Origin of the sequence: Natronococcus sp. JC468 (genome assembly GCF_012163165.1) — an archaeon.
Taxonomy (GTDB): Archaea; Halobacteriota; Halobacteria; order Halobacteriales; family Natrialbaceae; genus Natronococcus; species Natronococcus jeotgali.
Genome location: NZ_JAAVUO010000002.1, coordinates 111,419 through 214,610, shown reverse-complemented (window position 1 = coordinate 214,610; position 103,192 = coordinate 111,419). Strand labels below are relative to the sequence as shown.

Below are 103,192 nucleotides of genomic sequence, written 5' to 3'. Positions count from 1 at the left end.
CACCCCGTCGCCCCCCGCCCCGGGCGCCCCCGGGCGCGCGGCGCCCATCCCCGACCCTCCCGGCCCCCCCCCCCGCCCAAGGCCGGGGGGCCCCCCCCCGCCGCCGCCGACTCTCGAGGCGAGTTCGCCGACGACCTCGCCGGCGTTGACGCCGACGTCGTCGGGCACCGAAACGACGAACTGGGCGCTGTTCTGCCCGCTACCCAGCACCGCGATCTTGCCCTCGTCGCTGATCGCGGTCGCGGTCGCGCGCAACTCGTCCATATCGGCGTCGATGCGGTCGATGACCGCCGTCGTCTCGCCGACCTCGATCTCCGCGGCGTCGCCGCCGCCGCCCGCTCGAGCGGCGGCGAGCTGTTCGGTCAGGTCCTCGATCTCCTTGCCGCGGGCCTTCCACTCCTCGAAGAAGCGCTCGGCGGTTTCGGGGACGTCCTCGGGTGAGACGTCCAGAATCTCGGCGGCCCCGTAGAGGGCGTCCTCGGTCTCCTGGGTTGCCTCGATGGCGGCCTCGCCGGCGGCGAACGTGATTCGCTCGACGCCGTCCTGGACGCGCTCGGTGTTGAGCACTTTGATCGTTCCGATCTCGCCGGTGCGGGCGACGTGGGTCCCCCCGCAGGCCTGGACGTCCTCGTCGACGTGGATCAGTCGGATCTGCTCGCCCGGCGGAATGCCGCCCTGGTAGAGGTCGAACCCGTGCTCGGCCTCGGCGTCGTGGCGGTCGGGCCACTCCTGTGTGACCGGGGCGTTGTCCATCACGATCCCGTTCGCCGTCCGCTCGATTCGCTTGACGTCCTCGCGATCGATCCGGGCATAGTGGCGCAGGTCGATCCGCGAGGAGTCGACGCCCTTCTGGGCGCCGGCCTGGCGGACGTGGTCGCCGAGCACCTGGCGGGCCGCGTGGATGACGATGTGGGTCGCCGTGTGGTGGCGCATCAGCTGTCGGCGCCGATCGACGTCGAGGTAGCCCTTCACGAACTCGCCCTTGCCCGGGTGGGCGTCGGTCCGGTGGAGGATGACGCCGTCTTCGATCTGGACGTCCTCGACCTCGACGGTGGCGTCGTCGGTCGAGAGCGTCCCCGTGTCGGCGGGCTGGCCCCCGCCCTCGGGGTAGAACATCGTCTGGTCGAGGACGACGTCGTAGCCGTCCTCGCGCTCGAAGACGTCCAGCACGACCGCCTCGAACTCGGTGCGTTGCTGGTCGTCGTAGTACAGCTTCTCCGTCTCCGGGAGATCCCCGAACCGGGAGTCGGTGTCGTCGCCGTCCTCCTCTACGGCCCCAGCGGTGTCGTGGCGCTCGGCGACGAGGCTGTAGAAGTCGTCGGGAACGTCGACGTCGGCGCCGGCCTCCGCGGCGATCTCCTCGACCATATCGGGCTGGATGCCGTGGGAGTCGTAGAGCTCGATCAGCTCCTCGGTCGGGACCGGGGCCTCCTTCTTGGCGTACTCCGCGGCGAGGCTCTCGACCCGACGGCCGCCCCGCTCCAAGGTCTCGCGGTACTTCTCGACCTCGGTGCGGACGATGTCCCGGATCGTGTCGCGGTTCTCGTACTCCAGGCGCTCTGCCTGCATGTCGACGAGCTCGTCCAACGGCGCGTCGACGCCGACGTTGTCACAGAGCCGTTTCGTTCGTCGCAGCACCATCCGCGCGAGATAGCCCGTCCCGACGTTCGAGGGGACGATCCCGTCCCCGAGCATGTACGCGAGGGTACGACAGTGATCGGCGATCGCATAGATGTCCTCGAGCGGTTCCATCAGCTCGGTGAGCTCGGCGGCGTCGACCTCGAGCTGGTCAGCGATCTCCCCGCGGGCGGTCTCCATGTCCTCGGCCTCGTCGATGTCCATGTGGCCCGCCAGCTTGGCGGCGCGGTGGACCAGCTCCGACTCCGCGTCGGTGTGATCGAGGTCGGCATTGTCCTTCAGGAACTCGATCATGTCGGGGTAGATTGCCTCGTAGACGGTCGGTGTCCCCTGGGACACCCAGGTCCAGCGCTCGAGGCCGTAGCCCGTGTCGACGATGTAGGTGTCCATCGGGCTGTAGCGGTTGCCGTCTTTCATCTCGTACTCGCCCTCCGGATCCTGTTCCATCGACATGAAGACCAGCGTCGCGAGCTCGACGCCCCGGTAGATGACCTCGATCGCGGGTCCGGCGTTGCCGCCGCCGACCCACGGGTCCTCGATGTAGATTACCTCCTCGAGGTCGACGCCCATCGAGTCGAAGAAGCCGTCGCAGAGCTCGACGGTACGGTCCTTCCAGTAGACCTCGCCCTGGTAGGCGTACTGGTCGGGATCCTCGAGATCCTCGCGGGCGTTGAAGGCGTGGTGGGCCATCATCTCGAAGGCCATCGTGTGCCGGCCCGTCTTGCCGACGTTGTCGATGTCCTGCATCCGAATACACGGTTGCGAGACCGTCAGGGGGTTCGCCGGCGGCGGCGTCTCCCCGCTCGTGACCAGCGGCTGGAAGTCGTAGATCGATGCCTGCGTGAGCAAGACGTCGTCGCGCCAGCGGTTCGCCGCGACGGGGTAGGGCTCGATCCGCTCGTGGTCGTGGTCCTCGAAGAAGGAGAGGAACGTCTCTCGCATCTCCTCGAGGCTGTACTCCGCGTCGAAGCCGGGATTCCCGATGAAGTCGTACTCCGCGCAGGGGGGCTCGCCGCACGTGTCCCTGTCGTGGTCGCGCGTCCAGAAGTGCGCGCCACAGGAGGGACACTCCTTGCGCTCGAAGCCTTCCTCCTCGAAGTACTCGAGGCGGTACTCCTCCTCCAGTTCACTCATTACACGTGTGTTGGCCCCGCAGCGGGTAAAATAGTTCCGCAACCGTTGTTCGGGATAGATCGCCCAACGACGGCGGTCTCGGGCTCGAGGGCGTCGATCGGCTCCCCGAAATCGGCCGTCACCGGTACGCGAACGCGACCGCCAGCAGGACGACGACCGTACTCGCCAGCGCGACGCCGGCGACAACCGCGTCGTCGACCTCGAGCCAGACGAGGGGCGCGAACCCGAGCGACAGGACGCCACAGCCGATCGCGACGAATCCGAGACGACGGCCCGTCTCCCGGTCGACGTCGGGCGTCGTCAGCAGCTCTCGGCGGTCGCGAACCGCGACGAGCCAGCCGAGGACGAAACACAACAGTGCGCTCGCGAGGAGCGTCGCGGTTCCGACTACCCTCGGCGGGATCTCGAGGACGATCGCTGCCGCCAGCGCGAACAGCCCGATCCCGACGATCCCGAGGACGGCGGCGTTCGCTCGAGCGCCCGCATCGTCGTCCGGCTCGAGGCCGTACAGCCGCCGCGTCCAGCTTCCGGCCCGAAGCGAGGCGAGCGCGAGCCCGAGACAGCCGGCGCCGACGGCGAGGACGAGGGCGATGCCACCGGTCGAGGGAGCCACGGCTGGCGAGCGGTACGTTCCGAACTGCGAAAATTCCGTCGAACGGATCGATCTCAGTGGCGTGTGGACGGACCGTTCGGCGACGTGTCTGCAGTGCCGATCAGCCGCCACGGGGTGGGACTGAAAGGGGCTGGCGTTCTCGAGCGTTCCGACGACGCAAGCACGCGACTGCAAGGAGCGCGCAGCGAGTCAGAACGCTCGAGAACGGCAGGGGCTTTCGCGGTGATGGTTCCAGAAGCACGTCCTGCTCGCACGAACAAAGGAGATCGCCACGCCCTCCCCAGCCGATTCACTCACTCCCTACGGTCGTTCGTTCATCCCTCGCGCAGTATCGTCGACCTCCCTCACTGACGTTCGGTCCGTCGACAGCGCACGCCACCGCAGCGAGGGACGGTTGATACCCGGTGAGAGGTAGTTCCCCTTCTCCCGTACGGAACGCGAGGTTCACGGCCACGCGGATACCGAAATCGTCGTCCCGACTACCGATACCGAACGTCGCGTTCAGTCCTCGTTCTCGAGGGCCAGCGACGCCAGCATCGCCTCGAGCTGGAGCCGTTCGTTCGCGCCCTCCGTGATCCGGTAGTCGACCTCGCCGAGGCGCTCGAGCAGTCGCACCGTCGCTTTCTCGGGGATGTCGAACTGCCACGCGGAACGGTGAAGCTGGTCGATCACGTCCCCGCCCGCCAGCCCGCGCTCGGTCAGCAGGTCCTCGAGGGCCGCGCGGGCGGCCGTGAAGTCGCCGTCGATGGCCCGGTCGACCATCGCCTCGACCTCCTCGGGCCGCGCGGTCGAGGTGATCGCGAAGACGGTCTCCTCGTCGACGACCTCGCCCATCACGGCCGCGGCCTGGAGCCCGTTGATCGCCTTGCGCATGTCGCCGTCGGCCGCGTAGATCAGCGCCTCGACGCCGTCGTCGGTAACCTGAATGCCCTCGTTTTCGGCGATCTCGCGGATCTGCGCTTCGACGGCGTCCTCGGTGAGTTCGGTAAACCGGAAGACCGCACAGCGAGACTGGATGGGGTCGATGATCTGGCTCGAGTAGTTACACGAGAGGATAAACCGGGTGTTGCTCGAGAACTGCTCCATCGTCCGGCGCAGCGCCGACTGCGCGTCGGAGGTGAGGGCGTCGGCCTCGTCGAGGAAGATGATTCGGTGATCGTACCCGCCGAACGACGAGCGCGCGAAGTCCTTGATCCGATCGCGGACGACATCGATTCCCCGTTGATCGGAGGCGTTCAGCTCGAGGAAGTTCTCGCGCCAGTCGCCGCCGTAGACCTCGCGGGCGATGGCCTGGGCTGCGGTCGTTTTTCCCGTTCCTGCTGGACCTGCAAACATGAGGTGGGGCAGGTCGTCCTGCTCGACGTACCGCTGGAGGCGCGGCACGATGTTCTCGTGGCCCTTGATCTCGTCGAGCCGCTCCGGGCGATACTTCTCGATCCAGACCTCGGTCTTGCCGGGAGTCGGCTCCGCCGCCTCGGCGTCGGCCTCGCTCATGGTCCTCGCAAGGGGTGGCCGGCAGATAAATCGCCCGAAGGCCGACCTCGAGTGCGTTTCGTCTCTCCCCGCGGTACGAGGGGGGTCGCTGCCCCGACTGCGAGAACGGATCATGTTTTTCAGCCCACACGATGAGTGGTGACCTATGGCGCCAGAAACGTCCGTACGCAAGCGACTCGCGGTCGTCGCGCTCGTCGTCGTCCTCCTCGGCGCGGTGCCGACGGGGGTCGCCGCGCAGTCCGAGTCGACCGTCGGGGGCACCGTCGTCGTGGGGGAGGGAGAGACGATCGACGACCTCGAGACCGTCGCCGGAACCGTCGTCGTCGAGGGGACCGTGACGGGCGACGTCTCGGCCGCGGCCGGCGACGTCCGGATCGCCGACACCGGCGAGGTCGGGGGGAACCTCGAGGCCGCCGCCGGAAGCGTGACGATCGACGGCAGCGTCGGCGGCGACGTCGACGCCGGCGCGGGCAACGTCGAGGTCGGCGAGGGCGCGACCGTCGGCGGGGAGTTCACCGCCGGCGCGGGCAACGTCGTCGTGAACGGCGCGCTCGAGGGCGACGCGGCCATCGGCGCCGAGACGATCGCGCTGGGCGACGCCGCGACGATCGCGGGCGACCTGCGGTACAACGGCGACCTGCAGGGTAACTCCGACGCGGTCGCGGGCTCGGTCACCGAGGACTCGACGCTGGGGGTCGAGGTCGGGCCGACGCTACAGCCGCTGACGACGTGGCTGGTCGCGCTCTACACCCTCGCGTTGAACCTGCTGCTCGGCGCCGCGTTGCTCGCGCTGTTCCCGCGGTTCTCGGACGGCGTCGCCGATCGGGTGTCGACCGACCCCCTGCGAACGGGACTGGTCGGGTTCGGCGTGCTGATCGGCGTCCCGGCGCTGCTCGTCGCCGCCGCGATCACGATCGTCGGCATCCCGTTCTCGATCGTCGGCGGGTTCGCGTTCGCATTCGTCGTCTGGATCGGGATCGTCTACGGGCGGTTCGCCGTCGCCGCCTGGCTGCTGGGCTACGCCGGCCTCGAGAACCGCTGGCTGGCGCTGGTCGTCGGGCTGATCGCCGGCGCCGTCCTCGCGCGGGTGCCGTTCGTAGGCGACCTGCTGAATTTCCTGATCCTGCTGCTCGGACTGGGCGCGCTGGTCCGGGGACTGTACGCCCGCCGACGAACGGCCGAAACCGGGACGCGCGGACGGCGGGACCGACTCGGGCCAGACGAGCCGACGGGCGACTGAGCCCGCTCGGCCGAGGACGGGGTCGTTCGACAGTCGACGCGCTCAAGTCCGGGCTCGAGCAAGGACGACCATGCGGGTCACCGTCGACGTCAAGGGCGAGGACAGCCGCGAACTCGAACTCGCGGACGTGGCGACCGAGGCTCCCGAGCCGACCTACGCCGACCTGCTCCGGGAGGTCGGGTTGAGCCTCCACGAGGTGAGCGTGCTGGTCGACGGCCGCCCAGTGCCCGAGGACCAGCCCGTCGAGAGCGAGCGCGTGACCGTTCTCAGACTGATCAAGGGCGGTTGATCGCGCGTAATTCGAGCGCGGCGAGGACCCCCATCTCCCGCGGCCGAGAGGTGGGCCAACCGGGGCGTGGCGACCGACGGACTGTTGACTCGCGGCGACGAACGGTCGACCGATGCACGTTCGGACGGCCCGTTCCGAAGACGCCCTCGCAGTCAGGCGCATCCTCGACGCCGCGATGCTCGAGCCCGGCGACGTCGAGACCCGGATCGGAGACGGCGACGTCCTCGTCGCCGGCGATCGACGGGGCGGGCCCGACGGAACCGACGAGCGACTTCTCGGCGCGCTCGTCCTCGAGCCCCGCGAGCGGGGCGCCCACGTCGCGGCCGTCGGCGTCCGTCATCGCCACCGCGGCCGGGGGATCGGTCGGCGACTGGTCGAGCGTGCCCTCGAGCGCGAACGGCGGCTGACTGCGCGCTTCGACGAGAGGGTGGACCCGTTCTACGAGCGGCTCGGCTTCGAGATCGAACCGATCGGCGAGGGACGACGCCGGGGTGTCGTCGTGGCGAGTCGACACGAGTGAGAGCCGGCCCCGGGCCCCGTCCCGTGCCGGCGGAAGTTTAACACGGAGTGCGTGGTACGATCCGTCGCATGGCGCTCCAACGGCTGCTCAGCGGAGATCCGTCGAAGAGTTCGAAGCTGTACATCGCGATCGGCCTGCTCTCGCTCGCGAAGGCGATCGTCGTCTACAAGGACCGAAACCGATTCCGGCGGGAGCTGATCGACGCCGCGCTGTTCCTCGGCGTCGGCATCACGCTCCGGAAGTACAGCCAGCTCAAGGCCGAAAAGCGCGAGGAGATCGAGTCGCAGGTGCCCGACTGGCTGGCCGGCGCCGCCCAGTCCGAGGCTGCCAGACGGGGCGTCCGTTCGGTCGCGAAACGAAAGCTCGGCGGGGAGTCCGAGCCGGAGCCGACGCTGCGCGACCGCGCTCGAGACGCCGTCTCGCGGTAATCCCGGCTTCGGATAGCGACCGTTTTCCCGTCCTGCAGACGCAGTTCGCTCGGATTACGAGGAGTTGGTCGGCTCGAGCGTCGCCGTGAAGTGACGGATTTCGGCCATCTCGGGTTCCTCGACGATCTGGAGTTCCGAGACCTCGTCGCGTCGCTCGAGGACCGCAGCGGCGGTCTCGGCGACGTGCTCGAGGTGCTCGCGGTGGTAGGTTCGGCGGGGTAGCGCCAGCCGAACCAGCTCCGGGCGGTCGGCGTCGGGGAACGCGAAGCTCCCTAGCTCGACTCCCCGGACCCCGCCCTCGCGGTAGAGCTCGCAGACCAGCGCCTGCCCGGGGAACGCCTCGGGCTCGAGGTGAGGGAGGAAGGCGCCGGCGTCGAGGTAGACCGCGTGCCCGCCCGCGGGCGTGTAGATCGGGACGCCGACCGACTCGAGGGCGTCGGCGAGCTCCCGGACCTGCTCGACGCGGTCGGCGACGTAGGCCTCCTCGACGGCCTCCCGGAGGCCGACGGCCATCGCCGCGATGTCCCGGCCCGCCATTCCGCCGTAGGTGGGAAACCCCTCGTAGAGGATCGCCCGCTGTTTGCACTGCTCGTACAGCGCCTCGTTGTCGGTGGCGACGAACCCGCCCGCGTTGGCGAGGCCGTCTTTCTTCCCGCTCATCACGACGGCGTCGGCCAGCCCGAGCTGTTCGCGGGCGACGTCGGCGACTGACGCGTCGGCGAACTCGTCTTCGCGCTCGGTGACGAAGTGGGCGTTCTCGGCGAACCGGCAGGCGTCGATCACGAACGTCGCACCGATCTGGTTGGCAAAGTCCCACACTCGCCGCGTGTTCTCGACGGAAACGGGCTGGCCCGCCGCGGAGTTGTTCGTGATCGTCTGGACGACGACCGGGACCCGCTCGGGGCCGTACTCCTCGACGACTGCGCGGGCGCGCTCGAGCGACGTGTTCCCCTTGAACGGGCCGTCCGCGTCGGGGTCGCGGGCGTCGTCGACCGGACAGTCGACGGGGTCGGCACCCTGGTTGGCGATGTGGGCTCGCGTGGTGTCGAAGTGGGTGTTGTTCGGAACGACGTCGCCCTCCTCGACGAGGGTGCCGTAGAGGACGTTCTCCGCCCCGCGACCCTGGTGGGCCGGGACGACCCGCGAAAAGCCCATCACGTCGGCGACGGCCTCTTCGAGTTCGCCGAAGCTGCGCGAGCCCGCGTAGGCCTCGTCGCCCCGGAGCAGCGCCGCCCACTGCTCGTCGCTCATCGCGCCCGTCCCGCTGTCGGTGAGCAGATCGACGAAGACGTCCGCCGAGTCGAGGTTGAAGACGTTGTACCCGGCCTCCTCGAGGGCCCGTTCGCGCTTCGCTCTCGAGGGGAGGTGGATCTGCTCGACGACCTTCGACTTGTATCCGACCATACCGAGACGACGCGATCCGGGCAGTTCAAATCGAGTGACGGAACGTGGGGACGGACGGCGTCGCTCGCTCGTCGACGGACCCATTCGGGGTGCGTCGTCCGAATACTGCCATCGGCGGTCGGATTCGCGGACGACCCCGTCCGTTCGTAACATTGGCAACCACAACGCCCGCGAGACGCACCGTTATTAAGTATGGATAATAATGATCGAGTATGGCAGGTTACGACCAGACGCTCCGACCGTTTCTCTGGCGCGCGGAACGGCTACACCCCGACCAGGAGGTCGTCTCCCGGACCGGCGACGGAATCGTTCGCAACACCTACGCGGAGTACGGCGACCGCACCCGACAACTCGCGAACGCCCTCGAGGACGCCGGGATCGGCGAGGGCGACCGCGTCGGCACCTTCTGCTGGAACCACCACCGCCACGCGGAGGCCTACTTCGCGGTGCCGAACAGCGGGAGCCAGCTACATACGATCAACCCGCTGCTCCCGGCCGAACACATCCAGTACATCGTCGAGAACGCCGAAGATCGGCTGGTGTTCGTCGACCCGTCGCTGCTCGATCCCCTCGAGGCGGCCTACGACGCCGACGCCTTCGAGAGCGTCGAGCAGTTCGTCGTGATGGGCGACGCGGTGCCGGAGACCGACCTCGGGCCCGTCACCGACTACGAGTCCTTTATCGGCGCCCAGTCAGCCGAATACGAGTGGCCCGAACTCGACGAGGACAGCCCCGCCGGGATGTGTTACACCTCGGGGACGACGGGCAAACCGAAGGGCGTCGAGTACACCCAGCAGATGCTCTGGAGCCACACGATGATGACGCTGACCCCGCAGGGACTCGGCATCGCCGAGGACGACGTCGTCATGCCCGTCGTTCCGATGTTCCACGTCAACGCGTGGGGGCTGCCGTTCTCGACGACCGCCGCGGGCGCGAAACACGTCTACCCCGGCCCCTCGCCCGACCCCGCGGACCTGGTCGAACTCATCGAGGAGGAGGGCGTCACGATCACCGCAGGCGTGCCGACGGTCTGGCTCGGCGTCTTGGAGTACGTCCAGGAACACGGCGCCGACCTCTCCTCGCTCGAGCGGATCGTCATCGGGGGGAGCGCAGCGCCCAAGAGCCTGATCCGCGAGTTCGACGAGATGGGCGTCGAGGTCGTCCACGCCTGGGGGATGACCGAGATGTCGCCGCTTGGTACCGTCGCTCACCTCAAGGAGGGACTCGAGGATCTCCCCGCGGAGGAGCAGTACGAAAAACAGGCCACGCAGGGGCTGATCGTCCCCGGCCTCGAGTTCACGGTCGTCGACGACGACGGCGAGGAAGTCGAGTGGAACGGCGAGGAGTTCGGCGAACTCTACGTCCGCGGGCCGTGGGTCACCGACTCCTACTTCGAGCGCCCCGACGCCGACGAGGAGGATTTCGAGGGGTCGTGGCTCAAGACGGGCGACATCGTCACCGTCGACGAGGACGGCTACGTCAAGATCGTCGACCGCGCGAAGGACGTGATCAAAAGCGGCGGCGAGTGGATCTCCTCGGTCGAACTCGAGAACGCGATCATGGCCCACGACGCCGTCAGCGAGGCAACCGTCATCGGCGCGCCCCACGAGAAGTGGCAGGAACGCCCCGTCGCGTTCGTCGTCCCGACCGAAAACGCCGGGATGAGCGAGGACGAACTCCACGACGAGGTCCGGTCGCTCGTCGCGGAAGACTACCCCGACTGGTGGACCCCCGACGCGGTCGTCCGCATCGACGAGGTGCCCAAGACGGCGACCGGCAAGTTCGACAAGAAGGTGCTGCGCGAGGAGTACGAGACCGCGGCGCTGCTCGAGGACGAGTAGCGCTCCCCGGATCGACCGCGGGGACGGCTTCGAATCGACGCTCCGCTAGCTCGACGCGGCGAGCGGTCGGCTCTCGGACTCGCGAACGCGGAACCGGTCGGTCGTCGCGGCGATACGCGGCCGGGACCGCCCCGCCGTCAAAGCAGCAGCGACAGCGCGGCCAGGACCAGGAACGCGAGCACGAGCCACTTCGCGATGGTCATGGAGACGCCCGCGACGCCGCCGGCGCCGAGCGCCGCGGCGATCAGTGCGATGACGAAGAACAGGAGTGCCAGTTCTAGCATACCTCGTGTTTCGAGGGGATAGCAAAAGTGCGTTGAGCCTGAATCTGCCAAACGGTAACGATTCGGGCGCGAAAAACGGCGGCATCGGGCGCGAACGGTCGCCCGCTCCGGGTGCTAGAAGAGCCCCTGAGTCAGCTCGAGGGTCTCTTCGCGGTCGTCCCAGTCGACGAAGATGGCGACGCTGGTCGCGCTGGTGATGATGTCGTGGACGTTGATGCGGGCCTCCGCCAGCGGGTTGACGATCTCGCCGATAATACCCGGCTGGTTGGGCAGTTCGCCGCCGGTGACCCGGACGACCGCCAGCGACTCGTCGACGGTGACGCTCGAGAGTTCGTCGCGAGCGATGACCTCCCGGTGGAGGATGGTCTCGGAGCGCTCGGCGTCGTCCTCGTCGACGTAGAAGGTGATGCTGTCGAGCCCGCTGGCGACGGCGTCGATGTTGATGTCGGCCTCGCTGAGGGGTTGGGAGAGGTGGTTGAACACGCCCGGCTGGTTGCGGATCGCACGGCCCGCGACGGTCAGGCAGGCCAGCGGTCGCTCCCGGAGGTCGACCAGGTTCTCGAACTCGCCCTCGATGCTCGTGCCGCCCGAGAGGAGGTCGCCGTGCTGGTAGTGAACGACCCGAACCGACAGGGTTCCGTCCTTGTAGGAAAGCGCCGAGGGTGCGACGACCTCCGCACCCCGGAACGAGAGGTTACGGAGCTCGTCGACGGAGATCTCGCCGACGTTGCGGGCGCCCTCGACGACGTTGGGGTCGCCGGTCATGACGCCCTCGACGTCGGTGACGATGACGACCTCGTCGGCGTCCATGTACTTGCCCATCATCACGGCGGTCGTGTCGCTGCCGCCGCGACCGAGCGTCGTCACCGAACCGTCCGGTCCCTCCGCGAGAAAGCCCGTGATTACCGGGACCGTTTCGTCGAGCTCCGCGGCGACCTCGCGGGCGCGCTTCTGACTCTCCTCGACGTCGACCTCGCCGTACTCGTCGGTGACGACGGGCCAGTTCTCGCTGCCGGGCTCGAGGAACGTCGCGTCGACGTCGCGGGCCGACAGCGCGGCCTTGAGCATTCGGACCGAGGTCCGCTCGCCCATACTGACGATCTGGGCGCGGTCGGCCTCGTCGGTCTCGAAGGTGATCTCGTCGAGCAGTTCGTCGGTCGTCGACCCCATCGCGCTGGCGACGACGGCGATCTCGTGGCCGTCATCGACGGCCGCGGCGATCGAGTCGGCGGCGCGGTTGATTCGGTCGCCGCTGCCGAGACTCGTGCCTCCGAACTTCGCTACGACGCGCATACTGACACCTCGCGGTCCGACGGTAACCTGGTGGATGGACTCATGCGAGGTGGTTGCAAGGGCGGGCAGATAACTGTGTCTCATCGGTTCCACTTTTACCCTCACCGATCCCACCCCCGTCTTCGCCCCCGGTCGACGCGGAGACGGTGCGCGTTCGGACTCGGGGTGATTCCAACTGGATTTATGTTTGTGGGTGTCATTACCACACCCCAATGAACGTACGGGACGCACTCGAGGCCGACGCCGACGCGCTGGCGGCGATCGCCGACTCCCCGACCGACGTGATGCGGAACCTGGTCCACGACCGCACCGTCCGGGTCGCCGAGGACGGTACGCACGACCCGAACGCCGACGTCTCGGAGTCCCAGTACGCCGGCTCGGATCCGGAGGACCTGCTCGGCTTCGTCAGTTTCGACGCGCGCGAGGATACCGTCCACGTCACCCAGCTCGACGGCACCCCCGACGCCTGCAAGCGGCTGCTCGCCGAACCGGTTCGGTTCGCCGAGCGCGAGGGGATGGCCGTCGAGGTGTTGATCGCGTCCGACGCCGGGTTGATCGAGGACGCGGCCCGGGAGCTGGGGTTCGACCGCCGCGGTTCGGGGCCGCGGTTCGACGGCGCCTCGACGGTTCGGTTTCGCCTCGAGGGCTAATTCCCGTCCTGCCGTTTCCGCCTTCAGTCTCGGCCGACGACCGCTTCGGCCTCGAGATCCAGGTACTCGAGGGCGGTCCGGAAGAAGATATCGCGCAGCGTTTCCCGCGGCAGGTCGCGCTCGAGCAGTTCGACTCGCTCCTCGCGGTACCGGTACGGAATATTCGGCGCGTCGGAGCCGTACATGATCGACTCGGAGAGCGCCGCGAGGGTCTCGTCGGCGATCGAGGACGGATCGAATCCGATCGTCTCCGGGGCCGCCCTCGCCATCGCGACCGTCGTGTCGAGATAGACGCCGTCGTACTCCCGCGCGAACGCGAAGAACCGATCGACCTCGTACGTTCCCATGTGGGCACAACAGACCCGGAGCTCGGGGTAGGAGTCGAGCAGCTCGGCGAAGGCGTCCGCGCCCACGTAGGGGCTGTCCTCGAACATCGGCGCCGTTCCGCCGTGGTAGGTGATCGGCCGATCGCGCTCGGCGGCGGCCTCGAGGGCGTCCTCGAGGCGCGGATCCGCGGGCCGACACTCCTGGACCGGGCAGTGGATCTTCAGCCCGCGCGCGCCGGCGTCGAAGGCGTCCCGGACGACGGTCGCGACGTCGTCGTCGGGATGGACCGTCGCAAACGGAAGCAGGCGATCCGAGGACGCGGCTCGCTCGAGCACCCACCCGTTCAGCTCGCGGGCGATTCCGGGCTCGTGGGCGTAGGGCAAGGCGACGAAGGCGGCGACGCCGGCCGCTCGGAGGACGTCCTCGATTTCCACGGGCGCGGTGGGCAGCGGGAACTCCCAGCCGGCCTCTCGGCGGAGCGATCGACGGATCGCCGCCAGCAGTCGCTCGGGGAGGACGTGGGTGTGGACGTCGATGGCGGGGCGGAACGGGACGGACCGATCGTCGGACGACGGGTCGGCGTCCTCGGTCGGTGGTTCAGCTCCGTCGAGCGGCGCGTCGGCGCGTTCGGGCGGTGAATCGTCGTCTTCGGGGGACATGTAGAGCGGGAATCGGCGTCAGCTGAACTTCTGGACGGTCACGTCGAGCGTGTCGAGGTCGACGATCGGCGCGAATCCGGCGTCGGGGTCGATGTTGACGCTGCGCTGGAAGTCGGTCTGGGCCTGCCAGCAGCCAGAGTTGATCGCGAGGACGTTGTGGTACTTGCCGAAGCCGAGCTTGTGGACGTGACCGGTGTGGAAGATGTCGGGCACGTCCTCCATGATCAGGTAGTCCTTCTCCTCGGGCGCGAGCCGGGTGTGACCACCGAACTGCGGGGCGACGTGGCGCTTCTTGAGCAGCTGGTACATCGCCCGGTGTGGCTCGTCGTAGTTCGCTTTCTCCTCGGGCAGTTCCGCGATGACCTCGTCGAGGCTGACGCCGTGGTACATCAGTATCGAGACGCCCTCGAGGGTCACGGTCGAGGGGTTGCTGACGATCCGGGGGTCGTGTGCGGACATGATCTCCCGGAGCTCCTCGTCGAACCCGGGCTGGGGTTCCGCGAGCCGCACCGCGTCGTGGTTGCCCGGGATCATGACGACCTCGAGGTCGCCGGGGACCCGCTTTAGCCGTTCGTTGAACGCCTCGTACTGCTCGTAGATGTCGACGATGTCGAGCTCCTCGTCCTGGTTCGGGTAGACCCCGACGCCCTCGACCATGTCGCCGGCGATCAGCAGGTACTCGACGTGTTGGGCTTCGGGGGTGTGCAGCCAGTCGGCGAAGCGGTTCCATGCCTCGCCCATGAACTCCTGACTGCCGACGTGGACGTCGCTGATCAGCGCCGCCTGAACGTGACGGTCGGCCGTCGAGGGCTCGTGCGTGCGGGGAACGTCCGGAAAGTACATCGAGTCGACGAACGCGATCCCCGAGTCGTCCGCGAGGGTCCCCTCCATCGCCAACACCTCGTCGTACAGCAGTTCGTCCACGAGATCGGCGTACTCGCGATCCTTCATCACGAGCCACGGGAAGGTTCCGGTCGCGTCCTCTAGTTCGATCAGCCAGTGGCCGCTGGCGGTCGAGCGCACGTCGTTGACCAGGCCGACCATCGCGGCCTCGCTCCCGCCCGGCATCGACTGGACGGCCGTCGCGGGTCGGTGGTTGACCCGCCCGCGGAGCTTCGATCCGAGCCGCTCGAGCCGATCGCGAAACACCGAGACGAAGTCGCCGTACTCGCCGGTTCCCGTGCTCTCGCCGGTCATGTCGCCGACGATCTCGATCGAGCGCTGGAGGGGGTCTGCGGACCTGTCGCTTCCGGCGTTCCCGCGTCCCTCGCCGACCCCCTTCGTTTCGACTGGAGAACCGCCATCGTTCGGTGACGACGGCGCGCTGTCGCCTCCAGTCGAAACGGGGGCGTGTTCGGCCGTTGAGCCCGTCTGCTCGGCGGTTCGGCCGCCGTCGGAGGCCGGTTCGGTCGCGTCCTCGAGATCGGGGTCGACGTGTTCGGACCGAACGACGAGCGCGTCGTCGGGCAGCGCCTCGAGCACGCGCTCGAGGGTCGCCGCCGGATCCTCGGTCGACGCGATCCGGGTTACGGCCTCGCGCTCGGCGTTGTAGCCGCGGCTCGTGAGTTCGCTGACGATCCGGGCGGCCCCCTCGAGTGGCACACGCCTCGCATTCGCGAGCGGCGTCAAAAGGGTAGCGGATGACCGTCGTGAACGTCGGTCCGACGAACAGAAACTTGATGGCCAGGCCCGGTATAGCACGGAACGATGAGCGGTCCCGACCCCGGAGACGAGACCAGCGACGAGAGAGACGAGCCACACCGCCGCGACCCGCGCGAGGCCCCGTCGGACGGGACCGCCGAACCGAGGTCGGGGGACAACGATCGAACCGGACCCGACGGCGACTCCAGTGGCGACGGGACCGTCGTGCAACACGGCAGCTCGGGCTCCGAGGGCGACGACGTCACGATCGAGGACGACGGCGTTGTTCGCTGGTTTTTCGGGACCGACGACGATTCCGTCGTGCTGGTGCGAGACGTCCTGAGCAGCGTCGCGATCGTCGCGGTCATCGGCCTGTTGCTGTTCGGGGTCAGCGGCGTCTGGCCCCCGCTGGTGGCCGTCGAGAGCGGGAGTATGGAGCCGAACATGGAGGTCGGCGATCTCATCTTCGTCGTCGCGGACGACCGCTTCGTGGGCGACGAGGCCACCGGCGACACCGGAATCGTCACTCAGGAGAACGGCGACGACCACCAGAAGTTCGGCGAGGGCGGCGACGTCGTCGTCTTCGAACCCGACGGACAGGCCCACCAGACGCCGGTGATACACCGCGCACACTTCTGGGTCGAGGAGGGCGAAAACTGGGTCGATACCAAGGCCGAACCCGAGTACCTCGACGGCGCGAGTTGCGACCAGCTCCGGACCTGTCCGGCCACCCACGACGGCTTCGTCACGAAGGGCGACGCGAACCCCTACTACGACCAGTACCAGCGCGGCGGCGCGAACACCGACGTCGTCCGACCCGGCTGGATCACCGGCAAGGCGTCGTTCCGCATCCCGTGGCTCGGCTACGTTCGCCTCGCGTTCGACTCGATCATGGGCGGCGTCCTCGCACCCCAGCCCGGTCTCGAGACCGTCGCGGGCGCGACCGGGACCGGTGCGCCGTTCTCGAGCGCCGAAGCGATCGGTGCGGGCGTCGGATCGGTCGCCGCGACCGGTGCGGGAGCTGCGGCGGTCGTCGGTCGGCGGCGCGGATAGGCGTCTCGCTCGAGTCGACGAAGGACCGCTAGTTCTCGAACCGCGCCTGCACGAACGGCTGGATGTCGTCGATGTTGCTCAGTCGGGAGTCCGAAAGCAGAACGGCCTCGGTCTCGTCGATCGGTACCGAGAGGCTGATCTCCTTCGTCCGGCCGTACCGGCCCTTCGAGACGACGACCGCGTTGACGATCCCGAGCATGTCGAGTTCGCTGATAAGATCCGTCACGCGGCGCTGCGTGAGGACGTCCGCGTCGATCTCCTCGCAGAGGCGCTTGTAGATGTTGAACACCTCGCCTGTGTTGATGCTGTGGACGCCGTTTTTCTCGAGCAGGATGATCGCGAAAAGGACGAGCTTCGACTGCGTGGGGAGGGTGCGCACGACCTCGACGACCCGGTCGAGTTCGATCTTGTCCTGGGCTTGACGGACGTGTTTCTCGACGATCGTCTCCGCCTGGGAGCGTTCGGCGAGTTCCCCCGCGGTTCGTAACAGATCCAGCGCCCGCCGCGCGTCGCCGTGTTCCTGGGCGGCGAAGGCCGCACACAGCGGGATCACGTCGTCGGACAGCGCGTCGGCCTTGAACGCGACGTTCGATCGGTGCTGGAGGATGTCTCGTAGCTGGTTCGCGTCGTACGGCGGGAAGACGATCTCTTCCTCGCCGAGACTGGACTTGACCCGGGGGTCGAGGAAGTCGGTGAACTTGAGGTCGTTCGAGATCCCGATGATCGACACTCGCGAGTTCTCGAGTTCGGAGTTCATCCGGGAGAGGTTGTAGAGGGTATCGTCCCCGCTTTTCTCGACGAGCTTGTCGATCTCGTCTAACATGATGACGACGACCCGCTCGTCGTAGTCGACGGCCTCGAAGAAGACGCTGTAGACCCGGTCGGTCGGCCACCCGGTCATCGGTACCTCCTGGAACGACTCCCTGTCGGCCTCGAGCTCGTCGATCCGGGCCAGCACTTCCTCGCGGTCGGAAAACGGCGTGGACGCGAGCGGGTGAGCCGAGTCGGCGTCGGGTTCCAGTTCGTTGCTCGACCCCCCCGTTTCTACTGGAGAACTCGGTGACTGCGGGTCGGTTCCTGTTCCAGACGAAACGTCGCCTGTCGGGACAGTACCGCCGGTTCCGTCCGTCGACTGCTCGGCGGGGTCGGACGGATCGTCGGCCCCGTCGTGCTCCTCGAGGTCCGCGAGGCGGTCCTCGAGCTCGTCGATTCGCCGATCGATCCGGGCCTCGTTTTTCTCGATGAACTTGTTCGCGAGCTGGGCGAGGACGCGGTACTGCGTGTCGGTCACCTCGCAGTTGATGTACTCGACGTCGCAGGGGACACTGTACTTCTGGGAGGTGCTCTCGAGTTCCTTGCTGACGAACTTCGCGCTCGCGGTCTTTCCCGTTCCCGTCTTCCCGTAGATCAGGATGTTCGAGGGTGTCTCACCCCGGAGCGCGGCGACTAGGATCGTCGCCATCTTGTTGATCTGGTCGGTCCGGTGGGGGAGCTCGTGGGGCGTGTACGACGGACGGAGCACCTCCTTGTTCTCGAAGATCGGCTCCCCGCTGAGCAGGTCGTCGAACAGTCCCTGGCTCGGTTCCTCGTCGCCGATCGCCGTCTCCTCGAGCGTCGTCGAGAATCCGTCGGTCTCGCCCTCGACGTCGTCGGTTCGTGGCGGCTCTGGGTTGTCGTCTGACATCCGTCGTTGGAATACCCCCTGGTTTCGTGTGGAGATCCGAGTCCGAAGGCGGGAAGACAGCGTTTGAGCGGCCATCACGGCCGATTAACCGCGGTGGGGACCCGGTCCGGATCCAGTTGATGCAAACGAAACAGAGGAAGACCGCGATATTAAATTCTTCCCTTTCACCTACGTAGGATGGAATTCTTTTTCGGCGGAACGAATCGCGAGACGGACTCGAGTCGCCACGAACGGTACGGAGCCGTTGCGGGTCGGACCGAAGGAGGGCCGAACCCTCGGTCGGCGACTCACCGTATCAGCGTGGGCTTCGTCCTCGTCGGGCCCCGGTTTCGGCTTCGATCGAGTTCTCGGAGCCGTCGTTTCGGAAGTACCGTCCCGCAGCGATCGGAGAACCGTCCCCCGTCCCCTCCTGGCCGCGAGGACGAGCGATCACGGCTTCGGCAGATACCAAGCCATTCGTGGTGGCGTCATCCGAAGCGATCGGAACGAGACGCTGCCGAGGGAACGCGCCAGGGGGCCGGCGTCCCAACAGAATGGGTCCGTCCGCCACGGAGGCTGGAAAGCGACCTGAGAGTGCGAGGAATTCTCTTGCAATTTGGTGGAGCAACTACGATGTAGAGAGAAGAGAAAGAGACAACGATCCACGCGATACAGCGGAGCAGACTACGATCGAAAAGCGACGGTCGGACAAGGACGTGATCAGCCTGGAGATCGTAGTAGGCAGCGAGACGGCCAGTTTCGGGATTGGAGCGGGTAGAAGGGATCGGAACGGGCAGAACGATTCCACCGGTCGCGATCCGTTCGACAGCGGGATCGATTTCGAGTTGAAACGGAGGGGTGATCCACCACTCACCCTCCCCCACCCCTTCGTTTCGACTGGAGATCGACGAAGGAGGGAGTGGGGAGAGGGGGACTGGTCGGGAGGATTATAGCGGAGTATTTGGACGAGAGATCCTCTTCGTTGTGATATCGGGGTCTCAAGATCCTCGAGGCAGCTAAACGAGTTGGCTGCGGCTAGCTACAAAATGTCAGGTCTCGTCTAGTAATACTATATCTGTACTAGTAATCTCTAGCAAAATATTCCCTTGGGATCTAGTGCGGTTACTGTTTATAGTCTATAGATATAAAACCTTCCCTACTAGAGAACCCCCTCCCCCACCCCCTCCTTTCGACAGTTCCAGTTGAAACGAAGGGGTGGGGGGCGGTTCCCGCTTCTCTCTCCCCTCTCAACTACCGCCCGTATGCTCGTGTCTCGGTCGGACTCCTCTCTTGGGTCTCCTCACCTGTAACCTCTCTACTCACAGTCTCCCTACTCATAGCCTCCCCACTCATAGCCTCCCCACTCGTCCTCACTCGTACCGTTTCACAGATCCTCACACGTATCATAACTAATATACATGAGGTTCGATACCCTTTGTCACGGATGTCTTTCACAGAGCTCGGATACTCTACACGTCTGACGTAGGCTTAAGTGAATTCAGTTTGTAGTACGCGCAGACGCACTTCGCGGTGCTGGAGGGCCCAAAAGGATGGGATTGTTAACAGGACTCAAAGCTAGTATCTCCCGGGTTACGGATCGGTTGTTTACCGACGAAACGCCCAAGCGAATCGGAATCTACGGACCGCCAAACGCCGGAAAGACGACGCTCGCGAACCGTATCGCTCGCGACTGGACCGGCGACGCAGTCGGCACCGAGAGCCACGTTCCACACGAGACGCGCCGCGCACGCAGAAAGGAAGACGTCGAGATCGAACGTAACGGCCAGTCGGTTTCGATCGATATCGTCGATACGCCCGGTGTAACGACGAAAGTCGACTACGAGGAGTTCACCGACGAGATGGAAGAGGAGGACGCGATCCGTCGTTCTCGCGAGGCTACCGAGGGCGTCGCAGAGGCGATGCACTGGCTCCGCGAGGACGTCGACGGCGTCATCTACGTCCTCGACAGCGCCGAGGACCCGATCACGCAGGTCAACACGATGCTGATCGGCATCATCGAATCCCGCGATCTCCCGGTTCTGATCTTCGCCAACAAGATCGACCTCGACGAAGCGAGCGTCAAACGGATCGAGGACGCGTTCCCCCAGCACAAGACGGTCCCCCTCTCCGCGAAGGAGGGCGAGAACATGGACGAGGTCTACGACAACATCGCGGAGTACTTCGGGTGAGCACTCGTGCCTACGGCAACTAACCCGGACGATCCCGACGGTGACGGCGTACAGATCGACCTCATCAGCGGCGAGCGAATGGAGTCGCTGGCCTCCACGGAGAAGATCCGCATGATCCTCGACGGCGTTCACGACGGGAACATCGTCATCCTCGAGGAGGGGCTGACCCCCGACGAGGAGAGCAAGCTCATCGAGATGACGATGGCCGAGATCAGTCCCGACGCCGGCTTCAACGGGATCGAGATCGAGACCTACCCCAAATCCGAGACGAAGGACTCGTCGCTGCTCGGTCGGCTCATGGGTTCGAACGAATCGGCGGCGAAGCTGACGGTGATCGGTCCGGCGAACCAGATCGAGACGCTTCACAAGGACGAAACCCTGATCAGCGCGCTCGTGTCCCGCAACTAATGCCCCACCAGTGCACGAACTGCGGTCACACGTTTCCGGACGGCTCCAAGGAGATGCTTTCGGGCTGTCCGGACTGTGGCGGGAACAAGTTTCAGTTCGCGCCGAACCCGGACTCGACGACCGCCGACTCCGGAGCCGGCGGGGATCGATCGGAGACGAGGGAGGAGGCGGGTTCCGGATCCGAAACGGCGTCCGAGGGCGTCGCATCCCGGGCCGCCGACACCGTCCGCAGCTGGGTCTCTTCCGAATCGGTGACGGAGTCGACCGACAACGCGGCGAACTCGTCGGCCGCGAACGAGCCCGCGGCCAGTGCCGACTCGACGGATCTCGAGGAGGACGATCCGACGACAGCGGCCGACTCGAACACGTCCCCGGCCGGGAACCGAGACGGGGCGAACGCCGACCGCGACGGGGATTCGTTCGCCGAGTGGCCAGACTCGGCCCGTCGACCGGAGGACCGCTCTTTCGCGCCGGAGGAGACGCCGATCGACGACGCCGACGGCCGCTCCGCCACGCGGTCGACGGACGAACCGGCGACTGACCCTCGATCGGACTCGGCGACCGACCCTCGATCGGACTCGGCGACCGACCCTCGATCGGACTCGGCGACCGACACGCGGGAGCGCGAGCACGAGACGGCGACGATGGCGGAGTCGGAGGATTCGGCCCAGGCCAGCGCCCGCAGCGAGGTCGTCCCGGCCGACGACCTTCCGTCCGGCTCGAGCGCGGCCCGACGGGGCGATCCCATCACCGAGGTCGACCCGATCGACGACGGCGAACGCGAGCGGACGCCCGACGACGGTCGCGTCGTCAGCGAGCCCTCCGGCGAACGGCCATCGATCGAGGAGCTCCGAGCCGAGCTCAACGAACAGTTCGAGAGCATCAAGATCCTCCGACCCGGACAGTACGAACTCAACCTCATGGAACTGTACAACCGTGAGGAGTACATCATCTCGCTCCAGGAGGACGGCCGCTACGTTATCGACGTCCCCGAATCCTGGCACGACGACGCGGACGAGTGAGCCCGACCCCCTCGTTTCGACTGTAACCTCGAGTACCGCCTCCCGAAGCGCCCCGTTCCGGCGAAGCGTTGCAGTCGAACCGACGGTGCGCGAACGACCGTCGGGGGGTCGCGCCGCCCCCGTCGGGACGATTGCGTCCTCGAACGACGAGCCGTCGCCCTCGCTTCGAGCCCTCGCGGGGTCGCGATTTCGACCGAGACAGATGGATTTAAGCGACGCGGCCGATAGCCTCCGAACATGAGTACCCCAACCAAGGCCGTTCTCGCCACGATCGCCGCGTCGGCGCTGCTGTCGGTCCTGATCATTTTCCAGACCGTTCTCGTCTAATGTTCGCCGCTCGAGAACTCTCGAGCGCGGTCGCGGCGGTCCGGGAGGAACACGCGCCCGACGCCGTCGTCGTCGACTGCGAGCGCGACTTCGAGACGCTTCCCCCGGCCCAGGCCGAGGAGCTCGGACTGCTCGTGGACTCGCTCGAGCCGGCGACGTACCCGGCCGCGTGGCTCCCCGAGGACGTCCCGGAGCTGCTCGCCCGCTACGCAAGCGGCGACTTCACGGTCGGGATGCCCGGCGACGGAAGCATCGCCTGGACCCGCCAGACCGACCCGCCGACGATCATCGTCAAACCTCGTGTCGAGGGATCGCCCGAACCGTTTCTCGACTTTCTGCTCGCGGAGGCGCTCGTCGAGGTCGGGCTGGGCGTTCCCGAACACTTCATCGGTTTTTTCGAAGACGAGTATCCCGCTCTCGAGCGGGCGACGACACTCGACCCGGCTGGCACGTACCAGGTCGCCGCGGCGCTGTACGACGGCTGGACGGGACTTCGCACGCGCGAGGTGTTCGCCGCGTGGGACGACGCCCATCCGGGGCTGGCCGACGCCTGGCGAGACGCGGGCGCTCGGCTGGAGGAGCGGGTGTCCGGACTGCCGGAAGCCGTCGCCCGTGGCGAGACCGACTTCGCGGACGCGACCGAACTCGCCTGCGCCGCGATCAAACACGGGCTCGAGCTGCCGGCACCGTTCGCCGCGCTCGACACCGACGCCTACCGGGATCACGGGTCGGACTACGCGGTGACGTGGGCCGAAAAGACGTTCGACGCGCTCGAGGACTAGAACACCGCCTCGACGGTGCCGTCCTCGCCGAGATCGATGGTGCCGTCGAACAGCTCGCGGAACCGCTCGACGAACGCCTCGTCGTGGGGTTCCTCCGAGAGGTGGAACAGGCCGACGGCGTCGTGCTCCTCGAGCAGTTCGAGGATGCGCTCGGCGGCCTCGAGGGCTCGCTCCTCGCCGGCGTAGTAGGCGAGTTCGGTCACCGAGTCGAAGCTGATCCGGAGTTTCCCGTCGTGATCCGAGAGGAACCCGTCGATGTGGTCGACGATGCCGTCGACGTCGTCGGGGGCGGCGACGTAGTGGACGGTGTCGCTGGATCGCCGCGAGTAGCCCCGTTCGATGCTCAGGGTATCCAGAATTTCGGCGCGGGTCTCGTCGACGTCGTAGTACTCGAGTTTCTGTCTGGCTTCGCGGGCGGTCGTTCGCGTGGAGACGACCAGAAAGTTGTCGGTGTCGGTCTTGAGAAAGTCGGTGTCGATGCGGTCGGTCTCACCGGTGCTCGGGTGCAACAGAAGGATACCGGTGCCCCCGGGGACCGTCTCGGGGGTCCCCTCGATCGCCAGTTCGTACTCCATATTGCGTGATCAATTGGCGGAACTGACTTAGTTCTGCGGATGTGTCGTCCGGCAGCACGCGACGCCCGCGCTCGAGTCCGCCGAATCCGGCCCGTGTCGTCACCTCGCAGACGGAAACGGGTCCTCGAGACGGCCCGGCCGCTCCGTCGGAGACGATCGATCGGCGGTGGATGGCGCTGTCGCTGGCTCGGTTCGGCTTCGACGAGAAGGATCGAGAGGTTGGAATCGCTACGGTTTCTCGCTCGGCCCGCCTCCGATGCCCACGGATTTCGGCCGTCCGACACCTCTCCACTTCTCTCTTTTTAGGCCAGCCTAAAGAATCTGCCGATAGCGTTCCGGTCGAGAGCCGAACCCGTTTTGATCCTCTGGGGAATGCGTATCGGTATGAGCGTACGCGAAGAGTTCGACGAGTGGGCTACGAGCGGCCGCGACAGGGGAATGGAGGAACGACACTGGCACACCGCAAAGCACGCGCTCGCGCGGATGCCCGTCGAGCCTGGCGATACCGTCCTCGATCTGGGCTGCGGCAGCGGCTACGCCGGCCGCGCGCTGCGGGACACCAAGGAGGCCGGGCGGGTCTACGGGCTCGACGGCTCGCCCGAGATGGCCCGCAACGCCGCGGGCTACACCGACGATCCGCAGGTGGGTTACGTCGTCGGCGACTTCGGCGCCTTGCCGTTCGACGACGACTCGATCGACCACGTCTGGTCGATGGAGGCCTTCTACTACGCCGCCGGTCCCCACGAGACCCTCGAGGAGATCGCGCGGATCCTCCGGCCGGGCGGCACGTTCTACTGCGCCGTCAACTACTACGAGGAGAACGTCCACTCCCACGAGTGGCAGGAGAACATCGCCGTGGAGATGACCCGCTGGGACCGCGACCAGTACCGCGAGGCCTTCCGCGCGGCGGGTCTCTCGGTCGCCGAACAGGACAACGTTCCGGATCGGGAGATCGCCATCCCCAGCGAGGCGGAGTTCCCCCTCGAGGAGTGGGACACCCGCGAGGCGATGGTCGAGCGCTACCGCGAGTACGGCACCCTGCTCACGGTCGGGGTCGCGCCCTGACCCCGGGTTCGAGCCGAAACGGTCGGCCCGAGACGGCCGATCCGAATCCGTCGACCCGAACCCGCCGACCGGTCGTCCGCGTTACTCGAACCGCTCGCCCGCCGGAATCGTCACCTCGAGCCAGTTCTCCTCCGGCGGCAGCGGGCAGTCGAACGTCTCGCTGTAGGCGCAAAATGGCGTGTACGCGAGGTTGAAGTCGACGACCAGTTCGTCGCCGGTCTCGAGGTCCCGATCCGCAGCGAGTTCCATGTACCGTCCGCCCTCGTAGGTCTGCTGGCCCGTCGTCTTGTCCCGGAACGGGACGAAGTAGGGCTCCTCGTTCGGGCTCTCGAGCTGGTAGGCCGCCAGCTCGAACGTGCCGTCCTCGAGGTCGTCGTCCTCTCGATCTAACTCGAGCTCGAGCGTCGCGGCCCGAAGGTACCGCATCTCGCGGCCCGCCGTCGTGTCCATCAGGACGACCTCGGGATCGTCGTGGGCGGTCACGGTCGCGGTCACCCGGTAGGTCGGATCGGGCTCGAAGTACTCCAGTCCCTCGAACCCGTCGCGGTCCTCGGGCGGTACCGGCGACTGGGGGTGCTCGGCGAAGAAGTCGTCCTTCTCGGCGCGTTTGGACTCGAGTTCCGCGCGCCACTCGTCGACGTCGATCGAATCGCTCATACGGTCGGTTGGGAATCGAACGGGGAAGGCGTTGTGCTCCGGCGCCGAACGCTTCACGTATCCGCCGATTGTTACTAACTACCCAGGAAGAGTTATTAGCCCCGGCGGCCGAGGACGGGTATGTGGCCGTGGGAACACGCGATCGTCGGATACGTCGCGTACTCGCTGTTCTGTCACGCCTACTACCGCGACTCGCCCGGCGGGCTCGAGGCGTTCGCGATCGTCTTCGCCTCCGTCCTCCCCGACCTGATCGACAAGCCCCTGGCCTGGGAGTTCGAGATCTTTGAGGTTGGCTACGCGATCGGCCACTCGATTTTCTTCGCCGTTCCCCTGTCGATCGCCGTCGGCGCGCTCGCGCGGTCCCGAGGCAGATTTCGGGCCGGCCTCGCCTTCGCCCTCGGCTACCTCGCGCACCTCCCCGCCGACGTCCTCGACGGCTACCTCCGAGACGGCCACCTCAGCTTCTGGGTCCTCCTGTGGCCCCTCGAGCAGGATCAGGCGCAGCTCTACGCTCGCGAGACGAGCATCGGCGTGGTCGACCAGTTCTTCGTGTACTTCTTCCGGTACCTCTTCCAGCTGCTGTCGGGCGACCTCTCGCCGTACCTCCTCTTCCAGTTCGGGCTGGCCGGGATCGCCGGCTTGCTGTGGCTCTACGACGGCGCGCCGGTGCTCCGGGACTCGCTGCTCGCGGTCAAGCGCCTGCTCGAGCGGTCGATCGCGCTGGCGACCGACTCTCGGAGCCGCTGACGCGATCGGTCGTCGGTCCCTGCCGAAGTTTATATCCGAAGCCGCGGCTACGGTCCGTCAACGCTATGAGCGACCGACGATGAGTACGGCAGGAATGACCGACTGGCGCTCGATCTTCGGCCACCCCCAGCCCTACGACGAGCAGGTCGACGGTATCGAGACCGCCATCGACACCGCTCGAGACGGCGGCTACACCGTCGTCGAGGGCGCCTGCGGCACCGGGAAGACGATGATCGCGCTCACCGCCGGGATCGACCTCGTTCGCGATCCCGACACCGACTACGAGCGCGTGTTCGTCCTCACGAGCGTCAAACAGCAGCTTCGCCAGTTCGAGGCCGACCTCGAGACGATCAACGCGAACCTCCCCGACGACTGGAACCCCGTCTCGGGGCTGACCCTCGTCGGGAAGGCCGACGTCTGCCCGTACAACCGCGCGGGCGCGGGCGGGATCGACGACGGCAATGTCTACGACCGCTGCGAGAGTCTGCGCGATCGCACCCGCGAGCTTACCGGCGAGGGCGGCGAGACGACCGCGGGCACGCTGACCGCCCGCGCCCGCCAGCAACAGACCGGTCTCGCCGACAGCGGCGCGACGGGAGCGACGGGACGATTCCTCGAGACCGCCGGGGAGACCGCGGCCTACCCGCCGGAGATGCCGACCTACGGCGACGGCGGCGCGGTCGGCGCCGAGACCGAGTACTGCCCGTTCTACGCCCAGTACCTCGAGGACCTGCCCGACGAGGACGACGGCGACCCCGCCGAGGCCGTCCCCTTCGATTTCACCGACGCCGGGATGTTGACCCCCGACGACCTCGTCGCGCGCTCGGTCCGTCACGGCACCTGTCCCCACTCCGTGATGGGCGCCGCGCTGGGCCACGTCGAGGTCGTCGTCGGCAACTACTACCACGCGTTCGATCCGACCACGACGACCGCGTTCACGGGCGCTCTGCTCGACGACTCGACGTTCGTCGTCTGTGACGAGGCCCACATGCTCGAGCCCCGCGTGCGCGATCTGGTCAGCGACGGCGTCGCCGACGGGACGTTGCGGGACGCCGAGACGGAGCTCTCTCGAGTGCTCCAGCCGATCAGGTTCGAACGCGAGGGTCGCCAGGCACAGGGCGGTTCGAAGACGGCCGACGCCGACCTCGTTCGCGGTGAACTCGAGGAGATCGACGTCTCCGTCGAGGAACTCTCGCGTACGCTCGAGTTCGTTCGGGACCTCCGGGACGAACTCGACCGCCGCGTCACCGCCCACCTCGACCGGAACCACCGGGGGTGGCAGTCGAGCCCGACCGAGCTCTCGGATGCGGAGATTCCACTGCGCGACCCCCAGGAGCCTGCCGTCGACGATCTCACCGAGTGGGCCGCCGACGCGGGGTACGGCGACGCCGTCTGGGTCCGGGCCGAGAACGTCGGTGCCGTCGTCGAGCGCGTGTTAAACGAGGCGGAAGACGAGGACCGAACCCGCGCGGCACCCGCCGTCGGCCGCGTCCTCGGGGAGTGGTACCGCCGGGACCACACCGACTACTTCCGGGAGATCGAACTCGAGCGCACCTGGGACGAGACTGAGCCGGCCGACTCCTGGCGGCGTGTCTACACCGCCAGGCTCGCTTTGCACAACTGCGTGCCCAGCGACGCGATCGGCGACCGCCTGGCGGCGTTCGGCGGGGGGATCCTGATGAGCGCCACCCTCGAGCCCGTCGAGGCGTTCACCGAAGTGACGGGGCTGGACTACCTCGCCGACGAGCGGGATCGGCCGATCGTCGAACGGCGCTACGGCCTGCACTTCCCCGGGGAGAACCGCGAGAGCTTCGCGGTCGCCGCGCCCAAGTACACCTACGACAACCGGGGCCGTCCCGGCGACTCGAACGCGACGCGGACCCACTACGCCGACGCCGTCGCGACGGTCGCCCGCCTCCCGGGCAACGTCCTCGTCGGGATGCCCAGCTACGCGGAGGCCGAGTGGATCGCGGGCGCCCTCGAGGATCGGATCGAGAAACCCGTCCTGCTCGACGCCGCCAGCGACGACGAGCGGACCCAGTCGCTCAAACGGGAGTTCTTCGCGGGCGAGGGCAAGGTGCTCGTCACGAGCCTGCGGGGAACGCTCACCGAGGGGGTCGACTACAGCGGCGACCGCCTCGCGGCCGCCGTGGTCTGTGGCGTCCCGATCGTCAACACGTCGAGCCCACGGACGACGGCCGTGCGCCGGGCCTACGACGACGCCTTCGGCGACGGGTTCGAGTACGCGCTGACGATCCCGGCGGTCCGGAAGGCCCGCCAGGCGGTCGGCCGGGTCATCCGCTCGGCCGAGGACGTCGGCGTCCGGGTCCTGCTCGACGAGCGCTACGCCCGGGACAGCTGGGACTCGGTGCGGGAGTACCTCCCCGACGACGGCGAGTTCCAGCCCGTCAGCCCCGACATGCTCGAGGTCGGTCTCGATCGGTTCCGCTCGCGACGCTCTTGACCCCTCCCAACGGTTTTCCCCCTGCCCGTCGTCGAGCCCGCATGGTCAGTGGCCGAACGGTCATCAACGCGATCATCGGTGCGATCGTCGGTATCGTCCTCTCGTTCATCCCCTTTTCCACCGTTATCGGCGGCGCCGTCGCTGGCTTCCTCGAGGGGCCGAACGACCGCGACGGAGCGATCGTCGGCGCCCTCGCCGGCGCGATCGCGTTCGTCCCGATCGCCGCGGCCGCCGTGTTGGGGATCGGCTTCGTCGGGTTCGGGTTCGGCGTCGCCGCCGCGCCCGCGGAGGGCTTTGCGTTCGTCGTCCTGCTGATCCTCGTCGGGGTCCTGTTCGCGTTCGTCTACACCGTCGGCCTCTCGCTGCTCGGCGGGTATCTCGGAGCCTACCTCGCGCGGAAGTACCCGACGCGGCACGCGCGAACGCGGGAGACGATCGGGATGGACCGAGACCGCTCGAGCGACGGTCGCGCCCGGAGACGCGATCGCACGTCGACCGACCCCACGTCTCGAGCGCCGTCCCGACGGCCGAACGAGCGCGGTCGCACGGAACCGGCGCGCGCGGACGATCCGGAATCCGAGAGCGCAGACTCCGACCTCGAACCCGACCGTCCGTCATCCGGATGGTCGGACCCGCCGCGGCGACGCGGGGACGATCCCGACGAGCGAGGCTAACAGTCACTCGTATCGGAGCGCGTCGATCGGATCCGTCCGGGCGGCCCGCCAGGCCGGGTACAGCCCCGAGAGGATCCCGACCAGGAGCCCGACGCCGACCGCGAGCGCCACGTACTCGTAGGGGTAGACCAGCGGGAGGTCGATGTACCACGCGCCCAGATAGCCCGCGACCAGCCCGAGGGCGGTCCCCAGGATCGCCCCGACGACGCCCAGGATCACCGCCTCGGCGAGGAACAGCCCGAGTACGTCGCGGTTCTGGGCCCCGACGGCCTTCATGATCCCGATCTCTCGGGTTCGCTCGGTGACGCTGACGAGCATGATGTTCGCGATCCCGATCGAGCCCACCAGCAGAGAGATCGCCGCGATCCCGACGATGAAGTTCTGCAACAGGTCGAGGACGTCCTCGAGTTGCTGGAGCAACTCGGCGCTGGTCTGGAACGTCATCGCGAGTTCGTCGCCGAGGAACTCGCTGGCGTCGGACTCGTCGCTCTCGAGGTAGTCGATCGCGGCTTCACGGGCGGCGTCGACGTCGGCCGAGTCGGCGGAGGGTGCCTCGACGACGACGGCGAGAAAGCGCACGTCGCCGCCGTCGGTCTCCGCGTTCGTTTCGACGGTTCCGTCGCTCCCGTTCGCTTCGCTGGCTCCCTGGCCGTCGGCTTCGGTTTCGTTCGCGCCGCCCGCGGGACCGATCGGTCCCTCGCCGCCGTCGAGTCCGGCGGCGTCGGCCTGCTCGAGGTAGTACGGATCGGTCGGCACGTAGAGCCGCGGGGAGGATTCGAACCCCTCGAACGGGCTCAACCCCTCGTTGCTGTCGGTGATTCCGACCACCTCCGCGGTCGTCGATTGCCCCCCGAGGGTCGCGATCGCGATCTCGTCGCCGACGCTGACGTTCTCCTCGAACTGGCCCGCCGCCGCGGGGTTGAGGACTGCCTCGCGCTCGCCCTGTTCGAACTGCCTGCCCTCGCGGAGGTTCTCCTCGCGGATGTAGGAGGGCCCGGTCGCGATCACCCCGTCGCCCTGGGCGACGCGCTCGTCGCCGTTCGAGATCGCCTGACTCTGGATCGGCGCGTAGCCGTAGGCGGCGTCGACGGCCTCGAACCCCTCGATCGTCTCGAGGTCGTCCCCGCTGACGACCGGTTGAGCGCCCGCCAGCGGCCCGCCCTCGGTGTCGGGGTCGGCCGCCCAGCCGTAGACGTTGCGCTGGTCGTCCGGGCTGATGTCGCCGACGATCCCCGCCTGCAGGCTCGCGCCCAGCGTGACGAACGCGATCACCGCGGCGATCCCGATCACGATGCCGAGCGTCGTCAGCGCCGAGCGGAGCTTGTGGCCCCGGATCGAGCGCCACGACAGCCGCAGGCTCTCGAGGGGGTTCATCGATCCTCCCTAGCGTCGTCGGCCGGATCGCCGGGCTCGCCCGCCGATCCGAGTTCCTCGATCCGCTCGATCTTCCCGTCGAGCAGGTGGACGATTCGCTCGGCGCGCTCGGCGACGTGGCGCTCGTGGGTGACGACGACCAGCGTCGTCCCCGCGTCGTGGAACTCGCCGAAGAGGTCGAGGACCTCCGCCTCGGTCTCGGTGTCCAAGTTCCCGGAGGGTTCGTCGGCCAGTACGATCGCCGGATCGTTCACCAGCGCCCGCGCGAGCGCGACCCGCTGGCGCTGCCCGCCCGAGAGCTCCTTCGGCAGGTGGTCGGTGCGGTCGCCGAGGCCCACGCGCTCGAGCAGCTCCCGGGCCCGCTCGCGGCGCTCGTCCCGGTCGATCCCCCGGAACAGCTGGGGCAGCGCGACGTTCTCGAGGGCGGTCAGCCGGGGCATGAGGTTGAACGTCTGGAAGACGAATCCCACGGTCGTTCCGCGGAGGGCGGTTCGCTCGCGGTCGGTAAGCGCGGCGACGTCCGCACCGTCGACGACGACGGTTCCCTCCGTCGGCGTGTCGAGACAGCCCACCAGGTTCATCAGCGTCGACTTCCCGGAGCCGCTCGGCCCCATGATCGCGGTGTAGGATCCCCGCCGAATCGAGAGGTCGACCCCGTCGAGGGCGTGAACCGGCTCCCCGAGCTGGTAGATCTTCCGGACGTCCTCGAGTCGCACGGCGGTCCCCTCGTCGGTTTCGGCCCCGATGCCCGATCGTGCCATGGGTTCCCATCGACAGCCCGGCCGAAAAAGGTTCGAATTCCGGAGACGGTCCCCGCAATCGCCGTCCCGCAGCCCGATAGCGTGTTAGTATTCTACGAAAAACATATACGATAGCTAATTAAAGTGGCGGTGACTACGACAGTGAGCGCAATCGACATCTCGAACGTGACGAAGCGGTACGGCGACGAACTGGCCCTCGAGGGACTGGATCTCACGGTCCGCGAGGGCGAGGTGTACGGCTTTCTCGGCCCGAACGGGGCGGGGAAGTCGACGACGATCAACCTGATACTCGATTTCATTCGTCCGACTGCAGGCGAGGTATCGGTGTTCGGTCGGGACGCTCAGGACTCGAGCCTCGAGATCCGCGAGCGAACCGGCATCCTGCCCGAGGGGATCGAACTCTACGATCGACTGACGGGACGCCAGCACGTGGAGTTCGCCATCGAGTCGAAGGAGGCCGACGACGACGCCGACGACCTGCTCGAACGGGTGGGAATCGCCGACGCCACCGACAGGAAGGCCGGGGGCTACTCGAAGGGGATGGCCCAGCGGCTCACGCTGGCGACGGCGCTGGTCGGCGAACCCGACCTGCTGATCTTAGACGAGCCCTCCACGGGACTGGACCCCAACGGCGCCCGCGAGATGCGCGAGATCATCCGCGAGGAGAACCGACGCGGTGCGACTGTCTTCTTTTCCTCACACGTTCTCGGTCATGTGGAGGCGATCTGCGATCGGGTCGGGATCCTCCGGGACGGGACGCTGATCGCCGAGGATACCATCGCCGGCCTCGAGGACGCGGTGCCCGACCGGACCCGGCTTCGCGTGCGGCTCGATCGGATCCCCGAAAACTCGGAGACTGCGCTGTCGACCGTCGAGTCGATCGACGGCGTCTCCGAGGTCGAAGCCGAGGGGACGACGCTCGTCGTACGCGTCGCCGACGAGGCGAAGACGACCGTCCTGCGGACGATCGAGGACCACGGCGTCACCGTCGAGGACTTCGAGACCGACGAGTCCTCGCTCGAGGACCTGTTCGTCGCCTACACCGCCGAGGAACGAGAGGTGGCGCTGTGAGCGCGATCGCCGTCGCCAAGAAGGACTTCCGCGACGCCGTGCGCTCGCGGACGCTGCTGGTTCTGACGGTGCTGTTCGGCCTCTTCACCGTCGGCGGGGCGTACATAGCCTCCTGGGCCGCCGAGGTGTTCGAGGGCGGCGCCGAGACGACGCTCGATCTCATCATCGCCCTCCAGACGCCCGCGGGCTATCTCGTCCCGATCATCGCGCTCGTGGTCAGCTACGCCGCGATCGCCGGCGAGCGCGAGAGCGGGAGCCTGAAGTTCCTGCTCGGGTTGCCCCACACCCGCCGCGACGTCGTGGTCGGGAAGATCCTCGGCCGGACCGGCGTCGTCGGCGTCTCGATTCTCGTCGGGTTCGCCGTCGGACTGGTCGGTCTGTTCGCGTTCGTGGGGTCGGTCTCGCCCGTCGACTACCTCGGCTTTACGCTCGTCACGCTGTTGTTCGGGCTGGTCTACGTCTGCATCGGCGTCGGACTCTCCTCGCTGACCCGGTCGACGACGAAGGCCGCGATCGGCGCCTTCGGACTGATCGTCTTCTTCTGGTTCGCCTGGTCGATCCTCGTGCAGCTCCTGTTGTACGCCGTCGAGGGCCAGTTCCTCGTCCAGGAGTTCCCCGACTGGTACGTGACGCTGCTCTCGCTGTCGCCCGACGCCGCCTACGGCTCGGCGCTAGGGGCCGTCCTCGGCGAGTCCGGGCTGACGATGAGCGGGATGTACGGCGGCGACGAGCTCCCGCTGGCCGCCCGTCCCTGGTTCGGGTTCGTCGTCCTCGGAGTCTGGGCGCTTGTCCCGCTCGCGCTCGGCGTCCTGCGGTTCGACTCGGTCGACCTCTGACGTCGAAGTACAACGTTTTTCCCGCCGCCGCCCGCCACATCAGCCATGAAGACGACGGGCGGCTCCGACGCGGCGAAGCGACGCGCGGGCGAGCGCGCGGCCGAGGACGTCGAGGACGGGTTCGTCGTCGGGCTCGGTACGGGGTCGACGACCGCCCACGCGATCGAGGCGATCGGGCGGGCCGTCGACGACGGGCTCGACGTTCGTGGGATCGCAACCTCGTTTCAGTCCCGACGACTGGCCCTCGAGGCGGGAATCCCGCTGACCGAACTCGACGCCGTCGCGGGCGTCGACCTCGCGATCGACGGCGCCGACCGCGTCCTCGAGGGTGGCGACGCCCGCGGGACGCTGATCAAGGGCGGGGGCGCCGCCCACACCCGCGAGAAGCTGGTCGACGAAAGCGCCGACCGGTTCGTCGTCGTCGCCGACCCCTCGAAGCTGACCGACCGACTCGAGGCGTCGGTTCCGGTCGCGGTGCTTCCCGAGGCCCACACGGTCGTCGCCGAACGGGTCGACGAACTGGACGGCGAGGCGACGCTGCGAGAAGCTGCGTGCAAGGACGGCCCCGTCGTCACCGATAACGGGAACCTGGTACTCGACTGTGACTTCGGTCCGATCGAGGACCCGACGACGCTTGCAACGCGGCTCTCGGCGCTGCCCGGCGTCGTCGAGCACGGGCTGTTCGTCGACGTCGCCGACACGACCTACGTCGGGACGGCCGACGGCGTCGAGGTTCGACGCTACTGACGGCGACGGTCAGTTCCGCGCCGGCTCTTCTTCGTTCCCGTCGCTCCCGATCGTCGACAGTGACGCGACGGTCAGGTACAACACGCCCAGCAGCCGGGCCGCCGGGTTCACCCACGGTTTCGGCTCGAGGTCGTCGACGTTCTCGTAGACCAGCCGCTGGCTCAGCTCGACGAGGGGCTGGGGAACGAGCACGAGCGCGATCCCGGCCAGCGCGAGCAGCCGGTTGGCGATCGTCGCGCCCGACTCCCGGCGAGCGAGCACCCAGACGAACAGCGCCCCCTCGAGCCGGGCGCCCCACAGCGCCCGCGGACGGAGCCGGGCCTCCTCGGGGTTCTCCAGCCCGATCCGCTCGCAGGCGTCGATCACCGGTTGGGGCATTGCGATCTCGAAGATTCCGAACGCGATCAGCAGTTTGCGGAGCATCGTCGGTTTCGGAATGGACGGCGACGCTCAAAAAATCGGCCCCGGACTCGCGCGCGGCGAACGGATCGCTTTTCACGGTCCTCGTTGCCCTACTAGGCGATGACCGAGACGGCCGATCGCAAGGACGACCACATCCGTATCATCGAGGAGGAGGACGTCGAAACGAAGGGTACCGGGTTCGAGGACGTCGAGCTGATCCACGAGGCCCTCCCCGAGATCCACCGCGACGAGATCGACACGTCGACGACGCTGTTCGGCGCCGAGGTCGCCGCGCCGATCGTCATCGAGAGCATGACCGGGGGCCACCCCAACACGACGAAAATTAACCGAGCGCTGGCCGAGGCCGCCCAGCGAACGAACGTCGCGATGGGCGTCGGCAGTCAGCGAGCCGGCCTCGAACTCGACGACGAGGCGCTGCTCGAGTCCTACACCGTCGTCCGCGAGGCCGCCCCCGACGCCGTCCTCTACGGTAACGTCGGCGCCGCCCAGCTACTCGGGTACGACCTCGCGGACGTCGAGCGGGCCGTCGAGATGATCGACGCCGACGCGATGGCCGTCCACCTCAACTTCCTCCAGGAGGCGGTCCAGCCCGAGGGCGACGTCGACGCTCGCGGCTGTCTCGCCGAGATCGAACGGGTCGCCGAGGGGCTCTCGGTCCCGGTGGTCGTCAAGGAGACGGGCAACGGCATCTCCCGGGAGACGGCCCGACGGCTCGCCGACGCCGGCGTCGACGCAATCGACGTCGCCGGCAAGGGCGGAACGACGTGGTCGGGGATCGAGTCCTACCGCGCCGCCGCGGTCGGCGCCGACCGACAGGAGCAGATCGGGAAGCTGTTCCGCGCGTGGGGCGTTCCGACCGCGGTCAGCACGCTCGAGGCCGCCGCGGAACACGACACCGTCGTCGCCAGCGGCGGCGTTCGATCGGGACTCGACGTCGCGAAAGCGATCGCGATGGGCGCGAGCGCCGGCGGACTCGCGAAGCCGTTTCTCGCCCCGGCGGGACGGGGCGCCGACGCGGTCGTCGACCTGCTCGAGACGCTCGAACTCGAGCTCCGGACGGCGATGTTCGTCACCGGCGCGGCGTCGATCGAGGCGCTGGGCGAGCGCGAGTACGTCCTCACCGGACAAACGCGGGAGTACCTCGAACAGCGGCGGTAGCAGCCCCGGACCGCCATCGACGACTACGGTCGGGACTATCGTCCCGTTGTAGGATAAAAGAACGTTCGAACTGTCGACCTTACAGGTCGCGCGGCTGGACCGTCTTCCGGTCGTTCTCCTCGGCGCGGCGAGCCGCGTCCTCGAGAAGCTGGTCGACTTCCTCGTCGAGCGCGTCGTAGAAGTCCGAGGCGACGTTCTTGTCATCGAGCGCTTCCTTCACAGCGGCTTTGACGATAAGGTCTGCCATACGGTGTGTTCGTTCCCGTTTCCCCATTATAAGTATTCTGGTTATGACGGGGTATACCGGGGCTGCAGCGGTTCGTTCGCCTGTTTGGCGCGCAAATTCCACCGGAAAATATATGGTTGATGAACTTCGCGGACCGCACTCGCTGTGACCGAACCGTGAACTCCGGCTCGCGCGCGGTCTGGGTCCGCTCGCGCGCGTTTCCGCTCGCGAGCGCTTCGCCGGAACGGGTCGACGGATTCGAGTGGGTCCACGCCCCAGGTCGGGTATGCGCGAACTCCTCGAGGCCGTCGCCGACGGCTCGCTGTCGCCGGCGGAGGCCGAAGCCGAACTCAACGGGTACGTCACCGGCGAGGCGGGACGATTCGACGCGGCTCGCCAGCAACGCCGCGGCATTCCGGAGGGCATCTTCGCGGCGGGCAAGACCGCCCCGCAGGTCGTCGCCCTCGCCGAGACCGCACTCGAGACGACCGGGCGGGCGCTGATCACCCGCGCCGACGACACCCAGATCGAAGCCCTCGAGTCGAACCTGCTCGAGTCCTTCCCCGACGCGACCCTCGAGCGCTGGAGTACCACCGTCCTCGTTCGCGCCGCCGACGCCGAGCGACCGAGCCTCGACGCGACGGTCGGCATCGTCACCGCCGGCACCGTCGACGGGCCGGTCGCCGACGAGGCCGCGGCGGTCTGCCGGGACGCCGGCGTCACGATCGACCGGGTCGACGACGTCGGCGTCGCCGCGCTCGATCGCCTGCTCGACCAGCTCGAGCGACTCCGCGAGGCCGACGTCTTGATCGTCGCCGCGGGCCGGGAGGGCGCCCTGCCGACCGTCGTCGCCGGCCTTGTCGACTCGCCGGTGATCGGGGTCCCGGTCTCGAGCGGGTACGGCCACGCCGGCAACGGCGAGGCGGCGCTGGCGGGGATGCTCCAGTCCTGTACGATCCTGTCGGTCGTCAACGTCGACGCCGGGTTCGTCGCGGGAGCACAGGCGACCCTGATCGCGCGGGCGCTCGATCGGGCCCGGACGTAACCGCGATTCGGGAAAATATTCTTCCGATCACGGAAAGCCAAACAGCGTTTGGGGAAGCACTTTTATTCGTATACTGGCTATCTTTCGGTGCCGGCCGAGGCCGGCACGACAATGCCTACCTGTGACCACTGCGATGCGCACGTCTCCGAACGGTTCGCTCGGGTGTTCGCCGACGAGCGCGGCGAGATTCACGCCTGCATCAGCTGTTCGGCGAACGCCGGAATCGCGGAGGCCGCGAGAGAACGGGCTCGCGGCTCCTGACACGCTCGAGTACCGTCACCGATAGACCACGGCCGGACCCCGCCCCTAGCTGCCGACGCGACGATTTTTGCCCGTCGACTCCGTACCCTCGAGCGATGGCCGAGGCCGACCACGTCGTCTACGTCCTCGAGTGCGCCGACGGCTCGCTGTACACGGGCTACACGACCGACCTCGAGCGCCGCGTCGCCGAACACGACGCGGGCGAGGGGGCGAAGTACACCCGCGGACGGACCCCCGTGGAGCTGTGTTACCGGGAGGGGTACGACTCGAAGTCCGCGGCGATGTCCCGCGAGTACGAGATCAAGCAGCTGACGCGGCGACAGAAGGAGGAGCTGGTCGGACTCGAGTGATGAATCGGTCTGCGGAGTGCTCGTAGCGTGTGGAGAGTGCGAACTGTACACGATAGCGGTGGATCCACCCGGATCTCACGGGTATCCTTTTTGGGACGTGGCTCAAAGCAGCGGGAAGATGAGTGAACAGGCTGAAACGGATACCGAGATCCTCCTCGTGGAGGACAACCCCGGTGATGTTCGCCTCGTCGAGGAGGCGCTTCGGGAAACAGCCAGTACCCTCCACGTCACACGGGATGGGAAGGAAACGCTCAATTTCCTTCGGCGACAAAGCGAGTTTCACGGTGCACCCCATCTCGATACCGTTCTCCTCGATTTGAACTTGCCAAAAATCGATGGCACTCAGGTCCTCGATACCATCCGAAGCGATCCTGCTCTCGATCACGTTCGAGTAATCATCGTCACCAGTGCACAAGAGAGAGACGTCGATTTCGATCGAGAGGAAATCGACGAGGACGATTTTATTACCAAACCTGCCGATCCCGACGAATTTATGACTCTCGTACGGACAGCCGTCTTCGCCTGAAACGTAACCGGGAGCGGCGGGGCGTTTTCGTGAACCAGCTTCGGCGTCAGTTCGTCCCGATGCGGCGATATCGACCGAAGGGGGGGATCACTGATCCGCTGTTTCCGCCGAGGGCAGTGTAAACGTGATCGTCGTTCCGTCACCCCGCTCGGATTCGACCCAGATATCGCCACCGTGGCGTTCGATAATCCGTTTCGAGACGGCGAGCCCGATCCCGCTTCCGGGGTACTCGTCTGGGGTGTGCAGTCGCTCGAACACCTCGAAAACACGCTCCTGGTCCTCGGGGTCGATGCCGATGCCCTCGTCGCGAACCGAGACCTCGCACATCGCCCCGTTCCGGTCGGTAGAGACGGTGATCTGCGGCGGTTCGTCCCCGCTGTATTTGATGGCGTTGTCCACGAGGTTCTGGATCACCTGCCGTAACTGATTAGCATCGCCTCGAACCCGGGGGAGCGTGTCCGTCACGACCTCGGTCCGACTTTCCTCGATCCTCATTTGCATGTCCTCGAGGGCGTCTTCGACAACGACGTTCAGGTCGACCGACTCGAACGGCTCACCCTCCCGTTCGACCCGTGAGTACTCCAACAGTCCTCGGACCATCTCTCGAATTCGGTCGGCACCGTCGACGGCGTACTCGAGGTACTCTTCGGTTTCATCGGACAGCTCGTCGTCAGCCCGGCGCTCAACCAGTTGCAAATACGTAGACACCATTCGCAACGGTTCCTGGAGATCGTGAGATGCAGCATAGGCGAACTGCTCGAGGCGTTCGTTCGAAGCTTTGAGCTGTTTCACCGTCTCTTCTAGTTCGAGTTCGCGGGTTTTGGCCCGTGCATCGTGGATACCCGCGGCGAACCCGGCAACGCTCCCGATCGCCGTGAGGATGAGGGTGTTCTGGAGCGGATCTCTCAACCCAGCAGCAAGGGCCGTGAGACCGAGAAGAGCAAGCATGACTCCAATTCCGCCAAGACACCACGTGACGACACCGGAGTAGACTTCAGACCGGATCTCGGACCGAGCCAACCAGTATCCGCCAGTAGCGAGGATGAGGCCCGGCACGCCGACCAGAATCGTCATAGTCAGATCGATTCCAATCGGCGAGTCTATTGCGAGGGGATACCCAATCGCAGACGCGATATACAACCCCCCAAGGAGTAGCAGAGCTTCTCTGCTCCCGCTGTTTGGGAGCGTGAAATTGTGCCGAGCCACTATCCAAGACCGATATTTCCAGCGCTATCAAGGTAGCGTTTAGTCACCTGAATACAACGCCCTCCCGCTGCTAACGTGGGTTTCCACGCCCTTCCCAGCTGCCTCGCTCGCGGTGTTCGCTCGTCCACTGGCAGAGCACGCTCTGGCAAGCCGTTCGCTCGTTTCATCTGCTCACGGGTCACAGACCCGTTCGCATGGTATGCGAGACCGGAGGTCTCGCACTATTCGCACGGTACGCGGGACTGTCGGTCCCGCGTCACTCACGAAGACCTCGCACGGTTTCGGATCGCAGTTCGCCGTCGGATCACTGCGATCGAACGGACGCCCTCCTCACTCGTCGCTCGCGTCCGTCCGCGGCGAGCTCACGTCGGGCTCGATGAAGGCGTACTCGGCGAGCATCCGCCCGAGCTTTCGGGTGCGCTCCTCGAGTTTCCCGTCGACGAACGCCCGTCCGTCGATCGCCTCCGGGTCGGGCTCGAACGCGCTCGAGGCGCCCCGGATCCCGACCTGGTGGGGGAGCACCCAGCCGTGAACGCCCCGGACCGTGATCCGGAGGTGATCGAGCGTCGAGCCGTAGCTCCCCCCGCCGGCGGTCGCCAGCAGGCCGACGGTGGTGTCCTCGTACTCGTCGAACCCACAGTAGTCGTGAAAATTCTTCAGCGCCCCCGAGTAGGAGCCGTGGTAGACGGGCGTTCCCAGCGCGACCGCGTCGGCCTCGCGAACGAGTTCCATCGCGGCCTCGCCGTCGCCCTGGCCGTCGACGTCGGGGTCGTAGACGGGGAGGTCGTACGCCCGGAGGTCGAGCAGTTGCGTCTCGGCGCCGGCCTCGGCGGCGGCCTCGAGGACGTACCGTAGCGCCGTCCGGGAGTAGCTCTCGTCGCGGAGGCTGCCGGAGACGGCGAGGACGGAGGGAGCTGTCATAGCCGCGCTAGCGACGCGGTCGGCAAAACGGCGTCGGCCTGCCGTCGAAAGCGTCGGTCGGGGACGGGAGCCGACCGCGCAGCGTCGCCTTTTTCGCACCGGACGACGAGGGGCGGGGTATGGAGACGATCTCGTTCGGAACCGACGGCTGGCGGGCGACGCTCGAGGAGTTCACGGCGCCGCGCGTGCGGACGGTCGGACAGGCGGTCGCAACCTACCTCGACGACGAGGGCCTCGAGGGACCGGTCGCGGTCGGGTACGACGCCCGCGAGACCTCCCGCGGGTTCGCCGAGGAGCTGACCCGCGTGCTGTGTGCCAACGGGTTCGACGTTCTCTTGCCCGATCGGGACCGACCGACGCCGCTTTTCGCCCACGCGATCGTCGAGCGCGACCTGGCGGGAGCGATGGTCGTCACGGCCTCGCACAACCCGCCGGAGTACAACGGCGTGAAGTTCATCCCTCAGGACGGCGCGCCCGCGCTCCCCGAGGTGATGGACGCGATCGAGGAACGCCTGGCCGAGCCCGACCCGCTCCCCGAGGCCGAACACGGCAGCGCCGAGGAGATCGACTTCGTCGCGCCCCACGCCGACGCCGCCGTCTCCCTGCTCGAGGAGACGATCGGCGAGATCGACCTCGAGGGAACGACCGTCGCCTACGACGCGATGCACGGCAGCGGCCGCGGGACGACCGACGCCCTCCTCGAGCGGGCCGGCGCCGCGGTCGATCGCCTGCGCTGTGAACGGGACCCCGACTTCGGCGGCGGGGCGCCCGAACCCGCACCGGAGAACCTCGAGGCGCTCGCCGAGCAAGTGACCGACGGCGAGGCCGACCTCGGTCTCGCCAACGACGGCGACGCCGACCGGATCGCGATCGTCACCCCCGACCGGGGCTACCTCGACGAGAACCTCTTTTTCGCCGCGCTGTACGACTACCTGCTCGAGCACGACTCGGGGGCCGCGGTTCGAACCGTATCGACGACGTTCCTGATCGACCGTGTCGCCGACGCCCACGGCGAGGCCGTCCACGAGGTCCCGGTCGGGTTCAAGTGGATCGCTCGGGGGATGGCCGACCACGACGCCTTAGTCGGCGGCGAGGAGTCCGGCGGCTTCACGATCCGGGGTCACGTCCGCGAGAAGGACGGCGTCCTCATGGCGTTGCTCGCCGCCGCGATGCACGACGCCGAACCGATCGACGACCGCGTGGACCGCCTGCTGGCCGACCACGGCACCGTCGTCCAGGACAAGCGAAGCGTCGCCTGCCCCGACCACGAGAAGGCCCGCGTGATCGACGACCTCGGGGACGAGATTCCCGACGACGTCGCCGGAACGCCAGTCACGGACGTCAACACCGCCGACGGGTTCAAGCTCCAGCTCGAGGACGGCTCCTGGCTGCTGGTCCGTCCCAGCGGGACCGAGCCCAAGTTGCGGGTCTACGCCGAGGCGACCGACGAGGACCGGGTCGCCGAACTGCTCGAGGCGGGCGAGGCGCTGGTCGAACCGCTGGTCTGAGGGTTGCGCACTCCGGGCCCACGTTTACCGGCACGGCGATCGCACAGAGAGTTATGAGCCGAAGCGACGAGGCCGCGTACACGGAACTCGAGCCCGACGCGTGGCACCAGAACGACCAGGGGAACTACTCGATCGACTGCCCGGAGTGTGGCTCCGAGGCGACCCTGATGAACGTCGTCAAACACGGCCGCTGTAACGGCTACCTGAGCAAACACGACGAGGACGTCGATCTCGACACCCAGCCGATGGACTGTACGGCCAAGCTCTGGTTCGAACTCGGTTACGTCTCCGACCCCGACGAGGCGATGACCGACGACGCCGTCGGCGCGGACGACGCCGAGGGCGAGACCGATCGGGACGTCGAGTCCCAGGAGGGCGTCCCGGCCTCGGACTCGCCGGAGGGTTCGGACGGGACCGTCGACGAGGAGCAGACGTAGTTCAGTCGACCCGCTCCGCGGGGACCCCGGCGACGGTCGTCCCGGCCTCGACGTCGTCGGTAACGACCGAGCCCGCGCCGACCGACGCGTTCTCGCCGACCGCGATGTCGCCCAGCAGCGTCGCGTTCGCGCCGACGGTGACGCCGTCCTCGAGGGTCGGGTGGCGCTTGACGGGTTCGTTCGCCGTGCCGCCGAGGGTGACTCCGTGGTACATGTGAACGTCGTCGCCGACCTCGGCGGTCTCGCCGATGACGACGCCTATCCCGTGGTCGATCGTGACGCGGCGACCGATCGTCGCCGCGGGGTGGATCTCGACGCCCGTTAGCATGCGAACGACGTAGGCGAGCACGCGAGCGACGAGTTCGAATCCGCCGTTCCAGAGGCGGTGAGCGACGCGGTGGCCCCAGACGGCGTGGACGCCGGGATACGTGAGCCAGACCACGCGACAGCCCGTCGCCGCGGGATCGCGGTCGCACATCGCCCGGACGTCCTCGCGGAGCTTCCCGATCATGCGTTCTCGGGATCGGCGACGTCGCGGTCGTCGGAGTCTGTTCGCTCGGTCTCGGCGAAACGGCGTCGAGTCGCGGTCCCGGCGTTCCGGACGGAACGCGCGACGCGACCGGTCGAGAACATGGTTCCGCTACTCCGACCGACGAGCTAAAAGGGATCGTTTCGTCGGCGGGTCATACACTACTAGTCGCGATATCTTTTCGGCGCCGACGGCTCACTTGCCGCGCTCGAGACGGCTCCCGATCCGTTCGGGCAGCCCCGCCGCGGCGACGGCGTCTTTGACTTCGCCGATGTCGTACTCGACGCGGTGGGTCTCGACGGTCATCGCCTCGAGGTCCAGTACCGCGTAGGCCGCCCGCGGGTCGCCGTCGCGGGGCTGGCCGACGCTGCCGGGGTTGAGGACGATTCCCTCGCCGTAGCGCTCGACGTGCTGGACGTGCGTGTGACCCAGTACGAGGACGTCCTCGTCGCCGAGCAGCCGCGGCGAGAACTCGCCGGGGCGGGTGTAGCGGGTGTACCGATCCGGATCGTCGGGATGACCGTGAACGAGCTTCACTCGGTCTTCGCACTCCAGTCGTTCCTCGGGCAGGTCGGCGAGCCAAGCGAGCTGATCGGCCGAGAGCTGCTCGAGAGCGTGTTCAACCCCCGCTCTGGCCATACTGTTGAACCGGAACGGCGTCTCGTCGGCGACCGCGGCGTCGTGGTTACCCATCACCGTCGGCACCGACCGCTCGCGAAGCTCGTCGACGCAGGCCGCAGGCCAGGGGTTGTAGCCGACGACGTCGCCGGCACAGAGCAGTTCGTCGACTGCGGGCATGTCGGCGAGGACCGCCTCGAGGGCGACCCGATTCCCGTGAACGTCGGAGATGAGCCCAACTCGCATGTCTCGGCGTACGATACGAAGGCTTGTAGGTCATCCCCCGGACCGATCGCCGCGAAACCCATGCGGTGGCGCGCGCTGGGTCGCGGTGAGCGGACAGCGAACCGTGAGCCGATGCCGTGTGAGGTCTTCGACAGCGTGAGTGAAGGCTTGTCAGAGCGTGCTCTGACAGTGGAGGAGTGAGACGACGGAGCGAACGAATCGGCTAGGGAGGGCGTGGAATCCCGTCTGTTCGGCGCGATCAGACCGCTCGGCTACTTCGGATTCGTCCGATCGGTGTGACTACTCGATCGCCGATCCTCGGAGCTATCCGGGGGTTCGATCACACTCGAGCGGTGTAACCAGCTGCTCCTTCGATCAGTCGCCGTTCTCGATCGCCGTCTCGAAGCCCTCGTCGGTCCGGGCGACGCCGGCCGCGCAGACGGCGTGCTCGAACTCGTGGTCGTAGACCTCGTTCGCCGCTTCCTCGGCGCTGTCGGCCTCGAGTTCGAACGCCCTCGGCGAGTCCTCCTCGTAGGTCGCGACCAGCGTCGGCTCCTCGACGGTCTCGACCAGCAGGGCGTCCTTCCGAACGGTACCGATCAGTGCCTCGCCGTCTCCTCCCAGGGTCGCCGCGATCCGGGGCGTGTCGTAGTCGTCCTTCTCGTAATCCAGCGCGAGCAGGCTCTCCGCGAGGGCGTCCCGGGCGGGGTAGCCCAGCTCGAGCTTCTCGGCGATCGGATCGACGTGGGAGCCGTTGCCGAAGGCGGCCGTCTCGCCTGTCGGCGTCTCGACGATTCGCAGGCAGTTGTAGGAGACGTAGGGGTTGTCCGTCTCCGGAGCGTCCGCGGTCGGACCGACGGTGAGGGCCTTGTCTCGAGCGGTGAGCTTGCGGTTCGGGAACGACCGCGAGGAGACGCGGTAGGCGCCGACCTCGGGACCGACGACGACGAATCGTCCGACGTACATACATGAGTGTGGTCACTCGAGGGGAAAATGTGTATCGATCTGTGCACTATCGTCGACTTTGGCTCGGAGCCGAATATTATGTAGGATGATCTACTAATTACCGACATGGCGACGGAGGAGGCCTGTCTCGAGGCGCTGCGACGCGCCGCGGACGAACTCGGCAAGTCACCGACAAAGGCGCAGTACGAGGCGCTCGGACTGACGCCGTCCTCGGCGACGATCATCCGAACCGTCGGCGGGTGGAACGCGGCGAAAGAGCGAGCCGAGCTGGCGACCGAACCGTCTACCGGATCCCGAACGCTACCGAAACCGGACGGCGTTGATCTCCCCACAGATACGGCCTGGGAGGAGCTTTCGGTTGACCAGCGGTGGCACTACCAGAACGTCGAGCGGAACACCGAACGGACGCTGTCGCGTCGTTCGGAACTCCGATCCTGGCTCGACGCTCGAAAACGGAAGCGTGGCTGTTCGTGCTGCGCCGTCGACACGCCGGCGTGTCTCGACTTTCATCACCGAAGCGAGGAAACGAAACGGATGGCGGTCGGATGAATGATCACGTTCGGGTACGGCAAGGACAGACTTCGCGAGGAGATACGGAAGTGTGACGTGCTCTGTGCGAACTGTCACCGCGAACTCCACTACACGCCGCCGAAACGGGAACGCAAACGGTGGGTTCACGACCGAAAACGCGCCGAGGGCTGCGAACGCTGTGGCGAATCGAATCCGGCGGGTCTGGATTTCCACCACACGGCCGATCGGAAGGAAGCGACCGTCGCGAGATTGATCTCGGACGATCGATCGCGGGAACGAATTCGGACCGAAATCGAACGCTGTACCGTTCTCTGCGCGAACTGCCACCGAAAGGAACATAGCGACGACACCGCTGATAGCTACCGATGAACACAGCCCGAACCCGGAAGTAGGGGGACGATCGGTCCGTCGGAGTTCGTAACACTCTAATACGGACCCACCGTTAGGAACAGGTAGGTCGTCAGCGACCGACGACGCGTAGCAGTCCATTGGGGTAGCGGCCAATCCTGAAGCCTTCTGGGGGCTTCGACCCTGGTTCGAATCCAGGATGGACTACTTCCTTTCACTTCGATTCGATCAGTACCACCCTCTGTCTCCAGTCGAAACGAAGGGGTGGACTGGGCGTCCGGCGATCGAACGGAACCCTATTGAGCCGACGCCACTAGATGCCGGCAATGAGACGACGTGAGGTTCTCGCTACTGGAGCGGCGGCGGTCGCGGCGAGCGTCGCGGGCTGTCTCGGCGACGACGACTATCCGACGAAGTCGTTCGAGGGCGTCGACGTGCCGCTCGCCCCGCTCGAGGACGTCCACGAGTGGTACGAGAACGACGGAACCCGGTTCGTCGATACGCGGTCGGCGGCCGAGTACGAGGAGTACCACATCGCGGGAGCCGTCTTCAGTCCCGCGCCGGACGGTCTCGACGAGGACGATCCGGTCGAGGAGTGGGCGACCGACACGCGGATCGTCACCTACTGCGCCTGTCCCCACACGCTGGCGGGGCTGCGCGGGGCGTCGCTGATCGAGGGCGGCTACGAGGAGGTCTACGCGCTCGACGACGGACTTCAGGCCTGGTTCGACGAGGAGTATCCCGCCGAGGGGAACGCGGTGTCGTCCCAGCTTCCCGCCTACGAGGTCCGCGGCGAGGCCGACCCCGCGGACGCCGGTGAGTACGTCTGGGTTCGCGAGCCCGAGACGGGGCAACGCGAACCGGGCGAGATCGAGTCGGACGGTAGTTACGAGCTGACGCTACACTTCTCGGAGCTCTCCGAGGACACGCCCCTCGAACTCGAGGCCCCGACGTACTCCGTGGAGGCGACGCTGGCCGAGCTCACCGAGGGACCGGTGACGCCCCCGTAGTTCGTCGCCGGTCAGCCGTGGTCGTAGGCACCCGCGCGCTCGAGTTCGCCGCGCCGTCCGAGCACCGACGGCGTCCGACAGATCCCGGGCGCGCCCGCCGCCTGCGGGACGGTACAGTTGTTGCAGCTCTCACAGAGGACGCGGACGTCTCGCTTCGTGCTCGCCGCGTCGTCCTCGAGCAGCCGCGCCCCCAGTCGTGGTTCGGCGTAGAACGGTCGGGCCAGCCCGACCATGTCGCAGGCCGGCGCGTCGCCACCCCCGTCTCCCAGCAGTCGGTCCATCTGCCCGCGTTCGCGGATCCCGCCCTCGGCGAGGACGGGGATCGACACCCGCTCGCGAACGCGACGACAGAACGCCTCGTTCCAGGCCGGCTCGGCGTCGTACACGAGCGCCTCCGCGCGGTTCGCCGCGGCCACGAGCCGTTTTCGCAACGGACCGCCGAAGGCGGCGTCGTACCCCTCCTGTAAGGCCTCGTTCGCCCACGCCCGATCGGGGTACTCCCCCCTGGCGATACTCATGTCCCAGGCGACCGACGTCTCCACGGGCACGACCGCGTCGTAACCGATCCTCTCGAGTCGTCGGGCGATTTCGATCCCGTCCTCGAGCGAGAGCTTCCGTCGCACCAGCGGCGCGGGCGGGGCGGGGGTCTCCGCGGGCACCTTCGCCATCACCGGAATCTCGCCCGTCCGTTCGCGAATTTCCTCGTAGACGACCGCGAGAAAGCGCAGGCGGGCCTCCGGCGAGCCGCCGAACTCGTCCTCGCGCCGGTTGTAAAACGGCGACAGAAACTGCTGGACGATCCCCATGTTCGCCCCTGCGATGTGAATCCCGTCGTAGCCCGCGTCGGCGGCGTACCCCGCCGCGCGACCGAAGTCGGCCGCGAGGTCGTACACCTCCTCCGTCGCGAGGACGTGGGGATCGTACTCGAGGAAGCCCGCCCGATCGAGCGCCCGCAGCTGCCAGGGCGGGCGCGAGACGGCGAGTTGCTCCAGCGCCGGGTGTTCGCGGCGGAACTCGGCGTGCCAGGTCTCCATACTCCGGAGGCCACCGTGCTCGAGCTGGAGGAAGATCCGTCCGCCGTGGTCGTGGATCCGATCGGTCAGCCGCGACAGTCGGGCGACGAACTCGGGGTCGTGGACGCGGGTCATTCCCGGCGCGGCACAGCCCCCCTCCCCGCGGACGATCGTCGCGCCCTGACAGAGCAGCCCGACGCCCGACGCCGCGGCGGGCTCGAGGTCCGCGATCAGCGTCTCGACGGCGTCGGAACCGTTGCCGGCGCACTCGAGTAGCGGCGCGCGGTAGAGCCGGTTCGGGATCTCGACGCCGCCGATCTCGAGCGGGTTCTCGAGGGTTGGCATACGCAACCGGTTCGATTCCCCGCCACAAGAGGGTGTGCCCTCAAGGGGGCGTGATGACCGCCCGTCCCTCGATCTCGTTGTGCTCGAGGCGCTCCGCAACGGTGTTGATCTCCGCGAGGTCGTGGCGTTCGGTGCGCAGTTCGACGTCGCCGCGGTCGACCAGCGCCACGAGCTCCTGGAGTTCGGCGTACTTGCCGACCAGCGTCCCCCGGTAGGCGAACTCGCCGTCGACCAGCGCCTGGCTCGGCTCGTGGATGTGGCCGCCGTAGCCGACGATGTGGTGGTCGCCGCCCGCGGCGACGAGCTCCGGTGCCAGGCCCGTCGTTTCGTCGGCCCCGACGAAGTCGATCACCTGCTGTGCGCCCTCGTCGTCGGTGAGGTCCATGACCGCGCCCGGGAGGTCCTCGTCGCTCGAGTTGACGGTGTGGCGGGCGCCCAGGTCTTCGGCCAGCTCGAGGGCCTCATCTTTGATGTCAGCGGCGACGATATCGGCGCCGCTCGTCGCGTCGAGACACTGCAGCCCGATGTGACCCAGCCCGCCGACGCCGATGACGACGCAGGTGTCGCCCGGGTTCAGTTCGCGGGCGGCCTTCTTGACGGCGTGGTAGGCCGTGATCCCCGCGTCGGCGTGGGGCGCGATCTCGGTGGGATCGACGCCGTCGGGAAGCGGGATCACCGCTCGCTCGTTCGTCTGGAGGTACTCGGCGAACCCGCCGTCCGTCGTCAGGCCGTTGAACGCGCTGTTCTCGCAGTACATGTCCTCGCCGAGCCGACACGGACGGCAGATCCCGCAGGTCTGGACGGGGTGACAGATCACCGGGTCGCCCTCCTCGACGAGGGTTACCTCCTCGCCGACTTCGGCGACGATGCCCGCGTTCTCGTGGCCCAGCGTCATCGGCAGGTCCTGGGGGGCGTACGCCTCCCACATCCCCTCGATGATGTGGTTGTCGGTCTGACACCAGCCGGCGCCGGAGACCTCGACCAGGACCTCGTCGGACTTCTCGAGGCTCGGACGGTCGACCTCCTCTACCTCGAGGGCCTCGCTCATCTCGTCGGTGTACTCGTGGAGACGGGCTGCTTGCATGATACCACGTCACGCTTTGTTGCGCTGGATGAAAACGTTCGCCCAACGTGTCGAGAACCGAATACGACTCGAATGACCCGACGCTCACCACCCCTCGGCGGACCATCACGAAGAATAATGGTCCTTGACACCTAGCACCACACTACGATGTACGAACAAAACGGCGAGGAGATCTTCGTCGTCGACGCACACGTCCACCTGTGGGACGCGACGGAGGGCAACATCACCCACGAGGGCGGCGAGGAGTTCATCCAGTGTTTCTACGACTACCACACGACGTTCACCCCGGAGGAGCGTCAGTGGAGCATCGAGGAGTACCGCAAGTACGGACCCGAGCGAATGGTCGAGGACCTGTTCGAAAACGCCGCCGCGGACATGGCGATCTTCCAGCCGACGTACCTCACGGACTTCTACGGGGACGGGTTCAATACCACCGAACAAAACGCCGAACTCGCGACCGAGTATCCCGAGCGGTTCGTCCTCAACGGCACCTTCGACCCCCGCGACGGCGAGGAAGGACTGGAGTACCTCGAGGAACTCCACGATACTTACGACATCCAGGGCGTCAAGCTCTACACCGCGGAGTGGCGCGGCGAGTCGAAGGGGTGGCGCCTCGACGACGAGGACGCCTTCGAGTTCCTAGAGAAGTGCGAGGAACTCGGTATCGAGAACATCCACGCCCACAAGGGGCCGACGATCCGCCCGCTGAACCGCGACGCCTTCGACGTCGGAGACGTCGACGACGCGGCGTCGTCGTTCCCGGATCTCAACTTCGTCGTCGAACACGTCGGGCTGCCGCGGCTGGACGACTTCTGCTGGATCGCCGCCCAGGAGCCCAACGTCTACGGCGGGCTGGCGGTCGCCGCACCCTTCGCCCAGAACCGCCCCGCGAAGTTCTCCGAGATCCTCTCCGAACTACTCTGGTGGCTCGGCGAGGACCGGGTCCTGTTCGGCTCGGATTACGCCATCTGGAACCCCGACTGGCTCGTCGAGGCGGTCCTCGAGGCCGAGCTCACCCAGGAGGATCGCATGGAGTACGGCGTCGAGTGGGACCTCGAGACCAAACGGAAGGTGATGGGCGAGAACGCGGCCGAGCTGTACGACATCGACATCGACGAGAAGAAAGCGCAGTTCCGCGAGGACGAGATCAGCGAGCGGTTCGGTCTCGAGGACCATTACGCGAGCGACGCCCCCGCGGCGGCCGACGACTGATGATCGACAAGACGCCTGACGGCCCCGCTCGCGAGGCCGTCCGCGACCGACTGGACCGAGTCACCGATCCCGAACTCGACCGCTCGATCGTCGAACTCGAGTACATCGACGATATCGAGATCGACGCCGGAACCGTTACCGTCCACCTGACGCTGCCGACAGCGTGGTGCTCACCCGCGTTCGCCTGGATGATGGCCGTCGACGCCCGAACCGAGGTCGAGGAACTCCCTGCGGTCGAGCGGGCGAGGATCTACCTCCGCGAGCACATGCACGAGATCGAGATCAACCGCGGCGTGAACGCGGGCCGGTCGTTCGCCGAGGCCTTTCCGGACGCCGAGGACACCGTCGACGCCGTCCGCGCGGAGCTCGATCGCAAGGCCAGAACCGCCCGCCAGTACGACGCCGTCGAGGCGCTGCTCGAGGCCGGCCTCGATCCCGAGACGATCGTCTCGATTCGCCCCTGCGATCTCGAACGAACCGACGGCGACGACCAGCTATCGATCTACCTCGCGGATCGGGCGGTCGCCGTCTCCGCCCCTGCGAACCCGATCGAGCGCTACCTCGAGAAGGCCCGCGAGACGGGGCTGGTCGACGCCGGGACGGACCCGCTGTTCCTGACTCCCGAGGGCGAGCCGATCGAGTCCAAGCAGTTCGAACTCGTCCACCGACGGGGACGGCTCGCGCAGGTCAACATGTCGAGCCAGGGCGGAATCTGCGACGGGCTCCGGGAGTCCCGGGAGCGACGGCTCGAGGCCTCGGACTGACTACTTCTCGACCTCGAGCAGCGCCACCCGCTCGCGGACCAGGGCACCCAGCGAGGCGTCGGTCGCCGCGCGCTCGCGATCCGGAATCTCGAAAAAGGTCTGGAGGGTCTCCTCGTCGGGTGTCTCGAGGGTCGGCTCCTCGGCGACGAACGCCTCGAGTTCGCGGACGTCCTCGAGCGCCGCGGCCTCCTCGCCCGCGCCTGCGAGGACGACGGCCCGATTCTCGCCGTCGCCGACGCCCATCTCCAGCGCGCGGTCGATCTGGCGGCGCCCGGCGGCGTACAGCAGGATCTCGACGGCCCGGTCGCGGGCGACGTTCTCGCCGCGTGCGATCGAGCGGTCCGCCAGCTCGAGGGCCCGCTCGAGGTGGCGTCGGTCGGCCACGTAGCGGGCGTCGAACGCCTGCAGGGTCGTCCCGTGTCTCTCGCCGATCTCGCCGAGGTCGGCGACGAACGAATCGAGGTCGTCGATCGAGAGGGTACACTCGAGTAGCTCCATCAGAAATCACCCAGGCTGGACTGGCTCTCCTCGTCGTCGGCCGCTGCGGTCGCCTCCGGCTCGACGGTGTCGTCGCCGTCGCTCGAGTCCGTCGCCGCGGCCGACGCGTCGGCCTCGACGCCGTCCATCGAGGGCTCCTCGCGGCCGACGTTCTCGAGGATGTTCTCGGCCGTCTTCTTCCCTTTCAACGCGCCGAGCACGACCGACTTGTCGGCCTCGCGGAGGTCCGCGGGCTCCTCGATGCCGACCGCGTACAGGTCCCGGGCGCGTTTGCGACCGACGCCCCGTACCGAGACCAGCTCGAGCAGCTCCTCGCTCACGCCGTGTTCGACGCGGGCGCGGGCCTCGCGGACCGCGACGGTCCACTCGCTGTCGATCTCCGCCGCCAGCGACTCGGCCGCGCCCAGCAGCCACTCGGCGGTGTCGACCTTCCCGCGCAGGTCGCCGGGGCCGATCTTGTACCGTTCGGTGATCCGTTCCTCGTCCTCTTCCTCGGCCCAGTCCTCGAGCAGCTTGCCGGTCTTCAGTGCCGCGAGCCAGTCCTCGAAGCGCTCTTCCTCGAACTCGCTCGGGGCGTCCCCGAGCAGCTCGGCCTCGCGCTCGTAGTACAGTTCGCCGAACTTCTCGTCCTCGCCCGAGCGCAGGTAGAGTTCGTACATGTCCGGCGTTCGGGAGACGAGCTGGTAGAGCCCCAGCGCCGTCGGGCGCTGGTTGGCGTCCTCGAGCCCGTGGACGATCGTCGCGGCGCTCATCGGGTCGAGGTAGAGCCGCGAGACGGTGTGGCCGAGGTTGGTGGCCTCAAGCTCCTCGCTTCGGCCGCCGCCGTCGGCGAGGTCGGCTGCGGTCGTGAACGCGCCGGCGTCGCCGTCTCCGGCTGTTTCGCGCTCGATGAAATCGTTCCGCTCGAGATACTCCAGCACGCTATCCGTCACGGTCTCGAGCCGGCCCGGCTCGGTCGACTGGCTCGCATAGAGGGTCGCCTCGAGGAACTCCAGTAACCCCTCCCGGGTGCGAGCGAAGCCGGAAGCGATCGTGGCCAGCACGTGCGTCCGCAGGGCGGGCTCGGCCGCGAGCTTCGAGCGAACGGGCTCGGGATCGGCCCAGACGTAGCGGTCGAACAGCTCCTCGCTCTCGTCGTGGCTCTTGGCGAGCAACACGGCCTCGCCGTAGGGGTCGAGCCCCGGTCGTCCGGCACGGCCCATCATCTGGTGGACCTCGAGAACGTCTAGCGGGGCCATTCCGCCTGCGGTCGGATCGAACCGCCGCCAGTCGCGGACGATGACCCGTCGGGCGGGGGTGTTCACTCCCGCCGCCAGCGTGGGCGTCGCCGAGATGGCCTTCAGCAGGCGGTCGCGGAAGGCGTCCTCGACGAGCGAGCGCTGGGTGCTCGAGAGGCCCGCGTGGTGAAACGCCGAGCCGCGTTCGACGCAGTCGGCGAGGTCCGCGCTCGTCTCGGTGTCGCTGTCCTCGCGGATCTCCGCGGCCAGCTCCGCCAGCTCCGTTCGCTCGCTGTCGGTCAGCTCCCGGCCGGTAACCTGGCCGAGCCTGCGGGCTGCGGCCTCGGCGTTCCGTCGGGAGTTGACGAACACGAGCGACGATCCCCCTTCCTGAACGATGTCGCGGACGAGCGCGGCCTCCTGCTTCTCGCTCCCTTCGACGGGCACCTCGCGGGTCGAACCGTCGTCGAAGTTGAGCGCGTTGCTATAGTGGACGCCCGTCTGCAGGTCGATCGGGCGCCAGTCGGTGTCGACGAGCTCGGCGTCGAGCCAGTCGGCGATCTCGTCGGCGTTGCCGACCGTCGCCGACAGCGCGACGGTCTGGAGGTCGGGGTTGAGCCGGCGCAGTTTCGCGAGGGTAACCTCGAGCGTCGGCCCCCGGTTGCGGTCGTCGATGAGGTGGACTTCGTCGCTGACGACACAGGTCAGCTCGGAGAGCCAGCTCGCGCCGTTTCGCACGAGCGAGTCGACTTTTTCGCTGGTGGCGACGACGATCTCCTTCGTCGCGAGCCAGTCGCTGGTCGACTCGTAGTTACCCGTCGTCACGCCGACGTCGACGCTGAAGGACTCGTAGGCCGCGAACTCCTCGCGTTTTTCGCTGGCCAGCGCCCGCAGAGGCACGATGTACAGCGCCTTGCCGCCGCGCTCGATCGCCGACAGCATCGACAGGGCGGCGATCATCGTCTTCCCGCTGGCGGTCGGAACGGCCGCGACGAGGTTCTCGCCCTCGGTCGCGCCGGCCTCGACGGCCTCGGCCTGGGGCGGGTAGAGCTCCTCGATCCCCTCGCTGCGAAAGTGCTCGAGCGCGCCGGGCGGGAGCCCCGACAGCTCCTCGATATTCATCGTCCGTTCTTGGCGCGTCCCGTGGTTTAAACTGTCGTCTCTCGGATCGAAACCGTGCGGGCGAACGTGTCGTTGGGCTGGTGCCGGCGTCTGCCCCCGTTCGAATTGTTCCCTCCGGACGATAGTGTAACTCAACACACAGTAATGTAAAGAAATAACAGTAACGTTCACGACGGTCTTACACGAATTATGCAACGACGGCAATTCGTTACGGCCCTGGGCGCGACTGGACTGCTCGGTGCGACCGGTTCAGCCGGGGCGCACTCTGGCGGTGCCGACTCGCGGGGAGGCGACATCGAGAACGTGATCGTCCTGATCGGCGACGGGATGGGGTTCGACCCGATCGAGGTCACGTCGGTCGTCCACGGCGATCTGTCGCTGCAGTCGATGACCGGCGTCGGGTACACGCGGACGAACTCCCGGAGCGGCGAGGTGACGGACTCGGCGGCGGCCGGGACGGCACTGGCAACCGGTCACAAGGCGTACAACGGGCAAATCTCGGTCCGCGGCGACGAGGACGACGACGATCCGACGGCGCTTCTGACCCAGCTCGAGCTCGCGCAGTCCTGCGGGAAGGCGACCGGGCTGGTTTCGACGACCAGGATCACCCACGCCACGCCGGCCGCCTTCGCTTCGCACGTACCCGATCGGGACATGGAGGAGGCGATCGCCGAACAGTACGTCGACAGCGACGTCGACGTGCTCATGGGCGGCGGCCGCCGCGAGTTCAGCGACGACGTGCTCGAGCGGATGCGGGAGGCCGGCTACGAGGTGTTGCTCGACGCCGACGACCTCCAGAACGCGGGCGAGGATCGCCTGCTCGGGCTGTTCGCCGACAGCCACGTCCCCTACACGCTCGACCGCGACGGGTCGGTCCCGTCGCTGCCCGAGATGACCGCCGCCGCGGTCGACCGACTCGAGGACGACGGCGACGACGGGTTCTTCCTCATGGTCGAGGGCGGGCGCATCGACCACGCCGAACACGGCAACGACGTCCAGTCGACCGTCGCCGAAACCCGGGAGTTCGACGCGGTCGTCGACTGGGCGCTCGAGTACGTCGCCGACCGCGACGACACGCTCGTCGTCGTCGCCTCCGACCACGAGACGGGCGGGCTGGCGACCGGCAGCGGCTACGGCTCGCCGATCGACGCCGAGGCGATCCGGAACGCGGAGGCGAGCAACGAGGCCGTCGCCGAGGCCGTCGAGGGCGACGAGTCGATTTCCGGGGCAATCGAAGGGCGGGTCGACGTCGACCTCACCGACGACGACATCGATCGGATCGACGACGCCACGGAAGCCGACGACCCCTACGCGCTCTCGAACGCGATCGGGGCGGTCGTGTCCGACCACCTCGGCGTCTCGTGGGCCTCGGACGTCCACACCGGTCCGGCCCAGACGGTCATGGCCGCCGGCCCCGACGTCGATCCGTTCAACGGCTGGATCCACCACACCGACCTCTCGGTGACCGTCACCGCGCTCCTGTTGTTCGGCCGACTCGCGGACGTCGACGAGGACGAACGCGAGGCCTGGGAGCGAACGATCGCCAAAAACGGACCGACGGGCCGCCGCGACGCCTGCCTCGCCCTCGAGTACGTCGGTCCCGTCACCGACGACGTGACCGCGGCACTGGACCTCGACGGGAACGGCGTCGTCGACTACCGAGACGTGCTCGGCATCCTCGAGGGCGACGTCCCGTCGCCGGCGGCTCGAGTCGGACGGCGACGTGAGGCGCCGTACTCGGCACACGACGTCTGAACGCGCCGTTTCGAACGGCGGCCGAGCGCCGACGCCGTGTCCACGCCCGGAGCGGAACGGAGCGCGCTACCGCGTGTCGGCGCCGCGGCGTTATTCTCGGGTCGCCTCGTCGGCGGACTCGCGCACGATCACGGACGAGATCCGCATTCCGTCGACGGCCGCCACCTCGAGATCGTAGCCGTCGACGGCGACGCGGTCGCCGGTTTCGGGCGGGCGACCGAGTCGGTCGAGAACCAGTCCGCCGACGGTCTCGATCGCGTCGTGGTCGAACGCGCTGCCGAGTTCGTCGTTGAGCGCCGAGAGCGTGACGCCGCCGTCGACGAGGAGTCCGCCCGCCCGGCCGTTGCGGTCGATCGAGGGCTCGCGCGCGGCGACGTCGAACCTGTCGCGGATGTCGCCGACGACGACCTCGACGACGTCCTCGACGGCGACGATCCCCTCGAGGACGCCCCACTCGTCGATCACGGCGGCCATCTGGGCCTGCTCGTCCTGTAGTTCGGAGAGCAGGTCGCCGACGGCGGTCGTCTCCGGCACTACCGGCATCTCCCGCGCGAGGTCGCCGGCGGTGACGGCCGCCGTCCGTTCGCCCTCGAGCGTCTGATCGGCCCGGATGACGTCCTTGGCGTCGACGAGCCCGACCACCTCGTCGGGGTCGTCGGCGGCGACGACGGGGTAGCGGGTGTGGCCCGCGTCGACGATGACGCGTCGCAGCTCCGGGAGGGACAGGTCCGCGGACACGCTGCGGATGTCGGGTCGGGGGACCATGATCTCGCGGACCGCGATGTCGTCGAGTTCGAACACGCTCTCGACCATCCTGACCTCCTCGCCCGCGACGTGGCCCTCCTCGCCGGCTCTCGAGAGGGCCATCCGGAGCTCCTCCTCGGTGAGCGTTTCGTCGGTCTCCGAGGCCGGCGGAACGCCGAGCAGCCGCGTAAAGGCGTTGGCGGTCCCGTTGAACACGACGATTCCGGGAACGAAGAGGTAGTAGAACAGCTTCATCGGAACGGAGACCGCCAGCGCGACGCGTTCGGCCTGCGCGATGGAGATCGTCTTCGGCGCGAGTTCGCCGAAGACGACGTGCAGGAACGTGATAACGCTGAATCCGATGGCGAACGCCACCAGGTGGACCAGGCTCTCCGGCAGCACCTGCGCGGCGACCGGTTCGATCAGCGCCGCGATCGCGGGCTCGCCGAGCCACCCCAGCCCCAGGGAGGCGATCGTGATGCCGAGCTGGGTGACCGCGAGGTAGTCGTCCAAGTTGTCCATCGCCTCCTGCAGCGTCGCCGCGCCCCGGCGCCCCTCCGCGGCGAGCGACTCGACGGCCGTCGCCCGCACTCGGACGTAGGCGAACTCGGCGGCGACGAAGAAACCGTTCAGCGCGACGAGCAACAGGGCGCCGACGATCCGAGCGAGGGAGAACGCGAGGTCTACCATCGTCCCCCCGGCGATCGGGATTCGGTACGGGCGATTCGCGACGACTGACTCCAGCAACCGACCATGCGGGTACGACGACCGTACGGAACTAAACGGTACTGCCGTCGATGGCGATTCCCGGTCGACGGCTCGCGGGCCGACGCGTCGGTTCGCCGCCCGACCCGCGGCTCTCCCCTGCCCGTTCGACGCCTACGCGGTCGGCACGTCGTAGCTCGTCTCGAGGTGTGCGAACAGCTCGTCGACCAGCACGGGATCGTACGTCCAGAACCCGTAGTACCGGTCGGGTCGGCGCTCCTCGGCGACCAGCGCGCACTTTCGGCGGACGTCGCCCCCACCGTCGAAGGCGACGAACCAGAACCGGCCGAGTTCGCCCGAGCCGGAGACGAGCGGAGGGTCGCCGTCCGACCCCTTCGTTCCGTCCCACGCCTCGTCGACGAACGCCGTTACCGACAGCGTGCCCCGAGAGGCGAGGCGGTCGTACACCGCCCGCTGGTCGTCGAACGCCACCTCGCGCTGGAAGCCGGCGTACAGCCGTCCCGCGGCGGCTCGCCAGGCCCGTTCCTCGATCTCCCTGGCGGCCGCGAGCATCTGTCGGCGGTCGTAGGCGGCGAACAGCGTGTTCTCGAGGAAGTCGAACAGCTCCCGCGCGTCGGGTTCGTCCGCCTCGAGCGTCCACGGCGGGTGGATTTCCGGCGAGAGGACGGCGTCGAACTCCTCGAGTCCCAGCGCGCCCCGGAACTCGCCGTTCGGACCCCGAATCACGACGAACCCCTCCTCGAACGCCGCGGCGCGGCGATACTCGACGTCGACGTTGCGGGTCGCAAACTGCCGCTCAAGGTCCGCCGCGACGCCGTCGTCCGCGGCGTAGACCTCGAGGCGCTTTCGCTCGCGTTCGACGGCCTCGAGCGCCTCGCCCAGCGTCTCGACGGTCATTTCTCGACGCCGAGCACCCCGTAGACGGCCGGGGGGACGTCGACGTCTCGCACCCTCCCGTCGGAGGGATCGAACTCGAGTAACCCGTGGTCGTCGAGCCGCGGGAGCACCGAGTGGTGGAGGGTGACGCGGGCCCGCTCGTAGGCCCCCTCGCCGGCGATCCGCCCGCCGTCGGCGGCAGTGGCGCCGGCGATCACCGCCGCGAGGTCGTCGAGCGTTGCGCTCGGGTGGTCGTACAGGTACGCCAGCGTGATGCGGACCTCCCGCGACGAGAGGAGCCCGAGGAGGTCGTCGACGTCGTGCTCGGGAGCGGCGTCCGCGAGCGCGGAGAGGTCCTCGAGGCCGTCGTTCATGGACGGTGAGTTGGTCCCTCGAGCGTATAAGGTGTGTTCCGGACGACCGCGACTATCGCGTGCAGCGATAGTTCCGGTGGCGCTGAACGAGTTCGCGATCGGGACGCGCCGATTCCGCTGCCGACCGCGGCGTCGCGACCGCTAACGATTTAGGACGATCGGCCCAACCCTCGCGCATGAGGGTCGAATTCGACGAGGACACCTGTATCGGGATGTACCAGTGCGTCGCCGAGTGGGACGCCTTCCGGAAGGACAAATCGAAGGGGAAGGCCGTCCTCGAGGACAGCGAGGAAGTTGAGGACGGGGTCTTCGTCCGTGAGGTGCCCGAGGACGCCGAACTCGACGCGAAGTTCGCGGCCCGGACCTGTCCCGTCGACGCGATCACGATCTACGACGACGACGGCGAGCAGCTAATTCCCTGAGCCGCGCGATCGCGTCTCGACCCGTCGAGGTCCGAACGCGTCGGCGACGGTCGATCCGCGGTAGTGGCCGCGTCCCGTCCCGTTTCGCGGGCGTCGAAAAACGCGGCGGGGCCGGCTACGCGATCTCGTCGTACTGCTCGGAGAGCTTCTCCGCGGCCTCGCCCAGTTGGTTGCGCTCGAACTCGGTCAGATCCCACTCGACGACCTCCTCGACGCCGTCGGCGCCGAGCTTGGCCGGAACGCCGAAGGCGGTGTCCTCGTGGCCGTACTCGCCCTCGAGGGCGACGCTGCAGGGCAACACCTCCCCGGTGTCCCGGAGGATGGCCTCGACGGTGTGGCCGACGCCAGTCGCCGGCCCCCACTCGGTGGCGCCTTTCTTCTCGATGACGTTCATCGCCGAGGTCTGTAGCTCCTCGAGCAGTTCCTCCTTCTCGTCATCGTCGAACTCGACGTCCCGTCCGTCGACGCGAACCTTCGAGAACACCGGAACCTGGGCGTCGCCGTGCTCGCCGAGGATCGTCGCCTCGACGTTCCGGACGGGGACGCCGAAGCGCTGAGCGATCACGTACCGGAACCGCGCGGAGTCGAGCCGACCGCCGAAGCCGATCACCTTCTCGCGGGCCCGGTCGCCGGCCTCGTAGAGGTGGCGGTTCAGCAGGTCGACCGGGTTCGAGGTGGTGACGGTGACGAAGTCGTCGTTGTGCTCGGCCAGCGAGGAGCCGATGTCCTCCATGATGGGGGCGTTGTCGCCGGCCAGATCGATCCGGGTCTGACCGGGCTGGCGGGGGATTCCGGCCGTGATGACGACGACGTCCGAGCCGGCGGTGTCCTCGTAGCCGCCCTGCCGGATCGTCGTGTTCGAGTCGTAGGCGACGCCGTGGTTCGCGTCGGCGGCCTGGCCGACCGTGTCGTCTTCCTTGTCCGGGATGTCTACGAACACGAGTTCGTCCGCGACGTCTCGGAGCGCGATGTTGTAGCCCGCGGCGGCCCCGACCGTTCCGGCCGCGCCGACCACGCTAACTTTCGTCATACCACGTCACACTCCACCGTGGTTGGCGTTAAATCCGTCGAAACCACGCGTCGCAGCAGCGATCGACGTCCGTGCGAACGACGACCGTCGAACCCGTTCTCGACCCTCGCGAGCGTCCCCGCCGTCGGAGCCCGAAACCGACCTCTCTTTGCGATCGCCGTCGCTCCCTCGAGCATGCGCGTCAGCGTCATCGGCGGCGGAACGATCACACGCGAGGAGAGCGAAATCGCAACGGCGGTCGGCCGGGAACTGGGCCGACGCGGCCACGCAGTCGTCTGTGGCGGACTCGGCGGGACGATGGAGGCGGTCTGTCGCGGCGCGAAGTCGGAGGGCGGCGAGACGATCGGGATCCTGCCCGTCGAGGACCGCGCGGCCGCCAACGAGTTCGTCGACACGGCGATCGCGACCGGGATGGGCCACGCCAGAAACGCGCTGGTTCCGCTGAACGGCGTCGGCGTGATCGCTCTCTCGGGCGGTCCCGGAACCCTCTCGGAGATCGGATTCGCGCTCGTCTACGGGCGGCCGGTCGTCGGCGTCGACGCCCACGACGTCCTCGGCTTCGAGGTCGTCCCGGGGCCGACGGCGGCGGTCGACGTCCTCGAGGCGGCCGTCCGATAGGTCTTCTCTCCGACGGGGAATCGAGCACGCGGTATATCTCCGCGCACCGCGTCTCTCTCGTATGAACAGTCGCCTCGAGACGGTAGTCAGGATCGCCGGAAGCTCGGTCGCGGGCGTCGTCGCGTTCGTCGCGGTGACGGTCCTCGTGACCGACGGGCTCGAGCCGTACGTCTGGCCGTCGCTTCTGGTCGGTCTGCCGGCGGGCGTCGCGGCGGGCGTCGCCGCGTTCGCCCTCGCAATCCTCGGGACGCGCTACTACGCGGAACGCGGGACCGAGGCGGGAGTCTCTCGGCGAACGGCGGTCCGCCTCTGGGCGACGCTCGGCGCCCTCGGAAGCTCCGTGGTCGGGGGCGCACTCGGGACCGCCGCCGTCGTGCTCTGGGGCGGCGGTCTCGCGAGCGGACTGGTGTTCGTCGGTCTCCCAATCGGCCTCCTGGCGGCCGGTGTGGGCGGCGCGCTGATCGCTCGGTTCGGAGCGCGCCGCAGCGATCGTCGGCGGGCGTCGCCGCGGTGACTCCGTCGCAGCTTTTTCGACCGCGTAGCTCCTTCGGGGGAACATGAGCGACTTCGACAAGGAAGCCGAGCGCGAGAAGCTCCGCGAGAAGTACGAGCGCGACAAGGCCGACCGCGAGGCCACCCAGCGGATGAGCGACCTCCTGTTGAAGGGTGCCACGATGACGAACTCCCACTGTGGCACCTGCGGCGACCCGCTGTTCCAGCAGGACGGGACGACGTTCTGTCCCAGCTGTCACGGGAACCCCGACGCTGTTCGGGGAACCGACCTCGAGGCCCGGCCAGCGGCGGAGTCGGCCGCGGACGACGCCGACGAGGACGCGGATCGTCCGGAGCCCGAGATCGACGCGACGCGGTCCGGGACGGACGACGAGGATGGCCCCGATACGACGCCCGAGCGCGCGGGCCAGGGCCAGACCGCCGACACCGATCCTGCGGGCGACGCGAGCGACCGTCCGTCCTCGCCACCGTCGCGGTCGACGGCCGACGGGGAGGTCAGAACCCAGTCCCGGGACGCCGATCGAGACCCGGAACCGGATCGGGCCCAGCGGGACCGACACCACGCTCGATCCGGCAGCCGGCCCGCCGAACGGCCGCGACGGGCCGGCGACTCGCGAACCCGATCGCCGTCGGGAACGGGCGAGCTCGAGGACGCCCGCGCCTCGCTGGTCGCGGCCCTCGAGAAGTTCACCCGGGAGGCAGCCGAGACGGACGACCCCCGCTACGCCCGGGAGTGTCTCGAGGCCGCCCGGGAGGCCGGCGAGACCCTCGAGACGCTGCGTTGATCCCCGCCGGTCGAGAGCGCCCGTCCGAGGGCTCCGCTAGCCGGTGTACGTGCTGCCGATCACGTCGCGGATCCGTTCGGCGGTCACCCGGCCGACGCCGTCGGCCGCCGTCAGTTCGTCCTCGCTGGCGATCATCACCGCCTCGACGGTGCCGAACTCCTCGAGCAGCGACCGGGCGGTGACGGGGCCGATCTCGGCGATCGAGGAGACGACGTACTCCTGCTGTTCGGCCATCGTCTTGGCCTGTTTCTGCCCGTGGACCGACACCTCCCGGTCGCCAGTCTCCTGCTCGCGGCCCGCGATCACCGCGAGCAGGTCCGTCGTGTCGGCCTCGCTTTCGGTCCGGAGGACGCTTGCGCCGAAGTCGACGGCCAGGCTCGAGAGCGCGCCCCGAACGGCGTTGGGGTGGACGTCGCGTTGCTCGTACAGTCCCTCGCCCTCGACGATTACGATCGGGCGCGCGTAGTGGCGGCTCATCGCGCCGACCTGCTCGAACACCGAGCGGTCGCCGCCGACCAGCGAGTCGACGAAGTCGGCGACGGACTTGCGCTCGACGGCGACCCGATCCGAGAGCACGTAGTCGCCGACCTCCAGGGTCTCGAGGCGCACCTCGTACTCCTCCCGGCGCGAGAGTTCGCGGGCGATGTTGGCGTCCATCTCGCGCTGGTCGGCGACGACCTCCACGCGGTCGCCCTCGGCGTGGGGTTCGTGGGTCTCGACGGTCTCGCCCTCGTCGCTCGAATCGTCGTCATCGCTACTCGAATCCGAGTTCTCCTCGGCGAACTCCCGTAATCCCGGCCGATCTCCAACCCCCTCGTTTCCGCTGGAAGCCCCGCCGCCGGGTTGCGATTCTCCGCCCCCGCCGTCCACTTTCGCTCCGCTCTCGAACGCGGCCAGCGACTGCTGGGCGTCGTCGAGTTCCGCCTCGAGGTCGTCGGCCATCCCCTTCAGCTCCCGGAGTTCGGACTCCATCTCCTTCTCGCGGCGCTTCGAGATCCAGAAGTAGGCCTCGTCGCGGGTGTCCTCGGCCAGCAGGACGACGACCCGCCCCTCCGACTGGCGTCCGGTACGGCCCTTGCGCTGGATCGACCGGATCGCCGTCGGGACGGGCTCGTAGAACAGCACGAGGTCGACCTCCGGGACGTCCAGTCCCTCCTCGGCGACCGACGTCGAGACCAGCACCTCGAACTCGCCGCCGCGGAAGGCGTCCAGGACCTCCTGTTGTTCGGTCTGGGTCATCCCGTCCGAACCCTCGCGGTCGCCCTGGCCGACGAACCGCTTCGCGTCGAAGCTCTCGCTCAGGAACTCTGTCAGCGCCTCCGCGGTGTCGCGTGATTCGGTGAAGACGATCACTCGGTCGCCGCCCTCGAGCCCCAGCGTCTCAGCCAGCAGCATCCGGCTCTTGCGGTACTTCGGGTGGATCTCGTCGAAGTTCTCGGCCCGACGCATCGCCTCCCGAACGCGGGGGTCGGAGACCATGCGCTGGCTCGCTTTCGACGCCCCCGAGGACCGGGCCTGGTTGCGCTGACGGTCGAAGTACCGTCGCAGCGCCTCGACGCTCTGGGTCTCGACGAGGGTGACCGCCTGGCGGAGCTTCATCACCTCCGCGTGGACGGACATGCCCTCGAACCCCTCGGACTGGTCGTTGTTGATCAGCTGCTGGAGCTCCGCGCGCATCCGGTTCAGATCCTTCTGGGACTGGTCGGGCTGGGTCGAGGAAGCCACCCCGAGTTCCTTTAACTTCTCGAGGCGATCCGTGATCACCTCGTTCAGCGCGTCGCGGATCTCCAGGACCTCCTCGGGAAGCTCGATCCGTTCCCACTCGACGTCGGTGTCGTGGGTGAACTCGTCGACGTCGGCGTCCTCCTCGGTCATAACCTCGACCTCCTGGAGGCCGAGGTTCTCGCAGACCTCGAGAATGGCCTCCTCGTCGCCGCCCGGCGAGGCGCTCATCCCGGTGACGAGCGGGTCGTCGGCGTCGGCGTGGTAGCGCTCGGCGATGTAGTTGTAGGCGTAGTCGCCGGTGGCGCGGTGGCACTCGTCGAAGGTGCAGTGGGTGACGTCGGAAAGCGAGATCCGGCTGCCGACCAGATCGTTCTCGATCACCTGCGGGGTGGCCATCACGACCGTCGCCTCCTCCCAGAGGGCGGCCCGATCGTCCGGGCTGACGTCACCGGTGAAGACGACGATCTCGTCGTCCGGTATCTGCAGGGCCTCGCGGTAGAACTCGGCGTGTTGCTGGACGAGGGGTTTCGTGGGGGCGAGCATCAGGGCGGTTCCGCCGACCTCCTCGAGCCGGCGGGCGGTCACCAGCAGGCTCACCGTCGTCTTCCCGAGTCCCGTCGGGAGACAGACGAGCGTGTGGTGGTTCGCGGCCGTCCCCGCGAGCTTCAGCTGGTAGAGCCGGCGCTCGAGGAACTCGGGCTCGAGCAGGGGGTGGTCGATCGTCGGCTGTCCGCCGTCCTCGTCCGTCGCTGCCATTGCCGGGCGTTCATCCTCGCCGCGAATAAGGGTTCGCGTATCGGGGTGAAAGTGAAACGGGAGGCGGAACTGCCCTCGAGAGCGGGACCGACGGCTCGCTCCCGTGCGTTGCAACGCCACCCTCCAAGCGGCTGTGGACCGTCCGTGCGGTATGGAAACCTCGAGATCCACCCCCGGGTTGCCGGAGCCGCGGTCGATCCTCACGGCGGTCGGCTTCGTCGTCCTGGTCAACGCCGTCGGCAGCGCGCCCGCCCTGATCTCGTCGTCGGACACGGCCTGGTTCCGGGCGCTCGAGAAACCCTGGTTCTACCCGCCCGGGATCGCCTTCTCGATCGTCTGGACGCTGCTGTTTACCCTGCTCGGCGTCGCGCTCTGGCTCGTCTGGCGCAGCGAGGGCGACGGGCAACGGCTCGCTCTGGGCCTGTTCGTCGTCCAGATGGCCGTCAACGTCTCCTGGACGCCCGCGTTCTTCTCGCTCGAGCAACTGCTCGTCGCGTTCGGGATCATCGTCCTCCTCTGGGCGCTCGTCGTCGCGACCGTCGTCGCCTTCCGGCGGGTCGACCGTCGCGCCGCCGCCCTGCTCGTGCCCTACCTCGCCTGGATCACGTTCGCCGCCGTGCTCAACTTCGAGATCTGGCGACTGAACGCGTGATACGGAATCGCCGAAGACGAAGCACCGACCGTCCACCGTGGCGCGTGCTGAACCGCGGCGAGCGAAGCGAGGCGCGAGTGAAACGAGCGCCTCGAAGCGAGTCGCGGCTCGAACTCACGCGAGGGATGAGTGAGCGACCGGAGGGAGCGAACGAGTCGGTTGGGGAGGGTGTGGCCATCCACTGTGTTCGTGCGAGCAGAACGCTTCTTCGAGCGAAATCACGATACGAGCCCGCGCACCACGATTGGGTAGATCGGCACCCTCACGGTCGAACAGGAGCCCCCTCAACACTCCTCGGGCCGACGCGGCCGATCCGGATCGACCGCGTGCGCGAGGGTCTCGAGCCCGGTCCCCAGCGGGTACTCGAGGATTCCCGCCGGCTCCTCGAGCACGCGCCCGAGAACGACCTCGGAAGCCCGCGCAACCGGATTCCGGGTGTCGTAGTAGGCGTCGTACACCCCCGCCATCGCCTCGGTCTCCATGTATCCACAGAGGGCGTACCCCCCGGGTCGGCGCTCGAGGACGATCGACTCGGTGTACATCTCCTCTGCCTCGAGCATCGCACCGCTCCAGCGCTCGATCGGGCCGAGTTCGATCTCGCCCGCCGCGACGCGCCGCGAGAGGCCGACGAAGCGGTCCGCGAGTCGCTCGGCCAGCCCCGGTTTCAGGTGCAACTGGACGAGGTCGACGTCGACGCCGTCCTTGAGTTCGGCACCGCCGACGACGAGGGGACCGTCGTCTGCCCCAGTCGCGGTTCGCGGCCGATCGGGGTTGACCGCGTGGACCAGTAGCTCCCGATCGACGCGGGCTTCCGTGGCGGCGAGCGCGTCGTGCTCGAGGGGAAACGCCGTCTCGACCCGCGATTCCGCATCCTCCCCGTCGGCCGTCGCGGAACGGGGCACCTCGACGTACCAGAGCAGCTCCGGCTCGCTACCGGTGTCGAGAAACAGCGACGCCGTGGTCGCGCCCTCGAGCCCGAGCAGCGGTCGGGGATCGTCGGGGTCGGCATAGCGCTCCGCAACGGCTTCGCGAACCGACTCGAGGCGATCCCCGTCGACGCGCCGGCGGACGAGAAACGCGCTCGCGTGGCGCTCGGTGATGTACCTCGAGTCGCTCGCTGCCGATCCGCGACGCCTGCGGTACTGTGCGTAGCCCAGACCGGCGACGACGGTTCCCAGAACGAGACTCCGGCGTCCCCACGATTCGAATGCCATATCGGATCGTCGGCGCGAGCGACGTTCGCAGTGTTCCCGAAACCTATCGGCCATTCAAGTAGGTTCCAGCGGTACGATCGACCGTGAAGTCCGTCGGCATCGAGCTGCGCTACGAACGAGACGCGCTCTCCCCGATCCACGAGGGCATCTGTTCGTCGCCCGCCCTCGAGCGAGAGCTGATCCTCGGCGGGCAGGCCGTCGACGGCGTCGAGACGATCACCTCGTTCGTCGACGGCGATCCGACGGCCTACGAGCCGCTGGTCGCCGACGGCGAGGGGGTTCGGGAGTACGAGATCACGCCCGTCGAGAACGGCTTCTTTCTCTACCTGCGCCAGGAACTCGGCCCCGAGGGGGTTTCGCTGCTGGACGCGCTGGCTCAGGAAACGGTCGTGGTCGTTCCACCGATCGAGGTTCGTGCGGACCGGACGATGCGGCTGACGCTCGTGGGCCACCCCGACGACCTCGGGACGATCCTCGAGACGGTTCCCGAGGGCGTCTCGCTGGACGTGCTGTGGGCTCGCGACGAGCTGACGGTCTCCGGCGGCGTCGTTTCGGATCGTCAGCGCGAGGCGCTGCAGGCCGCTCGAGAGCTGGGCTACTACGAGGTCCCGCGCCGGAACGGGATCGAGGCCGTCGCGGCCGAACTCGAGTGCGCCGTCTCGACGGCCTCCGAGCTGCTGCGGCGGGGAGAGGCTCGAGTGATCGAACGCGTCCTCGACGGCGATCCCTGATCGACCCGGGGCGACGGCTCGCCCTCGCCGGACGAACGCCGGGGCCGGCCGGGATCACGCCGGCAGGAACTCGAGGGTCAGAAACGCCAGCACGCTGGCGTAGACGGGGATCGTCAGGTTGTCGTCGATGATGTAGGTGCGGATCTCGAGGGTGACGCCGTCGGCCAGCATCGCGCCCAGCGCAGCTGCCAGCGCCGCCGTCAGGGGGAGAAAGGGAACCGCGAGGACCGTCGAGACGAGAAACATCGTGACCAGCACCTTCGGGGGCTTGATCCGCTGGAGGCTGTCGTCCGAGACGGCGCCGCTGATCGGATCGCCCAGCGCGAGCATCAGCATCGACGGCAGGGCGATCTCCGGCGCGAAGACGAGGACGACCGCCGCCGTGCTGATCATGTAGAGAGCGTAGGCTGCGGGGTTGTCCTGCTCGTACTCCCGGGTGAGAGCGTCGTAGAGTCGCCAGTCGAGACCGACCCGGAGCCGGAGGAACTCGAGGACGAGCGCGCCGGACGCGAGGGCGACCATGAGGACCCGAAACCGGGTCCAGGTCAGCCCGAGGTCGAGAGCGTCGGCGAGCAGATAGAGCGCGACCAGGCCCGACCCGCTGGCGTGAACGAGCCGTCGCTTCAGTTCGTCGGCCATCACGGGAACCCTCGAAGGACCGCGCCTTCAGTCCGTCGGTTACGGCGTGGCTATCGAGCGTCCGCCTCCTCGGGCGGCGACCGTCGGACGCGACGCGTGACAGCCGGTCGGTGCCGATCCCGATCGGTCCCGGAGCGCTCAGGCTTCTTCGGGCGGCTCGACGACGACGGTGCCGTCGTTCGAGACCGTCACGCAACACCCCTCGTACGAAAAGCTCACCGCGATCGGTCGCGCCGACGGCGTCTCCACGAGCGCGGACAGCGCCTCGGGATCGACGACGTGGAACAGCGGCGTCATCGAACCGAACTCGCGACCCGTGACGGCCCCGACGGACTCGACGACCGCCAGCGTGACCGTCTCTGCCCCGCCGTCGAACCGGGCGTGGAACGTTTCCGTCTCCGGATCGTACCCTACCCTATCGTCGTCGACCGCCGGCACCGTCTCGGGATAAATCGTCTCGTCGCTCATTACGTTTCCATACGACCTCACGCCCGTAAGGTGAGACACTGACCAGTCAGCGTGCGTCCGCACCGGACTCCTCGAAGAGGTGACGGAACACCGTCCGCTGCGCCTTTCGGAGGTGCTGGTTGAACGTTTGGCGGGTGACGTCGAACCGATCCGCCAACTCCTTGCCGGTGCTGGTTCGCGGCGTCTCGAAGTAGCCGCCGAAGTACGCGGCGTCGAGCGCGGCGAGTTGCCGATCGGTGAGGGCGTCGGCGACCACGTCGTACAGGAGGTGTGGCGAGTAGACGAGCTCCTCGCTTACCAGTTCGGCTTCCGGGTGGAACTCCCTGATCCCGTCGGCCGCCAGGCGAGGGTCGACATCGCCGGGGAGCTCCCCGAGGAAACGGACTTCGTCGGGAGTCACGACGATCGCACAGGCACGCCCCCCGAGGGACGGAAACACGTGCGAGACCGTCGTCGGCTCCGCGTGCGCCTCGACGCGACTGCGGCCGTCGATCGAGCTGAGTAACCGCACGTCGAGGTAGTGCGGAACCTCCTCGACGGCGGTGACGAACTCGCTCGCGGTGAGATCCGACGTCCCCATGTACTGGACGGTCGTCCCGTCGGGCAGCGGTACGATCGAGTCGACGTCGATCCGCGTGTCGCCGCCATCGACGCGGAGGGACGGCGGAACCGCCGACCCGTCGGCCCGAAACTCGAGGCGTCGGACGTGGTCGCTGGTCAACTGCTTCTCGCGTCGTTTCAGCGCCGTCACGTCCTCGAACGCGACGATCACGTACTCGGTCGCCCCAGACTCGTCCGGAACGGGGGCGGTGTTGCTCGAGAGCCACCGCTCGGAGCCGTCGGGGAGTTCGATCCAGTGTTCGAAGCCGAACACTGGGTCGCCGCTCTCGAGCACGCGCGCGACCGGGTTCTCGTCCGCGGGAACCGGACGCCCGTCGTCGTAGTAGATGTTCCAGTCGGGCGAATCGTACGTTCGGGCGGCGATCTCCGCCCGCGAGAGATCGAGCGTTTCCGCCGCGCGCTCGTTCGCGAAGACCATCTCGCCCGCCGCGTCGAGTACGATCGTACCGACGGGACTCGCCTCGAACACCCGCCGCGCGAGGTTCCCGGGGGGCGTCGCGCGTTCGTTCGCCTCGGAGTCGCCCGCCTCGCCGTCGGATCGGTCCGCTTCCGGTCGATCGATCACCGTTCCGTCACCCCCGCGTCGGCCGTCGAAGCGCCTCCGGGAAGATCCCCTCCGGCAGGTACGCCGAAACGACCCAGTTCGGGGCGTTGACCGCCTCGCTCACCTTCAGGTCGACGGCCGCCGAACACAGCATGTAGGCCTCCGCCCGGTCGAGCCCGCGCTCGGTCGCCAGGTGGTCGATCTGCTGGCGGACCGCCGCCCTGGCCGCCTCCATCAGGTCCTCGCCGACGCCGGTCGTCCCGTACGCCGGCTCGTCCCGCCCGCTCGGGGTGAACGGCCCCGTCGTCTCGAAGCGGGGCTGCTCGATCGTCGGCTCCGAGCGCACGTCGAACCGGCAGGTGACGGTCATCGGCGCCTCGATCCCGGTTCCACAGACCTCGCCGTCCCCCTGTGCGGCGTGACAGTCGCCGACGCTGAACAGGGCGTCCTCGACCGCGACGGGGAGGTACAGCGTCGAGCCCGCAGTGAGGTGTTTGACGTCGAGGTTTCCGCCGACCGACCGCGGCGGGAACGTGCTGTGGGCGCCGTCCTCGGCGGGCGCGACCCCGATCACGCCGGGGAACGGATCGATCGGGACCTCGATACCGTCGACGAATCGGGCGACGCCGTCCTCGAGCTCCCAGACGTGCGACGCCGGCTCGGGGAACTCCGCGGCCAGGAGCCCCAGCTCCATCTCCCCGGGGAGGACCAGCGTCTGCCCCCACCCCTCGTGTTCGAACTCGAGCAGCTCCACCGCGAGCACGTCGCCCGGCTCGGCCCCCTCGACCGCGACCGGGCCCGTCAGCGGGTGGATCGGGTCGACGTTCAGGGCCGCGACGTCCGCGGCCGTCGAGCCTGGACCGAGCTGTCCGTTCGTCGAGTCTCGACACTCGAACCGAACGACGTCGCCCGGTTCGACGGTCACAACCGGCTCGAGCCCGTTGTCCCAGACGCTGTGAACGGCGTCGTCGGCCCCGATCCGGTAGTCTACGTCGCTGATCTCTTCGGACATTCGATGGCCGTAGGAGCGACGGAAGGATAAAGGATACGACGGCTATCTGATAGCGTTTCCGTCGAGGCTACAGGTCCTCGAACGCGATCTCGCCAGCGCGGATCGCCGCCAGCGTCTCGGCCAGCTCGTCGACCGCGAGTCGCTTCTGGTCGGTCGTATCGCGTTCACGGACCGTGACGGTCGTCTCGTCGGCTTCGAGAGTCTCGTAGTCGACGGTCACGCAAAACGGCGTGCCGACCTCGTCCTGGCGGCGGTAGCGCCGCCCGATGTTGCCCGAGTCGTCGTAGGTGACCGAGAGCCCCGCCTCCCGCAGCTCGGCGACGACGTCGTCGGCGACGGCCTCGAGGTCGTCGTCGTTCTGGAGCGGGAAGACGCCGACGAACGTGGGAGCGACCTCGGGATCGAGCGCGAGGTAGGTTCGCTCCTCGCCGTCGACCTCGTCCTCGCTGTAGGCGTGGTGAAGCACGGTGTAGACGACCCGATCGACGCCGAAGGAGGGCTCGATGACGTGCGGGGTGATGTGCTCGCCGGCGATCGTCTCCTCGTCGACCGAGAAGCCGGTCTTCTCGACGGGGATCTCGTCGGTCTCGCCCTCGAGTTCGACTTCGACGGTCTCGCCATCGAAGGCGGTCCGATCCCGCTCGGCCAGCGCCTCGAGTTCCTTGACGACGGCCTGGGCGTCGCCGCCGAACTCCGGCCCCAGATAGCTCATGTCGGGGTCGACGGTCGCCCGTTCGACGGTTTCTGGCTCGTCGTACTGCTTGAAGATCGTAAATCGGTCCTCGGAGTGCTCGGCGTGTTTCGAGAGGTCGTAGTCGGTCCGGTTCGCGAAGCCGGCCATCTCGATCCAGTTGCCGTCGATCTCGCTCTCGGCGTCCCAGCAATCGGCGGCGTAGTGGGCCCGCTCGCCCGAGAGGTGCTGGCGGAACCGGAACCGGTCCATGTCGACGCCGACGGCCTCGTACCACGGCTTGGCGATCCCGAGGAAGTACGCGACCCACTCGTCGGCGATGACGCCGTCCTCGACGGCCGTGCCGATCGTCGTCTCGAGTACCTCGCCGTCCTCGTCGTTTTGTTCGCCGACGGGGTAGAGGCGCACCTCGACGTCGGCGACGCGCTCTACGGGCGGTTCGTCCTCCTCGGGGTCGACGAAGTACTCGAGTTCGGCCTGCGTGAACTCGCGGGTGCGGATGATCGAGCGCCGCGGGCTGATCTCGTTGCGGTAGGCCCGCCCGATCTGGGCGACGCCGAAGGGAAGCTGGTTGCGCGCGTACTCCTTCAGCCGGGGGAACTCGACGAAGATGCCCTGGGCGGTCTCGGGGCGCAGGTAGCCCGGATCGGAGTCGCCGGGGCCGATGTTCGTCGCGAACATGAGGTTGAAGGTCTCGACCGCCTGCCCCGCCAGCCCTGCCCCGCAGGAGGGACAGACGAGTTCGTACTCGGCGATGACCTCCTCGACCTCCGGGATCAGGAGACTCTCGGCGTCCTCGTAGCTCGTGTTGTCCTCGACGACGTGGTCCGCGCGGTGGCTCTCGCCGCATTCGGGACACTCGACGAGCATGTCGTCGAACCCCTCGAGGTGGCCCGAGGCCTCGAAGACGGGTTCGGGCATGATCGTCGGGGCGTCGATCTCCATGTTGCCCTCCGCGACGGCGAAGCGGTCGCGCCAGGCGTCCTCGACGTTGCCCTTCAGCGCGGCGCCCTGGGGACCGAACGTGTAGAAGCCGCCGACGCCGCCGTAGGCGCCCGAGGACTGGAAGAAGTAGCCTCGGCGCTTGGCGAGTTCGACCAGCTTCTCGCCGGTGGGCTCGGCCGTCGCGTCGGACCGTTCGGACTCACTCATCGAGCGCCTCCAGGAGATCGACGTCGCGGACGACGCCGACGAGCCGTTCACCCGTAACCATCGGGAGCTGTTCGACGTCGTTGTTGATCATCTGCTGGGCGGCCTCCTGCACCGAGGTCTGGCCCGAGACCGTCACGACGTCCTCGCTCATGAACTCCCGGACGGGACCGTTCGGGATCTCGATGTCCCGCGTCGGGAGGTAGCGGCTCCCGACGCCCTTGATCCCCTCCCAGGACCACTCCGAGTCCTGATCGGGGAAGTTGTCCCCGGTCTCCTCCTCGCCCTCGACGATACGAGCGACGTCGATGATGTCGACCTCGGTCAGCACGCCGCTCATCCGCCCCTCGTCGTCTAACGCGACGGTGTAGGGGACGTTCGCGTAGTACAGCTCGCGCTCGGCGACGGGCAGCGGGGCGCCCTCGTAGGTCGTGTTGATGTCCCCGCTCGAGTGGCTTTCGACGGCGTCGTCGGTTTCCTGATCGCCCGAGGCGATCGCGTGAACGACGTCGGTCACCGTGACGATCCCCTCGAACGTTCCGTCTTCGGGCGGCTCATCGCCACCCGAACGGTCAGCGGAACTCTGTTCCGCGCTATTAACGACCGGGATCCGGCGCTCGCCCTCCTCGACCATCAGCCGGGCGACCTCCTCGAGGGAGGCGCCGGCGGTCGTCGTCGGAACGTCGTCCATCAGCATGACGAGCTGGTCCTCGTCGGGCTGTTCGATCAGGACGTCCCGCGAGACCAGCCCGCGGTACGCCACGCCGTCGTCCTCCGTCGCGACGACCGGAACTGACGAGAACGACTGTTCCTGCAGGTACTCGAGGACGTCCTCTCGAGTGCCGGGCAACTCCACGGTCACTACGTCTTCCCGCGGCGTCATCGCGTCGGCTACGTTCATGTACACCCGGTACGGTGAAAATGAGTATAAACCCAGTGTTTCAACTGCGTGGTCGCGCGGAGTCCCCTTCCTCAAGGAGCGACCGGAGGGAGCGAGTAGGGAGGGGAGAAGCATGTGGGAAAGGTTGACAACCACCCGCGACGAACGTCCGACTGTCCATGACGGGCCACAGACAGTCCGCGAGGGCTGGCGTACCAACGAGGCCACGGTGCGTTTCTCGGCATGGATGGGTCGCAGTCAACCGACCCCGAAGTCGGGCCCGTCGAAGCGAGCGTGACGCCATGTGCCTCTCCGCTCCCCGGTGTCTACCAGGGATAGAGCGGAGGACACCGACAATTAAATTGCCTCTGGCGTCTGGCCCTGCGCCACAAGCCGACTTCGAGCAGGTGAGTCCCACCCGCCGAGTTGGCGTGCAAGCCCCGTCCTCAAACCCCGTAGGCAGTTAGGGCGGGGTAGTTGACCTGCGAACGGACGACCCCGCCGTCCGGGAGCGCGAACGCGTCGATCCGACGCGTTTATATGTGTGAGGGATTCACATTCACGTACGATGCCATCTGATGTCACGGTCGGGGCCGACGGGACGGTCGTCGGATCGATCGATCCGACCGAGTCGGCCGATCGGTATATCATCGCCGATATCTCTGTCGACGGGGCGTGGCTCTCGATGCGGGCCGACGAGGCGCCGACGCTCCCGTCGATGCGGTAGCGACTCCGCCCCGCGCTCGCTGGACGACTGTCTCCCCTTTCTGTCGAGACCGACCGTCGAGTGGACGACCGCGACGATCCCGCCGAGTCCGAGAACTCGTCACCCGTTCCGATCGAACTCCCCGCCCTCGAGCGGCGGCGCTGGGGGAGAACCGTCGACGGACACCTCGAGACGAGCGACGGTAACCGCTACGCTCGCGAGTCTCCTCTCCTTCGGCGACGAGCGAAAGCGCTGGGACGAGATTCGCACCTTCGTCGCCGCCCGCGAGAACGCGTTCGCGCCGAGCGACACCACCACGACCCGATAGCAACCGAACGCCGTGCGTCGAGCGCCGACCTCTCCTTAGAGTCCGCCGACCGGCAATCGCGCTTCCGGCCGTCCGTCGTCGCTGGTCTGGACTCCCGAAAACTCCGGGGAGTTATCGATCGCTCGCCGCGCCTTCGCGCCGAAAACGGCGGTCGTCGTCAGGATGGACATAATCTTACTCATTCACGAGTTAATAATGGAGCCGGCCGCTTAAGACTTTATACCACCAACGATAGTGTTGGATACTACTTCTCACGGGGCCGTCACACACCCTCTCGATGCGTTCGATCTTCTGCCTCAAGTCCGGGCGACTGCGATCGAGGAAACGGTCCTCGAGGGCGAGGCGGTCGTCGTCTCCCGCACGCTCCGCGTTCCGACGTTTTCGCTACCGCTCGGGACGACGCCGCGCCCGCGACGGCGAATGGTGAGCTTTTTCCACTGGCCGGCACAGTAGTCTCGTATGAACGATCGAGCCGCCGGAACCGCGGACGGGCCCGTTGGCAGCTCCGAGCGCGAGGACGACGAGACGACCGCGTTCGAGCGCCGGCACTGAGATGCGCGCGGAAGACGAACGCTACTTCGAGCGGCTCGAGTTCCAGTTAGACGAGGCGTTCGACGTCGCAGAGCGGGCCAAAGAGCGCGGCGGGGACCCCGAGCCCGAGGTCGAGATCCCGGTCGCGAAGGACATGGCCGACCGCGTCGAGAACATCCTCGGGATCGACGGCGTCGCCGAGCGAGTACGGGAACTCGAGGGCGAGATGAGCCGTGAAGAGGCCGCGCTCGTGCTCGCAGAGGACTTCGCCGAGGGACGGGTCGGCGACTACGAGACGAAAGCGGGCAAGGTCGAGGGCGCGGTCCGGACCGCGGTCGCGTTGCTCACCGAGGGGGTCGTCGCCGCGCCGATCGAGGGGATCGACAAGGTCGAGATCCTCACCAACGACGACGGCACCGAGTTCGTCAACGTCTACTACGCGGGCCCGATCCGCTCGGCGGGCGGGACCGCCCAAGCGCTTTCCGTCCTCGTGGCCGACTACACGCGGGCGCTCGTCGGCATCGAGCAGTACGCGGCCCGCGACGAGGAAGTCGAGCGCTACGCCGAGGAGATCGGCCTCTACGACAAGGAGACCGGCCTCCAGTACACGCCGAAGGACGACGAGACGAAGTTCATCGCCGAGCACATGCCGATCATGCTCGACGGCGAGGCCACCAGCGACGAGGAGGTCTCGGGCTTTCGCGACCTCGAGCGGGTCGACACCAACGGCGCCCGCGGGGGGATGTGCCTGGTTCTGGCGGAGGGGATCGCGCTCAAGGCGCCGAAGATCCAGCGGTACACCCGCAATCTCGAGGAGGTCGACTGGCCGTGGCTCCAGGACCTGATCGACGGCAACTACGGCGCGGACGATGGCGACGAGGACGAGGCCGACGACGCCGAGGAACCCGCGGACGACGGCGACGAGGACGAGCCCGCTCCCGACGAGAGCGACGACTCCGCCGGCCCGCCCCGCGTCGGGGAGTCGAAGAAGTTCCTCCGGGACCTGATCGCCGGACGTCCCGTCTTCTCTCACCCCTGCGCCGAGGGCGGGTTTCGGCTGCGCTACGGCCGGGCGCGCAACCACGGCTTCGCGACCGCCGGCGTCCACCCCGCCGCGATGCACCTGGTCGACGACTTCCTCGCGACGGGCACCCAGATCAAGACCGAACGCCCCGGCAAAGCGGCGGGGGTCGTCCCCGTCGACTCCATCGAGGGGCCGACCGTCAAACTCGCCAACGGCGACGTCCGCCGGATCGACGATCCGGAGGAGGCCAAAGCGATCAGAAACGGCGTCGAGAAGATCCTCGATCTGGGCGAGTACCTCGTCAACTACGGCGAGTTCGTCGAGAACAACCACCCGCTCGCGCCCGCCTCCTACGCGCCCGAGTGGTGGCTCCAGGACCTTGAGGCCGCGGGCGCCGACGTCCGGGCGCTCCGTGACAACCCCCGGATCGATCTCACCGATCCCGACGCCGACCGCGCCCTCGAGTGGGCTCGCGAGTACGACGCGCCGCTTCACCCCGCCTACACCTACCTCTGGCACGATCTCTCCGTCGAGGACTTCTGTACGCTCGCCGCGGCCGTCGCCGACGCCCGCCTCGACAACGCCGGGGAGACGCTCGTCCTCGAGCGCACCGACGCCGTCCGCAAGGCCCTCGAGACGGTCGTGATCGAACACCGACAGTACGAGGACCACCTCGAGGTCGACGACTGGCAACCGTTCGCCCGCTCGGTCGGCTGCGAAATCCGGCGAACCTCGGCCGACGGCGCCTCCGAACGGGCGGCCGACGCCGACCCGGCCCTCGAGGAACCGACCGTCGAACTCGAGCGCACCTGGTCCGAGGACGACCTCTCCGAGCGCGCGCGAACGTGGGGCCACGAGCGAGAGGGCGACAACGCGATCGAGGCGGTCAACGAGGTCGCCCCGTTTCGGGTCCGCGAGCGCGCTCCGACGCGGATCGGCAACCGGATGGGTCGGCCCGAGAAATCGGAGCGGCGGGACCTGAGCCCGCCGGTCCACACGCTGTTTCCGATCGGCGAGGCCGGCGGTCCCCAGCGCAACGTCGCCGACGCGGCCAGCCACGCCGAGACCATGTCGGATACGCCCGGCGTCGTCGAGCTCGAGATCGGTCGCCAGCGCTGTGAGAACTGCGGGACCGAGACCTTCGAGAACCGCTGTCCGGACTGCGACGAGCGCACGATCCCCGACTACCGCTGTCCGGACTGCGACAGCCGGGTCGACCCCAACGAGGCGGGCCGCGTCGAGTGCGACCGCTGCGAGGTCGAGGCGACCTGCGTCGAGCGCCGCGAGGTCGATCTGAACGCGGAGTACCGCGACGCCCTCGAGTCCGTCGGCGAGCGCGAGAACGCCTTCGAGATCCTCAAGGGCGTGAAGGGGCTGACCTCGACGACGAAGGTTCCCGAGCCGATCGAGAAGGGCGTGTTGCGGGCCAAACACGACGTCTCGACGTTCAAGGACGGCACCGTCCGCTACGACATGACCGACCTGCCCGTCACCTCCGTGCGGGCCAGCGAACTCGACGTCGACGTCGGCCAGCTCCGGGCGCTTGGCTACGAGACGGACGTCCACGACGACCCGCTCGTCCACGACGACCAGCTGGTCGAGCTGAAGGTCCAAGATATCGTCCTCTCGGACGGCGCCGCCGAGCACATGCTCAAGACCGCCGACTTCATCGACGACCTCCTCGAGTCCTACTACGGGCTCGAGCCGTTCTACGAGCTCGAGGATCGCCAGGACCTCGTCGGCGAGCTGGTGTTCGGGATGGCACCCCACACGAGCGCCGCAACTGTCGGGCGGGTGATCGGTTTTACGAGCGCGGCGGTCGGATACGCGCATCCGTACTTTCACGCCGCCAAGCGCCGCAACTGCTTCCACCCCGAGACGAAGGTCTGGTATCGCGACGAAACCGACGACTGGCGCCACGAACCGATCGAGACGCTCGTCGAAGAGCGATTGGACGATCCCGAGACGGACGACTTCGGGACCCTCGTCCAGAAACTGGACGGCGACGTAACGGTTCCGTCGCTCGACGAATCCGGCGAACTCACGCGGCAACCCGTCGACGCCGTCTCGAAACACCCTGCGCCGGACCACCTCGTCCGACTCGAGACGCGAAGCGGCCGCGAGATCACCCTCACTCCGGATCACGAGGTCCACGTCTACGAGGACGGTGAACTCCGGACGAAACGAGCCGGCGCGCTCACGACTGACGATTCTGCCGTCGTTCCCGAGCACGTCGATATCGACGACGGCGACGGTTCGCCTCGCGCGTTCGACCTCCTCGAGGAGTTCCTCGAGGTCGATGAGATCGATCCGTCTCGGCTGATGATCAAGGGACTCGACAAGGATCATCTGTACGACCTCTTCGAGCAGCGGCTCCGTGGGGAGTGGGACGGACAGTTCTATCCGCTCGCGAGCACGGCCGACTACTTCGATCTGAGCGAGAAGACGTTCAGCAACTATCTGTACCGTGGGAGTTTCCCCGCGGACCTGCTTCTCGAGCTGTTCGATTCTACTCGGGAGTTCCTCGAGTTCGTCCCCGACGACGTTCGCCTCGGTATGCGACGGGACCGAACCGCGGTCGATCGATTCGTCGAGCTCAACGAGCGCGTCGGGACGCTACTCGGGTACTACGCGGCCGAAGGATTCGCGAGAACACAGGAGACGCCGAAGGGAACGATCCACCAGACGACGATCTGTGGGACCGAAGCCCAGGCGCGTGAGTTCTATGCCGACGCGCTTCGAGCGGAGTTCGGCGTGGAACCGTACTTCGAAAACGAGGCCAAGGTAACCGTTTCGGGACGACTCCTCCGCGTCTTCTTCGATTCGGTGCTCGAGGCGGGAGTCTTCGCGGAAACGAAACGCGTCCCACAGCCGATCTTCGACGCGTCGGACGACGTCGTCGCCGCCTACCTCCGGGGCTACTTCAGCGGCGACGGCGTCGTCGACGCGAACGCGCTTTTGGTTTCGGCGACGACGGTCAGCCGCGAACTCAAAGAGGACCTGCTCGCGTTACTGAACCGGCTCGGTATCTGCGGCCGGGTTACCATCTCCGAACCGGTGTCGCTTCACGAGAAGTTCCCCGACTTCTACGAGGTCGACGATCCGTCGATGACCGCTCCCTCGTACGTTCTCGACATCTCGTCCGAGGACGCGGGTCGTTTCGCCGAGGTCGTCGGGTTTCACCTCTCTCGAAAGGACGACCGGCTGCAGTCACACGTCGACGCCATCACTCCGCGCGGACGACGGGTTTTCGACGGCGGCTCGGGGTCGTACCTCGTCGAGTCGATTGCCGAAGTCGAGTACGTCGAGTCGGCCGTCGATTCGGTCTACTGTCTCACCGTTGCGGAGACGCACTCGCTCGTCGCGAACAACACCTCCCAAAAGCAATGCGACGGGGACGAGGACTGCGTGATGCTCCTCATGGACGGGCTGTTGAACTTTAGTGAAAGCTTCTTGCCAAATCAGCGCGGGGGCAAGATGGACGCACCCCTGGTCATGTCCTCGAGGATCGACCCCTCCGAAATCGACGACGAGGCCCACAACATGGACATCGTCTCGCGGTACCCCCGCGAGTTCTACGAGGCGACCTTAGAGCAGGCCGATCCCGAGGAAGTCGACATTCGGATCGGCGAGGATACGCTGGGAACCGACGGCGAGTACACCGGGTTCGAACACACCCACGACGTCACCGACATCGCGATGGGGCCGGATCTGTCGGCGTACAAGACGCTGGGGTCGATGATGGAGAAGATGGACGCCCAGCTCGAGCTCTCGCGGAAGCTCCGGGCGGTCGACGAGACCGACGTCGCCGAGCGGGTCATCGAGTACCACTTCCTGCCGGACCTGATCGGGAACCTGCGGGCCTTCTCCCGCCAGGAGACCCGCTGTCTCGACTGCGGCGAGAAGTTCCGGCGGATGCCCCTGACCGAGAACTGCCGGGAGTGTGGCGGCCGGGTGAACCTCACCGTCCACCAGGGCTCGGTCAACAAGTACATGCAGACCGCGATCCAGGTCGCCGACGAGTACGACTGCCGGGACTACACGAAACAGCGCCTCGAGGTGCTCGAGCGCTCGCTCGAGAGCATCTTCGAGAACGACAAGAACAAGCAGTCCGGCATCGAGGACTTCATGTAACGGTGCGGCGGCACCCTCGTCGGCGCTCGGCTCTCGCGGCGCGGAACTCCGGACGACCGCTTGCACAATGCACGCTGTAGCTTTATCGCCGTCGCCGGTGTACGGCGGCCCATGGTAGAAACTGGCGAGACGCCGGCGAGCGAGGGCGACGAAGAGGCGATCGAGGACGTCCACGAGGTCAATCTCGGCCAGCCAGTCTACGACGAGGACGGGAACGAACTCGGTCGCGTCCGGGGCTTCGAACAGAGCGGATTCTTCGTGACGACCCGTGAGGGCGCCGAGGCGATGAGCGTCGAGCACGCCCGTTCGGGGCAGGCCTTCGGTGAGGCCGAACTGATGTGGCGGTGTATGGACTGCGGCGAGATGGGCGAGATCGACGACGGCCTCCCCGACGAGTGTCCGAACTGCGGAACCGGCAGGGAGGACCTGATGTACTGGACCGAGGACTGACCGCCCCCTCGAGGTTCTCCGGCGAGCGAGACTGCGCCGTCGGTACGATCGGCTCGCTGCGAGTTGGGGATACCGGTCACTCGAGCCGATCGGGTTCGATTCGCGACAGTCGCATCGCGTTCCCGGTGACGCCGAGACTCATCCCCATGTCGCCGACGACGACCGCGACCGCGACGCTCACCAGTCCCAGCGGCACGCCGAGCGCGAGCAGGAACTTCACGCCGAGGCTCGTCCAGACGTTCTGTCGGATCACGCCGTTTGCAGTGTGCGACAGTTCGTACAGGTACGGGAGTTTCCCGACGTCGTCGCCCATCAACGCGATGTCCGCGGTCTCGAGTGCAGTGTCGGTACCGGCCGCGCCCATCGCGATGCCGACCTCCGCGGTGGCGAGTGCGGGCGCGTCGTTGATTCCGTCGCCGACCATCGCAACCTCGCCGTACTCCGCCTGCAACTCCTCGACCGCATCGACCTTCTCGTCCGGCAGGAGTTCGGCGCGGTACTCGTCGGCGCCGACTTCCTCGGCGATGGCGCGGGCGGTGCCCTCGTTGTCGCCAGTCAGCATCACGACGCGCTCGACACCGAGCGCCTGCAGGCGCTGGACGGCCCGCTTCGAGGCGGGACGCACCTCGTCGGCGATGGCGATGGCACCCAGCAGCTCCGATTCCGTCCCGACGACGACGACCGTCTTGCCCTCCCGCTCCAGTGCGGCGAGTGCGTCCTCGGCGAACGCTCCGTCGTCGGACCCGGCCGTCTCTTCCGCCACGACGCCACCGTCAGACCGATGGTCTGACGAGCCCCCGGTCGCTCCGCTCCCGGGGACACCGTCCGTCTCGCGGCGCGCCCGCGAGAGGTCGAAGCCCAGTTCCTCGAAGAGCGCGGGCTTTCCCGCGTAGTACGTCTCGCTACCGTCGGACTCGTCCGACGAGCCTCTGGCTTCGCCGGAGACGTCGATCTCTCCGCGGATTCCCTTGCCCGTCAGGCTCTCGAAGCCCGTCGGGTCGGGCAGATCGCCAACGCCCGCCTCGTCGGCGCGGGCGAGAATCGCCGCGGCGATGGGGTGCTCGCTGCGCCGTTCCAGTCCGGCGGCGTGGCGGAGCAGCGTCACCTCGTCGGTGTCGCCGGCAGGGACGACGTCGGTGACGGCGAGTTCGCCCTTCGTGAGCGTTCCGGTCTTGTCGATGGCGACGGCGTCGACCTCGCCCATCGCCTCGAGGTAGTTGCCGCCCTTGATCAGGACGCCGTTTTTCGCGGCGCTGGTGATGCCCGACACCACGGACACCGGAGTCGAGATGACGAACGCGCAGGGGCAGGCGATCACCAGCAGCGTGAGCCCGCGGATGAACCACGTCTGCCAGTCGCCGGCGAAGGTGAACCCGTACCCGGCCACATCGACCGATACGGGGTCGGCGATGACCAGCGGCGGGATAGCGGCGGTCAGGATCGCCAGCACGACCACGACCGGCGTGTAGTAGCCCGAGAACCGGTCGACGAACTGCTCGGTCTCGGTCTGTTTCGCCTGTGCGCCCTGTACCATCTCGATGATGCGCGAGAGCGTCGAGTCGCCCGCCGTCGACGTGACTTCCACCTCGAGGTAGCCCTCCTCGTTGATCGCGCCGGCGTACACCTCGTCGCCGGCGGTCTTGTCGACGGGGACGCTCTCGCCGGTGATCGGCGACTGGTCGACCGCGCTCTCGCCCTCGACGACTGTCCCGTCGAGCGGGATCTTGTCGCCGGGTCGGACGACCACGGTCTCACCCACCTCCACCTCGTCGGCGGGCACCGTCACTTCCTCGCCGCCACGCACGACGGTGGCTTCGTCGGGCGACAGCTCCATCAGCTCGCGCAGGGAGTTCCGCGCCCTGTCCATCGCGTACTCCTCGAGCAGTTCGGCGATGCTGAAAAGCACCGCGAGGGTGGCGGCCTCGACGAAGTAGCCGATGCCGGTCGCGGCGATGATCGCCGTCCCCATCAGCAGGTCGATGTCGAGACTCCGGTTCTTCGCGGAGTAGTACCCGCTGCGGACGACGGGGATGCCGCTGACGGCGACGGCGCCGAGGAACAGCACGTCCGCGACGTGAAGCGGATAGTCGAGGACGCTCGCCACCGCGACGTTCTGGGCGGTGAGGAGAAACTCGACGAACAGGCCGAGAGTGACGAACGCCGCGCCGATCCACGTCTTCTTCGCTCGAGAACTCGCCCAGACCTCCGACGGCGGCGCAACGTCGACGCCGTCGGGCGCCCCGTCCCGGCCATCGTCGCTGTCGGCGTCCGTGCCCCCGACGACCTCGTAGCCGGCGCCCTCGATCGCCTCGACCACGTCGGGTTCGCTAGTGCGGGTCGGGTCGTAGGTGACGGTGGCCGTGCCGGTGGTCGGCTGGAGCGTGGCGTCGACGACGCCGTCGACGCGCTGGAGGCTCTTGTCGACCTTCTGGGCGCAGGAGGGACAGTCCATCTCGGGGACGGCGAGGCGGGCGGTCAGCTCCTGTCGCTGACCGCCCCCGTTCGCCCGCCCGGCCGCGCTTGATCCGTCGGTCATTACCTCGAGGGAGGGGCGTCAGTTCGATAAGCCTTAGTTGGAATATTCCAACCACTCCGCCCCGCTAGAGCGGTGTCGATGTCCCGCCTGCCAGTTGCTCGCCCGCGACGTACCGCTTGGCCAGGCGTTCCTCGGCCCGCCGGAGCCGATACGTGAGCGTCGACCGCGGCACGTCGAGGTGGTCGGCGAGATCGCCGACGTCGACCTCGCGCGGCGACTCGTAGTACCCGTGTTCGACGGCGGCCCGGAGGGCAGCCTCCTGCTCGGGGGACAGCCTGCTCGGGTCGGCCGCCGCCTCTCCGGTCGGCGCCGACGTATCCGCCGTCCGGAGCATCTCCGTTCGGGCGCAGTCGCCGACCGCCGCCTCGAGGTCGTCGAAGAACGCGGCCACGTCGCCCTCGCCGGAGTGGATGATACGCCACGTGTAGTGGCGTCCCTCGTGGCGCGTCTCGAACAACACACCGTCGCCGAGGTGGTCGCGGGCGATGTGGGGGACGGACGCGCAGTCGGGGGTGCGCTCCCAGTCGGAGTAGAGGACGAGCGTGTCGTCGGTGTGGTCGAGAACGCGGGTGTCCTGTGTGGCCCCGCAGTCCCCGGCGGCAAGACAGTCAGCATAGTAGTCGGCGGTGAGGAAGGCGTCCTCGATGTCGTCGAGGGCCGCCGGCCCGCCGGTGACGTGGTCGACCCGCCAGAGGCGCTCGGCGGTGGCGTGCAGTGACAGCGAACGGATCCGGGCGTCGGGGTGATCGGCGAGGGCGTCCGCCACCCTGTTGCACCCGGGCTCGTACTCGAGGGCGAAGACGAGTTCGCGCATGCCCACGCGTAGGAGTCGGCTGGACATAACACGCGGGCCCGGTGCTGCCCGCGTCGATGCAGGTCAGATCACGTCGTCGGGGTCGTGTGCGTTCCGCATTCGCCGCGCTTCGGCCGCGTACTGTTCCTGTAGATCCGCGTCGTCGACCGAGCCGAGATTGTCGGGGTCAGCGTCGACGGCGGCGGTCGTGTCGCGAACGTCGGTAAAGGAAGTGAGCGCCCGCTCCTTCCGGAAGTATCGTTGCCCGTCGGGGGTAGCGTAGGTGAGGATGATGAGGTTCTGTTCGTCGTCGGAATACGTCCGCTCGACCAGCCAGACGCGAACCCCGTCGTCGGAATCGTCACGCATATCCACACGTTTGCAACCCACCCGCAAGTGCGTGGTGGAGGAAACCCACGATCGCCTCGGTGCTGCTTCTATATTGCAGATAGTGGTTTACGAAGGGGCGCCGACGATCGGCCGACCCGGAGACTTCCGGTCGAACGAGGCGTTCGGGGCCGTCCACCCTTTATACTCTTGGAAAACGTTATACAGGACCATGTCAGAGAACGACGAAACGCCCCGGCTCGGGTTCGGAACGAGGATCTACACCGAAGCGGGAACGCCGGTGGGTCGGATCCGCGGCTTCGACGAGGAGGGGTTCTACGTGACGATGCGCGAGGGACTCGAGGGGATGAGCGTCGAACACGTCCGCTCGGGGCAGGCCTTCGGCGAAGCCGAACTGATGTGGCGGTGCTGGGAGTGTGGCGAGATGGGGCGGCTCGACTCGGACCTGCCCCGGAGCTGTCCGTCCTGCGGCGCCGACCGGGAGGAACTGTACTACTGGACCGAGGACTAACGACAACCGTTTTCACCGCTCCGCCACCACCGTCGGCCGATGGAGATCGTCATCTTCGGCGCCGGCAGCCTCGGGAGCCTCGTCGGCGCCGTCCTCGCGCGCGAACACGACGTGACCCTCGTCGGTCGTGAAGACCACGTCGACGCCGTCCGCGAGCGCGGGCTCGTCCTCGAGGGCGAACTCGGAGCCGACGTCGCGCCGCGGGCGACGACCGACGGAGCGGGGATCGCGGCCGATCTCGCGATCGTGACGGTCAAGTCCTACGACACGCCCCGAGCGGCCGACACCCTCGCGACGGGCGCGTTCGAGGCCGTTCTCTCCCTGCAGAACGGGATGGGAAACGAGGGGGTACTCGCGGACGCGCTCGAGTGTCCCGTCCTCGCCGGAACCGCCTCCTACGGGGCGGTCCTGCGGGATCCGGGCGTCGTCGAGTGTACGGGACACGGCGAGGTCGTCCTCGGCGACCGCCGCGGACGCCACTCCGCGATCGCCGACCGGGTCGGCGCGGCCTTCCAATCGGCGGGCCTCGAGACGACCGTTTCGGACGGGATGCCCCGCCACCTGTGGGAGAAGCTCGCGGTCAACGCCGGGATCAACGCCGTGACCGCGCTGACCGCGACCGACAACGGCGCGGTCCTCGAAGCCCCCGCGAACGACCTCGCCCGGAGCGCGACTCGCGAGACCGCCCGCGTCGCCCGCGCCGAGGGGGTCGTCCTCTCGAACCGCGAGGCGCTGGCCGCCCTCGAGGCGGTCGCGACGGAGACGGCCGCGAACACCTCCTCGATGCGCCAGGACGTCCGCGCCGAACGGCGGACCGAGATCGACGCGATCAACGGGTACGTCCTCGAGCGCGCGACCGCACGCGGGCTCGAGACGCCGACGAACCGCGTCCTCGCGGCGCTCGTTCGGACGTGGGAGCGGGGACGCGGTCTTCGGTAGGCGGCGCTTTCGGGTCGAAAAACACGAGAGCGAACCGAGAACGGCGACGTTCTAGAACGGGGCTTCCGGACCCTCGTCGGGCTCGCCGTCGTCGACGGTTTCGCCGGGGAACGAGGGGCTCATACCGCCGCCCATCTCGTCGCCGCCATCCATTCCGGTGTGGGCGTTGACCTGCTCGATCTCGGGGATCTCCTTGACCATCCGGCTCTTGATCGCCTGGATCGTCATCGGCGAGATGCCGCAGCCGCTGCAGGCGCCGCCGAGGGCGATCGAGACCTCGCCGGTTTCGCGGTCGAGATCCTGAATCGCCGCCGATCCGCCGTGCATCTGGATCTGCGGGAAGTTCCGTCGCAGAAAGTTCGCGACGCGGTCCTCGAGGTCGTCTCCGTCCTGAGTTTCGGTGCTCATGTCTCGCCGTTGGGGGCGAACCTCCCTAAACCTTCCGTCGCTTCCCCTTAGTCGAAATCGAAGACCCGCTCGAGTTCGCGTTCGATCTCCTCGACGTGGACCTCGAGGACCTCCTCGAAGCGCTCCTCCTCGACGAGGACGCCGGTTACCCGCTCGTAGGGGTCGTCGGGAAGCTCGACGCGAAACTCGCCGTTTCCCTCGTAGAAGGGCTCGCTCTCGTTCAAGACCTGCTGGTCGATCGCGTGGACGAGCTCGGAGTCGTAGCGGTCGTTCATCCGATTAAACGCGTTCTTGTAGGCCTGCTGGAGTTCGGGGAAGTAGTTGGCGTACTTGTCCTCGAACTTCTCGGGATCGAACTCTGCCATACCGTGTACGAACGCGAGCGGGGACAAAAGTCGGACGATCGGTTGCTGTGTCATCAGGTAACGCGGACGCTAGTAACTTCGCTGATACGGTACGGGGTTACTACATACCGAGTATGCGCACGCAAGCGGCACCACCATCCCTCTCACCCGGATAGCGGGCTACGATGTCATCCGATCAACACCCCGTCCCACTCGAGGCGCTTCCGCCGGGATGGGGGCCGGTCGAGTGCTGTCGCGACCGCCTCGCGTACCGTCGCGCTCGACCGCCGATCGAACTCGTTGCGGACCGCACGCCCGCCGACTGCTCCCATCCCGGCCTCGGGCTGGGGTTCTGCTGGGAACTCCAGTACCAGTGTCTGTTCGAGGACCGCGAGATCACCGAGCGCATCGGGCGCGTTTCGACCCGCCACGCCGCGGTCGAGGGGCTGCTCGAGTGTATGTCCCGACTCCACGGCCGTCTCGAAAACCGGGCCGATCCGGCCGAGATCCGAGCGGCGCTGGCCGACGTCTCGCTGGCCGGTGCGGTCCCCGACGGATCCGCTCGGTAACGGTCCCGTTCGACCCGGTAACGACACCGTACTTCGACCGCTCGAGCCGCGGCTCTCGACCGCTGCGGACGCCGCGCTCGCGGACCGTTTTCTGATAAACTACATAGAGCGATATAGAACACCGAACCGAGGCGACGCCGACGAGACGGACCCCGCTGTCGGAGGACGCGAACGGTCCCGTCTGTAGCGTGTTCGTAACCGTCAGCCCGTACGGAACGGACGGAGGAACGATCCTCGAGAAGACAGCATAAGTGCGGTACCAGCGTCTATTACGGGTGCGGTATCGGGACCGAACTCCCGGCGAGAGGGGAAACTGACTGCCACTGCACGCCCGATTGCCGGACTGCACTGCGATCGGTGTGTGAATCGGTTCAGTTCCTCTCGGAGCGCGTCGCCGGTGCCGACGACGTCAGGACAGTTGCTCGCCGACGAGATCGTCGGCGCGCTCGACGAACTCCGCCTCGCGACCCGCGGGGACCGTCGCGCCGGCAGCGACGTCGTGACCGCCGCCGTCGCCGCCGACGGCGCGGGAGGCCTCGCCCATCACGACCGAGAGGTCGAGTCCCTCGCGAACGAGACCGTGCGTGCCGCGGGCGGAGACCTTGACCTCCTCGGCGACGTCGGCTCCGCCGCCTTCCTCGCCAGCGGCGTCGCCGCTCGAGTTTGCTGCGTCACGCTCCGCGCTCTTCTCGGCAAACGCGATAATCGGTTTCGAGCGACTGACGCCCGCGTTGCCCATCGCCATCCCGGCGACGATGCCGACGATCGTCTCGCGGATGCGGTCGCCGGCGTGGAACCACTGGACGTGCTCCTCGTGGGTGACCCCCTCCTCGGTGACGAGGTCGATCCCCTCCGAGAGGTTCCGACGGTGGTTCCGTAGCAGGGTCCGGGCGCGATCGAGGGCCTCGTCCCGGTCGCCCAGACAGACGCTCAATCCGACGTCGGCCCGCTCGTATCTGGCGGTCGCGTTCAGCAGCGTCGAGAACTCGCTGGCGTCCCGCAGTTCGGTTCCGACGGGCTCCTCGCTGAGGACGTAGCTGGTGCCGACGAGGCGATCGATCTTGGGCGCGGGGACGCCCCGCGAGACGGCCCGCTTGACGAGGGCGCTCGCGACGGTCCGTTTCTCCTCGGCGGTAAGCTCGGCCCAGCAGCGCCACTCTCCGTCGGCCTTCAACTCGAGGTCCAGGTCGTCCAGAAACCGTAACGCGCCGCCTTGATCGCCCGAGATCCCCGGGATGCGAACGTCGGTGGCGTACTCGAGGAACTTCGGCAGCGGGCGGGTCTGCTTGCCGTAGAGCGCGAGGTCGGTCCCGGTCTCGAGGACGCCGGCCTCGACGCCCTCGGCGACGATCCCCTCGTTGGCGCCGTGAAGCTCGCCGCCGGAGGCCTGCATGTCGCCGACGGCACCGACGACCGCCAGCGCGGCGAGATCGCGGTTGTCGGCGCGGGCCGTCGCGGTGCCGCCGTCGGCCGCGACCCCGTCGGTCGGTGCGTCGGTAACGTCCGCAAGCGCCCGCGCGAGGACGTAGCTCGCGCCCGCGCCGGACAGTTCGGAGGCTCCGTCGATCCCGAACAACAGCGGGTTGAGGTGGTACTCGGTGTCGCGGTCGGCGGGCTGGTGGTGGTCAGCGACGACGGGCGTGAACGCGCCCGCGTCCTCGTGGTCGCCGATGGTCTCGAGCTGTCCGCTTCCGAAGTCGGTAAAGAGGACGGTGTCGTACTCGGTCGCGGCGATGTCGGCGATCGCCGCCTCGTCGAGCTGTTTCTCGAAGACGGCCTCGAATGGGATCGCCGCGCGCTCGAGGGCGGTCGCGGCGATCGCGGCGCTGGTCAGTCCGTCGGCGTCGATGTGGGAGGCGAGCAGGACGCGATCGCGGTCGCGGAGGTGCTCCGCGCAGGCGGTCGCTCGCTCGGCGAGTTCGGGAACCGGCCCGGTCATCGGTGCATCGGTCAATGGTGAGTCGGCTTCGGGGATAAACCTCCGGTCCTCGTGTCCTCAGACGCCCAGCGGGGAGTGTCCCGAGAGCAACAGGACGACGTTGTTGGTCGCGAACACGAGGTAGGCGAGCACCACCGCGCCGACGAACCGCCGATCGATCGGATCCGAGAGGAGGTGTCCGATCGCGACCACGGCCCCGGCATAACAGATCGCGGCGAGAGGAACGCCCGGGAGCCCGAACAGCTCGTAGAACCGCACGGTGACAGGGTTGAGTTCGGTCGCGTACGGCACGACGAAAAACAGGGTCGCGGCGACCATGTCGATACCCCAGAGGACGAAAAACGCGACCCGGGTTCCGACCGAGCCCGGCGGATCGAGATCGATGCCGTCGATCCCGGGGGTTCGTACGTTCGTCATCTCGCCGTCGGTAGGGGCTCGAGGGAAGTAGGGAGCGTCCTTGCCAGTTCCGGTTTGCGACGGCGTTGCACCCCATTAGAGGGCGAGACTGTCTCGGCCGCGGTGGTTCAATCGCGGGAGATCGGCGCAGCCGCCTCGACGGTCTCGTGGGCCAGCGCGTCGAAGGTCGCCTCGCTCGCGACCAGATCGACGTCGATCCCCCGCTCGAGGGCGGTCTCGCGGGTCGGCTCGCCGATGACGCCGACGGTGGCCGCTTCCAGTCCCGCGATCGCCTCCTCGTACAGGCCGCGGTCGGCGGCGGCCTCGAGGAAGTGCTCGACGGTCAGCGAGGACGTAAAGCAGGCGGCGTCGAGCTCGCCCGCGGCGGCGCGCTCGGTCGATTCGCCGCTCCCCGCAGGACGGACGAGTCGGTAGAGGACCGTCTCGTGGACGTACGCCCCGGCGGCCTCGAACCCCGAGAGCAGGACGGGGCTGCCGTGGTCGCTGCGGGCGACCTCGACGCGGGCGCCGTCGAGCTCGTCGGCGAGGGCGTCGACCAGCCCGCTCGAGGTGTACTCCTCGGGGACGACGTCGACCGCGTAGCCGGCTCGGCGGACGGCGTCGGCGGTCTTCGGGCCGATCGCGCAGACGGTGGCCGAACCGGGCTCCCAGCCGGAGTCGGCGACCAGCTCCGCGCCCGTCTTGCTCGTCAGGACGGCGTAGTCGGCGTCCTCGCGGGGCGTCGCGTCCGTGGCCTCGACCGACAGCATCGGGTCGGGAACCGGGGTCGCACCCAGCGACTCGAGCAGTTCGACGGCGTCGGCGAGGCGCTCGTCGTCGGGCCGAAACACGGCGACAGAGAGGTCTCGCACGCGATCACACCTCCGTGTCCGGCTCGACGGGCTCGCCGTCGGGTTCGTTCGCGAGGTACTCGAGGACCCGATCCCTGGTCGCCGCGACCTCGCCGACGACGGTCACCGCGGGCGATTCGATGCCGACCTCGTCGCGGGCCGCGACGATCGTCTCGAGGGTGCCAGTTGCGACCCGTTGTTCCGGCCAGGTCGCGCGCTCGACGAGCGCGACCGGCGTCTCGGGGTCGGCGCCAGCCTCGAGGAGCGCGTCGGTGTAGTCCGGCAGTCGACTGACTCCCATCAGGACGACGATGGTGCCGCCGAGGGCGGCCAGGGCCTCCCAGTCGACTGCCGACTCCTCCTTGTCGGGGTCCTCGTGACCCGTGACCAGCGAGACCGACGAGGCGTGGTCGCGGTGGGTGATCGGGATTCCGGCGACCGCGGGCGCGGCGGTGGCCGAGGTGACTCCGGGGACGACCTCGAAGGGAACGTCGCGGGCCGCGAGGTACTCCGCTTCCTCGCCCCCGCGGCCGAAGACGAACGAGTCCCCGCCCTTCAGCCGGACGATCGAGTTCCCCTCGCGGGCGAGTTCGACGAGTCGCTCGTTGATCTCGGACTGGGGCGTTCGATCCCCGCCCGCCCGCTTGCCGACGTCCTCGCAGCGATCGGCCGGAAGCTGATCGATGATCGCCGGGCCCGGAAGCCTGTCGTGGAGGACGACGTCGGCGCGCTCGAGCAGGCGTTTGGCCTTGACGGTCAACAGCTCGGGATCGCCGGGCCCGCTGCCGACGAGGTAGACGGTTCCCGGTTTCGGGTCGCCGGGCTCGCTCATCTACTTGCCCTCCGGTCGTTCCTCCCGCTCGGGTTCGGCGTCGTCCTCGCGGGCGGCCTCGATCAGCGCCGCGGCGCCCCGGTCGGCGAGATCGGCGGCGAACGCGCGGGCGGCCTCGACGTGACGGTCGACCGGAAGGTCCCGGCTGGCGGTCACGGACTCCTCGCCGTCGCGGTCGAAGACAGTGACCGACGCGTGGACGTACTCGCCCTGGAGGACGGCGTAGACGCCGATCGGGGCGATACAGCCTCCACCCAGTTCGGCGAGGACAGTGCGCTCGACGGCCGTCTCGACGCGACTGCGCGGGTGATCGATCAGCGACTGGATCTCGCGGGCGGTCTCGCCGTCGACCGCGGTGACCGCCAGCGCGCCCTGTCCGGGCGCGGGGACGAACGTCGTCGGCGAGAGCTGTCGGTAGTCGACGTAGTGGTCGAGCCCGCTGCGCTCGAGGCCGGCCTCGGCGAGTACGATCGCGTCGTACTCGGTCTCGACTTCTCGCCCCAGCGCCCCTTTCTCGATCTCTGAGAGCGCGTCGAACCACTCGTCGACGCTGCGGTCGTACTCCGGCTCGAAGTCGTCGTCGCCAGTATTGGCCTTCCGTTCCTTATCGGCCTCGCTGCGCTCCTGGTGTTCCTCCTGGAGCCCGGGCGCGAGCAGCTTCTCGAGGCGTGTGTCGACGTTCCCCCGCAGCGGCTCGACTTCGAGGTCGGGCCGTTCCGACAGCAGCTGTGCGCGCCGGCGCAGGCTCGAGGTGCCGACGGTCGCGCCGTCGGGCAGCTCCCCCAGCGTCGCCCCGTCGGGCGTGACGAGGGCGTCTCCCGGTCGTCCCCGTTCGGGAACCGCCGCGGTCACCAGCTCGTCGGGCTGGTCGGTCGGCATGTCCTTCATCGAGTGGATCGCCCCGTCGACCTCGCCCTCGAGGACCCGTTCGTCGAGCTCGCGGACGAACGCCCCCGTCTTCCCCAACTGGTGGATCAGTTCGTCTCGGATCTGGTCGCCTTTCGTCTCGACGGTGACCAGTTCGACCTCGTACCGTCGGTCCTCGAGGGCCTCCTGTACGAGGGCGGCCTGCCGCCGGGCCAGGTCCGACCCCCGCGTCGCCAGTCGCAACGTCCCGCGCGTTCTCATGGGCGGTACTCGTCGCCTGAGGTATGAAAAGCGCACGCTTGTCGGACGACCCGCGGAGAGCCGTCTTCCTGGGCTCGAGATCGATCCCTGACCCGGATTCGACGCGCGATCCCGAGTACCGTGGCTGTCGTTCACAAACATTCTTTCTCCGAAACATATTCGGGGCGGGGTTTATCAGTCGGAAGTCGCAACCCATACGCGATGACAGACACGCTGTACGATCGACTCGGCGGTCAGGACGCGATCGGTGCCGTCGTCGACGAGTTCTACGACCGCGTTATGGCGGACGAACGGGTCGCCTACTACTTCGAGGATACCGACATGCAGAAACAGCGCATCCACCAGACGCAGTTTATCAGCTCCGTGACCGGGGGACCGGTCGACTACTCGGGCGCGGAGATGGAGGCGGTCCACGAGGGAATGGGGATCACGCCGACCGAGTTCGACGCGATCGCGACCCACCTCGACGACGCGCTGGCCGAGTTCGACGTCGACGAGGCGGACCGTCAGGCCGTCCTCGAGGCCATCGATAGCTACCGCCCGGAGATCGTCACCGCGTCGGACTGAGGCTACGGCGTTCCGAGGGATTCTCGCCGGCGCAGGAGGTAGTACCCCGCGAGCAGCGGCTGCAGCGGTGCGATCGAGAGGCTCAGAAAGGCGAGTCCCAGGTAGAGTCCGGGGTTGGGCCGCCAGGCGTCGTTTCGAGTGCAGACGTAGGCCGCGTCCCGGTGGATCGCGACCGGGAACGCGCCGAACGCGACCGCGCCGGCGAACCCGACCACCGTCAGCAACGACGACGGAAACGCGAGGACGACGGCGATCCCCGCCGCCATCAGTCCGATCACGGTCGCCGCGAGCGAGACCGCGACGGCGAGCCACCAGCCGCTTTGCCCCGGCGGGGTCCCGAAGCGGCGGTGGCGCCGAAAGAGGTAGACGACGCCAGCCAGCGGCGCCCACAGCAGCGCGAAGCCGGCGTTGAGCCACGGGTTCGGCCGCCACTCGCCGCTCGCCAGCGGCTGCCGATGCACGCGGCGGGCGTCCAGAAACACCGCCCCCGCCAGCCCGAGACTCAGGACCGTGTACCCGAACGTGCCGATCAGGACCAGCCCCCGTCCGAGCAGCGGGACGCCGAGGTCGGCCTCCCGAAGCGCGCCGACGACGCCGACGCCGATCACCGACGGGAAGAGATACAGCAACCGCTCGACGGCGCGGGCCCAGTCCAACTCCGCCGCGCTCGAGGGGAGGTCGACGTCGATCACGCCTCGCGGCCGTCGGGTCGCGCTCGAGCCCTCCCGCAGGCCGACGACACGTCGCGGTCGCGCTCGTGGACGGGAGCGGGCATCCGCGCCGCGCCTACAGCGCCTCCTTGTACGCCTCGAGGGTCTTCTCGACGTCCTCGTCGGTATGGGCGTAGCTGACGAACTGGCACTCGAACTGGTTCTGTGAGAGGAACACGCCCTGGGCTTTCATCTGTCCCCAGAAGATCCGCCGCCAGCGGTCGGTCTCGGCGGCGGCCACGTCGGCGCCGTTTTTCGGACAGGTGTCGTAGCGCGGACAGGCCGGCCGCTGCCGACAGCCGGCCTCGCACTGCTCCTCGAGGGAGTTCGCGCCCGGTCCGTCCCGAGTGAAGACCACCTTGAACATGCTGTCGGTGCCGGTGACGGTGTAGCTCGGCGCCTGGTCGGCGAGGATCTCCGTCAGCCCGTGCCGCAGGCGATCGCCGAGCTCGTCGACGTGGTCGTAGACGCCGTTTTCGGCGGCGAACTGCAGGGTCTCGAGGCCCGCGGCCATCGTGACGGGGTGGCCCGAGAAGGTCCCCGCCTGGAACACCGGTCCCGAGGGCGCGAACTGCTCGATAATCTCGGCGCGGCCGCCGATCGCACCGACCGGGAACCCGCCGCCGACGATCTTGCCGAACGTCGTCAGATCGGGCGTGACGCCGAACTCGCTTTGGGCACAGCCCAGGCCGCCGACGCGAAAGCCCGTGATTACCTCGTCGAAGATCAGCAGGGTGCCGTGCTCGTCGGTGATCTCCCGGAGGAACTCGTGGTAGTCGTCCTCGGGGTAGACGATCCCCTTGTTCCCCAGGATCGGCTCGGTGAGGACGGCCGCGATATCGTCGCCGTGCTCCTCGAAGACCTCCCGTACCGCCGCTTCGTCGTTGAACGGTACCGGGAGGGTGTGCTCGGCGAAGGACTGGGGAATTCCCGCCGAGGACGGCGCGGGATCGTCGGCGTCGCCCTCGACCAGCGTCGACTCCTGAGCACCGTGGTAGCCGCCCTGCATGACGACGATCTTGTTCCGTCCCGTGTATCCGCGCGCGAGTCGCACCGCGGAGGTCGTCGCCTCGGTGCCCGAGTTGACGAAGCGGATCTTCTCGACGCTGGGAACGTGGCGGACGACGAACTCCGCGAGGTCGACCTCGATCTCCGAGGGTGCGCCGTACATTGGCCCCTCGCTGGCGTTCCGCTGAATTCCGGCTCGAACCGACTCGGGCAGGTCGTGGCCCAGCAATAGCGGACCCAGCCCCATCACCCAGTCGATGTACCGGTTGCCGTCCGCGTCCACGACGTGGCCGCCGTCGCCCTTCCGGACGAAGAACGGATAGGGTTCGATCGCCGCGCGAACCGCCGAGTTGACGCCGCCGGGCATGACCGACAGCGCGCGGTCGTACAGGTCGCGTGACTGCTCGTCGTTCATGAGCGGTCCTTGTCGGTCCGGCGGCAAAGTAGTACCGAGGTTCGCTCGTCGCGCTCGAGGCGAGGACGAGACGGTTTCGGGAGGGGCCGCGCCGATCGCCTACACCGCGTCGGTCCCCGTCTTCCCGGTACGGATCTGTACCGCGCGCTCGACGGGCGTGACGAAGATCTTCCCGTCGCCGGGCTCGCCGGTGTTAGCGCCCTCGCGGATCGCGTCGACGACCTCGTCGGCGGGGATGTCGGCGACGACGCACTCGATTTTGACCTTCTGGTGGAGATCGACGGTGTACTCCTCGCCGCGCCACTGGCCCTTCTTGGCGGGCTGGGAACCGCGGCCCGAGACGTTCGTAACCGTCAGCGACGGCGCGCCCGCCTCCGCCAGCGACTGCTTGACCGCGCCGAGGCGGTCGGGGCGGACGATCGCCGTGACCAGCTTGATCGCCCCGTCGTTCGGCTCGCCCCCGTCGGCGCGGATAACGTCGCTCGAACCGCCGTCGGTCGCGACGTCGGGCCGGCCGAACTCGGGGTAGGTGTCGACGCCGTGTTCGGAGACGTCGAGGCCGTCGCGTTCGTGTTCGGGGGTGACGCGGGCCTGTCCGGCGGCCTTGAAGCCGTACCAGATGAGGCCGGTTGCACCGACCGTCCAGGCGGTGATCAGAACGACGCCGGTTAGCTGGGCGACGAATGCGTTCGCGACGCTATCGACGACGCCCGGCGCGGCGACGAACGGGAACAGCAGGGTACCGAGCACGCCCGCCGAGCCGTGGACCGGAAACACCGCACAGACGTCGTCGATCTTCAGGGTCCGTTCGACGAACTCGAAGACGATCGGTAGCTGCGCGCCGGCGAGGCCGCCGACGACAAACGCGCCCCACCAGGCGACGGTGTCGGGGATCGCGGTGATCCCGACCAGGCCCGCGAGCAGCCCGTTGGCGACGTACAGCGTGTCGACCTTGCCGGTCTTCGCCCACGCGACGAGCCCGGCGCCCATCGCACCGCAGGCCATCGAGACCGTCGTGGCCATGGCGACGCGGCCGAGCTGATCGCCGAGGAACGCGCCCTCGCCCATGATCGCCGAGGTGCCGACGTTGAAGCCATACCAGCCAAAGGCGAGGATCAGTGTCCCCAGCACGGCGAACGTCAGCGAGTGACCCGGGATGACGTTGACGCTGCCGTCCTCGTTGTACCGGTCCATGCGCGGACCCAGCACCCAGGCGGCGGTGAGGCCGGCGATGCCGCCCATCCCGTGGACGATCATCCCGCCCGCGAAGTCGGCGAAGGGCGTCCCGACCAGGGTCTCGATGTGCCCGCCGGCCCACGTGAGTCCGGTGACGACCGGGTAGATGACCGCGGCCAGCAGGAACGTGTAGGTGACGTACGCGCGCAGCTTCGCGCGGCCGGCGACGGCCCCCGAGACGATCGTCGCCGCGGTCATCGCGAAGACGGCGCCGTACAGCCAGTCGATCCAGCTCGTCGCGTCGCCCGCGAATGCGGGTTCGAACCCGCTCCCGGCGACGAGTCCCTCGACGCCGACGCCGACGAGGAAGAAGACCGTCACGCCGACGCTCCAGGTCAGCAGGTTCTTCGTCAGCTGGTTCGCGACGTTCTTCGAGCGCACCTGGCCCGCCTCGAGCATGGCGAAGCCGGCGTGCATGAAGAAGATGAGGAACGTCGCAACCAGGATCCAGGTGTAGTTGATCGCCTCGGTCAACACCTCGACGTCGCTCTGAAGCAGCGTCGGTTCCATCAGCCGCTCACCTCCGCGACGCCCTCATCGCCGCCGAAAATTTGCAGACGTATGTCCACGAACGAGCCGATCGAACGCACGATTATGTTCTGAATCACGTCTAACGCTGATGGACCACTTACGTATAAGGATCAGCGTTGACAAACGGGTAGATATGTGTGCTCCTTAGTGAAATGCGAGCAAGTTCAAAGGGAATCTAGTCCATATAAGGGAATAGAATCTCGCGTCCGTTTCGATCGGCCGTTATCTATTCGACAATCGTAGCGCTCAGTAAAGTCGAAGTGGCGGTGAATCGTTTCTGTCGGCCACCGAGCGGGCTCTCGAGACCGCACGCGCGGCAGATGTTGCCACTCGTCGGCCGTCACCGAACCTCGGTAGACGATCGTTCAAACGATGGGTCAACGGGTTCCGTTTCGGCGTCACAGTCGTCGACTGACGGTGCGTGCGTCCGGGCATCCTCCGCGTCAGTTCGAGAGCGCCGCCGCGACGTCCTCGGCGAAGTAGGTGAGGATCAGGTCCGCGCCCGCCCGTTTGATCGACAGCAGCGACTCGTGGGCGACGGCCTCGAGGTCGAGCCACCCCTTCTCGCTCGCGGCCTGGAGCATCGCGTACTCCCCGGAGACGTTGTAGGCGGCGACGGGGTGGTCGAACTCCCGGCGGAGGTCGGCGACGATATCGAGGTACGGCAGCGCGGGTTTGACCATCAGGACGTCGGCGCCCTGCTCGACGTCCAGTCGGACCTCCCGCATCGCCTCGCGGGCGTTGGCGGGATCCATCTGGTAGTGACGCCGATCGCCGAAGGCGGGGGCGCCGTCGGCCGCGTCGCGGAACGGGCCGTAGAAGGCGCTCTCGTACTTCGCCGCGTAGCTCATGATCGGGACGTGCTCGAACCCCTCGCGATCCAGCCCCTCGCGGATCGCCGCGACCATCCCGTCCATCATCCCGCTGGGCGCGATCATGTCCGCGCCGGCCTCCGCGTGGGAGACGGCGATCCGATCCAGCGACTCGAGGGCGGCGTCGTTGTCGACGGTCAGCGTCGGCTCGCAGGCGGGACCGCCCTCCGTGACGTCTTCGCCCCGGAGTTCCTCCTCGAGGGGACCGCAGTGGCCGTGGTCGGTGTACTCGCAGAGGCAGACGTCGGTGATCACGTAGGCGTCGGTCTCGGCCGTAATTCGACGGGTCGCCTCCTGGACGACGCCGTCGGGCGCCCAGGCGCGAGTGCCCTCCGGATCCTTCGACTCGGGGATGCCGAAGAGCATGACGGCTTCCACGCCCGTCTCAAGCACCTCCTCGACGCGGGCGACGGCCTCGTCGATCGGCACCCGCTCGTGACCGGGCATCGTCTCGATCGGGCGGCGCTCGTCGGTCGTCGCGTCGACGAACACCGGGGCGATGAGGTCGGCCGGCTCGAGGCTCGTCTCGCTGACGAGCCCGCGAACGCGGTCCTGGCGAAGCCGTCGCGGACGATGGGTGAGATCCATACCGGCTCTACCGACGGGACGGCAAAAAGCGGTGCGCTCGCGTCGTCAGTCGTCCGAGGCGACCTCGTCGGCCCGCAGTCGATCCATGTCTTCGGTGGCGAGTTCGCGGATCTTCTCGTTGGTGAACGTCTCGCCGTTGTACAGCACGCTCACGAGCCAGATCGTCGCCAGCGCCGACAGCGTCGCCGGCACTGCGGGTTCGACCTGTCCCTCGCCGGCGATTATCTCGGGCGAGCCGAGGACGAACTCCCAGACCGTGAAGACGACGCCGCCGACGACGAAGCCGGGCAGCCCCGCCTCGCGGACGGTCCCGTCCCAGAGCAGCATCAACAGGCCCGCGAACAGCACCGACATGATCCCCATTCCGAGGGTGTTGATCACGATGATCTCGATCCCGCTGAACGCGATCAGGGCGGCGCCGACGCCGAAGACGACGATCGCGACCCGCGTGATCAGAACGAGGCGGTCCTCGTCGACCGCCTCGTGACCGCCCCGGAGCGGGATGTAGATGTCGTTGATGAAACTCGTCGCGCCGGCGAGCAGGAACGAATCCGCGCCGGTGATGACCGAGGAGACGGCCGCGGCCAGCAGCAAGCCGGCGAAGGCGTCGGGGAGCGTGTTCGTGATCGTCCAGGCGAAGGCCATCTCGGAGGAGATGTCGGCGCCCTGTGCGCTGGCGATCATCCCGGCGGCCGCCGAGAGGATCCCGAAGCCGGTGATGATGGTCCCCGCGAGAAAGGTTCCGAACATCGCGACCCGGCGACTCTTGGCCGACCAGGTCCGCTGAAGCATCTGCTGTTGGGCGCCGGCCACGGTGAGGTACATCAGGTACCAGGTGCCGATCTGGACGACCCCGACGCCGAACCAGTTCGTGTACTCCCCGGGAACGTCGGCCGCGATCGCGCCGACGCCGCCGACGTTCGAGACGGCGAGGGGGATCGCGACGATCATCCCGCCGATGATGACGACGCCGTGGAGCGTGTCGGTGTAGGCGACCGTACTCATCCCCCCGTAGGCGGTGAGGCTGACGAAGATAACCACGCTGATCCAGAACGCCGTCGCGAGGTCGATCCCCGTGGTAACTGCCAGTACCGACGCCATCCCGATCGTCTGGCCGGCCGTGAGCGCGACCTGGCCGGCGACGGTGAACAGGCCGGCGAAGTACTGGGTGTAGTCCCCGTACACCCGTCCGAGCAGTTCGGGGACGCTCACGACGTCGAACGAGTAAATAAAGCCGATGAACAGCGTCATCGTCATCCAGGCCAGCCCCTGAGTCATCGCGTACCACTGGGCGCTGATCCCCTCCACGAACGCCTGCTGGGCCAGCCCCATCGTGAGCCCGCTCCCCGCGAACGTCGCGAAGTAAGTCATCAGGTAGACCGGAAGGCTCAGGTTGCGCCCGGCCAGCGTGAACTCGACGTATCCCTCTCCCGCGCCCCGACCGTACCAGACTCCGACCGCGAGCGTCACCGCGAAGTAGCCGATCATCGTGACGATGAGCGGATCGGTGAGCGTATCAATCATACAAATACCACGCGAAAAATTCTGTTCGCGTCATACGATACCTGCATCGATCGGAAATTTCTCGAAACGGCCTGCGTATGTAGGCCTGTTATCCGATCGTCTCGCGCCGCCGCGAGAGCGCCTAACTTTTAGCCGCCGGGACTCGCGTTCACGTATGTCCAAAACCGAGGAAGCGGTCACCGCGCTGTCGGAGCTCGGGCTTACCGAGTACGAGGCGCGGTGTTTCGTCGCCCTGACCAAGATCACCACGGGGACGGCAAAGGAGATCAGTCAGGTGTCGGACGTCCCGCGCTCTCGGGTGTACGACACGATCGAACGGCTCGATCGGAAGGGGCTCGTCGACGTCCAGCAGTCCGATCCCCGGGAGTACCGCGCGACCGAGATCGAGACGGCCTGTCGGCGGATCCGCGAGGACTACGACTCCCGGATCAACGCCGCCGAGAACGCCCTCGAGCAGATCGAGCAACCCGACGCCACGGAGGACGCCGGCGTGTGGTCGATCTCGGAGACCGACCACGTCACCGATCGGATCGTCACGTTCCTCTCGAACGCCGAGGAGGCGATCCACCACGTCGTCGCGACCGACGACGTAATCGACGACGCCATCCTCGAGGAGCTACGGACGGCGACCGACCGCGGTGTCGAGGTCGTCCTCGAGGTGCCGACCGAGGACGACCGGGCGGCCTTCGAGGAGGCGGTTCCGGCGGCGACGGTCGTCGTCGCCCCCGACCTCGAGACGACCAATCCCGTCTACTCGGAGTGGCCCGCCCAGCTCCTGCTCGTCGATCACGAGTCGGTAGTCGCGGCCGCGCTCAAGGAGGGCGGTCTCCCCGACGTCGTCCAAGAGACCGCGATCTGGACGTACGGTCACGACCACGGCGTGGCCGTCTGGATCCGCGAGCTGCTCGACGACCGGCGCGCGTTCCGGGACCGGGAGGATTGATCCCCGACGTTCGATTCGCCGAGCCGTGTCGGTCCCTGTCGACAGTCGGAACATACTTTTAAGTCCTGGCGGCGATTTTTACCTGTTAGCAATGGCCATAGATCCGCAGTTCCACGAGAACCGGGAACAGGTCGACGAACACGAGGGCCACGCCGTCTGGGGACCAGTCGACGAGCCCGAAGAGCTCGGCATCCACGGCACCCACGTCGCGGTCGACTTCGACCTCTGTATCGCCGACGGCGCCTGCCTCGAGGACTGTCCCGTCGACGTCTTCGAGTGGGTCGACACACCGGGCCACCCCGAGAGCGAGGAGAAGGCCGATCCCGCCAACGAGGCCCAGTGTATCGATTGTATGCTCTGCGTCGACGTCTGTCCCGTCGACGCGATCGACGTCGACGCCGGCCGGACGGCCTGATTACTCGGCGCGGTCGACGTCGACCTGCTCTTTGAGCGCCTCGAGGCCGTCGGCCTCGGCGAGTTCCTGCAACCGTTCGCGGAAGTGCTCCTCGCAGAGCCCGACCTTGAGCCCGTCGGATTCGGCTGCGAAGGCCGCCTCGCGGTCGCAGTAGTGACAGTTCATGGCTGCCCGTACGAACCAGGCGACATTGAACCCTCCGCTATCGGCTCTCCTGTCCGCGGTCAGCCCTCGAGCCCGAGCCCTCGGTACGCCGCTTCCGAGAGTCCGGCGACGCCGAGTTCGCGCCCGTGGGCGTCGGTGCCCCCCGTCGCGACCAGCCCGTGTCGCTCGATAGCCCGATCGATCGGTTCGGGGTCGATCTCGCGGCCGTAGGGGTAGTATCGCTCGACGCCGTCGAGCGCGCTCGTCAGCTCGAGCGCGGCCGCGGGATCGGGGTACCGGAACGGGTGGGCCAGCGAGACGATCCGGCCGGCCTCGGCCAGCACGTCCCGGCCGCGGTCGAACGACGGCAGCTCCCGGGGGACGAAGCAGGGGCAGTCACCGCCGATGAGGTGCTCGAACGCGCCCTGGTAGTCGTAGGCCGCGTCGGGGTGGTCGTCGATCGCCCTCGCGACGTGGGGGCGACCGAACCCGTCCTCGACGGCGACGCCGAGGTCGATTCCGAGCCGGTCCTCGACCCGCTCGACGATCGCTCGACCGCGCTCGATCCGGTTGCGCTGGATCCGCCCCGTCGTCGCCTCGAGTGCCGCCGTCGGCTCGATCCCGTAGCCAAGCAGGTCGACGCGCAGGCCGGTGTCGGTCTCGACCCGCAGCTCGATGCCGTGGACGATCCGCACGCCGTCGCGTTCGATCGCGGACTCGTCGAACGGCTGCAACCGGTCGTGATCGGTCAGCGCGACGACGCTGACGTCCGATCGGCGCGCGGCCGCGGGGACCTCGTCGGGCTCGAGCGCCCCGTCCGAACGCGTCGTGTGGACGTGCAGATCGGCGTAGACCATGCCGTACTCCATCCCTCCCGGGTCCCTAAGCTCACCGTTGTGCGATCGTCGCCGACCCCGGTGGCCTCTAGGTGTTTAAGGTGTAGGGTACTCCTAGAGATCGATTATGGAAAATGTTTATAATCATTGTTCACGCAGATATCGGTGTAATGCTGCTCAACGGCACCGGCGAAGTCATCGACGACTACGAGTACCCCGCGACCACCGAGGAACTGATCGCAGAGCACGGCGAGCGGACCCTCGAACTCCCGAACGGGACTGAGACGGTCGAGGAGGTACTCGAGCGTCTGGAGTCCGAAACCTTCGAGAGTTCCGAGGACGCCCGGTTCGCCGTGTACTCGGCGGTGAGCAACAAGGCGGTCGGTCGGGTCGGCTACAGCGACCGCGATCCGACGCCGCCGGGGAGTCCGTACGCCCCCGACGCGGTGTCGTTCTAGAGTCGCTTTCGAACCCCCGATCCCGCTTCGATCCGTTTTTCGAGCCGCGTTCTGACCGCCCGAGTCGCCGGGAGGGAAAAACAGTTCCCGGGCGACGTCGAACGGTCCGGTAATGCGAATCGCCGTCCCCAACAAGGGCCGCTTGCACGAGCCGACGATCGACCTCCTAGAGCGGGCGGGGCTGCACCTCGAGAACGGTGCCGACCGCAAACTGTACGCCGACACCGTCGACCCCGACGTCTCGGTGCTGTTCGCCCGCGCGGCCGACATCCCCGAGTACGTCGCCGACGGTGCGGCCGAGATGGGAATCACGGGCTACGACCAGGTCCGGGAGGCCGGCGTCGACGACGTCGCCGAGCTGCTCGACCTCGAGTTCGGACGCTGCCGGCTCGTCCTCGCCGCGCCCGAGGACGACGACATCGAACGCGTCGCGGATCTGGCCGGCAAGACCGTCGCCACCGAGTTCCCCAACATCACCCGCGAGTTCTTCGCCGACACCGGCGTCGAACCGGACGTCGTCGAGGTCTCGGGCGCGACCGAGCTGACGCCCCACGTCGAGATGGCCGACGCGATCGTCGACATCACGAGCACGGGAACGACCCTGAAGATGAACCGGCTGGCGATCGTCGAGGAGGTGCTCTCGAGTTCCGTGCGGCTGTTCGCCCGCGAGGACGTCGTCGACGATCCGAAAGTCGAGGAGGTGCGGACGGCGCTGTCGTCGGTGAAACAGGCCGAGGGGAAACGCTACCTGATGATGAACGTCCCCGAGGATCGGCTCGCCGACGTCCGCGAGGTGATCCCCGGACTCGGCGGCCCGACGATCATGGACATCGCCGAGGACGGCGGCGACGGGATGCTCGCGGTCCACGCCGTCGTCGACGAGCGGGACGTCTTCGAGACGATCACCGACGTCAAAGGAGCCGGCGCCAGCGACATCCTCGTCACGGAGATCGAACGGCTCGTAGAATAGCGGCTCGAGAGCTGTTTTGCCGGAGTTCGTCGACGACGGTACCCCGTCACCAGGGACGTTCGAGGTCGACGTCCTCGAGGACGGACTCGAACTCCCGGAGGTTCGCCGCGGGCGAGACCTGTCCGCGCTCGCGGTCGTACTGGACGAGGCCGTACCGTTCGAGCAGCGGCAGGTGGGTCCGACACAGCGCGACGTGGACCCGCTGTCGCAGCTCGTGGATGGTCGTCAGGGCGGTCGTCTCGTCCTCGGCGTCCGCGAGCCAGCCGACGAGCTGCTGGACCGTGATCGGCTCCTCGGCGGCTATGAGGTGCTCGACGACCCCGCGTCGTCGGTCGTTGGACAGCACGCGGCCGAACTCGCCGCGGGTGAGGGCACGAAGGCACGCGGGTTCTCCGCTCGACCACTCGGCGACGGACGCCGTTCGGTCCGGATGGAGCGTCATCACCGACGGAGACTCAGCCAGGTCGAATAAACGCGGTCGGTCGTTTCCGATCCTCCGATCCGGTTTAGGCCAGTCCCGACGATTCGAGCCGAAATAAACGGTCGGCAACTCGAGCGAACGGTCGCGGCGAACTCGACGGTCGCGATACGAGAGGGGTAAACCGGGATTACCGCCATCGGTCGCGGACCCGAGCGCGGACCGGTAGCGGGTCGGTATCGGAACGAACGCGGCAGAAACGGCGCGAACGGTAAGCGCGAACGATGGTTCTGGGGGAGCGACGACGGCGAGAATCGTGCGGGGACCCTACTCGAGCAGGCCGAGATCCTCGAGGCGGGAGACGATCTTGTCGACGGCGTGCTCGGCGTCCTCGGGCTTTTTCCCGCCGGTAATAACGAGTTTCCCGGAACCGAACAGCAGGGCGACGACCT

General features: G+C 67.7%; 102 protein-coding genes, 1 tRNA gene and 1 pseudogene (1 of these 104 only partly in view). 49 read left to right on the top strand and 55 right to left on the bottom strand.

All coding sequences use genetic code 11. From position 1 onward, the window contains the following. The 3 genes from alaS to GWG54_RS02505 all read right to left on the bottom strand — a co-directional run. A partial coding sequence (alaS, locus tag GWG54_RS02515; protein WP_245242731.1) for an alanine--tRNA ligase occupies positions 1-2,772 on the bottom strand: 2,772 nt, incomplete at its 3' end. A 118-nt stretch (positions 2,773-2,890) separates the two neighbouring features. After that, entirely contained in the window at positions 2,891-3,385 is a 495-nt protein-coding gene (locus GWG54_RS02510) for a hypothetical protein (protein WP_167936274.1), read from the bottom strand. A gap of 501 nt (positions 3,386-3,886) precedes the next feature. Continuing rightward, positions 3,887-4,879, bottom strand: a complete 993-nt coding sequence (locus GWG54_RS02505) for a replication factor C small subunit (RefSeq protein ID WP_167936273.1) — start codon at positions 4,877-4,879, stop codon at positions 3,887-3,889. 145 nt (positions 4,880-5,024) lie between these two features. Between GWG54_RS02505 and GWG54_RS02500 the strand changes: the two genes are divergently transcribed. The 4 genes from GWG54_RS02500 (at position 5,025) to GWG54_RS02485 (ending at position 7,356) form a co-directional block, all read left to right on the top strand. Next, positions 5,025-6,119, top strand: coding sequence for a polymer-forming cytoskeletal protein (locus tag GWG54_RS02500; RefSeq protein ID WP_167936272.1), 1,095 nt, complete (start codon positions 5,025-5,027; stop codon positions 6,117-6,119). Positions 6,120-6,189: 70 nt separating this feature from the next. Next, positions 6,190-6,408, top strand: a complete 219-nt coding sequence (locus tag GWG54_RS02495) for a ubiquitin-like small modifier protein 2 (protein ID WP_167936271.1) — start codon at positions 6,190-6,192, stop codon at positions 6,406-6,408. A gap of 112 nt (positions 6,409-6,520) precedes the next feature. Next, the gene (locus tag GWG54_RS02490) at positions 6,521-6,928 is read left to right on the top strand and encodes a GNAT family N-acetyltransferase (RefSeq protein ID WP_167936270.1); all 408 of its coding nucleotides are present in this window, start codon (positions 6,521-6,523) and stop codon (positions 6,926-6,928) included. Between the two features lie 68 nt (positions 6,929-6,996). Then, on the top strand, positions 6,997-7,356 hold the full coding sequence (locus GWG54_RS02485; RefSeq protein WP_167936269.1) for a hypothetical protein: 360 nt from the start codon (positions 6,997-6,999) through the stop codon (positions 7,354-7,356). Positions 7,357-7,410: 54 nt separating this feature from the next. On the opposite strand, the gene GWG54_RS02480 is transcribed toward GWG54_RS02485, so the two are convergent. Then, complete coding sequence (locus GWG54_RS02480; protein WP_167936268.1) at positions 7,411-8,760, bottom strand: tryptophanase; 1,350 nt, start codon at positions 8,758-8,760, stop codon at positions 7,411-7,413. A 212-nt stretch (positions 8,761-8,972) separates the two neighbouring features. Here GWG54_RS02480 and GWG54_RS02475 point away from each other — a divergent pair, with 212 nt between their 5' ends. After that, positions 8,973-10,601 carry a long-chain fatty acid--CoA ligase gene (locus GWG54_RS02475; RefSeq protein ID WP_167936267.1) on the top strand — a complete coding sequence of 543 codons (1,629 nt, stop codon included), beginning with the start codon at positions 8,973-8,975 and terminating at the stop codon, positions 10,599-10,601. 137 nt (positions 10,602-10,738) lie between these two features. Here GWG54_RS02475 and GWG54_RS02470 read toward each other — a convergent pair whose 3' ends face one another. Next, a complete protein-coding gene (locus GWG54_RS02470) occupies positions 10,739-10,885 on the bottom strand; it encodes a DUF1328 family protein (RefSeq protein WP_008421233.1) in 147 nt (48 codons plus the stop codon). A gap of 114 nt (positions 10,886-10,999) precedes the next feature. After that, a complete protein-coding gene (locus GWG54_RS02465; protein WP_167936266.1) occupies positions 11,000-12,178 on the bottom strand; it encodes an aspartate kinase in 1,179 nt (392 codons plus the stop codon). Positions 12,179-12,390: 212 nt separating this feature from the next. On the opposite strand from GWG54_RS02465, the gene GWG54_RS02460 reads away from it, so the two are divergent. Then, positions 12,391-12,828: a hypothetical protein gene (locus tag GWG54_RS02460; protein ID WP_167936265.1), complete on the top strand. Its 438-nt coding sequence runs from the start codon at positions 12,391-12,393 to the stop codon at positions 12,826-12,828. A 23-nt stretch (positions 12,829-12,851) separates the two neighbouring features. Here GWG54_RS02460 and GWG54_RS02455 read toward each other — a convergent pair whose 3' ends face one another. Beyond that, entirely contained in the window at positions 12,852-13,814 is a 963-nt protein-coding gene (locus GWG54_RS02455; RefSeq protein ID WP_209438218.1) for an amidohydrolase family protein, read from the bottom strand. An 18-nt stretch (positions 13,815-13,832) separates the two neighbouring features. Further along, a complete protein-coding gene (locus tag GWG54_RS02450) occupies positions 13,833-15,416 on the bottom strand; it encodes a DNA-directed DNA polymerase II small subunit (protein ID WP_167936264.1) in 1,584 nt (527 codons plus the stop codon). A gap of 105 nt (positions 15,417-15,521) precedes the next feature. Between GWG54_RS02450 and GWG54_RS02445 the strand changes: the two genes are divergently transcribed. Next, complete coding sequence (locus GWG54_RS02445; protein ID WP_167936263.1) at positions 15,522-16,508, top strand: S26 family signal peptidase; 987 nt, start codon at positions 15,522-15,524, stop codon at positions 16,506-16,508. Positions 16,509-16,536: 28 nt separating this feature from the next. Here the strand turns inward: GWG54_RS02445 and GWG54_RS02440 are convergent, their stop codons facing one another. Next, a complete protein-coding gene (locus GWG54_RS02440; RefSeq protein WP_167936262.1) occupies positions 16,537-18,192 on the bottom strand; it encodes a Cdc6/Cdc18 family protein in 1,656 nt (551 codons plus the stop codon). A gap of 533 nt (positions 18,193-18,725) precedes the next feature. Between GWG54_RS02440 and GWG54_RS02435 the strand changes: the two genes are divergently transcribed. From GWG54_RS02435 to GWG54_RS02415, 5 genes are all read left to right on the top strand, one after another. Further along, on the top strand, positions 18,726-19,124 hold the full coding sequence (locus tag GWG54_RS02435) for a hypothetical protein (protein WP_167936261.1): 399 nt from the start codon (positions 18,726-18,728) through the stop codon (positions 19,122-19,124). 597 nt (positions 19,125-19,721) lie between these two features. Beyond that, the gene (locus tag GWG54_RS02430; RefSeq protein WP_167936260.1) at positions 19,722-20,360 is read left to right on the top strand and encodes an Era-like GTP-binding protein; all 639 of its coding nucleotides are present in this window, start codon (positions 19,722-19,724) and stop codon (positions 20,358-20,360) included. 6 nt (positions 20,361-20,366) lie between these two features. Beyond that, positions 20,367-20,768 (top strand): DUF2073 domain-containing protein, encoded by a 402-nt coding sequence (locus GWG54_RS02425; protein ID WP_049892749.1) that lies wholly within the window; start codon positions 20,367-20,369, stop codon positions 20,766-20,768. Further along, the gene (locus GWG54_RS02420) at positions 20,768-21,790 is read left to right on the top strand and encodes a Zn-ribbon containing protein (RefSeq protein ID WP_167936259.1); all 1,023 of its coding nucleotides are present in this window, start codon (positions 20,768-20,770) and stop codon (positions 21,788-21,790) included. The genes GWG54_RS02425 and GWG54_RS02420 overlap by 1 nt, the downstream gene beginning before the upstream one ends. Positions 21,791-22,116: 326 nt before the next feature. After that, positions 22,117-22,899: a hypothetical protein gene (locus GWG54_RS02415; RefSeq protein ID WP_167936258.1), complete on the top strand. Its 783-nt coding sequence runs from the start codon at positions 22,117-22,119 to the stop codon at positions 22,897-22,899. On the opposite strand, the gene GWG54_RS02410 is transcribed toward GWG54_RS02415, so the two are convergent. After that, on the bottom strand, positions 22,896-23,474 hold the full coding sequence (locus GWG54_RS02410) for a hypothetical protein (protein WP_167936257.1): 579 nt from the start codon (positions 23,472-23,474) through the stop codon (positions 22,896-22,898). The genes GWG54_RS02415 and GWG54_RS02410 overlap by 4 nt on opposite strands. A 384-nt stretch (positions 23,475-23,858) precedes the next feature. On the opposite strand from GWG54_RS02410, the gene GWG54_RS02405 reads away from it, so the two are divergent. Continuing rightward, positions 23,859-24,539 (top strand): class I SAM-dependent methyltransferase, encoded by a 681-nt coding sequence (locus GWG54_RS02405; protein ID WP_167936256.1) that lies wholly within the window; start codon positions 23,859-23,861, stop codon positions 24,537-24,539. An 81-nt stretch (positions 24,540-24,620) separates the two neighbouring features. On the opposite strand, the gene GWG54_RS02400 is transcribed toward GWG54_RS02405, so the two are convergent. Beyond that, complete coding sequence (locus tag GWG54_RS02400; protein WP_167936255.1) at positions 24,621-25,196, bottom strand: DUF1684 domain-containing protein; 576 nt, start codon at positions 25,194-25,196, stop codon at positions 24,621-24,623. 120 nt (positions 25,197-25,316) lie between these two features. Here GWG54_RS02400 and GWG54_RS02395 point away from each other — a divergent pair, with 120 nt between their 5' ends. From GWG54_RS02395 to GWG54_RS02385, 3 genes are all read left to right on the top strand, one after another. Next, positions 25,317-25,943, top strand: a complete 627-nt coding sequence (locus GWG54_RS02395; RefSeq protein WP_167936254.1) for a metal-dependent hydrolase — start codon at positions 25,317-25,319, stop codon at positions 25,941-25,943. Between the two features lie 94 nt (positions 25,944-26,037). Beyond that, entirely contained in the window at positions 26,038-28,407 is a 2,370-nt protein-coding gene (locus GWG54_RS02390) for an ATP-dependent DNA helicase (RefSeq protein ID WP_167936281.1), read from the top strand. 41 nt (positions 28,408-28,448) lie between these two features. Beyond that, positions 28,449-29,081, top strand: coding sequence for a DUF5518 domain-containing protein (locus GWG54_RS02385; protein ID WP_167936253.1), 633 nt, complete (start codon positions 28,449-28,451; stop codon positions 29,079-29,081). A 3-nt stretch (positions 29,082-29,084) separates the two neighbouring features. Here the strand turns inward: GWG54_RS02385 and GWG54_RS02380 are convergent, their stop codons facing one another. Both GWG54_RS02380 and GWG54_RS02375 read right to left on the bottom strand, forming a co-directional pair. Then, entirely contained in the window at positions 29,085-30,455 is a 1,371-nt protein-coding gene (locus tag GWG54_RS02380) for an ABC transporter permease (protein WP_167936252.1), read from the bottom strand. Beyond that, entirely contained in the window at positions 30,452-31,216 is a 765-nt protein-coding gene (locus GWG54_RS02375) for an ABC transporter ATP-binding protein (RefSeq protein WP_167936251.1), read from the bottom strand. The genes GWG54_RS02380 and GWG54_RS02375 overlap by 4 nt, the downstream gene beginning before the upstream one ends. Positions 31,217-31,357: 141 nt before the next feature. Between GWG54_RS02375 and GWG54_RS02370 the strand changes: the two genes are divergently transcribed. From GWG54_RS02370 to rpiA, 3 genes are read left to right on the top strand one after another with little or no spacing between them, the layout of a single operon-like run. Continuing rightward, entirely contained in the window at positions 31,358-32,287 is a 930-nt protein-coding gene (locus tag GWG54_RS02370; protein WP_167936250.1) for an ABC transporter ATP-binding protein, read from the top strand. Further along, positions 32,284-33,123, top strand: coding sequence for an ABC transporter permease (locus GWG54_RS02365; protein WP_167936249.1), 840 nt, complete (start codon positions 32,284-32,286; stop codon positions 33,121-33,123). The genes GWG54_RS02370 and GWG54_RS02365 overlap by 4 nt, the downstream gene beginning before the upstream one ends. A 45-nt stretch (positions 33,124-33,168) precedes the next feature. Beyond that, positions 33,169-33,870 (top strand): ribose-5-phosphate isomerase RpiA, encoded by a 702-nt coding sequence (gene rpiA, locus GWG54_RS02360; RefSeq protein ID WP_167936248.1) that lies wholly within the window; start codon positions 33,169-33,171, stop codon positions 33,868-33,870. A 9-nt stretch (positions 33,871-33,879) separates the two neighbouring features. Here the strand turns inward: rpiA and GWG54_RS02355 are convergent, their stop codons facing one another. Beyond that, positions 33,880-34,293 (bottom strand): hypothetical protein, encoded by a 414-nt coding sequence (locus tag GWG54_RS02355; RefSeq protein ID WP_167936247.1) that lies wholly within the window; start codon positions 34,291-34,293, stop codon positions 33,880-33,882. 99 nt (positions 34,294-34,392) lie between these two features. Between GWG54_RS02355 and fni the strand changes: the two genes are divergently transcribed. Continuing rightward, complete coding sequence (gene fni / locus GWG54_RS02350) at positions 34,393-35,451, top strand: type 2 isopentenyl-diphosphate Delta-isomerase (protein ID WP_167936246.1); 1,059 nt, start codon at positions 34,393-34,395, stop codon at positions 35,449-35,451. 79 nt (positions 35,452-35,530) lie between these two features. Here fni and GWG54_RS02345 read toward each other — a convergent pair whose 3' ends face one another. Next, entirely contained in the window at positions 35,531-35,698 is a 168-nt protein-coding gene (locus tag GWG54_RS02345; protein WP_005554854.1) for a DUF1931 family protein, read from the bottom strand. 265 nt (positions 35,699-35,963) lie between these two features. On the opposite strand from GWG54_RS02345, the gene larB reads away from it, so the two are divergent. The 4 genes from larB to GWG54_RS02325 all read left to right on the top strand — a co-directional run bounded on the left by larB (position 35,964) and on the right by GWG54_RS02325 (position 37,859). Further along, positions 35,964-36,722: a nickel pincer cofactor biosynthesis protein LarB gene (gene larB, locus GWG54_RS02340; RefSeq protein ID WP_167936245.1), complete on the top strand. Its 759-nt coding sequence runs from the start codon at positions 35,964-35,966 to the stop codon at positions 36,720-36,722. A 111-nt stretch (positions 36,723-36,833) separates the two neighbouring features. Further along, positions 36,834-36,983 (top strand): hypothetical protein, encoded by a 150-nt coding sequence (locus tag GWG54_RS02335; RefSeq protein ID WP_167936244.1) that lies wholly within the window; start codon positions 36,834-36,836, stop codon positions 36,981-36,983. A 95-nt stretch (positions 36,984-37,078) separates the two neighbouring features. Next, positions 37,079-37,333 (top strand): GIY-YIG nuclease family protein, encoded by a 255-nt coding sequence (locus tag GWG54_RS02330; RefSeq protein WP_167936243.1) that lies wholly within the window; start codon positions 37,079-37,081, stop codon positions 37,331-37,333. Between the two features lie 118 nt (positions 37,334-37,451). Further along, positions 37,452-37,859 (top strand): response regulator, encoded by a 408-nt coding sequence (locus GWG54_RS02325; RefSeq protein WP_167936242.1) that lies wholly within the window; start codon positions 37,452-37,454, stop codon positions 37,857-37,859. Between the two features lie 87 nt (positions 37,860-37,946). On the opposite strand, the gene GWG54_RS02320 is transcribed toward GWG54_RS02325, so the two are convergent. Both GWG54_RS02320 and GWG54_RS02315 read right to left on the bottom strand, forming a co-directional pair. Beyond that, entirely contained in the window at positions 37,947-39,065 is a 1,119-nt protein-coding gene (locus tag GWG54_RS02320; RefSeq protein ID WP_167936241.1) for an ATP-binding protein, read from the bottom strand. A gap of 330 nt (positions 39,066-39,395) precedes the next feature. Further along, positions 39,396-39,986: an NADPH-dependent FMN reductase gene (locus tag GWG54_RS02315; protein ID WP_167936240.1), complete on the bottom strand. Its 591-nt coding sequence runs from the start codon at positions 39,984-39,986 to the stop codon at positions 39,396-39,398. A gap of 119 nt (positions 39,987-40,105) precedes the next feature. On the opposite strand from GWG54_RS02315, the gene GWG54_RS02310 reads away from it, so the two are divergent. Beyond that, positions 40,106-41,494, top strand: coding sequence for a phosphoglucomutase/phosphomannomutase family protein (locus tag GWG54_RS02310; protein ID WP_167936239.1), 1,389 nt, complete (start codon positions 40,106-40,108; stop codon positions 41,492-41,494). Positions 41,495-41,547: 53 nt separating this feature from the next. After that, the gene (locus GWG54_RS02305; RefSeq protein ID WP_167936238.1) at positions 41,548-41,931 is read left to right on the top strand and encodes a hypothetical protein; all 384 of its coding nucleotides are present in this window, start codon (positions 41,548-41,550) and stop codon (positions 41,929-41,931) included. Between the two features lies 1 nt (position 41,932). On the opposite strand, the gene cysE is transcribed toward GWG54_RS02305, so the two are convergent. The 3 genes from cysE to GWG54_RS02290 all read right to left on the bottom strand — a co-directional run bounded on the left by cysE (position 41,933) and on the right by GWG54_RS02290 (position 44,269). Continuing rightward, positions 41,933-42,442, bottom strand: coding sequence for a serine O-acetyltransferase (gene cysE / locus GWG54_RS02300; protein ID WP_167936237.1), 510 nt, complete (start codon positions 42,440-42,442; stop codon positions 41,933-41,935). Positions 42,443-42,655: 213 nt separating this feature from the next. Next, positions 42,656-43,324 carry a metallophosphoesterase gene (locus GWG54_RS02295; protein WP_167936236.1) on the bottom strand — a complete coding sequence of 223 codons (669 nt, stop codon included), beginning with the start codon at positions 43,322-43,324 and terminating at the stop codon, positions 42,656-42,658. A gap of 354 nt (positions 43,325-43,678) precedes the next feature. Further along, positions 43,679-44,269: an IMP cyclohydrolase gene (locus tag GWG54_RS02290; RefSeq protein WP_167936235.1), complete on the bottom strand. Its 591-nt coding sequence runs from the start codon at positions 44,267-44,269 to the stop codon at positions 43,679-43,681. 105 nt (positions 44,270-44,374) lie between these two features. Between GWG54_RS02290 and GWG54_RS02285 the strand changes: the two are divergent. The 3 genes and pseudogenes from GWG54_RS02285 (at position 44,375) to GWG54_RS02275 (ending at position 46,158) form a co-directional block, all read left to right on the top strand. Continuing rightward, a pseudogene (locus GWG54_RS02285) lies at positions 44,375-45,169 on the top strand (homing endonuclease associated repeat-containing protein). A gap of 113 nt (positions 45,170-45,282) precedes the next feature. Continuing rightward, positions 45,283-45,355 (top strand) — tRNA-Gln (locus GWG54_RS02280). A gap of 119 nt (positions 45,356-45,474) precedes the next feature. Then, positions 45,475-46,158, top strand: a complete 684-nt coding sequence (locus GWG54_RS02275) for a rhodanese-like domain-containing protein (protein ID WP_167936234.1) — start codon at positions 45,475-45,477, stop codon at positions 46,156-46,158. 11 nt (positions 46,159-46,169) lie between these two features. Here GWG54_RS02275 and GWG54_RS02270 read toward each other — a convergent pair whose 3' ends face one another. Further along, positions 46,170-47,516 (bottom strand): NADH:flavin oxidoreductase, encoded by a 1,347-nt coding sequence (locus tag GWG54_RS02270; RefSeq protein ID WP_167936233.1) that lies wholly within the window; start codon positions 47,514-47,516, stop codon positions 46,170-46,172. 40 nt (positions 47,517-47,556) lie between these two features. Then, positions 47,557-48,600 (bottom strand): NAD(P)-dependent alcohol dehydrogenase, encoded by a 1,044-nt coding sequence (locus GWG54_RS02265; protein ID WP_167936232.1) that lies wholly within the window; start codon positions 48,598-48,600, stop codon positions 47,557-47,559. 147 nt (positions 48,601-48,747) lie between these two features. On the opposite strand from GWG54_RS02265, the gene GWG54_RS02260 reads away from it, so the two are divergent. Both GWG54_RS02260 and GWG54_RS02255 read left to right on the top strand, forming a co-directional pair. After that, a complete protein-coding gene (locus GWG54_RS02260; protein ID WP_167936231.1) occupies positions 48,748-49,812 on the top strand; it encodes an amidohydrolase family protein in 1,065 nt (354 codons plus the stop codon). Beyond that, positions 49,812-50,576 (top strand): iron-sulfur cluster assembly protein, encoded by a 765-nt coding sequence (locus GWG54_RS02255; RefSeq protein WP_167936230.1) that lies wholly within the window; start codon positions 49,812-49,814, stop codon positions 50,574-50,576. Before GWG54_RS02260 ends, GWG54_RS02255 begins: the two co-directional genes overlap by 1 nt. Here GWG54_RS02255 and cgi121 read toward each other — a convergent pair whose 3' ends face one another. Together cgi121 and GWG54_RS02245 are read right to left on the bottom strand one after the other, a co-directional pair. After that, positions 50,577-51,074 carry a KEOPS complex subunit Cgi121 gene (gene cgi121, locus GWG54_RS02250; RefSeq protein WP_167936229.1) on the bottom strand — a complete coding sequence of 166 codons (498 nt, stop codon included), beginning with the start codon at positions 51,072-51,074 and terminating at the stop codon, positions 50,577-50,579. After that, positions 51,074-53,413 carry an ATP-dependent DNA helicase gene (locus GWG54_RS02245; protein WP_167936228.1) on the bottom strand — a complete coding sequence of 780 codons (2,340 nt, stop codon included), beginning with the start codon at positions 53,411-53,413 and terminating at the stop codon, positions 51,074-51,076. Before GWG54_RS02245 ends, cgi121 begins: the two co-directional genes overlap by 1 nt. Before the next feature lie 189 nt (positions 53,414-53,602). Here GWG54_RS02245 and GWG54_RS02240 point away from each other — a divergent pair, with 189 nt between their 5' ends. Beyond that, complete coding sequence (locus GWG54_RS02240) at positions 53,603-55,168, top strand: alkaline phosphatase (protein WP_167936227.1); 1,566 nt, start codon at positions 53,603-53,605, stop codon at positions 55,166-55,168. A 90-nt stretch (positions 55,169-55,258) separates the two neighbouring features. Here the strand turns inward: GWG54_RS02240 and GWG54_RS02235 are convergent, their stop codons facing one another. The 3 genes from GWG54_RS02235 to GWG54_RS02225 all read right to left on the bottom strand — a co-directional run bounded on the left by GWG54_RS02235 (position 55,259) and on the right by GWG54_RS02225 (position 57,888). Beyond that, positions 55,259-56,602 carry a hemolysin family protein gene (locus GWG54_RS02235; protein WP_167936226.1) on the bottom strand — a complete coding sequence of 448 codons (1,344 nt, stop codon included), beginning with the start codon at positions 56,600-56,602 and terminating at the stop codon, positions 55,259-55,261. A 189-nt stretch (positions 56,603-56,791) separates the two neighbouring features. Beyond that, positions 56,792-57,535 carry a DICT sensory domain-containing protein gene (locus GWG54_RS02230; protein ID WP_167936225.1) on the bottom strand — a complete coding sequence of 248 codons (744 nt, stop codon included), beginning with the start codon at positions 57,533-57,535 and terminating at the stop codon, positions 56,792-56,794. Further along, positions 57,532-57,888, bottom strand: a complete 357-nt coding sequence (locus tag GWG54_RS02225) for a hypothetical protein (protein ID WP_167936224.1) — start codon at positions 57,886-57,888, stop codon at positions 57,532-57,534. Before GWG54_RS02225 ends, GWG54_RS02230 begins: the two co-directional genes overlap by 4 nt. Positions 57,889-58,064: 176 nt before the next feature. Between GWG54_RS02225 and GWG54_RS02220 the strand changes: the two genes are divergently transcribed. Next, the gene (locus tag GWG54_RS02220) at positions 58,065-58,310 is read left to right on the top strand and encodes a ferredoxin (protein ID WP_167936223.1); all 246 of its coding nucleotides are present in this window, start codon (positions 58,065-58,067) and stop codon (positions 58,308-58,310) included. Between the two features lie 115 nt (positions 58,311-58,425). On the opposite strand, the gene mdh is transcribed toward GWG54_RS02220, so the two are convergent. Next, a complete protein-coding gene (gene mdh, locus GWG54_RS02215) occupies positions 58,426-59,340 on the bottom strand; it encodes a malate dehydrogenase (RefSeq protein WP_167936222.1) in 915 nt (304 codons plus the stop codon). 174 nt (positions 59,341-59,514) lie between these two features. Here mdh and GWG54_RS02210 point away from each other — a divergent pair, with 174 nt between their 5' ends. From GWG54_RS02210 to GWG54_RS02200, 3 genes are all read left to right on the top strand, one after another. Next, positions 59,515-59,958: a TIGR00725 family protein gene (locus GWG54_RS02210; protein WP_167936221.1), complete on the top strand. Its 444-nt coding sequence runs from the start codon at positions 59,515-59,517 to the stop codon at positions 59,956-59,958. A 61-nt stretch (positions 59,959-60,019) separates the two neighbouring features. Beyond that, on the top strand, positions 60,020-60,472 hold the full coding sequence (locus tag GWG54_RS02205; RefSeq protein WP_167936220.1) for a hypothetical protein: 453 nt from the start codon (positions 60,020-60,022) through the stop codon (positions 60,470-60,472). 43 nt (positions 60,473-60,515) lie between these two features. Beyond that, positions 60,516-61,256, top strand: a complete 741-nt coding sequence (locus GWG54_RS02200) for an Sjogren's syndrome/scleroderma autoantigen 1 family protein (protein ID WP_167936219.1) — start codon at positions 60,516-60,518, stop codon at positions 61,254-61,256. Positions 61,257-61,292: 36 nt separating this feature from the next. Here GWG54_RS02200 and GWG54_RS02195 read toward each other — a convergent pair whose 3' ends face one another. Next, on the bottom strand, positions 61,293-63,737 hold the full coding sequence (locus tag GWG54_RS02195; protein WP_167936218.1) for a DEAD/DEAH box helicase: 2,445 nt from the start codon (positions 63,735-63,737) through the stop codon (positions 61,293-61,295). Between the two features lie 151 nt (positions 63,738-63,888). On the opposite strand from GWG54_RS02195, the gene GWG54_RS02190 reads away from it, so the two are divergent. Then, positions 63,889-64,389 (top strand): TspO/MBR family protein, encoded by a 501-nt coding sequence (locus GWG54_RS02190; protein WP_167936217.1) that lies wholly within the window; start codon positions 63,889-63,891, stop codon positions 64,387-64,389. Positions 64,390-64,673: 284 nt separating this feature from the next. Here the strand turns inward: GWG54_RS02190 and GWG54_RS02185 are convergent, their stop codons facing one another. Beyond that, entirely contained in the window at positions 64,674-65,603 is a 930-nt protein-coding gene (locus GWG54_RS02185; protein WP_167936216.1) for a hypothetical protein, read from the bottom strand. 83 nt (positions 65,604-65,686) lie between these two features. On the opposite strand from GWG54_RS02185, the gene GWG54_RS02180 reads away from it, so the two are divergent. Next, positions 65,687-66,334 (top strand): helix-turn-helix domain-containing protein, encoded by a 648-nt coding sequence (locus tag GWG54_RS02180; RefSeq protein WP_167936215.1) that lies wholly within the window; start codon positions 65,687-65,689, stop codon positions 66,332-66,334. A gap of 54 nt (positions 66,335-66,388) precedes the next feature. Here the strand turns inward: GWG54_RS02180 and GWG54_RS02175 are convergent, their stop codons facing one another. From GWG54_RS02175 to GWG54_RS02150, 6 genes are all read right to left on the bottom strand, one after another. Further along, the gene (locus GWG54_RS02175) at positions 66,389-66,973 is read right to left on the bottom strand and encodes a dolichol kinase (RefSeq protein WP_167936214.1); all 585 of its coding nucleotides are present in this window, start codon (positions 66,971-66,973) and stop codon (positions 66,389-66,391) included. 138 nt (positions 66,974-67,111) lie between these two features. Further along, positions 67,112-67,441, bottom strand: coding sequence for a HalOD1 output domain-containing protein (locus GWG54_RS02170; protein WP_167936213.1), 330 nt, complete (start codon positions 67,439-67,441; stop codon positions 67,112-67,114). 46 nt (positions 67,442-67,487) lie between these two features. Further along, positions 67,488-68,627, bottom strand: a complete 1,140-nt coding sequence (locus GWG54_RS02165; protein WP_167936212.1) for a bacterio-opsin activator domain-containing protein — start codon at positions 68,625-68,627, stop codon at positions 67,488-67,490. A gap of 7 nt (positions 68,628-68,634) precedes the next feature. Next, on the bottom strand, positions 68,635-69,618 hold the full coding sequence (locus tag GWG54_RS02160) for an acetamidase/formamidase family protein (protein ID WP_167936211.1): 984 nt from the start codon (positions 69,616-69,618) through the stop codon (positions 68,635-68,637). 67 nt (positions 69,619-69,685) lie between these two features. Then, positions 69,686-71,461 carry a glycine--tRNA ligase gene (glyS, locus tag GWG54_RS02155; RefSeq protein WP_167936210.1) on the bottom strand — a complete coding sequence of 592 codons (1,776 nt, stop codon included), beginning with the start codon at positions 71,459-71,461 and terminating at the stop codon, positions 69,686-69,688. Continuing rightward, the gene (locus tag GWG54_RS02150; protein ID WP_167936209.1) at positions 71,454-72,359 is read right to left on the bottom strand and encodes a CBS domain-containing protein; all 906 of its coding nucleotides are present in this window, start codon (positions 72,357-72,359) and stop codon (positions 71,454-71,456) included. The genes glyS and GWG54_RS02150 overlap by 8 nt, the downstream gene beginning before the upstream one ends. A gap of 547 nt (positions 72,360-72,906) precedes the next feature. Here GWG54_RS02150 and GWG54_RS02145 point away from each other — a divergent pair. The 3 genes from GWG54_RS02145 to GWG54_RS02135 all read left to right on the top strand — a co-directional run bounded on the left by GWG54_RS02145 (position 72,907) and on the right by GWG54_RS02135 (position 79,511). Continuing rightward, a complete protein-coding gene (locus GWG54_RS02145; protein WP_008421105.1) occupies positions 72,907-73,065 on the top strand; it encodes a hypothetical protein in 159 nt (52 codons plus the stop codon). An 860-nt stretch (positions 73,066-73,925) separates the two neighbouring features. Further along, the gene (locus GWG54_RS02140; protein WP_167936208.1) at positions 73,926-79,061 is read left to right on the top strand and encodes a DNA polymerase II large subunit; all 5,136 of its coding nucleotides are present in this window, start codon (positions 73,926-73,928) and stop codon (positions 79,059-79,061) included. A 111-nt stretch (positions 79,062-79,172) separates the two neighbouring features. Continuing rightward, positions 79,173-79,511, top strand: a complete 339-nt coding sequence (locus GWG54_RS02135) for a hypothetical protein (RefSeq protein WP_167936207.1) — start codon at positions 79,173-79,175, stop codon at positions 79,509-79,511. A gap of 76 nt (positions 79,512-79,587) precedes the next feature. Here the strand turns inward: GWG54_RS02135 and GWG54_RS02130 are convergent, their stop codons facing one another. The 3 genes from GWG54_RS02130 to GWG54_RS02120 all read right to left on the bottom strand — a co-directional run bounded on the left by GWG54_RS02130 (position 79,588) and on the right by GWG54_RS02120 (position 83,209). Then, positions 79,588-82,047 carry a cation-translocating P-type ATPase gene (locus GWG54_RS02130; protein WP_167936206.1) on the bottom strand — a complete coding sequence of 820 codons (2,460 nt, stop codon included), beginning with the start codon at positions 82,045-82,047 and terminating at the stop codon, positions 79,588-79,590. Between the two features lie 64 nt (positions 82,048-82,111). Then, positions 82,112-82,861, bottom strand: a complete 750-nt coding sequence (locus GWG54_RS02125; RefSeq protein ID WP_167936205.1) for a helix-turn-helix domain-containing protein — start codon at positions 82,859-82,861, stop codon at positions 82,112-82,114. Positions 82,862-82,924: 63 nt separating this feature from the next. After that, positions 82,925-83,209: a hypothetical protein gene (locus GWG54_RS02120; protein ID WP_167936204.1), complete on the bottom strand. Its 285-nt coding sequence runs from the start codon at positions 83,207-83,209 to the stop codon at positions 82,925-82,927. Positions 83,210-83,399: 190 nt separating this feature from the next. On the opposite strand from GWG54_RS02120, the gene GWG54_RS02115 reads away from it, so the two are divergent. Both GWG54_RS02115 and GWG54_RS02110 read left to right on the top strand, forming a co-directional pair. Beyond that, a complete protein-coding gene (locus GWG54_RS02115; RefSeq protein WP_167936203.1) occupies positions 83,400-83,699 on the top strand; it encodes a hypothetical protein in 300 nt (99 codons plus the stop codon). A 39-nt stretch (positions 83,700-83,738) separates the two neighbouring features. After that, entirely contained in the window at positions 83,739-84,638 is a 900-nt protein-coding gene (locus GWG54_RS02110; protein WP_167936202.1) for a ketopantoate reductase family protein, read from the top strand. 51 nt (positions 84,639-84,689) lie between these two features. Here the strand turns inward: GWG54_RS02110 and GWG54_RS02105 are convergent, their stop codons facing one another. Both GWG54_RS02105 and GWG54_RS02100 read right to left on the bottom strand, forming a co-directional pair. Next, complete coding sequence (locus tag GWG54_RS02105; RefSeq protein ID WP_008421065.1) at positions 84,690-85,046, bottom strand: NifU family protein; 357 nt, start codon at positions 85,044-85,046, stop codon at positions 84,690-84,692. A 47-nt stretch (positions 85,047-85,093) separates the two neighbouring features. Further along, a complete protein-coding gene (locus GWG54_RS02100) occupies positions 85,094-85,411 on the bottom strand; it encodes a DUF5783 family protein (protein ID WP_167936201.1) in 318 nt (105 codons plus the stop codon). 164 nt (positions 85,412-85,575) lie between these two features. Between GWG54_RS02100 and GWG54_RS02095 the strand changes: the two genes are divergently transcribed. Next, positions 85,576-85,959 (top strand): hypothetical protein, encoded by a 384-nt coding sequence (locus tag GWG54_RS02095; RefSeq protein WP_167936200.1) that lies wholly within the window; start codon positions 85,576-85,578, stop codon positions 85,957-85,959. 409 nt (positions 85,960-86,368) lie between these two features. On the opposite strand, the gene GWG54_RS02090 is transcribed toward GWG54_RS02095, so the two are convergent. The 5 genes from GWG54_RS02090 to hemC all read right to left on the bottom strand — a co-directional run bounded on the left by GWG54_RS02090 (position 86,369) and on the right by hemC (position 91,105). Then, positions 86,369-87,898, bottom strand: a complete 1,530-nt coding sequence (locus GWG54_RS02090) for a DHH family phosphoesterase (protein ID WP_167936280.1) — start codon at positions 87,896-87,898, stop codon at positions 86,369-86,371. Between the two features lie 57 nt (positions 87,899-87,955). Then, positions 87,956-88,315 (bottom strand): hypothetical protein, encoded by a 360-nt coding sequence (locus tag GWG54_RS02085; RefSeq protein ID WP_167936199.1) that lies wholly within the window; start codon positions 88,313-88,315, stop codon positions 87,956-87,958. 107 nt (positions 88,316-88,422) lie between these two features. Beyond that, on the bottom strand, positions 88,423-89,166 hold the full coding sequence (locus tag GWG54_RS02080) for a uroporphyrinogen-III synthase (protein ID WP_167936198.1): 744 nt from the start codon (positions 89,164-89,166) through the stop codon (positions 88,423-88,425). 4 nt (positions 89,167-89,170) lie between these two features. Next, the gene (gene cobA, locus GWG54_RS02075; RefSeq protein WP_167936197.1) at positions 89,171-89,977 is read right to left on the bottom strand and encodes a uroporphyrinogen-III C-methyltransferase; all 807 of its coding nucleotides are present in this window, start codon (positions 89,975-89,977) and stop codon (positions 89,171-89,173) included. Continuing rightward, positions 89,978-91,105: a hydroxymethylbilane synthase gene (hemC, locus tag GWG54_RS02070; RefSeq protein ID WP_167936196.1), complete on the bottom strand. Its 1,128-nt coding sequence runs from the start codon at positions 91,103-91,105 to the stop codon at positions 89,978-89,980. Between the two features lie 201 nt (positions 91,106-91,306). Here hemC and GWG54_RS02065 point away from each other — a divergent pair, with 201 nt between their 5' ends. Beyond that, complete coding sequence (locus tag GWG54_RS02065; protein WP_167936195.1) at positions 91,307-91,672, top strand: group 1 truncated hemoglobin; 366 nt, start codon at positions 91,307-91,309, stop codon at positions 91,670-91,672. A 2-nt stretch (positions 91,673-91,674) separates the two neighbouring features. Here GWG54_RS02065 and GWG54_RS02060 read toward each other — a convergent pair whose 3' ends face one another. From GWG54_RS02060 to GWG54_RS02040, 5 genes are all read right to left on the bottom strand, one after another. Beyond that, positions 91,675-92,361: a hypothetical protein gene (locus GWG54_RS02060; protein WP_167936279.1), complete on the bottom strand. Its 687-nt coding sequence runs from the start codon at positions 92,359-92,361 to the stop codon at positions 91,675-91,677. Positions 92,362-92,458: 97 nt separating this feature from the next. After that, positions 92,459-93,805: a glutamate-1-semialdehyde 2,1-aminomutase gene (locus tag GWG54_RS02055; protein WP_167936194.1), complete on the bottom strand. Its 1,347-nt coding sequence runs from the start codon at positions 93,803-93,805 to the stop codon at positions 92,459-92,461. 99 nt (positions 93,806-93,904) lie between these two features. After that, the gene (locus GWG54_RS02050; RefSeq protein ID WP_167936193.1) at positions 93,905-95,551 is read right to left on the bottom strand and encodes an ammonium transporter; all 1,647 of its coding nucleotides are present in this window, start codon (positions 95,549-95,551) and stop codon (positions 93,905-93,907) included. A gap of 464 nt (positions 95,552-96,015) precedes the next feature. After that, positions 96,016-97,032 (bottom strand): porphobilinogen synthase, encoded by a 1,017-nt coding sequence (gene hemB, locus GWG54_RS02045; RefSeq protein ID WP_167936192.1) that lies wholly within the window; start codon positions 97,030-97,032, stop codon positions 96,016-96,018. A 45-nt stretch (positions 97,033-97,077) separates the two neighbouring features. Then, complete coding sequence (locus GWG54_RS02040; protein WP_167936191.1) at positions 97,078-98,556, bottom strand: sodium:solute symporter; 1,479 nt, start codon at positions 98,554-98,556, stop codon at positions 97,078-97,080. Positions 98,557-98,710: 154 nt separating this feature from the next. Between GWG54_RS02040 and GWG54_RS02035 the strand changes: the two genes are divergently transcribed. Together GWG54_RS02035 and GWG54_RS02030 are read left to right on the top strand one after the other, a co-directional pair. Beyond that, entirely contained in the window at positions 98,711-99,499 is a 789-nt protein-coding gene (locus tag GWG54_RS02035; protein WP_167936190.1) for a TrmB family transcriptional regulator, read from the top strand. 91 nt (positions 99,500-99,590) lie between these two features. Then, positions 99,591-99,914 carry a ferredoxin family protein gene (locus tag GWG54_RS02030; protein WP_167936189.1) on the top strand — a complete coding sequence of 108 codons (324 nt, stop codon included), beginning with the start codon at positions 99,591-99,593 and terminating at the stop codon, positions 99,912-99,914. Here GWG54_RS02030 and GWG54_RS02025 read toward each other — a convergent pair whose 3' ends face one another. Next, positions 99,915-100,079 (bottom strand): DUF6757 family protein, encoded by a 165-nt coding sequence (locus GWG54_RS02025; protein ID WP_008421032.1) that lies wholly within the window; start codon positions 100,077-100,079, stop codon positions 99,915-99,917. A 59-nt stretch (positions 100,080-100,138) separates the two neighbouring features. Further along, complete coding sequence (locus GWG54_RS02020) at positions 100,139-100,915, bottom strand: PHP domain-containing protein (RefSeq protein WP_167936278.1); 777 nt, start codon at positions 100,913-100,915, stop codon at positions 100,139-100,141. Between the two features lie 149 nt (positions 100,916-101,064). Here GWG54_RS02020 and GWG54_RS02015 point away from each other — a divergent pair, with 149 nt between their 5' ends. After that, positions 101,065-101,352, top strand: coding sequence for a DUF2795 domain-containing protein (locus GWG54_RS02015; RefSeq protein ID WP_167936188.1), 288 nt, complete (start codon positions 101,065-101,067; stop codon positions 101,350-101,352). A 112-nt stretch (positions 101,353-101,464) separates the two neighbouring features. Continuing rightward, a complete protein-coding gene (gene hisG / locus GWG54_RS02010) occupies positions 101,465-102,322 on the top strand; it encodes an ATP phosphoribosyltransferase (protein WP_167936187.1) in 858 nt (285 codons plus the stop codon). A 46-nt stretch (positions 102,323-102,368) separates the two neighbouring features. Here hisG and GWG54_RS02005 read toward each other — a convergent pair whose 3' ends face one another. Further along, the gene (locus GWG54_RS02005; protein WP_209438216.1) at positions 102,369-102,764 is read right to left on the bottom strand and encodes a hypothetical protein; all 396 of its coding nucleotides are present in this window, start codon (positions 102,762-102,764) and stop codon (positions 102,369-102,371) included. Between the two features lie 303 nt (positions 102,765-103,067). Then, a protein-coding gene (locus GWG54_RS02000) for a TATA-box-binding protein (protein WP_006671604.1) crosses the window boundary here: on the bottom strand, positions 103,068-103,192 show its final stretch. It continues 436 nt past the right edge of the window; 125 of the gene's 561 nt are visible here — the last part of the coding sequence; its start codon lies beyond the right edge, outside the window; it ends in the stop codon at positions 103,068-103,070.

Excerpts from the sequence above, each read along its gene's own strand:
- GWG54_RS02190 (WP_167936217.1), top strand. The coding sequence starts at position 63,889 with ATGGAAACCTCGAGATCCACCCCCGGGTTGCCGGAGCCGCGGTCGATC.
- GWG54_RS02410 (WP_167936257.1), bottom strand. The coding sequence starts at position 23,474 with ATGGAGTACGAACTGGCGATCGAGGGGACCCCCGAGACGGTCCCCGGG.
- GWG54_RS02110 (WP_167936202.1), top strand. The coding sequence starts at position 83,739 with ATGGAGATCGTCATCTTCGGCGCCGGCAGCCTCGGGAGCCTCGTCGGC.
- GWG54_RS02170 (WP_167936213.1), bottom strand. The coding sequence starts at position 67,441 with ATGAGCGACGAGACGATTTATCCCGAGACGGTGCCGGCGGTCGACGAC.
- GWG54_RS02065 (WP_167936195.1), top strand. The coding sequence starts at position 91,307 with ATGACAGACACGCTGTACGATCGACTCGGCGGTCAGGACGCGATCGGT.
- GWG54_RS02475 (WP_167936267.1), top strand. The coding sequence starts at position 8,973 with ATGGCAGGTTACGACCAGACGCTCCGACCGTTTCTCTGGCGCGCGGAA.
- GWG54_RS02490 (WP_167936270.1), top strand. The coding sequence starts at position 6,521 with ATGCACGTTCGGACGGCCCGTTCCGAAGACGCCCTCGCAGTCAGGCGC.
- cysE (WP_167936237.1), bottom strand. The coding sequence starts at position 42,442 with ATGATCGGGAAGCTCCGCGAGGACGTCCGGGCGATGTGCGACCGCGAT.
- GWG54_RS02345 (WP_005554854.1), bottom strand. The coding sequence starts at position 35,698 with ATGGCAGACCTTATCGTCAAAGCCGCTGTGAAGGAAGCGCTCGATGAC.
- GWG54_RS02235 (WP_167936226.1), bottom strand. The coding sequence starts at position 56,602 with ATGGTAGACCTCGCGTTCTCCCTCGCTCGGATCGTCGGCGCCCTGTTG.
- GWG54_RS02335 (WP_167936244.1), top strand. The coding sequence starts at position 36,834 with ATGCCTACCTGTGACCACTGCGATGCGCACGTCTCCGAACGGTTCGCT.
- GWG54_RS02160 (WP_167936211.1), bottom strand. The coding sequence starts at position 69,618 with ATGTCCGAAGAGATCAGCGACGTAGACTACCGGATCGGGGCCGACGAC.
- GWG54_RS02330 (WP_167936243.1), top strand. The coding sequence starts at position 37,079 with ATGGCCGAGGCCGACCACGTCGTCTACGTCCTCGAGTGCGCCGACGGC.
- GWG54_RS02295 (WP_167936236.1), bottom strand. The coding sequence starts at position 43,324 with ATGCGAGTTGGGCTCATCTCCGACGTTCACGGGAATCGGGTCGCCCTC.
- GWG54_RS02100 (WP_167936201.1), bottom strand. The coding sequence starts at position 85,411 with ATGGCAGAGTTCGATCCCGAGAAGTTCGAGGACAAGTACGCCAACTAC.
- GWG54_RS02055 (WP_167936194.1), bottom strand. The coding sequence starts at position 93,805 with ATGAACGACGAGCAGTCACGCGACCTGTACGACCGCGCGCTGTCGGTC.
- GWG54_RS02150 (WP_167936209.1), bottom strand. The coding sequence starts at position 72,359 with ATGAACGTAGCCGACGCGATGACGCCGCGGGAAGACGTAGTGACCGTG.
- fni (WP_167936246.1), top strand. The coding sequence starts at position 34,393 with ATGACCGAGACGGCCGATCGCAAGGACGACCACATCCGTATCATCGAG.
- GWG54_RS02130 (WP_167936206.1), bottom strand. The coding sequence starts at position 82,047 with ATGACCGACGGATCAAGCGCGGCCGGGCGGGCGAACGGGGGCGGTCAG.
- GWG54_RS02465 (WP_167936266.1), bottom strand. The coding sequence starts at position 12,178 with ATGCGCGTCGTAGCGAAGTTCGGAGGCACGAGTCTCGGCAGCGGCGAC.
- GWG54_RS02270 (WP_167936233.1), bottom strand. The coding sequence starts at position 47,516 with ATGCCAACCCTCGAGAACCCGCTCGAGATCGGCGGCGTCGAGATCCCG.
- rpiA (WP_167936248.1), top strand. The coding sequence starts at position 33,169 with ATGAAGACGACGGGCGGCTCCGACGCGGCGAAGCGACGCGCGGGCGAG.
- GWG54_RS02210 (WP_167936221.1), top strand. The coding sequence starts at position 59,515 with ATGCGCGTCAGCGTCATCGGCGGCGGAACGATCACACGCGAGGAGAGC.
- GWG54_RS02095 (WP_167936200.1), top strand. The coding sequence starts at position 85,576 with ATGTCATCCGATCAACACCCCGTCCCACTCGAGGCGCTTCCGCCGGGA.
- GWG54_RS02355 (WP_167936247.1), bottom strand. The coding sequence starts at position 34,293 with ATGCTCCGCAAACTGCTGATCGCGTTCGGAATCTTCGAGATCGCAATG.
- hemC (WP_167936196.1), bottom strand. The coding sequence starts at position 91,105 with ATGAGAACGCGCGGGACGTTGCGACTGGCGACGCGGGGGTCGGACCTG.
- GWG54_RS02325 (WP_167936242.1), top strand. The coding sequence starts at position 37,452 with ATGAGTGAACAGGCTGAAACGGATACCGAGATCCTCCTCGTGGAGGAC.
- GWG54_RS02230 (WP_167936225.1), bottom strand. The coding sequence starts at position 57,535 with ATGACCGTCGAGACGCTGGGCGAGGCGCTCGAGGCCGTCGAACGCGAG.
- GWG54_RS02290 (WP_167936235.1), bottom strand. The coding sequence starts at position 44,269 with ATGTACGTCGGACGATTCGTCGTCGTCGGTCCCGAGGTCGGCGCCTAC.
- GWG54_RS02470 (WP_008421233.1), bottom strand. The coding sequence starts at position 10,885 with ATGCTAGAACTGGCACTCCTGTTCTTCGTCATCGCACTGATCGCCGCG.
- GWG54_RS02265 (WP_167936232.1), bottom strand. The coding sequence starts at position 48,600 with ATGCAAGCAGCCCGTCTCCACGAGTACACCGACGAGATGAGCGAGGCC.
- GWG54_RS02380 (WP_167936252.1), bottom strand. The coding sequence starts at position 30,455 with ATGAACCCCCTCGAGAGCCTGCGGCTGTCGTGGCGCTCGATCCGGGGC.
- GWG54_RS02140 (WP_167936208.1), top strand. The coding sequence starts at position 73,926 with ATGCGCGCGGAAGACGAACGCTACTTCGAGCGGCTCGAGTTCCAGTTA.
- GWG54_RS02315 (WP_167936240.1), bottom strand. The coding sequence starts at position 39,986 with ATGACAGCTCCCTCCGTCCTCGCCGTCTCCGGCAGCCTCCGCGACGAG.
- hisG (WP_167936187.1), top strand. The coding sequence starts at position 101,465 with ATGCGAATCGCCGTCCCCAACAAGGGCCGCTTGCACGAGCCGACGATC.
- GWG54_RS02415 (WP_167936258.1), top strand. The coding sequence starts at position 22,117 with ATGTTCGCCGCTCGAGAACTCTCGAGCGCGGTCGCGGCGGTCCGGGAG.
- GWG54_RS02390 (WP_167936281.1), top strand. The coding sequence starts at position 26,038 with ATGACCGACTGGCGCTCGATCTTCGGCCACCCCCAGCCCTACGACGAG.
- GWG54_RS02145 (WP_008421105.1), top strand. The coding sequence starts at position 72,907 with ATGCCATCTGATGTCACGGTCGGGGCCGACGGGACGGTCGTCGGATCG.
- GWG54_RS02400 (WP_167936255.1), bottom strand. The coding sequence starts at position 25,196 with ATGAGCGATTCGATCGACGTCGACGAGTGGCGCGCGGAACTCGAGTCC.
- GWG54_RS02500 (WP_167936272.1), top strand. The coding sequence starts at position 5,025 with ATGGCGCCAGAAACGTCCGTACGCAAGCGACTCGCGGTCGTCGCGCTC.
- GWG54_RS02050 (WP_167936193.1), bottom strand. The coding sequence starts at position 95,551 with ATGGAACCGACGCTGCTTCAGAGCGACGTCGAGGTGTTGACCGAGGCG.
- GWG54_RS02005 (WP_209438216.1), bottom strand. The coding sequence starts at position 102,764 with ATGACGCTCCATCCGGACCGAACGGCGTCCGTCGCCGAGTGGTCGAGC.
- cgi121 (WP_167936229.1), bottom strand. The coding sequence starts at position 51,074 with ATGGAGCTACTCGAGTGTACCCTCTCGATCGACGACCTCGATTCGTTC.
- GWG54_RS02460 (WP_167936265.1), top strand. The coding sequence starts at position 12,391 with ATGAACGTACGGGACGCACTCGAGGCCGACGCCGACGCGCTGGCGGCG.
- GWG54_RS02485 (WP_167936269.1), top strand. The coding sequence starts at position 6,997 with ATGGCGCTCCAACGGCTGCTCAGCGGAGATCCGTCGAAGAGTTCGAAG.
- GWG54_RS02260 (WP_167936231.1), top strand. The coding sequence starts at position 48,748 with ATGTACGAACAAAACGGCGAGGAGATCTTCGTCGTCGACGCACACGTC.
- GWG54_RS02200 (WP_167936219.1), top strand. The coding sequence starts at position 60,516 with ATGAGCGACTTCGACAAGGAAGCCGAGCGCGAGAAGCTCCGCGAGAAG.
- GWG54_RS02125 (WP_167936205.1), bottom strand. The coding sequence starts at position 82,861 with ATGCGCGAACTCGTCTTCGCCCTCGAGTACGAGCCCGGGTGCAACAGG.
- GWG54_RS02105 (WP_008421065.1), bottom strand. The coding sequence starts at position 85,046 with ATGAGCACCGAAACTCAGGACGGAGACGACCTCGAGGACCGCGTCGCG.
- GWG54_RS02120 (WP_167936204.1), bottom strand. The coding sequence starts at position 83,209 with ATGCGTGACGATTCCGACGACGGGGTTCGCGTCTGGCTGGTCGAGCGG.
- GWG54_RS02445 (WP_167936263.1), top strand. The coding sequence starts at position 15,522 with ATGAGCGGTCCCGACCCCGGAGACGAGACCAGCGACGAGAGAGACGAG.
- GWG54_RS02015 (WP_167936188.1), top strand. The coding sequence starts at position 101,065 with ATGCTGCTCAACGGCACCGGCGAAGTCATCGACGACTACGAGTACCCC.
- GWG54_RS02505 (WP_167936273.1), bottom strand. The coding sequence starts at position 4,879 with ATGAGCGAGGCCGACGCCGAGGCGGCGGAGCCGACTCCCGGCAAGACC.
- GWG54_RS02255 (WP_167936230.1), top strand. The coding sequence starts at position 49,812 with ATGATCGACAAGACGCCTGACGGCCCCGCTCGCGAGGCCGTCCGCGAC.
- GWG54_RS02085 (WP_167936199.1), bottom strand. The coding sequence starts at position 88,315 with ATGACGAACGTACGAACCCCCGGGATCGACGGCATCGATCTCGATCCG.
- GWG54_RS02480 (WP_167936268.1), bottom strand. The coding sequence starts at position 8,760 with ATGGTCGGATACAAGTCGAAGGTCGTCGAGCAGATCCACCTCCCCTCG.
- GWG54_RS02405 (WP_167936256.1), top strand. The coding sequence starts at position 23,859 with ATGAGCGTACGCGAAGAGTTCGACGAGTGGGCTACGAGCGGCCGCGAC.
- mdh (WP_167936222.1), bottom strand. The coding sequence starts at position 59,340 with ATGACGAAAGTTAGCGTGGTCGGCGCGGCCGGAACGGTCGGGGCCGCC.
- GWG54_RS02455 (WP_209438218.1), bottom strand. The coding sequence starts at position 13,814 with ATGTCCCCCGAAGACGACGATTCACCGCCCGAACGCGCCGACGCGCCG.
- GWG54_RS02275 (WP_167936234.1), top strand. The coding sequence starts at position 45,475 with ATGAGACGACGTGAGGTTCTCGCTACTGGAGCGGCGGCGGTCGCGGCG.
- GWG54_RS02435 (WP_167936261.1), top strand. The coding sequence starts at position 18,726 with ATGGGTCCGTCCGCCACGGAGGCTGGAAAGCGACCTGAGAGTGCGAGG.
- GWG54_RS02305 (WP_167936238.1), top strand. The coding sequence starts at position 41,548 with ATGAGCCGAAGCGACGAGGCCGCGTACACGGAACTCGAGCCCGACGCG.
- GWG54_RS02185 (WP_167936216.1), bottom strand. The coding sequence starts at position 65,603 with ATGGCATTCGAATCGTGGGGACGCCGGAGTCTCGTTCTGGGAACCGTC.
- GWG54_RS02420 (WP_167936259.1), top strand. The coding sequence starts at position 20,768 with ATGCCCCACCAGTGCACGAACTGCGGTCACACGTTTCCGGACGGCTCC.
- larB (WP_167936245.1), top strand. The coding sequence starts at position 35,964 with ATGCGCGAACTCCTCGAGGCCGTCGCCGACGGCTCGCTGTCGCCGGCG.
- GWG54_RS02040 (WP_167936191.1), bottom strand. The coding sequence starts at position 98,556 with ATGATTGATACGCTCACCGATCCGCTCATCGTCACGATGATCGGCTAC.
- GWG54_RS02205 (WP_167936220.1), top strand. The coding sequence starts at position 60,020 with ATGAACAGTCGCCTCGAGACGGTAGTCAGGATCGCCGGAAGCTCGGTC.
- GWG54_RS02245 (WP_167936228.1), bottom strand. The coding sequence starts at position 53,413 with ATGAATATCGAGGAGCTGTCGGGGCTCCCGCCCGGCGCGCTCGAGCAC.
- GWG54_RS02310 (WP_167936239.1), top strand. The coding sequence starts at position 40,106 with ATGGAGACGATCTCGTTCGGAACCGACGGCTGGCGGGCGACGCTCGAG.
- glyS (WP_167936210.1), bottom strand. The coding sequence starts at position 71,461 with ATGAGTGAGTCCGAACGGTCCGACGCGACGGCCGAGCCCACCGGCGAG.
- GWG54_RS02440 (WP_167936262.1), bottom strand. The coding sequence starts at position 18,192 with ATGTCAGACGACAACCCAGAGCCGCCACGAACCGACGACGTCGAGGGC.
- GWG54_RS02375 (WP_167936251.1), bottom strand. The coding sequence starts at position 31,216 with ATGGCACGATCGGGCATCGGGGCCGAAACCGACGAGGGGACCGCCGTG.
- GWG54_RS02025 (WP_008421032.1), bottom strand. The coding sequence starts at position 100,079 with ATGAACTGTCACTACTGCGACCGCGAGGCGGCCTTCGCAGCCGAATCC.
- GWG54_RS02135 (WP_167936207.1), top strand. The coding sequence starts at position 79,173 with ATGGTAGAAACTGGCGAGACGCCGGCGAGCGAGGGCGACGAAGAGGCG.
- GWG54_RS02430 (WP_167936260.1), top strand. The coding sequence starts at position 19,722 with ATGGGATTGTTAACAGGACTCAAAGCTAGTATCTCCCGGGTTACGGAT.
- cobA (WP_167936197.1), bottom strand. The coding sequence starts at position 89,977 with ATGAGCGAGCCCGGCGACCCGAAACCGGGAACCGTCTACCTCGTCGGC.
- GWG54_RS02175 (WP_167936214.1), bottom strand. The coding sequence starts at position 66,973 with ATGGCCGACGAACTGAAGCGACGGCTCGTTCACGCCAGCGGGTCGGGC.
- GWG54_RS02495 (WP_167936271.1), top strand. The coding sequence starts at position 6,190 with ATGCGGGTCACCGTCGACGTCAAGGGCGAGGACAGCCGCGAACTCGAA.
- GWG54_RS02090 (WP_167936280.1), bottom strand. The coding sequence starts at position 87,898 with ATGACCGGGCCGGTTCCCGAACTCGCCGAGCGAGCGACCGCCTGCGCG.
- GWG54_RS02385 (WP_167936253.1), top strand. The coding sequence starts at position 28,449 with ATGGTCAGTGGCCGAACGGTCATCAACGCGATCATCGGTGCGATCGTC.
- GWG54_RS02035 (WP_167936190.1), top strand. The coding sequence starts at position 98,711 with ATGTCCAAAACCGAGGAAGCGGTCACCGCGCTGTCGGAGCTCGGGCTT.
- GWG54_RS02395 (WP_167936254.1), top strand. The coding sequence starts at position 25,317 with ATGTGGCCGTGGGAACACGCGATCGTCGGATACGTCGCGTACTCGCTG.
- hemB (WP_167936192.1), bottom strand. The coding sequence starts at position 97,032 with ATGGATCTCACCCATCGTCCGCGACGGCTTCGCCAGGACCGCGTTCGC.
- GWG54_RS02020 (WP_167936278.1), bottom strand. The coding sequence starts at position 100,915 with ATGGTCTACGCCGATCTGCACGTCCACACGACGCGTTCGGACGGGGCG.
- GWG54_RS02030 (WP_167936189.1), top strand. The coding sequence starts at position 99,591 with ATGGCCATAGATCCGCAGTTCCACGAGAACCGGGAACAGGTCGACGAA.
- GWG54_RS02220 (WP_167936223.1), top strand. The coding sequence starts at position 58,065 with ATGAGGGTCGAATTCGACGAGGACACCTGTATCGGGATGTACCAGTGC.
- GWG54_RS02240 (WP_167936227.1), top strand. The coding sequence starts at position 53,603 with ATGCAACGACGGCAATTCGTTACGGCCCTGGGCGCGACTGGACTGCTC.
- GWG54_RS02115 (WP_167936203.1), top strand. The coding sequence starts at position 83,400 with ATGTCAGAGAACGACGAAACGCCCCGGCTCGGGTTCGGAACGAGGATC.
- GWG54_RS02195 (WP_167936218.1), bottom strand. The coding sequence starts at position 63,737 with ATGGCAGCGACGGACGAGGACGGCGGACAGCCGACGATCGACCACCCC.
- GWG54_RS02225 (WP_167936224.1), bottom strand. The coding sequence starts at position 57,888 with ATGAACGACGGCCTCGAGGACCTCTCCGCGCTCGCGGACGCCGCTCCC.